General features: G+C 72.9%; 101 protein-coding genes and 3 rRNA genes (1 of these 104 running past the window's edge). 83 read left to right on the forward strand and 21 right to left on the reverse strand.

Translation table 11 applies throughout. The annotated features are described in order from the left end of the window. Window positions 1-34: 34 nt before the first annotated feature. Window positions 35-538, forward strand: a complete 504-nt coding sequence (locus FE374_RS06480; protein WP_139927759.1) for a LysM peptidoglycan-binding domain-containing protein — start codon at window positions 35-37, stop codon at window positions 536-538. A 90-nt stretch (window positions 539-628) separates the two neighbouring features. After that, a complete protein-coding gene (gene nrdR, locus FE374_RS06485) occupies window positions 629-1,195 on the forward strand; it encodes a transcriptional regulator NrdR (protein ID WP_139927760.1) in 567 nt (188 codons plus the stop codon). A 53-nt stretch (window positions 1,196-1,248) separates the two neighbouring features. Here the strand turns inward: nrdR and FE374_RS06490 are convergent, their stop codons facing one another. The 4 genes from FE374_RS06490 to FE374_RS06505 form a co-directional block, all read right to left on the reverse strand. Then, a complete protein-coding gene (locus tag FE374_RS06490; RefSeq protein ID WP_139927761.1) occupies window positions 1,249-3,003 on the reverse strand; it encodes an AMP-binding protein in 1,755 nt (584 codons plus the stop codon). Between the two features lie 106 nt (window positions 3,004-3,109). Continuing rightward, the gene (mgrA, locus tag FE374_RS06495) at window positions 3,110-4,144 is read right to left on the reverse strand and encodes an L-glyceraldehyde 3-phosphate reductase (protein ID WP_139927762.1); all 1,035 of its coding nucleotides are present in this window, start codon (window positions 4,142-4,144) and stop codon (window positions 3,110-3,112) included. Between the two features lie 65 nt (window positions 4,145-4,209). Beyond that, on the reverse strand, window positions 4,210-5,427 hold the full coding sequence (gene serA, locus FE374_RS06500; protein WP_139927763.1) for a phosphoglycerate dehydrogenase: 1,218 nt from the start codon (window positions 5,425-5,427) through the stop codon (window positions 4,210-4,212). Between the two features lie 113 nt (window positions 5,428-5,540). Further along, the gene (locus FE374_RS06505; protein WP_139927764.1) at window positions 5,541-7,838 is read right to left on the reverse strand and encodes a HelD family protein; all 2,298 of its coding nucleotides are present in this window, start codon (window positions 7,836-7,838) and stop codon (window positions 5,541-5,543) included. 244 nt (window positions 7,839-8,082) lie between these two features. Between FE374_RS06505 and FE374_RS06510 the strand changes: the two genes are divergently transcribed. The 4 genes from FE374_RS06510 (at window position 8,083) to FE374_RS06525 (ending at window position 12,243) form a co-directional block, all read left to right on the forward strand. Then, window positions 8,083-9,153: a proteasome assembly chaperone family protein gene (locus FE374_RS06510; protein WP_139927765.1), complete on the forward strand. Its 1,071-nt coding sequence runs from the start codon at window positions 8,083-8,085 to the stop codon at window positions 9,151-9,153. Window positions 9,154-9,285: 132 nt separating this feature from the next. Then, window positions 9,286-10,263: a DUF4862 family protein gene (locus tag FE374_RS06515; protein ID WP_139927766.1), complete on the forward strand. Its 978-nt coding sequence runs from the start codon at window positions 9,286-9,288 to the stop codon at window positions 10,261-10,263. A 67-nt stretch (window positions 10,264-10,330) separates the two neighbouring features. Next, window positions 10,331-11,779, forward strand: a complete 1,449-nt coding sequence (locus tag FE374_RS06520) for an MFS transporter (RefSeq protein ID WP_230978493.1) — start codon at window positions 10,331-10,333, stop codon at window positions 11,777-11,779. Window positions 11,780-12,036: 257 nt separating this feature from the next. After that, window positions 12,037-12,243: a cold-shock protein gene (locus tag FE374_RS06525; RefSeq protein WP_043498042.1), complete on the forward strand. Its 207-nt coding sequence runs from the start codon at window positions 12,037-12,039 to the stop codon at window positions 12,241-12,243. Window positions 12,244-12,286: 43 nt separating this feature from the next. On the opposite strand, the gene FE374_RS06530 is transcribed toward FE374_RS06525, so the two are convergent. Continuing rightward, window positions 12,287-13,159: a spermidine synthase gene (locus FE374_RS06530; protein WP_168205611.1), complete on the reverse strand. Its 873-nt coding sequence runs from the start codon at window positions 13,157-13,159 to the stop codon at window positions 12,287-12,289. Window positions 13,160-13,204: 45 nt separating this feature from the next. Here FE374_RS06530 and dinB point away from each other — a divergent pair, with 45 nt between their 5' ends. The 25 genes from dinB to FE374_RS06655 all read left to right on the forward strand — a co-directional run bounded on the left by dinB (window position 13,205) and on the right by FE374_RS06655 (window position 40,140). Then, window positions 13,205-14,458, forward strand: a complete 1,254-nt coding sequence (dinB, locus tag FE374_RS06535; RefSeq protein ID WP_139927767.1) for a DNA polymerase IV — start codon at window positions 13,205-13,207, stop codon at window positions 14,456-14,458. 54 nt (window positions 14,459-14,512) lie between these two features. Continuing rightward, on the forward strand, window positions 14,513-14,911 hold the full coding sequence (locus FE374_RS06540; RefSeq protein ID WP_139927768.1) for a DUF3040 domain-containing protein: 399 nt from the start codon (window positions 14,513-14,515) through the stop codon (window positions 14,909-14,911). Between the two features lie 501 nt (window positions 14,912-15,412). After that, window positions 15,413-15,844, forward strand: a complete 432-nt coding sequence (gene mraZ, locus FE374_RS06545; RefSeq protein ID WP_139931430.1) for a division/cell wall cluster transcriptional repressor MraZ — start codon at window positions 15,413-15,415, stop codon at window positions 15,842-15,844. A 159-nt stretch (window positions 15,845-16,003) separates the two neighbouring features. Beyond that, window positions 16,004-17,020: a 16S rRNA (cytosine(1402)-N(4))-methyltransferase RsmH gene (gene rsmH, locus FE374_RS06550; protein WP_139927769.1), complete on the forward strand. Its 1,017-nt coding sequence runs from the start codon at window positions 16,004-16,006 to the stop codon at window positions 17,018-17,020. Beyond that, on the forward strand, window positions 17,017-17,418 hold the full coding sequence (locus FE374_RS06555; RefSeq protein ID WP_139927770.1) for a hypothetical protein: 402 nt from the start codon (window positions 17,017-17,019) through the stop codon (window positions 17,416-17,418). The genes rsmH and FE374_RS06555 overlap by 4 nt, the downstream gene beginning before the upstream one ends. Beyond that, window positions 17,415-19,205 carry a peptidoglycan D,D-transpeptidase FtsI family protein gene (locus tag FE374_RS06560; RefSeq protein ID WP_139927771.1) on the forward strand — a complete coding sequence of 597 codons (1,791 nt, stop codon included), beginning with the start codon at window positions 17,415-17,417 and terminating at the stop codon, window positions 19,203-19,205. Before FE374_RS06555 ends, FE374_RS06560 begins: the two co-directional genes overlap by 4 nt. A gap of 50 nt (window positions 19,206-19,255) precedes the next feature. Continuing rightward, window positions 19,256-20,827, forward strand: coding sequence for a UDP-N-acetylmuramoyl-L-alanyl-D-glutamate--2,6-diaminopimelate ligase (locus tag FE374_RS06565; RefSeq protein WP_139927772.1), 1,572 nt, complete (start codon window positions 19,256-19,258; stop codon window positions 20,825-20,827). Beyond that, a complete protein-coding gene (locus FE374_RS06570) occupies window positions 20,824-22,287 on the forward strand; it encodes a UDP-N-acetylmuramoyl-tripeptide--D-alanyl-D-alanine ligase (protein WP_139927773.1) in 1,464 nt (487 codons plus the stop codon). Before FE374_RS06565 ends, FE374_RS06570 begins: the two co-directional genes overlap by 4 nt. Continuing rightward, window positions 22,284-23,369: a phospho-N-acetylmuramoyl-pentapeptide-transferase gene (mraY, locus tag FE374_RS06575; RefSeq protein WP_139927774.1), complete on the forward strand. Its 1,086-nt coding sequence runs from the start codon at window positions 22,284-22,286 to the stop codon at window positions 23,367-23,369. The genes FE374_RS06570 and mraY overlap by 4 nt, the downstream gene beginning before the upstream one ends. Then, a complete protein-coding gene (murD, locus tag FE374_RS06580) occupies window positions 23,366-24,859 on the forward strand; it encodes a UDP-N-acetylmuramoyl-L-alanine--D-glutamate ligase (RefSeq protein WP_139927775.1) in 1,494 nt (497 codons plus the stop codon). Before mraY ends, murD begins: the two co-directional genes overlap by 4 nt. Continuing rightward, window positions 24,856-26,154: an FtsW/RodA/SpoVE family cell cycle protein gene (locus FE374_RS06585; RefSeq protein WP_139927776.1), complete on the forward strand. Its 1,299-nt coding sequence runs from the start codon at window positions 24,856-24,858 to the stop codon at window positions 26,152-26,154. Before murD ends, FE374_RS06585 begins: the two co-directional genes overlap by 4 nt. Beyond that, the gene (murG, locus tag FE374_RS19505) at window positions 26,147-27,322 is read left to right on the forward strand and encodes an undecaprenyldiphospho-muramoylpentapeptide beta-N-acetylglucosaminyltransferase (protein WP_223173660.1); all 1,176 of its coding nucleotides are present in this window, start codon (window positions 26,147-26,149) and stop codon (window positions 27,320-27,322) included. The genes FE374_RS06585 and murG overlap by 8 nt, the downstream gene beginning before the upstream one ends. A gap of 34 nt (window positions 27,323-27,356) precedes the next feature. After that, window positions 27,357-28,691, forward strand: a complete 1,335-nt coding sequence (murC, locus tag FE374_RS06595) for a UDP-N-acetylmuramate--L-alanine ligase (RefSeq protein WP_223173711.1) — start codon at window positions 27,357-27,359, stop codon at window positions 28,689-28,691. Further along, window positions 28,688-29,620: a cell division protein FtsQ/DivIB gene (locus FE374_RS06600; RefSeq protein WP_168205612.1), complete on the forward strand. Its 933-nt coding sequence runs from the start codon at window positions 28,688-28,690 to the stop codon at window positions 29,618-29,620. The genes murC and FE374_RS06600 overlap by 4 nt, the downstream gene beginning before the upstream one ends. 168 nt (window positions 29,621-29,788) lie before the next feature. Continuing rightward, on the forward strand, window positions 29,789-31,051 hold the full coding sequence (gene ftsZ, locus FE374_RS06605) for a cell division protein FtsZ (protein ID WP_139927780.1): 1,263 nt from the start codon (window positions 29,789-29,791) through the stop codon (window positions 31,049-31,051). Next, the gene (locus FE374_RS06610) at window positions 31,048-31,836 is read left to right on the forward strand and encodes a polyphenol oxidase family protein (protein ID WP_139927781.1); all 789 of its coding nucleotides are present in this window, start codon (window positions 31,048-31,050) and stop codon (window positions 31,834-31,836) included. The genes ftsZ and FE374_RS06610 overlap by 4 nt, the downstream gene beginning before the upstream one ends. A 94-nt stretch (window positions 31,837-31,930) precedes the next feature. Further along, window positions 31,931-32,419, forward strand: a complete 489-nt coding sequence (locus tag FE374_RS06615) for a cell division protein SepF (RefSeq protein ID WP_139927782.1) — start codon at window positions 31,931-31,933, stop codon at window positions 32,417-32,419. Between the two features lie 3 nt (window positions 32,420-32,422). Beyond that, window positions 32,423-32,710 (forward strand): YggT family protein, encoded by a 288-nt coding sequence (locus tag FE374_RS06620; protein ID WP_139927783.1) that lies wholly within the window; start codon window positions 32,423-32,425, stop codon window positions 32,708-32,710. A gap of 119 nt (window positions 32,711-32,829) precedes the next feature. Beyond that, the gene (locus FE374_RS06625; RefSeq protein WP_139927784.1) at window positions 32,830-33,438 is read left to right on the forward strand and encodes a DivIVA domain-containing protein; all 609 of its coding nucleotides are present in this window, start codon (window positions 32,830-32,832) and stop codon (window positions 33,436-33,438) included. A gap of 73 nt (window positions 33,439-33,511) precedes the next feature. Beyond that, window positions 33,512-34,105 carry a signal peptidase II gene (gene lspA / locus FE374_RS06630; RefSeq protein ID WP_139927785.1) on the forward strand — a complete coding sequence of 198 codons (594 nt, stop codon included), beginning with the start codon at window positions 33,512-33,514 and terminating at the stop codon, window positions 34,103-34,105. Then, the gene (locus FE374_RS06635) at window positions 34,098-35,030 is read left to right on the forward strand and encodes an RluA family pseudouridine synthase (protein WP_139927786.1); all 933 of its coding nucleotides are present in this window, start codon (window positions 34,098-34,100) and stop codon (window positions 35,028-35,030) included. Before lspA ends, FE374_RS06635 begins: the two co-directional genes overlap by 8 nt. Then, window positions 35,027-35,575 carry a GNAT family N-acetyltransferase gene (locus tag FE374_RS06640; RefSeq protein ID WP_139927787.1) on the forward strand — a complete coding sequence of 183 codons (549 nt, stop codon included), beginning with the start codon at window positions 35,027-35,029 and terminating at the stop codon, window positions 35,573-35,575. The genes FE374_RS06635 and FE374_RS06640 overlap by 4 nt, the downstream gene beginning before the upstream one ends. Before the next feature lie 85 nt (window positions 35,576-35,660). After that, window positions 35,661-39,206: a DNA polymerase III subunit alpha gene (gene dnaE, locus FE374_RS06645; RefSeq protein ID WP_139927788.1), complete on the forward strand. Its 3,546-nt coding sequence runs from the start codon at window positions 35,661-35,663 to the stop codon at window positions 39,204-39,206. A 197-nt stretch (window positions 39,207-39,403) separates the two neighbouring features. Then, window positions 39,404-39,925 (forward strand): hypothetical protein, encoded by a 522-nt coding sequence (locus FE374_RS06650; protein ID WP_139927789.1) that lies wholly within the window; start codon window positions 39,404-39,406, stop codon window positions 39,923-39,925. Continuing rightward, window positions 39,904-40,140, forward strand: a complete 237-nt coding sequence (locus FE374_RS06655) for a hypothetical protein (protein ID WP_139927790.1) — start codon at window positions 39,904-39,906, stop codon at window positions 40,138-40,140. The genes FE374_RS06650 and FE374_RS06655 overlap by 22 nt, the downstream gene beginning before the upstream one ends. Before the next feature lie 4 nt (window positions 40,141-40,144). On the opposite strand, the gene FE374_RS06660 is transcribed toward FE374_RS06655, so the two are convergent. Both FE374_RS06660 and FE374_RS06665 read right to left on the reverse strand, forming a co-directional pair. Beyond that, on the reverse strand, window positions 40,145-40,375 hold the full coding sequence (locus FE374_RS06660; protein ID WP_139927791.1) for an RNA-binding S4 domain-containing protein: 231 nt from the start codon (window positions 40,373-40,375) through the stop codon (window positions 40,145-40,147). A gap of 102 nt (window positions 40,376-40,477) precedes the next feature. Beyond that, window positions 40,478-41,770 carry an MFS transporter gene (locus tag FE374_RS06665; RefSeq protein WP_139927792.1) on the reverse strand — a complete coding sequence of 431 codons (1,293 nt, stop codon included), beginning with the start codon at window positions 41,768-41,770 and terminating at the stop codon, window positions 40,478-40,480. Window positions 41,771-42,011: 241 nt separating this feature from the next. Between FE374_RS06665 and hisD the strand changes: the two genes are divergently transcribed. Further along, the gene (hisD, locus tag FE374_RS06670) at window positions 42,012-43,367 is read left to right on the forward strand and encodes a histidinol dehydrogenase (RefSeq protein ID WP_139927793.1); all 1,356 of its coding nucleotides are present in this window, start codon (window positions 42,012-42,014) and stop codon (window positions 43,365-43,367) included. Window positions 43,368-43,386: 19 nt separating this feature from the next. Here the strand turns inward: hisD and FE374_RS06675 are convergent, their stop codons facing one another. Further along, complete coding sequence (locus tag FE374_RS06675; protein WP_139927794.1) at window positions 43,387-45,630, reverse strand: RecQ family ATP-dependent DNA helicase; 2,244 nt, start codon at window positions 45,628-45,630, stop codon at window positions 43,387-43,389. 554 nt (window positions 45,631-46,184) lie between these two features. On the opposite strand from FE374_RS06675, the gene FE374_RS06680 reads away from it, so the two are divergent. From FE374_RS06680 to FE374_RS06705, 6 genes are read left to right on the forward strand one after another with little or no spacing between them, the layout of a single operon-like run. Further along, entirely contained in the window at window positions 46,185-47,339 is a 1,155-nt protein-coding gene (locus tag FE374_RS06680) for a histidinol-phosphate transaminase (protein WP_139927795.1), read from the forward strand. Then, complete coding sequence (hisB, locus tag FE374_RS06685; RefSeq protein ID WP_388042817.1) at window positions 47,336-47,986, forward strand: imidazoleglycerol-phosphate dehydratase HisB; 651 nt, start codon at window positions 47,336-47,338, stop codon at window positions 47,984-47,986. The genes FE374_RS06680 and hisB overlap by 4 nt, the downstream gene beginning before the upstream one ends. Next, window positions 47,983-48,720 (forward strand): hypothetical protein, encoded by a 738-nt coding sequence (locus tag FE374_RS06690; RefSeq protein ID WP_139927796.1) that lies wholly within the window; start codon window positions 47,983-47,985, stop codon window positions 48,718-48,720. Before hisB ends, FE374_RS06690 begins: the two co-directional genes overlap by 4 nt. Next, window positions 48,717-49,355, forward strand: coding sequence for an imidazole glycerol phosphate synthase subunit HisH (gene hisH / locus FE374_RS06695; RefSeq protein WP_139927797.1), 639 nt, complete (start codon window positions 48,717-48,719; stop codon window positions 49,353-49,355). Before FE374_RS06690 ends, hisH begins: the two co-directional genes overlap by 4 nt. 18 nt (window positions 49,356-49,373) lie before the next feature. After that, window positions 49,374-50,108, forward strand: coding sequence for a bifunctional 1-(5-phosphoribosyl)-5-((5-phosphoribosylamino)methylideneamino)imidazole-4-carboxamide isomerase/phosphoribosylanthranilate isomerase PriA (priA, locus tag FE374_RS06700; protein ID WP_139927798.1), 735 nt, complete (start codon window positions 49,374-49,376; stop codon window positions 50,106-50,108). Beyond that, on the forward strand, window positions 50,105-50,929 hold the full coding sequence (locus tag FE374_RS06705) for an SseB family protein (RefSeq protein ID WP_139927799.1): 825 nt from the start codon (window positions 50,105-50,107) through the stop codon (window positions 50,927-50,929). The genes priA and FE374_RS06705 overlap by 4 nt, the downstream gene beginning before the upstream one ends. A gap of 7 nt (window positions 50,930-50,936) precedes the next feature. Here FE374_RS06705 and FE374_RS06710 read toward each other — a convergent pair whose 3' ends face one another. After that, complete coding sequence (locus tag FE374_RS06710) at window positions 50,937-51,668, reverse strand: S1 family peptidase (RefSeq protein WP_139927800.1); 732 nt, start codon at window positions 51,666-51,668, stop codon at window positions 50,937-50,939. Beyond that, complete coding sequence (locus tag FE374_RS06715) at window positions 51,665-52,237, reverse strand: hypothetical protein (protein ID WP_230978495.1); 573 nt, start codon at window positions 52,235-52,237, stop codon at window positions 51,665-51,667. Before FE374_RS06715 ends, FE374_RS06710 begins: the two co-directional genes overlap by 4 nt. A 241-nt stretch (window positions 52,238-52,478) precedes the next feature. Here FE374_RS06715 and infC point away from each other — a divergent pair, with 241 nt between their 5' ends. From infC to FE374_RS06740, 5 genes are all read left to right on the forward strand, one after another. After that, entirely contained in the window at window positions 52,479-53,210 is a 732-nt protein-coding gene (gene infC / locus FE374_RS06720; RefSeq protein WP_456319090.1) for a translation initiation factor IF-3, read from the forward strand. 91 nt (window positions 53,211-53,301) lie between these two features. Continuing rightward, entirely contained in the window at window positions 53,302-53,496 is a 195-nt protein-coding gene (rpmI, locus tag FE374_RS06725) for a 50S ribosomal protein L35 (protein ID WP_139927801.1), read from the forward strand. A gap of 30 nt (window positions 53,497-53,526) precedes the next feature. Then, window positions 53,527-53,907: a 50S ribosomal protein L20 gene (gene rplT / locus FE374_RS06730; protein WP_139927802.1), complete on the forward strand. Its 381-nt coding sequence runs from the start codon at window positions 53,527-53,529 to the stop codon at window positions 53,905-53,907. Between the two features lie 31 nt (window positions 53,908-53,938). After that, complete coding sequence (locus FE374_RS06735) at window positions 53,939-54,868, forward strand: TrmH family RNA methyltransferase (RefSeq protein WP_139927803.1); 930 nt, start codon at window positions 53,939-53,941, stop codon at window positions 54,866-54,868. A 40-nt stretch (window positions 54,869-54,908) separates the two neighbouring features. Next, window positions 54,909-55,556, forward strand: a complete 648-nt coding sequence (locus FE374_RS06740) for a nucleoside/nucleotide kinase family protein (RefSeq protein ID WP_139931434.1) — start codon at window positions 54,909-54,911, stop codon at window positions 55,554-55,556. On the opposite strand, the gene FE374_RS06745 is transcribed toward FE374_RS06740, so the two are convergent. Both FE374_RS06745 and FE374_RS06750 read right to left on the reverse strand, forming a co-directional pair. Further along, a complete protein-coding gene (locus FE374_RS06745) occupies window positions 55,553-56,428 on the reverse strand; it encodes a PfkB family carbohydrate kinase (protein ID WP_139927804.1) in 876 nt (291 codons plus the stop codon). The genes FE374_RS06740 and FE374_RS06745 overlap by 4 nt on opposite strands. 31 nt (window positions 56,429-56,459) lie before the next feature. Then, window positions 56,460-56,897 carry a CBS domain-containing protein gene (locus tag FE374_RS06750; protein ID WP_139927805.1) on the reverse strand — a complete coding sequence of 146 codons (438 nt, stop codon included), beginning with the start codon at window positions 56,895-56,897 and terminating at the stop codon, window positions 56,460-56,462. A 109-nt stretch (window positions 56,898-57,006) separates the two neighbouring features. Between FE374_RS06750 and FE374_RS06755 the strand changes: the two genes are divergently transcribed. From FE374_RS06755 to FE374_RS06790, 8 genes are all read left to right on the forward strand, one after another. Then, complete coding sequence (locus FE374_RS06755) at window positions 57,007-57,999, forward strand: siderophore-interacting protein (RefSeq protein ID WP_139927806.1); 993 nt, start codon at window positions 57,007-57,009, stop codon at window positions 57,997-57,999. A 15-nt stretch (window positions 58,000-58,014) separates the two neighbouring features. Next, window positions 58,015-59,055 (forward strand): FecCD family ABC transporter permease, encoded by a 1,041-nt coding sequence (locus FE374_RS19370; RefSeq protein ID WP_139927807.1) that lies wholly within the window; start codon window positions 58,015-58,017, stop codon window positions 59,053-59,055. After that, a complete protein-coding gene (locus tag FE374_RS06765) occupies window positions 59,052-60,098 on the forward strand; it encodes a FecCD family ABC transporter permease (protein ID WP_179957353.1) in 1,047 nt (348 codons plus the stop codon). The genes FE374_RS19370 and FE374_RS06765 overlap by 4 nt, the downstream gene beginning before the upstream one ends. Continuing rightward, window positions 60,095-61,024, forward strand: a complete 930-nt coding sequence (locus FE374_RS06770; RefSeq protein WP_139927808.1) for an ABC transporter ATP-binding protein — start codon at window positions 60,095-60,097, stop codon at window positions 61,022-61,024. The genes FE374_RS06765 and FE374_RS06770 overlap by 4 nt, the downstream gene beginning before the upstream one ends. Next, entirely contained in the window at window positions 61,021-62,043 is a 1,023-nt protein-coding gene (locus FE374_RS06775; RefSeq protein ID WP_139927809.1) for an iron-siderophore ABC transporter substrate-binding protein, read from the forward strand. The genes FE374_RS06770 and FE374_RS06775 overlap by 4 nt, the downstream gene beginning before the upstream one ends. A gap of 58 nt (window positions 62,044-62,101) precedes the next feature. Further along, a complete protein-coding gene (locus FE374_RS06780; protein WP_139927810.1) occupies window positions 62,102-62,341 on the forward strand; it encodes a hypothetical protein in 240 nt (79 codons plus the stop codon). Between the two features lie 3 nt (window positions 62,342-62,344). Then, a complete protein-coding gene (locus FE374_RS06785; RefSeq protein WP_139927811.1) occupies window positions 62,345-62,989 on the forward strand; it encodes a 2'-5' RNA ligase family protein in 645 nt (214 codons plus the stop codon). A gap of 112 nt (window positions 62,990-63,101) precedes the next feature. After that, complete coding sequence (locus FE374_RS06790) at window positions 63,102-63,491, forward strand: VOC family protein (protein ID WP_139927812.1); 390 nt, start codon at window positions 63,102-63,104, stop codon at window positions 63,489-63,491. A 1-nt stretch (window position 63,492) separates the two neighbouring features. Here the strand turns inward: FE374_RS06790 and FE374_RS06795 are convergent, their stop codons facing one another. After that, the gene (locus tag FE374_RS06795; protein ID WP_139927813.1) at window positions 63,493-64,209 is read right to left on the reverse strand and encodes a hypothetical protein; all 717 of its coding nucleotides are present in this window, start codon (window positions 64,207-64,209) and stop codon (window positions 63,493-63,495) included. A gap of 273 nt (window positions 64,210-64,482) precedes the next feature. Here FE374_RS06795 and pheS point away from each other — a divergent pair, with 273 nt between their 5' ends. From pheS to FE374_RS06815, 4 genes are read left to right on the forward strand one after another with little or no spacing between them, the layout of a single operon-like run. Continuing rightward, window positions 64,483-65,547 (forward strand): phenylalanine--tRNA ligase subunit alpha, encoded by a 1,065-nt coding sequence (gene pheS / locus FE374_RS06800; RefSeq protein ID WP_139927814.1) that lies wholly within the window; start codon window positions 64,483-64,485, stop codon window positions 65,545-65,547. A 1-nt stretch (window position 65,548) separates the two neighbouring features. Next, entirely contained in the window at window positions 65,549-68,182 is a 2,634-nt protein-coding gene (gene pheT, locus FE374_RS06805) for a phenylalanine--tRNA ligase subunit beta (protein WP_139927815.1), read from the forward strand. Then, on the forward strand, window positions 68,182-69,045 hold the full coding sequence (locus FE374_RS06810) for an SDR family oxidoreductase (protein WP_139927816.1): 864 nt from the start codon (window positions 68,182-68,184) through the stop codon (window positions 69,043-69,045). The genes pheT and FE374_RS06810 overlap by 1 nt, the downstream gene beginning before the upstream one ends. A gap of 40 nt (window positions 69,046-69,085) precedes the next feature. Further along, entirely contained in the window at window positions 69,086-69,616 is a 531-nt protein-coding gene (locus FE374_RS06815; RefSeq protein WP_139927817.1) for a flavodoxin domain-containing protein, read from the forward strand. A gap of 3 nt (window positions 69,617-69,619) precedes the next feature. On the opposite strand, the gene FE374_RS06820 is transcribed toward FE374_RS06815, so the two are convergent. Continuing rightward, window positions 69,620-70,603 carry a quinone oxidoreductase family protein gene (locus FE374_RS06820; RefSeq protein ID WP_139927818.1) on the reverse strand — a complete coding sequence of 328 codons (984 nt, stop codon included), beginning with the start codon at window positions 70,601-70,603 and terminating at the stop codon, window positions 69,620-69,622. An 88-nt stretch (window positions 70,604-70,691) separates the two neighbouring features. Between FE374_RS06820 and argC the strand changes: the two genes are divergently transcribed. Genes argC through FE374_RS06850 form a run of 6 tightly spaced genes read left to right on the forward strand, consistent with a single transcriptional unit; the run spans window position 70,692 to window position 76,938 of the window. Further along, entirely contained in the window at window positions 70,692-71,756 is a 1,065-nt protein-coding gene (argC, locus tag FE374_RS06825; protein WP_456319097.1) for an N-acetyl-gamma-glutamyl-phosphate reductase, read from the forward strand. Continuing rightward, window positions 71,753-72,922 carry a bifunctional glutamate N-acetyltransferase/amino-acid acetyltransferase ArgJ gene (gene argJ / locus FE374_RS06830; protein ID WP_139927820.1) on the forward strand — a complete coding sequence of 390 codons (1,170 nt, stop codon included), beginning with the start codon at window positions 71,753-71,755 and terminating at the stop codon, window positions 72,920-72,922. Before argC ends, argJ begins: the two co-directional genes overlap by 4 nt. Further along, entirely contained in the window at window positions 72,919-73,875 is a 957-nt protein-coding gene (gene argB / locus FE374_RS06835) for an acetylglutamate kinase (RefSeq protein WP_139927821.1), read from the forward strand. The genes argJ and argB overlap by 4 nt, the downstream gene beginning before the upstream one ends. Next, entirely contained in the window at window positions 73,872-75,089 is a 1,218-nt protein-coding gene (locus FE374_RS06840; protein ID WP_139927822.1) for an acetylornithine transaminase, read from the forward strand. Before argB ends, FE374_RS06840 begins: the two co-directional genes overlap by 4 nt. Continuing rightward, entirely contained in the window at window positions 75,086-75,628 is a 543-nt protein-coding gene (locus FE374_RS06845; RefSeq protein ID WP_139927823.1) for an arginine repressor, read from the forward strand. The genes FE374_RS06840 and FE374_RS06845 overlap by 4 nt, the downstream gene beginning before the upstream one ends. A gap of 53 nt (window positions 75,629-75,681) precedes the next feature. Next, a complete protein-coding gene (locus FE374_RS06850) occupies window positions 75,682-76,938 on the forward strand; it encodes an argininosuccinate synthase (RefSeq protein ID WP_139927824.1) in 1,257 nt (418 codons plus the stop codon). A 99-nt stretch (window positions 76,939-77,037) separates the two neighbouring features. Here the strand turns inward: FE374_RS06850 and argF are convergent, their stop codons facing one another. The 3 genes from argF to FE374_RS06865 form a co-directional block, all read right to left on the reverse strand. After that, entirely contained in the window at window positions 77,038-78,066 is a 1,029-nt protein-coding gene (gene argF / locus FE374_RS06855; RefSeq protein ID WP_139927825.1) for an ornithine carbamoyltransferase, read from the reverse strand. Window positions 78,067-78,089: 23 nt separating this feature from the next. Further along, on the reverse strand, window positions 78,090-79,352 hold the full coding sequence (locus FE374_RS06860; protein WP_139927826.1) for an arginine deiminase: 1,263 nt from the start codon (window positions 79,350-79,352) through the stop codon (window positions 78,090-78,092). Between the two features lie 184 nt (window positions 79,353-79,536). Further along, a complete protein-coding gene (locus FE374_RS06865) occupies window positions 79,537-84,264 on the reverse strand; it encodes a multicopper oxidase domain-containing protein (protein WP_139927827.1) in 4,728 nt (1,575 codons plus the stop codon). A 265-nt stretch (window positions 84,265-84,529) separates the two neighbouring features. Between FE374_RS06865 and argH the strand changes: the two genes are divergently transcribed. From argH to rrf, 6 genes are all read left to right on the forward strand, one after another. Beyond that, on the forward strand, window positions 84,530-85,996 hold the full coding sequence (argH, locus tag FE374_RS06870) for an argininosuccinate lyase (RefSeq protein ID WP_139927828.1): 1,467 nt from the start codon (window positions 84,530-84,532) through the stop codon (window positions 85,994-85,996). Further along, window positions 85,993-86,643 (forward strand): DNA-3-methyladenine glycosylase, encoded by a 651-nt coding sequence (locus tag FE374_RS06875; RefSeq protein WP_139927829.1) that lies wholly within the window; start codon window positions 85,993-85,995, stop codon window positions 86,641-86,643. Before argH ends, FE374_RS06875 begins: the two co-directional genes overlap by 4 nt. Before the next feature lie 147 nt (window positions 86,644-86,790). Then, complete coding sequence (tyrS, locus tag FE374_RS06880; RefSeq protein WP_139927830.1) at window positions 86,791-88,056, forward strand: tyrosine--tRNA ligase; 1,266 nt, start codon at window positions 86,791-86,793, stop codon at window positions 88,054-88,056. Window positions 88,057-88,888: 832 nt separating this feature from the next. Next, window positions 88,889-90,411, forward strand: a 16S ribosomal RNA gene (locus tag FE374_RS06885). 357 nt (window positions 90,412-90,768) lie between these two features. Further along, window positions 90,769-93,885: ribosomal RNA gene (locus FE374_RS06890) — 23S ribosomal RNA — on the forward strand. A 120-nt stretch (window positions 93,886-94,005) separates the two neighbouring features. Next, window positions 94,006-94,122, forward strand: a 5S ribosomal RNA gene (gene rrf, locus FE374_RS06895). The 16S, 23S and 5S rRNA genes sit together here, the layout of an rRNA operon. A gap of 5 nt (window positions 94,123-94,127) precedes the next feature. On the opposite strand, the gene FE374_RS20050 is transcribed toward rrf, so the two are convergent. Further along, the gene (locus tag FE374_RS20050) at window positions 94,128-95,789 is read right to left on the reverse strand and encodes a hypothetical protein (RefSeq protein ID WP_139927831.1); all 1,662 of its coding nucleotides are present in this window, start codon (window positions 95,787-95,789) and stop codon (window positions 94,128-94,130) included. Window positions 95,790-95,903: 114 nt separating this feature from the next. On the opposite strand from FE374_RS20050, the gene FE374_RS06905 reads away from it, so the two are divergent. The 14 genes from FE374_RS06905 (at window position 95,904) to FE374_RS06965 (ending at window position 110,455) form a co-directional block, all read left to right on the forward strand. Next, window positions 95,904-96,869 carry a hypothetical protein gene (locus FE374_RS06905; protein WP_139927832.1) on the forward strand — a complete coding sequence of 322 codons (966 nt, stop codon included), beginning with the start codon at window positions 95,904-95,906 and terminating at the stop codon, window positions 96,867-96,869. Continuing rightward, complete coding sequence (locus FE374_RS06910) at window positions 96,866-97,933, forward strand: HAD-IIA family hydrolase (protein ID WP_230978497.1); 1,068 nt, start codon at window positions 96,866-96,868, stop codon at window positions 97,931-97,933. Before FE374_RS06905 ends, FE374_RS06910 begins: the two co-directional genes overlap by 4 nt. A gap of 37 nt (window positions 97,934-97,970) precedes the next feature. Then, window positions 97,971-98,132 (forward strand): hypothetical protein, encoded by a 162-nt coding sequence (locus tag FE374_RS19125; RefSeq protein WP_168205614.1) that lies wholly within the window; start codon window positions 97,971-97,973, stop codon window positions 98,130-98,132. 1 nt (window position 98,133) lies between these two features. Next, complete coding sequence (locus FE374_RS06915) at window positions 98,134-98,997, forward strand: TlyA family RNA methyltransferase (protein ID WP_139927833.1); 864 nt, start codon at window positions 98,134-98,136, stop codon at window positions 98,995-98,997. Further along, window positions 98,994-99,833 carry an NAD kinase gene (locus FE374_RS06920; RefSeq protein WP_139927834.1) on the forward strand — a complete coding sequence of 280 codons (840 nt, stop codon included), beginning with the start codon at window positions 98,994-98,996 and terminating at the stop codon, window positions 99,831-99,833. The genes FE374_RS06915 and FE374_RS06920 overlap by 4 nt, the downstream gene beginning before the upstream one ends. Then, window positions 99,830-101,542, forward strand: a complete 1,713-nt coding sequence (gene recN, locus FE374_RS06925; protein WP_139927835.1) for a DNA repair protein RecN — start codon at window positions 99,830-99,832, stop codon at window positions 101,540-101,542. Before FE374_RS06920 ends, recN begins: the two co-directional genes overlap by 4 nt. A 4-nt stretch (window positions 101,543-101,546) precedes the next feature. Further along, window positions 101,547-102,749: a putative cytokinetic ring protein SteA gene (steA, locus tag FE374_RS06930; RefSeq protein WP_139927836.1), complete on the forward strand. Its 1,203-nt coding sequence runs from the start codon at window positions 101,547-101,549 to the stop codon at window positions 102,747-102,749. A 15-nt stretch (window positions 102,750-102,764) separates the two neighbouring features. Next, window positions 102,765-103,835 (forward strand): copper transporter, encoded by a 1,071-nt coding sequence (locus FE374_RS06935; protein WP_139927837.1) that lies wholly within the window; start codon window positions 102,765-102,767, stop codon window positions 103,833-103,835. Further along, window positions 103,832-104,740 carry a hypothetical protein gene (locus FE374_RS06940; RefSeq protein WP_230978498.1) on the forward strand — a complete coding sequence of 303 codons (909 nt, stop codon included), beginning with the start codon at window positions 103,832-103,834 and terminating at the stop codon, window positions 104,738-104,740. Before FE374_RS06935 ends, FE374_RS06940 begins: the two co-directional genes overlap by 4 nt. A 4-nt stretch (window positions 104,741-104,744) precedes the next feature. After that, entirely contained in the window at window positions 104,745-106,391 is a 1,647-nt protein-coding gene (murJ, locus tag FE374_RS06945) for a murein biosynthesis integral membrane protein MurJ (protein ID WP_139927838.1), read from the forward strand. Between the two features lie 37 nt (window positions 106,392-106,428). Continuing rightward, a complete protein-coding gene (locus FE374_RS06950; protein ID WP_139927839.1) occupies window positions 106,429-107,625 on the forward strand; it encodes a glycosyltransferase family 4 protein in 1,197 nt (398 codons plus the stop codon). Between the two features lie 81 nt (window positions 107,626-107,706). Then, window positions 107,707-109,479: a CTP synthase gene (locus FE374_RS06955; protein WP_139927840.1), complete on the forward strand. Its 1,773-nt coding sequence runs from the start codon at window positions 107,707-107,709 to the stop codon at window positions 109,477-109,479. Further along, window positions 109,476-110,105, forward strand: coding sequence for an NUDIX domain-containing protein (locus FE374_RS06960; protein WP_139927841.1), 630 nt, complete (start codon window positions 109,476-109,478; stop codon window positions 110,103-110,105). The genes FE374_RS06955 and FE374_RS06960 overlap by 4 nt, the downstream gene beginning before the upstream one ends. 11 nt (window positions 110,106-110,116) lie before the next feature. Continuing rightward, window positions 110,117-110,455, forward strand: a complete 339-nt coding sequence (locus FE374_RS06965; protein ID WP_139927842.1) for a NifB/NifX family molybdenum-iron cluster-binding protein — start codon at window positions 110,117-110,119, stop codon at window positions 110,453-110,455. Between the two features lie 39 nt (window positions 110,456-110,494). On the opposite strand, the gene FE374_RS06970 is transcribed toward FE374_RS06965, so the two are convergent. The 3 genes from FE374_RS06970 to FE374_RS06980 form a co-directional block, all read right to left on the reverse strand. Then, window positions 110,495-111,538 carry a COX15/CtaA family protein gene (locus FE374_RS06970; RefSeq protein ID WP_230978499.1) on the reverse strand — a complete coding sequence of 348 codons (1,044 nt, stop codon included), beginning with the start codon at window positions 111,536-111,538 and terminating at the stop codon, window positions 110,495-110,497. Window positions 111,539-111,631: 93 nt separating this feature from the next. After that, on the reverse strand, window positions 111,632-112,480 hold the full coding sequence (locus FE374_RS06975; RefSeq protein ID WP_139927843.1) for an ABC transporter permease: 849 nt from the start codon (window positions 112,478-112,480) through the stop codon (window positions 111,632-111,634). Beyond that, complete coding sequence (locus tag FE374_RS06980) at window positions 112,477-113,481, reverse strand: ABC transporter ATP-binding protein (RefSeq protein ID WP_168205779.1); 1,005 nt, start codon at window positions 113,479-113,481, stop codon at window positions 112,477-112,479. Before FE374_RS06980 ends, FE374_RS06975 begins: the two co-directional genes overlap by 4 nt. Before the next feature lie 614 nt (window positions 113,482-114,095). Between FE374_RS06980 and FE374_RS06985 the strand changes: the two genes are divergently transcribed. After that, complete coding sequence (locus FE374_RS06985) at window positions 114,096-114,869, forward strand: helix-turn-helix transcriptional regulator (protein WP_139927844.1); 774 nt, start codon at window positions 114,096-114,098, stop codon at window positions 114,867-114,869. After that, window positions 114,869-115,343, forward strand: the start of a protein-coding gene (gene sufB / locus FE374_RS06990; protein WP_139927845.1) for a Fe-S cluster assembly protein SufB. The gene runs 977 nt beyond the window's last position; 475 of the gene's 1,452 nt are visible here — the first part of the coding sequence; it begins with the start codon at window positions 114,869-114,871; the stop codon falls past the right edge of the window. The genes FE374_RS06985 and sufB overlap by 1 nt, the downstream gene beginning before the upstream one ends.

The following is a 115,343-nucleotide window of genomic DNA, read 5'->3' on the forward strand; positions in this document are numbered from 1 at the left end:
CGTTCGACGAACACCCGTTCGAGAAGGAGATGTCATGAGTGCTCTCGTGGTCCAGCCGGTCTGGCAGCCCAGCACCGTGCGGCCGGCCCGCCGGCGTCCCGCGTCCACGCAGCCGGCCCGCCGGGGGAACCTGCTGCTGGTCGGTCCCGGGTTCGTGCCGCAGCCGGCACCGTCCGGCACCGCCTCGTCCTCGGTGGTGCCGGCTTCCGCCGCGCGCCGCCCGGCGTCCGTCACGCGCAGCCGACTCCGGCTGACCCCGCTCGGTCGAGGCATCGTCGCCGGCATGGCACTGGTGCTCGCGTCCGGCCTCGCGATCGGGGTCGGCACCGCGGCGGGCCGTGCCGTGTCCGCAGCGCCGTCGGTCGACGACGTTGCGACCGTCACCGTCGCCGCCGGCGAGAACCTGTGGACCGTCGCCAGCGCCGCGTCGGTACCCGGTGCGGACGTCCGAGAGCTGGTCGCCGAGATCGCCGCGCTCAACGAGCTCGGCACCCACGAGCTGCGTGCCGGGCAACAGCTCCTGGTCCCCACCCACTGACGGGGGAGAACACAGCGCGCCGGCGGCGGTGGGATGATGGGCGCCACGCACCACAGGCCACCACCGGCGGGTGCGGGAAGGAGCTGTGAGGTGCACTGTCCGTTCTGCCGGCACGCCGACTCCCGTGTGATCGACTCGCGCACCGCCGAGGACGGCGCCTCGATCCGCCGTCGGCGACAGTGTCCCAGCTGCGGGCGGAGGTTCACCACGCTGGAGACCTCCAGCCTCACGGTCGTCAAACGCTCGGGCGCGAGCGAGCCGTTCAGCCGCGACAAGGTCGTGGCCGGTGTCCGCAAGGCCTGCCAGGGCCGGCCGGTCTCGGACGACGACCTGGCGCTCCTCGCGCAGCAGGTCGAGGAGGCCGTGCGGGCGAGCGGGGCCGCGCAGATCGACGCGCACGAGATCGGCCTGGCCATCCTGGGGCCGCTCCGCCAGCTCGACGAGGTGGCCTACCTGCGCTTCGCGAGCGTCTACTCCTCGTTCAGCTCGCTGGAGGACTTCGAGGCCGCGATCGCCACGCTGCGGTCCGACCGGTCCGACCGCGACCCGGACTCCTCCGCCGGCTCCGACGACGGCGAGGCATCTGGCCTCGCGGACCGCGACGGGTCCGCTAGCCTGGGCGGTGCCGTCGAGCCCGAGCAGGCTCCGGCGCACTGACCCCGTCGGTGGTGGCGGAGGGGAAGCCGCCACCACCGACGGTCAGTGGCCCGTCATCCCGCGGCACCCCGCCTCCGGAGCGCCGCGCTCTCGGCGAGGTCGGCGGCGGCGGCGTGCACCTGCTCGCTCAGCGTCAGCACCTGCTCGCGCACCTTCCGGCGCATCACCTTGCCCAGCTGGGAGCGGGGCAGCTCGTCGAGCACGGCGATGCGGCGCGGCATGGCGTAGTGCGACAGCCGCTCCTGCGTCCAGCGGCGCACGGCCTCGAGGTCCACGCGGGCGCCGGCCTCCAGGACGAGCGCCGCGACGACGGACTCGCCACGTGCGCCGTCGGGCAGGCCGACCACCGCCACCTCGCTGACGCCGGGCATCGAGCGCACGGCGTCCTCGACCTGGGAGGGGTAGACGTTGAAGCCGCCCGAGATGATCAGCTCCTTGAGGCGGTCGGCGAGCACCACGAACCCGTCGTCGAGGCGCACGATGTCACCGGTGCGCAGCCAGCCGCCGTCGAGGAGCGCCTGGGCCGTCTCCTCCGGCCGGCCGTAGTACCCGGCGAACACCTGCGGGCCCCGGATGACGAGCTCGCCCTGCTGACCGGCCGGGACCTCGGTGGTGGGATCCTCGGGGTCGACGATGCGGATCTCGGTCGAGGGGAACGGGACGCCGAGCGTGCCCGGCCGGCGGTCGGGCCCGAAGGGGTTGCCCAGCGCGACCGGGGAGCTCTCGGTCATGCCGTAGCCCTCGATGATCAGCCCGCCCGTGACCTCCTCCCACCGTTTTGCCACGTCGGGGTCGAGCGCCATGGCCCCCGAGATGGCGAATCGCACGCTGGACAGGTCGGCGCCGGTCTCGGCGGCGCGCCGGGCCAGCCGGTCGAACATCGGGGGCACGCCGGGCAGGAACGTGGTGGGCCGGCGCCGCATCCCGGCCAGGACCATGTCGACGTCGAACTTGGGCAGCACCACCTGTGTCGCGCCGAGGTGGACGGCGAACGTCAGGCACAGCGTGAGGCCGAAGGCGTGGAAGAAGGGCAGGATCGCCGAGAAGGTCTCGGCGCCCTCGCGCAGCCCCTGGACCCAGGCCCGGCCCTGCGCCACGTTGGCGAGCAGGTTGCGGTGCGTGAGGGCGACGGCCTTGGGGGTGCCGGTGGTGCCGCCGGTGTGCAGGAGCACGGCGAGGTCGCCGGTGGCGGGCCGGGGGTGGCCGGGGGGCAGCGGCTGCGCCCTGCTGACCTCCCGGTCCCAGCTGCGCACACCGGGCGGCACCGGACCGCGCATCGTGGCGAGCTTTGCCCGGGCGGCGGCGACGGGTAGGCGCAGCAGGAGCCGCGACCGCCGGGGCAGCGCCGCGGTGAGGTCGACCGCCCAGACGGTGCGCCCGCCGCGGTCCCCGCCGGGGGCCACCTGGTCCAGGGCCTTCTCCCAGCACACCACCGTCGTGGCCCCGTGCGCCTCGAGCTGTGCCTGGATCTCCACGGCGGGCGCGAGCGGGTTGTGCTCCGCCACGACGGCGCCGAGCCGCAGTGCCGCGTAGAAGGCCACCACGTGCTGGGGGCAGTTCGGCATCACCAGCGCCACCCGGTCACCCGCACGCACGCCCGCCGCGGCGAGCAACCCCGCGGCGCGGGAGACCTGGTCGGACAGGTCCGCGTACGTGGTGCTCGCCCCGAGGAACTCGAGGGCGACGCGGTCACCGAACCGCAGCGCGGCCTGCTCGAGCAGCGCGTCGACGCCGTGATCGGGCACGTCGATCTCGGCGGGCACGCCGGCGGCGTAGTGCGGGCGGGCGGGAAGTAGCGTCTCGCTCATTGATCCTGATCTCAGGAGGCCGCTGGGGGGCGGCAACGGGTGGTGCGACAACGCTAACCTACGTGACCGTAGGTTCGCTGGGCCAAGCGTCCCACCGCCCCCTTCCTCAACGGTCGGAGGACCGCGGCGCCCAGATGTTGATGCCTTGGTCCACCGCGTGCTCGTCGATGCGGGCGAGCTCCTCGTCGGTGAAGTCGAGGTTGCCCAGGGCCGCGACGGAGCTTTCGAGCTGGGCGACGCTGGAGGCGCCCACGAGCGCCGATGTCACGCGCGGGTCGCGCAGCACCCAGGCGAGCGCCATCTGGGCGAGGGTCTGACCGCGCTGCGCCGCGATGTCGTTCAGCGCCCGGATGTGCCCGATGGAGACGTCGTTGATGAACTCGGCCCGTAGGGAGCCGTCGCGGGTGGCGCGCGAGCCCTCGGGGATGCCGTCGAGGTACTTGTCGGTGAGCATGCCCTGGGCCAGCGGGGAGAAGACCACCGAGCCGGTGCCGCGGTCGCCCAGCACGTCCAGCAGGCTGGGCTCGCCGTTCTCGATCCACCGGTTGAGCATCGAGTAGGAGGGCTGGTGCACCAGCAGGTCCAGGCCGATCTCGTCGGCGATCTCGTAGGCCTCGAGGGTGCGTTGCGCCGAGTAGGAGGAGATCCCGGCGTACAGGGCGCGGCCGGAGTCGACCGCGGTCTTCAGCGCGCCGAGCGTCTCGCGCAGCGGCGTGGTCTCGTCGAAGCGGTGGGAGTAGAAGATGTCGACGTAGTCCAGGCCCATCCGGGCGAGGGACTGGTCCAGGGAGGCGAGCAGGTACTTGCGTGAGCCGCCGTTGCCGTACGGGCCCGCCCACATGTCGTAGCCGGCCTTGGTGGAGATGATGAGCTCGTCACGCAGCGGCGCGAGGTCCTCGGCGAGCATCCGCCCGAACGACCGCTCCGCCGAGCCCGGGGGCGGTCCGTAGTTGTTCGCGAGGTCGATGTGGGTGATGCCCAGGTCGACGGCGCGCAGCACGATGGCACGTTGGGTCTCGTAGGGGTTGGCCTCGCCGAAGTTCTGCCACAGCCCGAGGGCGATGGCGGGCAGGTCGAGGCCGCTGCGGCCGCAGCGACGGTAGGTCATGGCGTCGTAACGCTCGGGAGCAGGGCTGAACATGACCCGACCGTAACGCGCCGCGCGCGCCGTCAGCGAGCGGCGAGGTCGGTCGGCGAGCGGCCGGGTCAGTCGGCCGCGGGCCGGGTCATGACGCGCAGCCGGAGGGTGTCCTCCATCTGCCGCACGGCCTCGACCGCCTCGCGCGGGAGCTCGGAGCCGATGTCGGTCACCACGTAGCCGATCTCGCCGCGCGTGCCCAGGATCTGGCCCTCGATGTTCGCGCCGTGCTCAGCGAAGGTCTGGTTCACCAGCGCCAGGACACCGGGGGTGTTGCGGTGCACGAAGGCCACCCGGTACCGGGCCGCGTCGGACGGTTCGAGGGAGAGCCTGGGAAGGTTCACCGACAGGTCGGTGGAGGCCGCCTGGAGGTACTTGGTCAGCTTGCCCGAGACGAAGTGGCCGATGTTCTCCTGCGCCTCCTGCGTGGACCCGCCGACGTGCGGGGTGAGGATGACGTTGGGCAGGCCGCGCAGCTCGGACTCGAACGCGTCACCGGTGCGCTTCGGCTCGTCGGGGAAGACGTCGACGGCCGCGCCGGACACGGACCCGTCCAGGATCTTCGCGCGCAGCACCGAGTAGTCGACGAGGAAGCCGCGGGAGAGGTTGAGGAACGCGGCGCCGTGCTTCATCTGCTCGAACTGCTCGCGGCCGAACATCCCGGCGTTGCCCTCGCGCCCGTCCACGTGCAGCGTGACGATGTCGGCCACGGCCAGCAGCTCGGCCAGGGAGCCCATGCGCTGGGCGTTGCCCAGGGCGAGCTTCTCGGCGGTGTCGTAGAACACGACCCGCATGCCCAGCGCCTCGGCGACCACCGACAGCTGCGTGCCGATGTTGCCGTAACCGACGATGCCGAGCGTGCGGCCACGGACCTCGTGCGAGCCGGCGGCGGACTTGTCCCACACGCCGGCGTGCAGCGACTTGTCCCGCACGGTCAGGCGCCGGGTGAGGGCGATGATCTCTGCGACCGCGAGCTCGACCACGGACCGGGTGTTGGAGAACGGCGCGTTGAACACGGCGACACCGCGCCGCGCGGCCGACTTCAGGTCGATCTGGTTGGTGCCGATGCAGAAAGCGCCGATGGCCAGGAGGTTGGGGTGCGCGGCGAGGACACGCTCGGTCACGTGGGTGGTGGACCGGATGCCGAGGATGTCGATGCCGTCGAGCGCGGCGATCAGCTCGCTCTCGTCCAGGGCACCGGGGTGGCGGACCACCTCCACGCCGGCGGAGGCGAAGATGGGGTCGGCGTTGGGGTGCGGGTTCTCAAGAAGGAGTGCGCGGGCCACCCGCCCATGGTCCGCCCGTCTCGGCATGCGGAGCAAGTATGTCCACTGGGTGGGCGGGGTGAGATCCGTCATGTCCCGGGTGCCGCACCCGGCGGATGCGCGGAGGACCGCCGTCAACCGACCGGAAAGCCCTCCGGCAGGTCGCGGGCGTGCACCACGTGCAGCCGGCGGGTGGGCCGGGTCATCGCGACGTAGATGTCACCGGTGCCGCCCTCGAGCACCTCCGCCGGCTCCACCAGCACTACGACGTCGAACTCCAGGCCCTTGGCGTCGTGGGTGCTCAGGACGGCGAGCCGGGCCTCGAGCGGGTCGGTGCCCGCCGGGGCGAGCGCGTCGCGCACCCCGTCGGCTCGGGCGAGCGCACCGAGCACCTCGCCGCGGCGACGGGCCGGCACGATCACGGCCACCCGGCCGGCGCCTGGCCCGTCGGAGGCGTCCAGGCGCGCCAGCTCGGCCCGGGCGGCCTCGACCACCGCGGCGGCGGGCGCCCCGCCGTCGGCCCGGGTGACGGCCAGGGCGTCGGGCAGGTCACGGGCCGCCCGCACGGGATAGGCCGGCGCGACGCCCAACCCCGCCAGCACCGCAGTGGCGGCGTCCATCACGGTGGCCGGGGTGCGGTAGCTGACGGTGAGGACGGACTCGCGCAGGTGCTCGCCGGCGGCCCGTCCGAGCACCTGGGACCACGACGCCACAGGGTGGTGGCCGCTGCGCTGGGCGAGGTCACCCACGACGGTCATCGACCGGGCCGGGCAGCGGCGCAGCAGCGCCCGCCACGCCATCGCGCTGAGCTCCTGCGCCTCGTCGACGACGATGTGGCCGTACGTCCAGGTGCGGTCGGTGGCGGCGCGCTCCGCCGTCGTCAGCCGCGGCCCGGTGGCCGTGAACCGTTCCGCCAGCATCTCGGCGGTGACCATGCCCATGCCCAGACCCTGGGAGGAGATCGCCTCTTGGGCGAACCGCACCTCCTCGGCTGCCTGGATCTTCGCCTCGGCCTGGGCCCGGCCGGCCTGCGCCTGCTCGTGCGGCCCCAGCAGCTCGGCCAGCTCGTCGAGGAGCGCGATGTCCGCCTCGGTCCACGGGGAGCCCTTCTCCCGTCGCAGCAGCGCCCGGTCCCGCGCGGACATGCCGCCGGCGTGACGTTCGAGCAGGTCGGGGCGGGCGAAGAGCCGCTCGAGCAGCCCGTGCGGCGTCGTGGGCATCCAGCACAGGTTGAGCGCGACCCGCACGTCCCGGGCGGTGCGCACGTCCTCGCGCAGGTAGGCACGCTCGGCGGGGTCGTCCTCCATGCCGCGGGTGCCGGCGTACTCGCGCACGAGGTGGTCCAGCATCGCCAGGACGAACGTGTCCCGCGCCTGGTTGTGCGGCAGCCCGGTGCGCCGGGCGCGGGCCATCGCGGACCGCACCTGGTCCGGGTTCAGGTGCAGCCGCGTCCCCTCCACCACGAGCTCCTGCTCGGCGTCGGGCACGCGCTGCAGCCCGCGCACGGCCCGGGCGAGCACCTGCGCCATCGCGGCGCGACCCTTGACGGCGGCGACCTCCTCGCCCTCCTCGCCCGTCGCCGTCGTGCCGGGCAGCAGGTCCGCCATCGTGGTGGCCACGACGTCGCTCTCACCCAGGGACGGCAGCACCTGCTCGATGTAGCGCAGGAACACCCGGGAGGGTCCCACCAGCAGCACCCCGGAGCGCTCCAGGCGCTGGCGGTGGGCGTACAGGAGGAAGGCGGCGCGGTGCAGGGCCACAGCGGTCTTGCCCGTGCCGGGCCCGCCCTGGACCACCAGCACGCCGTCGAGCGGGGAGCGGATCACCGCGTCCTGCTCGGCCTGGATGGTGGCCACGATGTCGTGCATCCGGCCCTCGCGGGCGGCGGACATCGCCGCGAACAGCGCGCCCTCGCCGGTCAGGCCGTCGGCGACCGCCTCGTCCAGGTGCTCGTGGTCGAGGAGCTCGTCCTCCACCCCGATCACGGCCCGGGCCCGGGTCATGAGGTGACGACGCCGGACGACGCCACCCGGGTGGGCCGCCGTCGCCTGGTAGAAGGGCCGGGCGCTGGGCGCGCGCCAGTCCACGAGGAGCTGGTTGTGCTCGGCGTCGGAGAGCCCGACCCGCCCGACGTACCGCGGCTCGTCCCTGCGCAGGTCCAGCCGGCCGAACACGAGCCGGTTCTCCACCTGGTCCAGCCGGGCGACGGCGTCGGCGTAGTGGGCGGCGAACGCGTCGCGCTCCGAGCGGTTCTGCGGGGAGCCGGACGGGCCCTGGCGGCGGACGTCGGCCAGGCGGGACCCGTACGCCGCCCGCAGCGCGTCGAGACGCTCGTAGACCGTGTCGACGTAGGCCTGCTCCTCGGCGACGGCGGCCTGTACCGCCACGGCGGCGCTCGCCGCGTTCTCGGGCGTGGTGGCCGGACCTGGCACGCGCGCTCCCGGTTCTGTTCGTATCTGACCACCGGTGGTGGTGGGGTGCCGACGGCACGGCCATCCATTATCCGCCTCCCGGGCGGCCGGTGCAGGCAGCTCCCGGCCGGCGGACAGCAGAATGTGGGTGAGGGTTCTCACCGGGGAGGCGGCCAGGGTCGGGCATGTCCTCGGAATGTCCGGGCGCCTGCCGATGTTGGGTCGTATATACCTTGAAGGACAGACGTGAAAGGAGTGCCGCCCGATGCGCGATCCACTGGACCTGTACACCGTGAGCGAGCACGCGTACGACGCCGCACCGGTCCCGGTGCTCGTACACGCCCTGCGCGGCTCGCTGGACGCCGGCCACGCGGGGTCACTGGTCGCTCGACACCTGCTCGAGTCCCTGCCGACCGAGCGGATCGCGACGTTCGAGCCCGACGAGCTCATCGACTACCGGTCCCGCCGTCCCCCGATGATCTTCGAGGACTGGCGCTACACCGACTACGACGAGCCCGTGATCGCGCTGGACCTCCTGCGCGACGACGAGGGCACCCCGCTGCTGCTCCTGCACGGTCCGGAGCCCGACCTGCGCTGGGACGCGTTCACGACGGCGGTCGTCGGCCTCGTCGAGCAGTTCGGCGTGCAGCGGACCATCGCGGTCCAGGGCATCCCGATGGCCGTGCCCCACACCCGCCCGGTGACGGTGACCGCGCACGCCACGCGCGACGAGCTGATCGACCCCCAGCGGCACATGATGGGCATGGTCCAGATCCCCGGCTCCGTCGGTGGGCTGCTGGAGCTGCGGCTGGGGCGCGCCGGTCACGACGCGCTCGGCTTCGCGGCGAACGTGCCCCACTACCTCGCCCAGGCGGACTACCCGCAGGCCGCGGCCGAGCTGGTGCGGCAGATCGCCGGCAGCACCGGCCTCGCGCTGCCGGTCGGTGAGCTGGAGGCGGCTGCTGCCGAGACGATGCAGCAGATCGAGGCGCAGGTGTCGGCCTCGGCCGAGGTCGGCGCCGTCGTGCACGCCCTTGAGCAGCAGTACGACGCCTTCATGGAGGCCGCCGCCCAGCCCGGTCACACCACCCTGCTCGCCGAACCGGGCGCGCTGCCCACGGCGGACCAGATCGGGGCCGAGCTCGAGGCCTTCCTGGCCGAGCAGACCGGGGCACCAGCCCGGGAGCGCGGCGACGTGCCGGGCCTGCCGCCCGGCGGCGGGCGCACCGCCACGACGGACCCCGGCACCGGGGAAGCCACGGACCTTGGGACGTCGACCACGGACGACGGCGAGGCCCCCGGACCGGTCGAGGCGCCCGGCTCCGGACCAGCCTGACCGCGCACGACGCACCCCGGGCACCGCGTCGGAGCTCGTACCGCGCACCCGGCGACCTGAACATCGGTCGCCGGGTGCGCGGCGTCTACGGGCCGGGCTGCAGACTGGCAGGCACGGAGACGGAGACAGACCATGACGGCACGAAACGGCGCGACGCTGGTCCTGGGTGCCTACGCGATGGCCCCGGCCGCCGGCACACCCGAGGAGTCGGCGTTCTACGACGGGCTGCGTGAGGTGGACCTCGGGGCGCTGGAGTTCCCGCTGCTCGCCGAGGGTGCGCCGAGCCTGGACCCGGCATGGATCGCCCGGCACGTCGCCCCCGGCTGGGACCTGGTGGTCACCTGCATCCCGCGGACCATGCAGCGCCTGGGCCAGTCACCCGCCTACGGGCTCGCCTCGGACCACGACGAGGGCCGCCGTCGGGCACTCGACGATCTCGCGTGGGTGCGCACCCTCGCGCTCGGCCTTGCGGACCGCCACGGCCGGCAGGTCGTCACCGCCGTGCAGGTGCACAGCGCCCCCGGTCCCGGCCTCGGCTCGGGTGCCGCGTTGGCCCGGAGCCTGGAGGAGGCCCTGAGCTGGGACCTTGCCGGCGCGGCGCTCGTCGTGGAGCACTGCGACGCCCGCGTCCCGGGCCAGGAGCCCGCCAAGGGGTTCTTCCCCCTCGCGGACGAGCTCGAGGTCCTTCGCGGCCTTGGTGGGCGGGTGGGCGCGGGGATCAACTGGGGACGGTCCGCCATCGAGGGCCGCGGCGCCGCCACGGCGACGAAGCACGTGGCCGCGGCCGCCCAGGCCCGCCTGCTCCGTGCGCTGATCTTCTCCGGTGCGGCCGCCGGGCCGACGGCCTGGGGACCGGCGTGGGAGGACGGGCATCTCCCGCCACGAGGCGACGACCCCGCGCTCGCCGCCTCGGCGGACTCGCTGCTGGGCCCGCAGGAGGTGCGCGCGGCGCTCGCGGCCGCGGACGGCGCCGACCTCATCCTCGGTGCGAAGGTCGCCGTGCGTCCGCTCGACGCCGACGTCGCCACCCGCCTCGCCGTCGCCCGCGCCACCCTGGAGATGGTCGCCCGTGGCGCCGACCCGGGGCAGCGTGGTGCGACGGCCGTGTGAGCATGCTCATGCGGCCCCGTGACCCGTCCGTCGGACGTTCCTGGCCGGAACTGGGAGACTGACCGTCGTGTCCCCACTTCGTGAGCCGGCCCCGTCGTGGCTGGCCTTCACAGTCTGGGGCGCCGCGCTCGCGGCGTACGTCGTCGCGGTCACCGGCCGCACGTCGCTCGGGGTCGCCGGCCTGCAGGCTGCCGACCGGTTCGAGATCAGCGCGGCGAGCCTCTCCCTGTTCGTCGTCGTCCAGCTCGCCGTCTACGCCGCCGCGCAGATCCCGGTGGGCATCCTGCTCGACAAGGTTGGCAGCCGGCGCGTCCTCGTGGTCGGCGCGGTGGTCCTGGCCGCCGGGCAGCTGCTCCTCGCGCTGGTCGACACCCTGCCCCTGGCGCTGGTCGCCCGGGTGCTGGTCGGCGTCGGCGACGCCACGGCGTTCATCGCCGTGCTGCGGCTGGTGCCGGCGTGGTTCGCGGCTCAGCGCGTCCCCGTGCTCACCCAGATGACCGGCATCATCGGCTCGACGGGCCAGATCATCTCGGCCGTGCCGTTCATGGCCGTGCTGCTGGGCTACGGCTGGACTCCGGCGTTCGTGTCGCTCGCCGCGCTCGGTGTGTTCATGGCCGGCGTCGCCGCCCTGCTCGTACGCGACAGGCCCGCGGCCGCCCCGGAGACGACGCGCACAGCCGTCGCCGACGTCAACGCCGACGTCAACGCCGACGTCAACGCCCGCGACGACGACGCCGTCCAGCCCGTGGGCACCGGTGCCGAGGTGCCCCCGTCCAGAGTTCCCGCCCCGGCGGGGAAGAAGAAGGCCTCGCTCTCGAAGGTGGTGCGCGAGCCGGGCGCCTGGCTCGGCTTCTTCACCCACTTCCTCTCCCTCTTCCCGACCAACACCTTCCTCCTCCTGTGGGGTGTGCCCTTCCTGACGGCGGGCCAGGGCCTGAGTGCGGGGGCGGCCAGCGCGCTGCTCACGATCAGTGCGCTGGCGGGGATCGTCCTGGGCCCCGTGTCGGGCGTGCTGCAGTCACGTCACCCGCTGCGCCGCTCCTGGCTCGTGATCGGCGCCTTCGGGTTCGTGTTCGTCGCCTGGGTGAGCGTCCTGGTGCCGAGCACGCCGCGGCCGATGTGGCAGCTGGTCGTGCTGGTGGTCGCCCTGACCGCCTCCGCCACCGCGTCGAACATCGGCTTCGACTTCGCCCGCACCTCGGTGCCGGCCGACCGGCTGGGCACCGCGACCGGGATGGTCAACGTCGGCGGCTTCGTCGCCTCCCTCGTCTCGATCTTCCTGGTGGGCCTCGTCCTCGACCTCGTGCGGCCCGGGGGCGGCTACGTCCTGGACGACTTCCGGCTCGCGTTCTCCGCGCAGGCCGTGCCCTGGGTGGCCGGGCTGATCGGGCTCCTGGCCGCGCGCCGCGCCGCCCGGCGCCGGATGGCCGAGCGGGGCGTCGTCGTGCCGCCGGTCCGTGAAGCCATCGCGCGGATGCTCAGCGCTCGTGAGGACGGCAGCCGGCGCGAGCCCTGAGCGCCTGCCGAGCAGGATCAGGACAGCACCGAGTGGCAGTCCGATTCGCTGGGACGTCGGATGTGACTTCTGCCATGCTGGGCGCGTTGCATCTGAGTTTCCCTGACGAGCGACCCGGGAACGGCACGAGCGCCGGTCCCACGGTGCGGTCCCGCCGCTCGGCGGCTGCCGTTCCGGAGCAAGGAGACGGGACGGCATGCGGCGCAGCGGGTCGGCACGGGGCCGGCCCACCCTACGTCCCGGAAGGACACAGGAAGATGGCACAGGGAACTGTGAAGTGGTTCAACGCTGAGAAGGGCTACGGCTTCATCGAGCAGGACGGTGGCAACGCCCCCGACGTGTTCGTCCACTACTCCGCGATCCAGTCCGACGGTTACCGCTCGCTCGAGGATGCTCAGCGGGTCGAGTTCGAGATCACCCAGGGACCCAAGGGCCCGCAGGCGGAGAACGTCCGCGCGCTGTAGACCCCCATCTCGGGAGAGCCCGCACCACGGCCGGTGCGGGCTCTCACGCGTCCGGCCCCGACCAGGGAGCGCCCGGGTCCTCGGCGGGCGGGTCGAGCTCGGTCGCGGCCGTGCCCTGGAGCTTGACCAGATCCTCGCCGTGCACCAGCCGGACCGGCAACGGCAGCCGTCGGAGCTCGCGCTCGATCGGGGCCGCCGGGAAGGGCGCGTCCGACGCCGCCAGCACGAGGTTGCCGTAGCGGCGTCCGCGCAGGATCGCGGGGTCGGCCACCAGCAGCACGTGGGCGAAGACGTCCCGCAGCGCCGCGACCTCGGCCCGCGCCTTCCGCAGCGGCGGATGGTCGGTGAGGTTGACCAGGTAAAGGCCGCCCGGCGTCAGGACGCGATGGACCTGGCGGGCAGCCTCGACCGTGCGCACGTGCCGGGGGACCGCGCCGCCGTCGAAGACGTCCCGGACCACCACCTCCCACGCGCCGTCGGCCAGGCCCTCGGTGACCGCCCGGGCGTCGCCGGTCCGGATGCGCAGCCGGGGCGCCCTGGGCAGGTCGAACCACTCCCGAACGAGCCGCGCCAGCTCCTCGTCGATCTCCACCGCCAGCTGCCGGGAGTCGGGACGGCGGGCCTCCAGGGCGCGCGGCAGCGCGCACCCCGCCGCCCCGAGGTGCACCGCGCGCACCGGGCCTTCCGGCCGCGAGGCGTCGAGCACCACCAGCATCTGCTGCATGTACTCGAACTCGAGGTGCGCCGGGTCGGCCAGGTCGAGGTGGGAGCTCTCCGTGCCGTCCAGGAGCAGGGTCACCCGGTGCGGGGCGCCGGGCTCGCGTCGCAGACTGGCGGTGCCGAGCGAGGTCGGCACCGGCTCGGTGGGGAGGTCGGGCACGCGGAGCGGCCTCGACCGGCGGCGGCGTTCGGTCATCGCAGCCACGTTAGCCTGGCGGCAGGAACAGGACGGGGGGAGAACATGAGCCGAGCCCCGCGCAGCGAGGCCGCGCGCCGGTCGTGGGGGGACGACGACGCCGGCTGCACCATCCTGCACGTGGACATGGACGCGTTCTTCGCCTCCGTCGAGCTGCTCGACCACCCCGAGCTGCGTGGCAAGCCGGTGATCGTCGGGGGTCAGCACCGCGGCGTGGTCAGCGCCGCGAGCTACGAGGCACGCGCGTTCGGGGTCCACTCCGCGATGCCCGTGACCCGGGCCCGCATGCTCTGCCCGCAGGGCGTCTTCCTGCCCGGTCGGCACCAGCGTTACGCCGAGGTCTCCCGCCAGGTCATGACGGTCCTGGGCGACGTGACCCCGGTGATGGAGCCGGTCAGCATCGACGAGGCGTTCCTCGACGTGGCTGGTGCCGTGCGCCGGATGGGGTCCCCGGTGGCCATCGCCCGGTGGATCCGCGCGGAGGTGCGGGCCCGCACCGGCGTGACGGCGTCGGTGGGCGCGGCCGGTACCAAGCACGTGGCCAAGCTCGCCTCGACCCATGCCAAGCCGGACGGCCTGATGCTCGTCCCGGTCGCCGCGACCCTGCCCTTCCTGCACTCGCTGCCGGTCGGTGCCCTGTGGGGCGTGGGGGAGAAGACCCGGGCGGTGCTGGAGCGGCGCGGGCTCGAGACGGTCGCCGACATCGCCGCCACCCCCCTCGCCGCCCTGCACCGCATGCTCGGGGTCGCCGCCGGGCAGAAGCTCCACGAGCTCGCCTGGGGGATCGACGACCGCCGGGTGGTACCCGGCCGGGTGGAGAAGTCGGTCGGCACGGAGACGACGTTCCCCGAGGACATCACGGACCGTACGATCCTCGAGACGGTCCTCCTCGACCAGGCCCACCAGTGCGCGGCGCGCCTGCGCGCCGACGCGGTGCTCGCCGCCACCGTGTCGATCAAGGTGCGAATGGCGGACTTCACCACCCTGACCCGCTCGCGCACCCTGCCCGCACCCACCGACCTGGCGCACGACCTGGTCACCGCCGTCCGGGACCTGCTCGGCGCCGTCAGCATCCCGCCCGACGGCGTCCGGCTGCTGGGCGTGCGGGCCGAGCGTCTGGTGGACGCCCGCAGCACCGGGGTCCAGGGCGCGCTCGACGAGGACCCCCAGCGTGCCCGCGCCGAGCGGGCGATGGACGGCGTGCGGGCGCGTTTCGGGCCGGGCGTGCTGCGGCCCGCCTCTTTGATGGACACCACACGGGGTTCGGCTTTCCCGGGCGCGCGCGGGGACATATCCTGATCCGTACACCGTCGACATCCGGGGACGACGGGTCGCGGGAATTATGGAGGTCCCATGCCTCTCTCCGAGTACGAGCAGCGCATGCTCCAACAGATGGAGCAGCAGCTGCGTTCTGACGACCCGCGGCTCGCCAACACGCTGGCTGACAAGCCGCGGCCGGACGTGCGCCGCCTGAGCCTGGGGGTGCTGCTCTTCCTTCTCGGCCTCGGTGGGCTGATCGGCGGCGTGGCGACCAGCTACGTCTGGCTCGGGGTGCTCGGCTTCCTGGCGATGCTCGGTGGCGTCATGCTCGCCATCAGCGGGCCGCGCGCGGCCGGCGGCGTCCGAGGACGCGGAGCCAAGCGGGCGGGCGGTCCGGGGGCCGGCACCTCCACCACCACCCCGTCCTCCGGGGGCTTCATGCAGCGCCAGGAGGACAAGTGGAACCGGCGCAACGAGGAACGCGGTCGGTAACCAGGTCGGCACCACCACAGCACACCTTTCAGCCCGCGGCTCCTGCCGCGGGCTGAGGCGTTTCCGGCGCCCCCACGAACCCGCTCGATCGTCACGCGCGCGACGGTGGCCGTGCTGGTGGTGATGCGAGCGGTCGCGCGGTCTTAGCTGCTCGCACCATTTCCCTCCACGGGCGGGCCCCACTTCCCTCCACCCGCTCGCCCGGCCCGCAGGGCCGCGCGGTCGACTTCACGCGTCCGGGCCGCGGAAGTGGCGGAGTTCCGCGGAAACCGGCGGCTCCCCGGTCGGTCCTCCACCGACGCCTGCGCCCGTTCACGGCGGCTCCACACCCATGGCCCTTGGTGGAGCCAATTTGCCCTCCACTTCCACCCACCGCATTGACCTGCGGATTTGTTCGCAGTGTCGGCGATTAATGCCGTCGTTCGCGTTGACGGGGGAGGGATGTGGAGTAATGTGGAGAGCGCTGGGGGGCACTGGATGCGTAAGGGAGGAGGTGCCGGTGTGTTCCTGGGGACTTATGAGCCTCGCCTGGACGACAAGGGCCGGCTCATCCTCCCGGCGAAGTTCCGTGACCAGCTCGCTCCCGGAGTCGTCCTCACCCGCGGGCAGGAACGCTGCCTGTACGCCTTTCCGATCAGCGAGTTCGAGAGCATGCACGAGACGCTCCGGCAGGCGCCGATCGCGAGCAAGCAGGCCCGGGACTACCTGCGCGTCTTCCTGTCCGGCGCCACCGACGAGGCACCCGACAAGCAGGGCCGCATCACCATCCCCGCGAACCTGCGCACCTATGCCGGGCTCACCCGCGACCTGGCGGTCATCGGGGCCGGTGCTCGGATCGAGATCTGGGATGCCGGGGCATGGGAGACCTACCTCGCCGAGCAGGAGGAGGCGTTCGCCGAGACCGCCGAGGAGGTGGTCCCCGGCCTCTTCTGACCTCGCACCACCGAGCCCCGGCACCACTGAGCCCCGCACGACGAGGTCTCTCACCGCGACTCTGACGCACTTCCCCGGCGCCAGAGCAGGCGGAGGGAGTCCTGGCCGGGCGGCGGTCAGCACCCACCACCGATCGTCCCCAGCGGACCAGGAGACACCATGAGCGAGGCAGACGCGGCATCCCGGCACCTGCCGGTGCTCGCCGAGCGCTGCCTGGACCTGCTCGCGCCCGCCGTCGAGCGGGCCGGCGCGGTGCTCATCGACGCCACCTTGGGGATGGGCGGCCACACCGAGGCCGCGCTGCGCCGCTTCCCGACCCTGCACGTGGTGGGGATCGACCGGGACCCCCAGGCCATCGCCCTCGCCTCCACCCGGCTCGCTTCCTTCGACCGGTTCACCGCGGTCCACACCACCTACGACCACATCGACGACGTCGCCGCCCAGTACGGCGACGGCGGCCGTGTCCAGGGCGTGCTCATGGACCTGGGTGTCTCCTCGCTGCAGCTGGACGAGGCCGACCGCGGGTTCGCCTACGCCCAGGACGCACCGCTGGACATGCGGATGGACCAGAGCACCGGCATCTCCGCCGCCGAGCTGCTCGCCGAGGCGGGCGAGGCCGAGCTGCGCAGGATCCTGCGCGTCTACGGTGAGGAGAAGTTCGCCGGCCGCATCGCCAAGGCGATCGTCGCCCGTCGCGAGACCGCCCCGCTGACCCGGACCGGCGAGCTCGTCGACATCGTGCGGGAGAACATCCCCGCGGCCGCGCGCCGCACCGGTGGCAACCCGGCCAAGCGCACCTTCCAGGCGCTGCGCATCGCAGTCAACGGCGAGCTCGAGGTCCTCGAGCGTGCGTTGCCGCGCGCCGTCGAGGCGCTGGCCGTAGGTGGACGGATCGTCGTCGAGTCCTACCACTCCCTCGAGGACCGGGCCGTGAAGACGGTGCTGGCCCGGGGCGCCACGTCCTCCGCCCCGCCCGACATGCCGGTCGAGCCGGAGACGCACCGCCCCTACCTGCGGCTGCTCACCCGCGGCGCCGAGGAGGCCGACGCCGCCGAGCAGGCCCGCAACCCCCGCGCGAAGTCCGTGCGGCTCCGCGCCGCCGAACGACTGCGCCCCACCCCCGAGCACCTGCTCGACCGCCCGACCTACCGGAGCCGAAGGAGTCCCGCCGCATGAGCGCCGCACCCGCCCGCGCCCCGAGGACGACGGCCGCCTCCGCGCCCCGCCCCACCCCGGCCTGGCGCCCGCGCCTGTCGGTGGTCCCCAGCCCCCGGCCGGCCCGCAGCCTGGTGCCCTACCTGCTGCTGTGCGCGGCCATCCTGACCGCCGCACTCCTCGGTGCGCTCCTGCTCAACACGCACATGGCCGCCGCCGCCTACGAGATCCACGACCAGCAGGTGGCCCTGAGCCGGCTGGACGAGGCCGAGGCATCGCTGCGCGCCCAGGTGGAGGAGGCGGGCGCACCGGCCACCCTGCAGCGGCGGGCCGCCGAGCTCGGCATGGTGCCGGCCGAGGGCCTGCGCTTCGTCCGCCTCGCCGACGGCGCCCTGCTGGGTGCCGGGGAGGCCGGGTGAGCACCCGGCAGACCCCTCCACCGGTGGTGGGCGACCGTCGGTTCCGCCGGCAGGTCGCCCTCGTCGCCGTTCTCACCATGCTGCTCGTCTTCGGCGGGCGGCTCGTCTACGTCCAGGCCGTCCAGGGCCCCGAGCTCGCCGACCAGGCACGCGACGACCGCACCCGCACCTCCCTCATTCGTGCCCCGCGCGGCGACATCGTCGACAGCGACGGGGAGGTCCTCGCCACCTCCGTCGAACGGTTCAACGTGGGCGTCAACCAGCTGCTGGTGCGCAACTACGTCCGCAAGGATCCCGCGACCGGCGAGGTGCTGGGCACCGGCGCCGCCGCGGCGGCCGGGATGCTCGCCCCGCTGCTCGGCCGGGACAAGGCCGAGCTCGGCGCCGAGCTGGTGGGGGAGTCCACCTTCGTCTACCTCGCCAAGGGGCTCACCCCCGAGGACTGGCGAGCGATCGACGCCCTCCGCATCCCGGGCATCGAGCCGGAGGAGACCACCGAGCGGATCTACCCCAACGGCACCACCGCGGGCAACATCGTCGGCTTCGTCGGCCGCGACGGCCACGGCCTCGCGGGGCTCGAGCAGCGCTTCAACGAGCAGCTCACCGGCACCGACGGCTCCTTGACCGTGGAGATCGGCGGCACCGGCCAGGTCATCCCCACCGGGCTGCGGGAGGAGGAGCCCGCGGTGCCCGGCGAGACCGTCCACACGAGCATCGACCGCGACCTGCAGTTCTTCGCCCAGCAACAGATCGACGAGGCCGTGGCGAAGTGGGGCGCCCAGTGGGGCGCCGTCGTCGTCGAGGAGATCGGTACCGGCCGGGTGCTCACCATCGCCGACTCCGGCACGGTCGACCCGGGGGACTACCAGAAGTGGGCGGAGGGGGACCGCGGCTCGCGGGCCGTCTCGGCGCCCTACGAGCCGGGGTCCACCGGCAAGCTGCCCACCTTCGCCGCCGCCCTGGAGGAAGGGGTGGTGGAGACCGACTCCCTCTTCACGGTGCCCGACCGGCTCACCATGCCCAACGGCCAGACCTTCAGCGACAACGACCCGCACGAGACCAAGCGGCTGACCACGGCGGGGGTCCTCGCCGACTCCTCCAACACCGGCACCGTCCAGATCGGCGACCGCATCGCCGACGACGTCCGTTACGGCTACCTCCGTGGGTTCGGCTTCGGCCAGCCCACCGGCATCGAGCTGCCCGGCGAGACCGGCGGCGTCCTGCGCGAGCCGGACAGCTGGGACTCCCGCACCCGCTACACCACCATGTTCGGGCAGGGCATGAGCGTGAGCCTGCTGCAGAACACGTCGATGGTCGCCACCATCGGCAACGGCGGGGTCCGGATGGACCCCCGTGTGGTCGACGGCCGCACCAACGGCGACGGCGACTTTCTGCCCACCGAGACCGTCGAGGGCGAACGGGTCATCAGCGAGGAGACCGCCGGCGAGGTGATCGCCATGATGGAGGGTGTCGCGGCCGACGGCGGAACGGGCGTGCTCGGGCAGGTCGAGGGGTACCGGATCGCCGCGAAGACGGGCACGGCGCAGATCGTCGACGGCTCGGGCGGGCTGAACTCCCGGCTCGGCTCCTACGTGGGGCTGGCGCCGGCCGAGGACCCTCGGCTCGCCGTCGGCGTCGTCATGTACAAGCCGGCCGGCATGTCCTACGGCGGCGTCATCGCGGCGCCGGTGTTCCGCGAGGTCATGGGCTTCGGCCTGCGCCAGCTGGGGGTGCCGCCGTCGACGACCCCGGCGCCGAACCTGTCGCGCGGCCCGGGGCAGGAGTGAGGGCGGTCACGTCGGATGGCCGCGCCGGCGCCGGCGGGAACAATGGAGCGGTGACCGCTTCGCCAGACGACGCCCCGCTGCGCCCCGCCGCACCACCGCCGCACCGCCTCGGCGATCTCGCCGCGGCCTTCCGCCTCGACCCGTCCGGGGCACCCGGGTGGCAGGACGTCCTCGTCTCCGGCGTCCGCGCCGACAACCGGCAGGTCGCCGGCGGTGAGCTGTTCGCCGCGCACACCGGGGCCCACGTCCACGGCGCCCGGTTCGCCCCGGCCGCCGTCGCCGCCGGCGCCGCCGCGGTCCTCACCGACCCCGCCGGCGCCGAGCTGCTCGCCGGCACCGACCTCGGCGTCCCCGTCCTCGTGGCGGCGGACGTCCCCGCCCTGCTCGGCCGGCTCGCCGCCGAGCTCTACGGCCTCCCCGGCCAGACCCTGGGCACCTTCGCGGTGACCGGCACGAACGGCAAGACCACCGTGGCGTTCATGGTCGACCACGCCCTGCGTGCGCTCGGCCGCACCACCGGGCTCATCGGCACCGTCGAGGTGCGGGTCGGCGACCGGGCCGTCCCCGCGACCCTGACCACCCCCCAGCCCGCCGACCTGCAGGCCCTCCTGGCCGCCATGGTCGACGCCGGGGTGGACGACCTGGTCATGGAGGTCTCCTCCCACGCGCTCGCCCTGGGCCGGGTGGAGCCGCTGGTCTACGACGTCGCCGGCTTCACCAACCTCACCCAGGACCACCTCGACTTCCACGGCGACCTGGAGAGCTACTTCCAGGCCAAGGCCGGCCTCTTCGCCCCCGCGCGGTCCCGCCGCGGCGTGGCGCTGGTCGACGACGCCTGGGGTCGCCGGCTCGTCGACCAGGCGCGCGCCGCCGGCACCCCGACCGTCGCGCTGGCCGTGACCGCCGCCGCCGACGTCCCCGCCGACTGGCGGGTGGAGGACGTGCGCGTGGACGCCACGGGCACCGCCTTCACCCTCGCCCACACCGACGGCCGCACCCTGCGCGCCACCACCGCGATGCCCGGCACCTTCAACCTCGCCAACGCCGCCCTGGCGGCGGCCATGGTGCTGGAGTCCGGCGTGGACCCGGTCGCGCTGCAGCAAGCGCTCGACGCCGCCGGCGGCCTCAGCCCCGCCGTCCCGGGCCGGATGGAGCAGCTCAGCGACGCGCCCCGCGTCCTCGTCGACTTCGCCCACAACACCGACGCCCTGGCCCAGGCCCTCGCCGCGCTGCGCCCCACCACCACCGGCCGCCTCGTGGTGCTCTTCGGCGCCGCGGGGGAGCGGGACCGCACCAAACGCCCCGAGATGGGCCGTGTGGCGGCCGAGGCCGCCGACGTCGTGGTGGTCACCGACGACGACCCCCACGACGAGCCTCCCGCCCAGATCCGCGCCGAGGTCCTCGCCGGCGCCCGCGCTGTGAGAGGCGCCACCGTCCGTGAGATTGCCCTGAGGGCGGAGGCCATCCGTACGGTGGTCCTCGAGGCCCGCGCGGAGGACACGGTGCTCGTGGCCGGTCGTGGGCACGAGACCGTCCAGGAGATCGCGGGCACCGCACACCAGCTGGACGATCGAGACGAGGTGCGCGCGGCGCTCGCGCAGCGCACCGGAGGACCCGAATGATCACCATGACCCTGGCCGAGGTCGCCGCCGCCACCGGCGGGCGCCTCGCCGGACCGGCCACCGGCGCCGTCATCGACGGCGAGGTGGTCACCGACTCCCGCGCCGCCGGCCCCGGCGACCTCTTCGCCGCCTTCGCTGGTGAGCACGTCGACGGGCACGACTACGTCGCCCGGGCGCTGGCCGCCGGCGCGACGGGGGCGCTCGTCGCACGCGCGGGCGCCGCCCCGGACGCCCAGGACCGCCTCGTCGTCGTCGACGACGTCGCCGCGGCCCTCGGCACGCTCGCCCGGCACGTCCTCGCCCAGGTCCGCGCGGCCCGCGGCCCGCACGACCAGCTGCGGGTGGTCGCGGTGACCGGGTCGGTCGGCAAGACCACGACGAAGGACCTCCTCGCCCACCTCCTGGCCCCGCTCGGGGACCGCATCGCCCCGCCCGGGTCCTTCAACAACGAGATCGGGCTGCCGCTGACCGTCCTGCGCACCCGGCCGAGCACGGCCACGCTCGTGCTGGAGATGGGCGCGGACCGGGTGGGCAACCTCGACTACCTCACCTCCGTCGCCCCGCCGGACGTGGCGGTCGTGCTCGCCGTCGGCCGCGCCCACCTGGGCGAGTTCGGCGGCATCGAGAACGTGGCGAAGGCGAAGTCCGAGCTCGTCACCGGCCTGGCCCCGCAGGGCACCGCCGTGCTCAACGCCGACGACCCCCGCGTCGCCGCCATGGCGCCGTTGGCGCCCGCCCGGGTGGTCACCTTCGGCCGCGGCCCGGACGCGTCCGTGCAGGCGCACGACGTCACCCTCGACGATGCCGGGCACGCCCGCTTCACCCTCACCGCCCCCGCGGGCAGCGTCCCGGTGACGCTGGCGCTGGTGGGGGAGCACCACGTCACCAACGCCCTCGCCGCCGCGGCCGTCGCGCTCGAGCTCGGCCTGCCGCTGGCGGACGTCGCGGCGGCGCTGGGCACCGCCGGTGCGGCGAGCCCGCACCGCATGGACGTGCGCACCCGCGCCGACGGTGTCCGCATCGTCGACGACTCCTACAACGCCAACCCCGACTCCATGCGCGCCGGGCTGCGTGCCCTGGCCGGCCTGCGCGGCACCGACCCCGCCGCCACCCGCCGGGTCGCGGTGCTCGGGGAGATGCTCGAGCTGGGCGAGGACTCCGCCGCCGAGCACGCCGACCTCGGCGCGGAGGTCGCCCGCCTGGGCGTGGACCTGCTGGTCGCCGTCGGCGCCGGGACCGCGCCGCTCGCGGCGGGCGCCCGCAGAGCCGGCGAGACCGTCCCGCGCGCCACTGAGGTCGTCGAGGTGGCCGACGTGTCCGGCGCCGCCGACCTTCTCGGCACCCGCCTGCGCGCCGGTGACGTCGTCCTGCTCAAGGGCTCGAACGGCTCGGGCATCTGGCGGCTCGCCGACGAGCTCCTCGCAGCCCCGGCCACCGCGGAGAGGAGGATGCCCTCATGATGGCCGTCCTGATCTCCGGCGCCGTCGCGCTTGTGCTCTCGCTGCTGGGCACCCCGCTGTTCATCCGGCTGCTGGTGCGCAAGAACTACGGCCAGTTCATCCGCGAGGACGGCCCGACGGCGCACTTCACCAAGCGCGGCACGCCCACCATGGGCGGGGTGGTCATCATCTCGGCCACCGTGCTGGGCTACGCGGTGGGCAACCTCGTCACGGGCCGGCCGCCGAACGCGTCGGGCATGCTGCTGCTGTTCCTCATGGTCGGCCTGGGGATCATCGGCTTCCTGGACGACTACATCAAGATCTCCCGGGAACGCTCCCTCGGCCTGAACCCCAAGGGCAAGATCATCGGGCAGGCCGCCATCGGCATCACCTTCGCGGTGCTCGCCCTGCAGTTCCCCAACGAGAACAACCGCACGCCGGCCTCGACGGAGATCTCCTTCATCCGCGACACCGGCATCGACCTGGCCTGGGCCGGTACGGCGCTGGGTCTGGTGCTGTTCGTGCTGTGGGCGAACTTCCTCATCACCGCCTGGTCCAACGCCGTCAACCTCACCGACGGCCTCGACGGCCTGGCCACCGGCACCTCGATGCTCGTCTTCGGCGCCTACACGGTCATCACCATCTGGCAGTCCAACCAGACCTGCCAGTTCCTCCTCGAACCCGGACCGGAGTGCTACGAGGTCCGCGACCCCCGCGACCTCGCGATCGTCACGGCCGCCATCGTCGGCGCCTGCTTCGGGTTCCTGTGGTGGAACACGTCCCCGGCGCAGATCTTCATGGGCGACACCGGCTCCCTGGCCCTGGGCGGGGCCCTGGCCGGGCTGTCGATCCTCACCCGCACCGAGATCCTCGGCGCGATCATCGGTGGCCTGTTCGTCATCATCGTCATGAGCGACGTCATCCAGATCGGCTTCTTCAAGGCCACCGGCAGACGCGTGTTCCGGATGGCCCCCCTGCACCACCACTTCGAGCTCAAGGGCTGGGGCGAGGTCACCATCGTCGTGCGGTTCTGGATCATCGCCGCCCTCTTCGTCATGGCCGGGGTGGGCCTCTTCTACGCCGAGTGGGTGTCCGCGTCATGAGCGCCATGAGCTCCGAACCCGTGCTCGACGGCGCCCGCGTCGCCGTCGTCGGGCTCGGCGCCTCCGGGCGGGCGGCACTCGAGGCGCTGGGCGCCACCGCGGCCGCGCGGCTTGCCGGCTACGACGCGGCGGAGGCCGCCCTCGACGCCGCACGGGACAGCGGCGAGGTGCCGCCGGTGACCAGCCTGCTCGCCGTCGCGGACCCCGACCGGCTCGCCGACGAGGTGCTGACGGGCCGGCCCGACCTCGTCGTCGTCTCGCCGGGCGTGCCCGCCGTCTCCCCGCTCTACGCGCGGGCCGCCGCCGCGGGCGTCCCCGTGTGGAGCGAGGTGGAGCTCGCCTGGCGGCTGCGTGCGCCGCGGCCCGACGGCTCACGCGCCCCGTGGCTGACCCTGACCGGCACCAACGGCAAGACCACCACGGTGGGCATGCTCACCTCGATCCTTCACGCGGCGGGGGAGCGGGCCGTCGCCGTCGGCAACGTCGGCACCCCGATCGTGCGCGTGGCCACCACGACCGGCCCCGACGCGCCGGACGTGCTCGCCGTGGAGCTGTCCAGCTTCCAGCTGCACGCCACCCACAGCGTCTCCCCGCAGGCCGCCGCCTGCCTCAACCTCGCCCCCGACCACATCGACTGGCACGGCTCCTACGAGGCCTACCGGGACGACAAGGCACGGGTCTTCGCCCGCACGCAGGTCGCCGCCGTCTACAACGAGGCCGACCCGGTCACCCGGCGCATGGTCGAGGACGCCGACGTCGTCGAGGGCGCCCGCGCCGTCGGCTTCACCCTGGGCAGCCCGGGAGTGGGACAGGTCGGCGTGGTGGAGGACCTGCTGGTCGACCGCGCCTTCATCCCCGAGCGCTGGCACAGCGCCGCCGAGCTCGCCGACCTCGCCGACCTCGCCCACCTGGCCCCCGCCGGCGGGGACGTCCCCGCGCACGTGGTGGCCAACGCGCTGGCCGCCGCCGCGCTGGCCCGCGCGCACGGGGTGGACCCGGAGCACGTGCAGCAGGGGCTGCGGGACTTCCCGGCCGGTGCCCACCGCATCGAGCGGGTCGCCGAGGTCGACGGCGTGGCGTACGTCGACGACTCCAAGGCCACCAACGCCCACGCCGCCGCGGCGTCCCTGCGGGCCGTTCGGGCCGGCACGTGCGTGTGGATCGCCGGCGGCCTGGCCAAGGGTGCCCGCTTCGACGACCTGGTGGCCGGGCAGCGCGAGCACCTGCGCGCCGTCGTCCTCATCGGCACCGACCGTGAGCCGCTGCGCTCCGCGCTGGCGCGACACGCGGCGGACGTCCCCGTGATCGAGGTGACCGCCGACGATGATCAGGTGATGCCGACGGCCGTCGCCGAGGCGGCCCGGCTCGCCCAGCCCGGCGACACGGTGCTGCTGGCCCCGGCGTGCGCGTCGATGGACCAGTTCCGCAGCTACGCCGAGCGGGGTGAGGCGTTCGCCCGCGCGGCACGAGAGCTCGAGAGGCGGTCATGACCACGCTCGACGGTGTCCGACGCCCCCGCAAGCTCACCACCGGCGTGCCACGGCCCGCGCGCGCGACCCCGCGTGCCGGCTCCCGTGGCAGCCGCAGCGCGGCCGCCGCAGACCGTGAGATCACCGCACTGAGCTACTACCTCGTGGCCGGCGGGGCCCTGCTGCTGCTCGCCATCGGCGTGGTCATGGTGCTCTCCGCGTCGACCATCGAGTCCATCCGCGACAACGACGGCAACCCCTACGCCGAGTTCGTCGGCCAGGCCAAGTTCGTGCTCATCGGGCTGCCGCTGGGCATCGCCGCCTCACGGGTGCCGGTGGAGTGGTACCGCCGCCTGGCATGGCCCGCGTTCATCGGCGCCCTGGGCCTGCAGATGCTGATCTTCTCCCCGCTCGCGCGCGGGCAGGGCGGCAACGTGAACTGGATCTACCTGCCCGGCGTGGGGCAGACCGTCCAGCCCTCGGAGTTCCTCAAGCTCGCCCTGGCCCTGTGGCTGGGCCTGGTGCTGGCCCGCAAGGGCCGCCTGCTCGCGGACTGGCGGCACGTGCTGCTGCCCGGAATCGTCGGCGCGGGCGCCGCCGTCGGCCTGGTGATGGCCGGGCACGACATGGGCACCGTGCTCGTCATCGTCGCACTCGTGGCCGGGGCGTACTTCGTGGCCGGCCTGCCGCTGCGCTGGTTCGGCGTCGCCGGCGTCCTGGGTGCCGGGGCGATGGCGTTTCTCGTGGCGCTTTCCCCCAGCCGGGTGAACCGCGTGATGAGCTTCCTCGGCGCGTCCGAGGCCGACCCGTCGGGCGTGGGCTTCCAGACCCGGCACGGCCTGTGGGGGCTGGGCACCGGCGGCGTCTCCGGCATCGGGCTGGGCGCCTCGCGGGAGAAGTGGTCCTACCTGCCCGAGGCCCAGAACGACTTCATCTTCGCCATCCTCGGCGAGGAGCTGGGCCTGCTCGGCACCCTGGTGGTGCTCGGCCTGTTCGCCGTGCTCGCGCTCGGGATGTTCCGGGTGGTCCGGCGCCACCGCGACCCCTTCGCGCAGATCACGACGGCGGCCATCGCCACCTGGATCCTCGCCCAGGCCCTGGTGAACATCGGCGTGGTCATCGGGCTGCTGCCGGTCATCGGCGTGCCGCTGCCGCTGGTCTCGGCGGGCGGCTCGGCGATGATCTCCAGCCTGATGGCGATCGGCGTGGTGCTCGCCTTCGCGCGCACCGAGCCGGGGGCGGCTCGGGCGCTGGCGTCTCGCAAGGGTGTGGTGCGCCGTTCGCTCGCGGTGGTCGGGGGGCGTCGCCGTGGCTGAGAGCACCGCGCCGCTGCGGGCGCTGCTCGCCGGTGGCGGCACCGCCGGGCACGTCAACCCCCTGCTCGCCACCGCCGCCGCGCTCACCGCCCGGCCCGGCGGGGCCGAGGTGACCGCGCTCGGCACCGCGGCGGGCCTGGAGGACACCCTCGTGCCGGCGGCCGGCTACCCCCTGCGCCACGTGCCCCGGGTGCCCCTGCCCCGCCGTCCCTCGCTCGACCTGCTGCGGCTGCCGGTCAACCTGACCCGCGCCGTCCGCGCGGCCGGCGACGCCATCCGGGACACCCGGGCCGAGGTGGTGGTCGGGTTCGGCGGCTACGTGGCCACGCCCGCCTACCTGGCCGCGCGCCGCCTCGGGGTACCCGTGGTGATCCACGAGCAGAACGCGCGCCCGGGGCTGGCCAACCGGCTCGGGGCCCGCTGGGCCACCGCCGTCGCCCTGACCTTCGCCTCGACGCCGCTGCGCGCCGGCCGCGGCCGTACCGAGGTGACCGGACTGCCGCTGCGCACCCCCGTTGCCGCGCTCGTGGCCGACCGGGCCACACTGGCCGGCGCCGCGGCACGCCGGGCCGCGGCGGCGGCCGAGCTGGGCCTGGACCCGGACCGGCCCACCCTGCTCGTCACCGGCGGCTCCCTCGGCGCCCAGCGCCTCAACGAGGCGGTCCCCGCGGCAGCCGCGGCGGTGCTCCGCGCCGGCGCGCAGGTGCTGCACCTGACGGGTCGTGGCAAGGACGGGCCCGTGCGTGCCGCCCTGGCCTCCGCCGACCCCGCGCAGTACCACGTGCGTGAGTACCTTCCCGAGATGGAGCTCGCCTATGCGTGCGCGGACCTGGTGGTCTGCCGCTCGGGTGCCGGCACCGTCGCCGAGCTCGCCGCCCTCGGGCTGCCCGCCGTCTATGTCCCCCTCCCGGTGGGCAACGGCGAGCAGCGGCTCAACGCCGCCGACGTCGTCGCCGCCGGCGGGGGAGTCCTCGTCGCCGACGCCGACCTGGACGCCGCCTGGGTCTCCGGCCACGTCCCCGCCCTGCTCGCCGACCGCGAGGCGCTGGCCCGCATGGGTGCCGCCGCGGCCGGCGCCGGCCCGGGCGACGGCGCCGACCGCCTGGCCGCGATCGTCGCCGAGGCCGCCGGGCGCCCCGCCGCGCCGGAGGGGGAGGACCGTGGCTGACCGCTTCCACCTCGTCGGCATCGGGGGCGCCGGCATGTCCGCGGTCGCGGAGCTCCTGCTCAGCCGCGGCCACGCCGTCTCCGGCTCCGACCAGCGCGACTCCGCCGTCCTGGCCCGCCTGCGCGGCCTCGGCGCCCAGGTGCACGTGGGCCACGACGGCGCCCACGTGCCCGCCGACGCCGCCGTGGTCGTCTCCACCGCCGTTCGCGAGACCAACCCCGAGCTGGCGGTGGCCCGCACCCGGGGGCAGCAAGTGCTCCACCGCTCACAGGCCCTGGCGCTGGCCGCGGCGGGCCTGGACTTCGTGGCGGTGGCCGGCGCGCACGGCAAGACCTCCACGTCCGCCATGCTCGCCGTCGCCCTGCGCGAGGCGGGCGAGGACCCCTCCTACGCCATCGGCGGCACCGTCCTGGCCCTGGGCACCGGCGCCCACCTGGGGCAGGGGCGCGCGTTCGTCGCCGAGGCCGACGAGTCGGACGGCTCCTTCCTCAACTACGCCCCCACGGTCGCCGTGGTCACCAACATCGAGCCCGACCACCTCGACCACCACGGCTCCGAGGCCGCCTTCCGGCAGGCCTTCGAGGACTTCGCCGGCCGCATCGTGCCCGGCGGCCTGCTCGTGGCCTGTGCCGACGACCCCGGCGCCCTCGCGCTCGCCCGGCACGCCGCGGCGGCCGGGATCCGCGTGCGCACCTACGGCACCGGCCCCGGGGACCTGCCCGGGCACGTGCGGATGGACCTCACCGAGCTGGGGCCCCGCGGGTCCACGGCCGTCCTGCACGACGACGCACGCCAGGAGCCGCTCGAGCTCGCCGTCGGCGGGGCGCACATGCTGCTCAACGCCGCCGGCGCGTGGTGCGCGGGGGTCGAGCTCGGCGTGGCGCCGGACGTCATGGCGCGGGCGCTGGGCGCCTTCACCGGCACCGGGCGCCGCTTCGAGGAGAAGGGCGCCGCCGCCGGCGTCCGCGTGGTCGACGACTACGCCCACCACCCCACCGAGGTGGCCGCCACGCTGCGCACCGCCCGGCTCGCCGCCGCGGGTGGCCGGGTGCTGGCGCTGTTCCAGCCGCACCTGTACTCGCGCACCCAGAACTTCGCGGGCGCCTTCGCCGAGGCGCTCGCCCTGGCCGACGAGGTGGTCGTGACCGACGTGTACGCCGCGCGGGAGGACCCCCTGCCCGGCGTGGACGGCTCGCTCATCACCGACGCGATGAGCGCCGCCGCCGCCCGGTACGTGCCCGACCGGATCGAGGCCGCCCGTGCCCTGGCCGACCTCGCCCGGCCCGGCGACCTGGCCATGACGGTCGGCGCCGGGGACGTCACCGAGCTGGGCGCGGTGATCCTCGACCGGCTGCGGGAGCGGGCATGAGGCCGCCCGCCGCACCCCGGCAGCCGCGTCGCCCCGCCCCCCGGCCCGCCCCGCGTTCCACCGCTCGACCGGCCGCCGGCACCGAGGTGACCGTGCGCCCACCCGCGGAGCGCCGCGCACCGGCAAGCCCGGCCCAGGCGCGCCCGGCCCAGGCACGGCCGGTCGGCACCGGGAACGTGCTCGGCCGCGGCGGCGGGCAACGGGTCAGCACCGGCCTCACCGCCCGGATGGCCGAGCGCGAAGCCGCGGCCCGACGGTTGCGGCTGGTGCGTGCCGCCGTCGCCGCCGGGGTGCTCGCCGTCCTCGCGGCGGTGGCCTGGGTGCTGCTGGCCTCGCCGGTGCTGGCGCTGGAGGAGGTCGAGGTGACCCTCACCGGCACCACAGTGGACGAGGCCACCGTGCGGGCCGTCGTCGAGCCTGAGCTCGGCACGCCGCTGCTGCGCGTGAGCACCTCCGCGATCACCGCACGCCTGAGGGACATCCCCCAGGTCGAGAAGGCGCAGGTGGTCCGGTCCTGGCCCCGGGGCGTCGCCGTGAGCGTCGTGGCTCGCGAGCCGGTCGCAGCCGTCGCGCAGGGCGAGGGCTGGGTCCTGCTCGACGCCGACGGCGTGCAGGTCGCCGCGGGCGGCGCGGTGCCCGAGGGCCTGCCGCAGGTCACGGTCCCGCTGGACGCGGCCGACGAGACGGCGCCGGCACTGCGGGCCGTGCTCGCGGTGCTGGCCGCCCTGCCCGAGGACGTCCTCGGCCAGGTCGCCACCGCGGGAGCCTCCGGCACCGCGCAGGTCACGCTCACCCTGGACGACGGCGCCACGGTCCGGTGGGGCAGCGCGCAGGAGAGCGAGCTGAAGACGCAGGTGCTGCGGGTGCTCCGGCAGCAGACCGCGGGGGTGTACGACGTGAGCGTGCCCCGCTCGCCGACCACCTCGTGAGGGCGGCCGAGGAGGCGCGCACCACATGCCGCGCGACACGCACCCCATGGTGATTGCCCCGCCCCGGCCGGGGACCTAGCGTCCTCGGTGGGGGCAGGAAATGACATAAGTCTAACCCTGAAGTAGAGGTTGAGGGTTGGCTCGAGGATGACGACGAGAGGGACCGACGTGGCGGCACCGCAGAACTACCTGGCAGTGATCAAGGTGGTGGGCATCGGCGGTGGCGGCGTGAACGCCGTCAACCGGATGATCGAAGTCGGTCTGAAGGGCGTGGAGTTCATCGCCATCAACACCGACGCGCAGGCCCTGCTCATGTCCGATGCGGACGTCAAGCTCGACGTCGGCCGCGAGCTGACCCGCGGGCTGGGCGCCGGCGCCGATCCCGAGGTCGGCAAGAAGGCCGCCGAGGACCATGCGGAGGACATCGAGGAGGTCCTGCGCGGGGCCGACATGGTCTTCGTGACCGCTGGCGAGGGTGGCGGCACCGGCACCGGAGGCGCGCCCGTCGTCGCGCGCATCGCCCGGAGCCTCGGTGCGCTGACCATCGGCGTCGTCACCCGGCCGTTCACCTTCGAGGGGCGGCGCCGCTCCGTCCAGGCCGACTCCGGCATCGACGCCCTGCGTGCCGAGGTCGACACCCTCATCGTCATCCCCAACGACCGGCTGCTCTCGATCAGCGACCGCGGCGTCTCCGTCCTGGACGCCTTCAAGTCCGCCGACCAGGTGCTCCTCTCCGGCGTCCAGGGCATCACCGACCTCATCACCACCCCGGGCCTGATCAACCTCGACTTCGCCGACGTGAAGTCCGTCATGCAGGGCGCGGGCAGCGCGCTCATGGGCATCGGCTCGGCACGCGGCGAGGACCGCGCCGTCCAGGCCTCCGAGCTGGCGATCTCCTCGCCGCTGCTCGAGGCCAGCATCGACGGCGCGCACGGTGTGCTGCTGTCCATCCAGGGTGGCTCCGACCTCGGTCTGTTCGAGATCCACGAGGCCGCCCGCCTGGTCCAGGAGGCCGCCCACCCCGAGGCCAACATCATCTTCGGCGCGGTCATCGACGACGCGCTGGGCGACGAGGTCCGCGTGACCGTCATCGCCGCCGGCTTCGACGAGGGCAGCGGCCCGTCCTCCAGCGGCAAGCTCGCCAGCCGGATCAACCCCGCCGCTGCGGCGCCCGCGGCTCCGGCCGTCGTGACTCCCAGCGAGCCGGCGCCGGAGCTCAGCGAGCCCACCCACCGCGCCGCGCCCAGCCCGGCCGAGCCCGTGCCGGCGCCCCTGGCCCCGGAGCCGGTGGCCGAGCCGGTGCCGGCCTTCATCGGCGCCGACGGGGAGTTCCCGCGGACCCGGTCCTTCGAGGTCCCGCGGGTCTTCGACGAGGAGCCGGTGCGCGCCCGCCGCGACGAGGACCTGGACATCCCCGACTTCCTCAAGTGATCCTCTGGGGCGAGCTCGGTCCCGGTGCGCGAGGTGGGTTCACCACGCGCGCCGTGGGCAACCTCGCCCTCCACGTCGGGGACGACCCCGCCGCCGTCCGCGGCCACCGCGACCGCCTGGCGGCCACCCTCGGCGCGCCGGTGGCCTGGATGGACCAGGTCCACGGCGCGGCGGTGCGGGTGGTCGGCGGACAGCCCGGGGACACGTCGGCACCCGGTGACTCGGTGGGGGAGTGCGACGGGCTCGTCGCCACCTCGGCGGGCCGGCCGGATACCGCTGCCGCGGCCGTCGGCGTCCTCGTCGCCGACTGCGTCCCGGTGCTGCTCGCCGCCGCCGACGGCACCGTCGTCGCCGCCGCCCACGTGGGCCGTCAGGGGCTCGTCCGCGGTGTGCTCGAGGTCACCCTCGCCCGCCTCGCCGAGCACGGTGTGCCCGCGGACGCGCTGTACGCCGCCGTCGGGCCCAGCATCTGCGGGCGCTGCTACGAGGTGCCCACCCAGCTGCGTGACGACGTCGCCGCCGCGGTGCCCGGGACGGCCGCGACGACGTCGTGGGGCACCCCCGCCCTGGACCTCCCGGCCGGCGTCCTGCACACGCTCGCCGGCGCCGGTGTCACCCGCGTCCACCACCTCGCCCTGTGCACGCGCGAGGACGACCGGTTCTACTCCTACCGCCGGGCCGGCCCGGCGGCCGGTAACCGTACCGGCCGGTTCGCCGGCGTGGTCCGCACGGGCGGCGTCGTCCCTGTGAGGGTCCCCGGGGGTAGGGTGCGACACGCCGTCTGACGTGCTGCGACGCGTGCGGGGCCTGGTCTAGCGTCGGCAGGGACGGATCGGCGTGACCAGCGTCCGGCCGGCGGATGAGCGACGAGGAGCAGCGATGGCCGGAACAATGCGCAAGATGATGGAGTACCTGTCCCTGGCCGAGCCCGAGGACGAGCAGTACGAGGACGGCCCCGAGGCCGAGACCTACCGCGAGGAGGACGCCGTGCGAGCGGACGTGACCGAGCGCAGCGAGCACCGCGCGGAGGTCACCCCGATCTCCCGCGCCGCCGTCCTGCACACGGAGGAGGCCCCGGCCGTGGAGGACCTGCGTCGCATCGTCACGGTGCACCCCGCGACCTACCACGAGGCCCGGGTCATCGGCGAGGCGTTCCGCGAGGGCACGCCGGTCATCATGAACCTGACCGGGATGAGCGAGACCGAGGCCAAGCGCATGGTCGACTTCTCCGCTGGCCTGATCTTCGGACTTCGTGGCACCATCGAGCGGGTGACCAACCGTGTCTTCCTGCTCTCACCCGCCACCGTCGAGGTCGAGTCCGGCCGTCCCGACGACCGGTCCCCGGACCGGATCTTCAACCAGAGCTGAGTCTTGAACACCATCTTCGCGGTCATCGCCTTCCTGCTCCTGCTCTACATGCTCGTCCTCATCGCGAGGCTGGTGTTCGACTGGATCCAGGTCTTCGCCCGTACCTGGCGGCCCACGGGACCCGTGCTCGTGCTCGCCAACGGTGTCTACGCGCTGACCGACCCGCCCCTGCGCGCCCTGCGGCGCCTCATCCCGCCGCTGCGCCTGGGGCAGATCTCGATCGACCTGGGCTTCCTAGTCCTGTTTTTGGCCGTCTCGATCCTGCGCGGCGTTTTCGCCGGACTTTCCTGAGACGCCCTGCGGCCGATACTGTTCGGTCAAGTCCTCCTGACGGTCCGCTACGGTTGCTTCCGTGGGCAGCGGGTCCCAGGCCCACAGAAGAACGACACACGACACCGAGGTGACGACTAATGGCGCTGCTCACGGCAGATGACGTCCTCAACAAGAAGTTCCAGCCCACGAAGTTCCGTGAGGGCTACGACCAGGACGAGGTCGACGACTTCCTTGACGAGGTGGTCAACACGCTGCGTGTGGTGGCCGGGGAGAACGAGGAGCTCAAGGCCAAGCTGGCGGCCGCCGAGCGCCGCGTGACCGAGTTGAGCCGCGGCGAGGGGGCTGCCCGCCCCGCCGCCGAGGAGGTCCAGCCCGAGCCCGCCCCGGCGGCGCCCGCTGCGGCCCCCGCCTACGCCGCCCCGACCGCCGGCTCCGCCTCGGAGCCCGAGTCCGCCACCGGCATGCTCGCCCTGGCCCAGCGCCTGCACGACGAGTACGTGCGCAACGGCAAGGAGGAGGGTGAGCGGATCGTCGGCGAGGCCCAGCTCGAGGGCCAGCGGATCGTCAAGGAGGCCGAGGACCAGCACAACCGGACCCTCACCCAGCTCGAGCAGGAGCGCTCGCTCCTCGAGCGCAAGATCGACGAGCTGCGCACCTTCGAGCGCGACTACCGCACGCGCCTGAAGAGCTACCTCGAGTCGCTCCTGAGCAATGTCGAGGGCGGCGCCCGCGCCGAGGCCCTCTAGGCCCACCCGCAGACGACGGCGGTGACGACCCGGTGGGTCGTCACCGCCGTCGTTCATGGGACACTTCCCCTCGATGGACAACCAGCCTGCCTCCCCGCCCGTCGCACCCGCCCGACGCCGCCGCCGCCTGGTGCTGCTGGTCGTCCTGACCGTGGCGATCGCCGTCGTCGACCAGGCGACGAAGTACCTCGCCGAGGCGCGCCTGACCCGGGGCGAGGTCACCCCGCTGCTCGGTGACCTCCTCGGCCTGCAGCTCATCTACAACCCCGGGGCCGCCTTCTCCCTGGCCACCGGCATGACCTGGATCTTCACGATCGTCTCCGTGGTCGTCATCGTGGTCGTCGCGCGCATCGCCCGCCGGCTCGGGTCGGCGTGGTGGGCGGTCGCGCTCGGCATGCTCCTGGGAGGCTGCCTGGGCAACCTCTACGACCGGCTCTTCCGCGAGCCCGGCTTCCCCGAGGGGCACGTCGTCGACTTCATCAGCTACGGCGGATACTTCATCGGCAACGTGGCCGACATCGCCATCGTCGGGGCCGCGATCCTCATCGCGCTCCTCGCGGTGCGCGGGCGCGAGGTGGACGGATCCCTCGCGGCCCACCGGCACGAGACGGAGCCGGCCGCGAACGGCGCGGAGGCCGCCGCGGGCCGGGGCACCCACGATGCCTGAGACCCGCTCCCTGCCCGTCCCCGACGGCCTCGCCGGCGAACGGGTCGACGCCGGCCTCGCCCGGCTGCTCGGGTTCTCCCGCACGCGCGCCGCCGAGCTCGCCACCGCGGGCCACGTGACCCTCGACGGGCGCGCCCTGGGCAAGTCCGACCGGCTCGTGGCGGACGGCTGGCTCGTGGTCACGCTGCCCGACGTCGCCCCCGCCACCACCGCGGCCCCGGTGGCCGTCGAGGGCATGGAGATCCGGTTCGAGGACGACGACGTCGTCGTGGTCGACAAGCCCGTCGGCGTCGCCGCGCACCCCAGCCCCGGCTGGGACGGGCCCACCGTCGTCGGTGCGCTGGCCGCCGCCGGGCACCGCGTCTCCACCTCCGGGCCGGCCGAGCGGCAGGGCGTCGTGCACCGCCTCGACGTCGGCACCTCCGGGCTCATGGTCGTCGCGAAGTCCGAGCTCGCCTACACGGTGCTCAAGCGGGCCTTCAAGGAACGCACCGTCGAGAAGGTCTACCACGCGCTCGTCCAGGGCCACCCCGACCCCTCGGCCGGCACCATCGACGCCCCCATCGGCCGCCATCCCGTCCAGGACTACAAGATGGCCGTGGTCGCCGGGGGCAAGGAGTCCGTCACCCACTACGAGACCCTCGAGGCGATGCCCGGGGCGTCGCTGCTGGAGGTGCACCTGGAGACCGGGCGCACCCACCAGATCCGCGTCCACGCCGCCGCGGTACGGCACCCGTGCGTGGGCGACCTCACCTACGGCGCCGACCCGCGCCTGGCGCAGCGGCTGGGCCTGACCCGCCAGTGGCTCCACGCCGTGCGGCTCGGCTTCGACCACCCCAGGGGCCAGTGGATGCAGGTGACCAGCCCCTATCCCGAGGACCTCGCCTCGGCCCTGGAGAGGATGCGCGAGGGCACCCTGCGATGAGCGGCACACCTACGCACCCGGGCGGCGAGCCCGTCGTGCTGGACGACGGCGCCCCGGACGGCGTCGCCGTCGTGCGCGTGACCACCCGCGAGCAGCTCGAGCAGGCGTGGGAGGTACGCATGGAGGTCTTCGTCGACGAGCAGCAGGTGCCCACCGAGGAGGAGATCGACGACCTCGACACCGCCGCGACCACCTCCCACGTCCTCGCCGTCGACACCGCCACCGGCGCGGTGATCGGCACCGCTCGGCTCCTCTCCGAGGCGGACCACCCCGGCGAGGTGCACCTCGGCCGGCTGGCGGTGCGCGCCGCGGCCCGGAGCCGTGGTGTCGGCGCCCGACTGGTCGTCGCCATCGAGGGTCTGGCCCTTGCCGAGCACGCCGTGCGGGGTGCGGCGCCCGGCACGCTCGCCGTCACCGTGGTGCTCTCCGCGCAGGAGGCCGCGATGGGTTTCTACGCGCGGCTGGGCTACGCGGTGGTCAACGGCGAGCGGTACCTCGACGCCGGCATCTGGCACCAGGACATGGCCCACACGGTCGCCTCCTGAGGCTCCAGAAGGGGTGTGGGACGCGCCGCGCGTGACACACCGGCGCGTCCCAGCACTGTCGGTGGGCCGACCTAGACTGACCCGCATGGCTGCCGGTGGATCTGAAGACTTCGTTCACCTCCACGTGCACACCGAGTACTCGATGCTCGACGGCGCCGCGAAGCTCGACCCGCTCTTCGCCGAGGTGGACCGGCTGGGCCAGAAGGCCATCGCCATGACCGACCACGGCTACATGTTCGGGGCCTTCGACTTCTGGAACAAGGCCAAGAGCGCCGGCATCAAGCCGATCATCGGCGTCGAGGCCTACCTCACGCCCGGCACCGCCCGGGCGGACAAGACGCGGGTGCGCTGGGGCGACGAGTCCCAGTCCGACGACGACGTCTCGGCGCGCGGCTCGTACACCCACATGACCATGCTCGCCAGCACCACCGAGGGCATGCACAACCTCTTCCGGATGGCCTCCCTCGCCTCCCTCGACGGGCAGATGGGCAAGGCCCCGCGGATGGACCGCGAGCTGCTCACCACCTACGGCAAGGGCCTGATCGCCACCACCGGCTGCCCCTCCGGCGAGGTCCAGACCCGCATCCGGCTGGGCCAGTACGACGAGGCGCGCCGCGCCGCCGCCGAGTTCCAGGACATCTTCGGCAAGGAGAACTACTACGTCGAGCTGATGCAGCACGGGCTCGACATCGAGTCCCGCGTCATCCCGGACCTGCTGCGCCTGTCGAAGGACATCGGCGCTCCGCTGCTGGCCACCAACGACTCCCACTACGTCAAGGCCGAGGACCACACCACGCACGACGCGCTGCTGTGCATCAACTCCGGCTCGGTCCTGGCCGACCCGAACCGGTTCCGGTTCACCGGGGACACCTACTACGTCCGCCCGGCAGCCGAGATGCGCGAGGTCTGGCGCGACCACCCCGACGCCTGCGACAACACCCTCGTCGTGGCCGAGCAGTGCGACGTCACTTTCCGCACCACCCGCGACGGCGCCAACTACATGCCGGTCTTCGAGGTGCCCGCGGGGGAGGACGAGCACTCCTGGTTCGTCAAGGAGGTCGAGCGGGGCCTGCACTACCGGTTCCCGAACGGCATCCCGGACGACGTGCGCAAGCAGGGCGAGTACGAGGTCGGCATCATCACCCAGATGGGCTTCCCGGGGTACTTCCTCGTCGTCGCCGACTACATCCGGTGGGCCAAGGAGCAGGGCATCCGCGTGGGGCCGGGCCGTGGCTCCGGTGCCGGGTCGATGGTCGCCTACGCGATGCGCATCACCGACCTCAACCCCCTCGAGCACGGGCTGATCTTCGAGCGGTTCCTCAACCCGGACCGTGTGTCCATGCCCGACTTCGACGTCGACTTCGACGAGCGCCGGCGCGGAGAGGTCATCGACTACGTCACCAAGAAGTACGGCGACGACCGCGTCGCCCAGGTGGTCACGTACGGCACGATCAAGGCCAAGCAGGCCCTGAAGGACTCCTCCCGGGTGCTCGGGTACCCCTACGCGATGGGGGAGAAGCTCACCAAGGCGATGCCGCCGACCATCATGGGCAAGGACATCACCCTCCAGGGCATCTTCGACCCCAAGGACAAGCGCTACGCCGAGGCCGAGGAGTTCCGGCAGGTCTACAACGCCGATCCCGAGGCGCAGAAGATCGTGGCCACGGCGCAGGGGCTCGAGGGCATCAAGCGGCAGTGGGGCGTGCACGCCTGCGCCGTGATCATGTCCTCCCACCCGCTGATGGACATCATCCCGCTCATGCGCCGCCCGCAGGACGGGGCGATCATCACGCAGTTCGACTACCCCACCTGCGAGGGCCTCGGCCTGCTGAAGATGGACTTCCTCGGCCTGCGCAACCTCACGGTCCTCGACGACGCGCTGAGCAACATCGTGGCCAACGGCAAGGAGGCGCCGGACCTCGAGCGCCTCACGCTGGACGACCCCGACACCTACGCCCTGCTCGCCCGCGGCGACACCCTCGGCGTGTTCCAGCTCGACGGCGGCGGCATGCGCACCCTGCTGCGCCTCATGCGCCCCGACAACTTCGAGGACATCTCCGCCGTCGGCGCCCTGTACCGCCCCGGCCCGATGGGCGCGAACTCGCACACCAACTACGCGCTGCGCAAGAACGGCCAGCAGAAGATCGAGCCGATCCACCCCGAGCTCGAGGAGCCGCTCCAGGACATCCTCGGCACGACCTACGGCCTGATCGTCTACCAGGAGCAGGTCATGGCGATCGCGCAGAAGGTCGCCGGGTTCACGCTCGGCCAGGCCGACCTGCTGCGCCGAGCCATGGGCAAGAAGAAGAAGTCGGAGCTGGACAAGCAGTTCGCCGGCTTCGAGGCGGGCATGCTCGAGCGCGGCTTCTCCAAAGCCGCCGTCAAGACCCTCTGGGACATCCTGCTGCCGTTCTCCGACTACGCCTTCAACAAGGCGCACTCGGCGGCCTACGGCGTCGTCTCGTACTGGACCGGCTACCTCAAGGCGAACTTCCCGGTCGAGTACATGGCGGCCCTGCTGACCTCGACGCAGGACAACAAGGACAAGCTCGGGATGTACCTGGCGGAGTGCCGCCACATGGGCATCACCGTGCTGCCCCCGGACGTCAACACCTCCGCCGCGAACTTCACCCCCGTCGGCGACGACATCCGCTTCGGCCTAGCGGGCATCCGCAACGTCGGCGCGAACGTGGTCCAGGCGATCCTCGCGACCCGGGAGAAGGGCGACTTCACCGCCTTCACCGACTTCCTCGACAAGGTGCCGGTCGTGGTGTGCAACAAGCGCACCATCGAGTCCCTCGTCAAGGCCGGCGCGTTCGACTCCCTCGGGCACACCCGCCGGGCGCTGGTCGCCCGCCACGAGGAGGCGATCGACGCCGTCGTCGACGTCAAGCGCAACGAGGCCGTGGGCCAGTTCGACCTCTTCGCCGCGCTGGGCGGCGACGACGCGGCGGGCGCCGGGTTCACCGTCGAGATCCCCGACCTGCCCGAGTGGGACAAGAAGCAGAAGCTGACCTTCGAGCGGCAGATGCTCGGGCTGTACGTGTCCGACCACCCCCTCGCCGGGCTCGAGCACGTGCTCCAGCGGGCGGCGGACACCCAGGTCGCGTCGCTGATCGAGGACGACTCGAGGCCCGACGGCGCGAGCGTGAACATCGCGGGCCTGGTCACCACGCTGCAGCGGAAGATGACCAAGAACGGCAACCCGTGGGCCATCGCCACGGTGGAGGACCTCACCGGCGCCATCGAGGTGCTGTTCTTCCCGCAGACGTTCGCCACCGTCTCCACGGCGCTGGCCGAGGACACCATCATCACGGTCAAGGGCCGGCTCAACCGCCGCGACGACATCCCCACGATCTACGCCCAGGAGATGACGTTGCCGGACGTCTCCGACCCCCAGGACGGCCCGGTGAGCCTGACGCTCCCGGCCAACCGGTGCACCGGGCCCGTCGTCGAGCAGCTGCGCGGCATCCTCGTCAACCACCCCGGACCCTCCGAGGTGCGGCTGCGGCTGACCAGCCCGGGCCGGGCGACCGTGATGAAGCTCGCGGACAACCTGCGGGTGGCGCCGAGCTCGGCGCTGTTCGGGGATCTCAAGGCCCTCCTCGGGCCGAGCTGCCTGGTGCACTGAGCGGCCGCCCCACCCGCCACGCCCGCCTCCTGCCCGCGAGATGTCATCTTCTCCGTGAGATGTCATCCTCTGGCGGTGGTTGCGCGTGCGACGCGGCTTGTCCACACGTGGATGTAGGGCTCCCGGCCTTGCCGGACATGTAGGGGTATAAGCGCGCCTCGACCCACCTGCGCACCGGCACGGCCGTCCGGTGCGACATGGCCTGTGGGACGCCGATCCTCGACGGCGCCGACGCGGCGGCCTTCCGGAGCATGTTCGAGGACCTCCACGACGACCTGGTGCGGTTCGTCGAGCGCCGCACCGGGCCGGCCGGGGCGGAGGACGTCGCCGCGGTGGCCGCCGGCCTGGTCGTCCTGCCGCCCTGGGGTGCACCGGACCACGCATTCGCCACCTGGACCGCCGTGCCGGAGGAAGTCCCGGCCACCGAGCTGGAGAATCTGCTCGGCCAGCTCCCGTGCGACCCCGGTTCGTCGGGCGGCCCCAGCATGAGCTCCGGCGACGTGGTCCTCGCGGAAGAACGCGGCGACATCACGTTCGTGGTGACCGCCAGTCCCGTAGCGATGGCGCACTGCCTGCTCGTGGACGGGCACCCCACAGCTCCGGCTGGGGAAGCTTCGTGGAAGGTCCGGCGGGCCTGGGGCCGGCGGACGTCGACTCTGTCCTCGCCGTCGGCGGCGGCACGGGCGCCGAGAGATATATGGCGATCCTGGGTCGGGTAGGCACCGACGTCGTCGGCGTCGACGTGCACCCGCTCGTGTCACCCGACGATGCCCCGGCCCTCCCCGCTGAGCTGCCCGAGTCCGTGCAGGCGACCGTGGGGAGCGGCTACTACGACGCGTGGTGGCCCGGCGCCGGTGGGCAGTTCGAGCTGACGATCCACCTGGCCGACGGCTCCACGATCGAGCGGCTGCGGGCGTTCGCCCACGACCGCTGACCGCTCAGCCCACGCGGGCCGCGACGGTGCCCCCGGGCAGGTCGACCTCGACCAGCATCCCGCGTTCGAGCTGCCGGCCCCGGCGGGTCTCGACCTCGCCGTCGACGCTGACCTCGCCGTCGGCGACGAGGTCGCGGGCGTGCGCGCCGGACTCGGCGAGGTTGGCGAGCTTGAGGAACTGCCCCAGGCGGATGGTGCCCTCGATGGGCACGGTGGGGACGTCGTCGACGGTCATGACACCGATCGTGCCAGGCCCCCGCCCCGGCGTTGGTCGCGAGATGTCAGTTGCTCCCGTGATGGGACCTCCCGGGAGCAACTGGCAGCTCGGCGGGTGGGGTCAGTGGGCGGTGGGGGAGGCGGTGCGTGCGTCGGCGTCGTGGGTGATGCCGAAGCGGCGCCAGATGGCGGCGAGCAGGACGGCGGAGGCCACGGCGCAGCCGCCGAAGAGCAGGAAGTTCGAGCCCACGCCCAGCCCGGCGGCCAGCAGAAGGCCGCCGAGCTGCGGGGCGGCGACGGCGCCGACGCGGCCCACGCCGAGGCCGAAGCCGAGGGCGGTGCCGCGCAGGTTGGCCGGGTAGTACGTGGCGATGGCGGCGATGATCAGGGCCTGCGTGCCGTGGGTCCCCACCCCGGCGAGGACCAGGACGAGGTAGACCAGGGCGACCGGTGGCTGGGTGATGAGCGTGAGCAGGGCCACGCCGGCCAGCGCGGCGGCGAGGATGCCGGTGGGCACGGTGCCGAACCGGTCCCCGGCCCATGCCGTGGCGACGGACCCGACCACGGCGCCGAGGTTGAGGGCCAAGGCGAAGGTGAGTGCGGAGCCGAGGTCGTACCCGGCGATCTCCATGAGGTTCGGTAGCCAGGTGCCCAGCCCGTACCAGGCCATCAGGGTGACGACGGTGGCCAGCGCGAACATCACGGTGATCAGCAGGAACGGTGCCCGCAGCAGGGTGCCGAAGCCGGGCCGGTGCACATGGTTGGCGTGCGCGCGGGCGTGCCCGGCGTCGTTGGGCAGGACCTTCGCGGCGAGCGGGACGAGCAGGAGCAGCGCGACCAGCGCGACGGCGAACATCGGCCGCCAGCCGAACGCCGGGATGACCGGGATGCCGACCACCGCGGCGAACGACCCGCCGATCGGGACGCCGGACATCATCATCGTGGCGGTGGCCGCCCGCCAGCGCAGCGGGACCAGGTCCGCGGCGAGGGCGTTCGCGCTCGGCACGAGGCCGCCGAGGCCGAGCCCGGCCAGCAGGCGCAGCGCGCCGAACATCATCGGGTCGGTGGCGACGGCGCACAGGGCGGTGAACACGGACAGCACGACGGCGGAGCCGATGATGGTCCGCTTGCGGCCGAAGTGGTCGGCCAACCGTCCGGCGCCCAGCGCCCCGAGCGTCATGCCGAGGAACGCGACGGACCCGAGCGTGCCGGCCTGCGTGCTGTCCAGCGCCCACTCCTCCCGGAGCCGGGCCTGCACGGTGCCGTAGACGATCAGGTCGTAGCCGTCGAAGACGACGAACAGCCACGCGACCACGACTGCCGCGAGCCCGCGCCGGCTCAGCCGGGACGGCTGAAGCACGACCTGGTCCGCAGCTGCTGATCCGAGGGTTTGCTCCTGGGTGAGCGCCGCCATCGGGCCTCCTTGAGGGGATTTGTTCCGGTCGGGCGACTGAAACGTGTGGAGTAGGACCTTAGGCATGTGTTCCGCGCCACGAAAAGAGGTAGAGAGTAAATTCTGCACTCCATAAAGACGCCTGCCGGCCCAGTTCGTGAGGACGAGGACCCGACCGTGCGCGGCGACGCCGGGACGGGCGCGCCGCCGACGGGACGGGCGGCCCAGGGGCCGCGGTGCGGTGGGAACTAGGATCGGCCTCATGCTCCAACGCCTCGACCTGCGTGGTCAGACCCTGTCCGCAGCCGAGCTCACGTCCGTGCTGCCGCGTGCGGCGCTCGACGTCGAGGCCGCGATGGCCCAGATCCGCCCGGTCATCGACGACGTCCGCGCCCGCGGTGCGGCCGCGCTGCGCGACCTCGGCGAGCGCTTCGACGGCGTGCGTCCCGAGCACCTGCGGGTGCCGGCCGACGTCATCGCCAACTCCCTCGAGCAGCTCGAGCCGGCGGTGCGGGAGGCGCTGGAGATCTCCATCGCCCACAACCGGGCCGGGCACACCGCGCAGCTGCCCCGCGAGACCTCCACTGAGATCATCGGCGGCGGCATGGTGCGCCAACGCTGGGTGCCGGTGCGCCGCGTGGGCCTGTACGTGCCGGGCGGCCTCGCCGTCTACCCCTCCAGCGTCGTCATGAACGCCGTGGCGGCACAGGTGGCCGGGGTCGAGCAGCTGGCCGTCGCGAGTCCGCCCCAGAAGGATTTCGGCGGGCTGCCGCACCCGGTGATCCTGGCAGCCTGCGCGCTCCTCGACGTGAAGGAGGTCTACGCCGTCGGCGGCGCCCAGGCTGTGGCGATGTTCGCCCACGGCGCCCGGGTCGAGACCGACACCGACAGGGCCGACGCCGCGGCGGCCGGGCTGACCGGTGACCTGCTCTGCGAGCCCGTCGACGTCGTCACCGGCCCGGGCAACATCTACGTGGCCGCCGCCAAGCGCGCCGTCATGGGCACCGTCGGCATCGACGCGGAGGCCGGCACCACGGAGATCGCCGTGCTCGCCGACGCCACCGCGAACCCGGTGCACGTCGCGGTGGACCTGATGTCGCAGGCCGAGCACGACCCCGCCGCCGCTTCCGTCCTCATCACCGACTCAGCGGAGCTCGCGGACGCGGTCGACGCCGAGATCGCCCGCCGGGTGCCGGCCACCAAGCACGCCGAGCGCATGCGCACGGCACTGAGCGGGCCACAGTCGGGCACCGTGCTCGTCGCCGATCTGGACCAGGCCGTTGCCGTCGCCGACGCCTATGGCGCGGAGCACCTGGAGATCCAGACCGCGGACGCCGCCGCAGTCGCCGCCCGGATCCGTAACGCCGGCGCCATCTTCGTCGGCCCGTACTCCCCGGTGCCGCTCGGTGACTACCTCGCCGGCTCCAACCACGTGCTGCCCACCGGCGGCACCGCCCGGTTCGCCAGCGGGCTGAACGTCACGGCGTTCATCAAGTCCGTCCAGGAGATCGAGTACGACGAGACCGCGCTCAAGCAGCTGGCCGCGCCGCTCACCGCGCTGGCCACCTCGGAGGACCTGCCCGCCCACGCCGAGGCGGTCAACGTCCGGTTCGAGTAGGCCGGCGGCCGCCTCGGGATCAGCGCTGGGCGAGCACGAACGGGTAGACCGCCGCCGCGCCGGCCTCGCGCAGCAGGCGTGCCGCCACCGTCAGCGTCCAGCCGGAGTCGGTGAAGTCGTCGACCAGCACCACAGTCCGCCCCGGCAGCCCGGCCAGCGCGGCGTCGGAGAGCTGCAGCTGCAGCCGCCGGTGCACCCCGGCGAGGCGTTGGGCCGAGTTGACGTCGTGCCGGCCGGGCGGCAAGGCGGGCGCCGGCATGACCTTGCCCACGGCCGGGGCACGCAGGATCTGTGCGACGCCGTGGGCCAGGTGGGCGACGAGCTCGGGCCGCGTCGTGGAACCGATCATGACGACGCCGTCGACACCGGCAGACCCGTCGCCGCGCCTCAGTGCCGAGGCCCATTCCTGCAGGACCTGCTGCACGGGCCGCTGCAACGCCGCGGGCAGGCGGCCGTCGCGGCCGTGTGCGGCCTCGACGGTCTCGACCGCCGCCGGCGCGGCCCCGTGCCCGGGCTCGAGCAGCTCCCGGAGCGGCATGGACCAGCCGAGCCCGTCGAGGCGGGCCAGCGCCCGGCCGTCCTCGGCCCGCTGGTCGTCGGAGATCTTCCCGCGCAGGTCCAGCCCCAGGGCGTCCATCCCGGTCGGCCACTGCCGCCGCGGACTGACTTCGATACCCGGGCGGTCCATGCGTGAGCGGGTCTCCTGAACGGCTGACGCGTCGACGCCCGGGTCCAGCATCATGCCGCCGCACAGGTCGCACCGCCCGCAGCGCCACCCGGCCGTGAGCTCGGGATCATCAAGCTGGGCGCGCAGGTACGCCATCCGGCAGTCGCTGCTTCCGAGCCGCTGGTAGTCGAGCATCGCCTGCTGCTCGGCCTCGCGGGTGGCGGCGACGCGGGCGTAGCGGTCGCCGTCGTAGGACCACTCTTGCCCGGTGGCCTCCCATCCGCCGCGGATCCGGCGGACGGCGCCGTCGACGTCGAGAACCTTGAGCATGGTCTCGAGCCGGTTCCGGCGCAGGTCCACCTGGGTCTCCAGCCTGGCCGTGGACATCGGGCCGCCGGTGGCCAGCGCGCTGAGGGTGTCGCGCACCGCCGGCTCGGGCGGGAAGGACAGAGAGCCGAAGTAGTCCCAGATGTCTTGGTCCTCGGCCCCGGGCAGCAGCACGACATCGGCGCGGTCGACGCCACGGCCGGCGCGGCCTACCTGCTGGTAGTACGCGATCGGCGACGACGGCGCCCCGAGGTGGATGACGAAGGCCAGGTCGGGCTTGTCGAACCCCATGCCGAGCGCCGACGTCGCGATCAGTGCCTTGACGCGGTTGGCCTTGAGGTCGGCCTCGAGCTGTTCGCGCTCGGCGGTGTCGGTCTGCCCGGTGTAGGCGCGGACCTCGTGCCCGGCGGCCCGTAGCTGCTCGGCGACCTGCTGGGCGGCAGCGACCGTGAGCGTGTAGACGATGCCGGAGCCGTCGTAGCGGCCGAGCTGCTGGGCGAGCCAGGCGACCCGGCTGGGCTGGTCGGGCAGGCGCAGCACGCCCAGATGCAGGGACGGACGGTCCAGGGACCCGCGCAGGACCAGCACGTCGTCGTCGCGCTGGCCGACGGCGAGCTGCTCGGCGACGTCGGTGGTCACCCGTGCGTTCGCGGTGGCCGTGGTGGCGAGCACCGGGATTCCTGCGGGCAGGTCACCGAGAAGGGTGCGGATGCGGCGGTAGTCGGGACGGAAGTCGTGGCCCCAGTCGGAGATGCAGTGGGCCTCGTCGACGACGACGAGCCCCGCGCTCGCGGCGAGCCGGGGGAGGACCGCGTCGCGGAAGTCGGGGTTGTTCAGGCGCTCGGGCGAGCAGAGCAGGACGTCGACCTCGCCGGCGGCGATGGCGGCGTGGACGTCGTCCCACTCGGTGACGTTGGAGGAGTTGATGGTGACGGCGCGGATGCCCGCGCGTGCCGCTGCGCTGATCTGGTCGCGCATCAACGCGAGGAGCGGGGAGATGATGACAGTGGGTCCGGCGGGTGCGCCGCCTGCCGCACCGGCACGAAGCAGCGCCGTGGCGACGAAGTAGACCGCGGACTTGCCCCATCCGGTGCGTTCGACCACGAGGGCGCGGCGGTGGTGGGCGACGAGCGCCTCGATCGCTGTCCACTGGTCCTCCCGAAGGCGCGCGCCGGGCCGGTCCACCAGGGCGCGCAGGGCTGCCTCGGCCTGGTGGCGCAGCGGACTGTCCGCAGCGGCGGGCGTGGTGCTCGGGGCAAGGTCGGTCATGGGCGGTCCTCTCGGTGGGTCTCCACGCTCTCACAGTCGCCGAGCCACCCGGCGGCCACCTGTGGGTCGGTGGCGGGCAGCTCTGGGGGCACGGGTGACAGGGGCGGTGGTGGGTTGTCGGGCGTGCGATCGGAACGGCGGTCATCGTGGACATCGCGCCTCCTCGAACGTTTGTTCGACCCTACGGCCGGGCACTGACATCCGGCCGAACGGCCGATCGACGGGGTGGACGAACGGATCGCCAGGCGGGCGTCGCGGAGGGATGTGAGGACCGACAAAGCGCATGTGACGTGCACGCAACTGACGTAAACGTCGTTTAGCCTTCCCGCGGAAGCGCGCCGAGGCGTCACAGAAGCCCGGGGCCCGGGCGGTTCGGTGAAGCGCCCAAGCCGCGGAAGCCCAGAGGTGTTTCCGCGGAAGCGCCCGAGCCACCGCGGCGTCCACGTGCAGAAGCACGTGGATGAGTGCCACGTCGATGCTTCCGCGGAAGAGTGACCGGTCCGTTCCTCGAACCGCGGTCCGACGGCCCGGCAGCCGCCACCTAGACTTGTGGCGTGACCACCCCTGCCTTCGAGGCGACCGAGAGAGCGGTGCGACTGCCCCTGCGCGCGGGTCTCGAGGGCCTCACCCCCTACGGCGCCCCGCAGCTGGACGTACCGGTCCTGCTCAACGTGAACGAGAACCCGTACCCGCCGTCCGACGCCGTTGTCGCGGACATCGCGGACGCCGTTGCCAAGGCCGCCCACGGGCTCAACCGTTATCCCGACCGTGACTTCCACGAGCTGCGCGCGGAGCTGGCCGAGTACCTGCGGGTGGAGTCGGGCGTCGCCGTCGTGCCGGAGCAAATCTGGGCGGCGAACGGCTCCAACGAGGTGATGCTGCACCTGCTGCAGGCCTTCGGCGGTACGGGTCGGTCGGTGCTCTCGTTCGCGCCGACCTACTCCATGTACCCCGAGTACGCGCGCGACACGCTCACCGGCTGGGTGGCCGGCCGCCGGGCCGAGGACTTCACCCTCGACGTGGACCACGCCCGCGCTCAGATCGCCGAGCACCGCCCGGCCGTGATCCTGCTGGCGAGTCCTAACAACCCGACGGGCACCGCGCTGCCGCTGAGCACCATCGAGGCGGTCTGCGAGGCCGCCGCCACCTCCGGACCTCCCGCGCCCGACGGCGGCACCACGGCCTCCGTCGTCGTGGTGGACGAGGCCTATGGCGAGTTCCGTCGCGAGGGCACCGCCAGCGCCTTGACCGTGCTGCCGCGCCACCCGCACCTCGCCGTCTCGCGGACGATGTCCAAGGCGTTCGGCATGGCCGGCCTGCGGCTGGGCTACCTCGCCGCCGCGCCGGCGCTGGTCGACCTGCTGCGTGTGGTGCGCCTGCCCTACCACCTCTCGGCCGTCACCCAGGCTGCGGCCCTCGCGGCGCTGCGGCACCGCGCGGAGCTGATGAGCCAGGTGGCCTCTCTGCGCGCCGAGCGGGACGATCTCGTGGTCTGGTTGCGCGACCACGGCCTGCAGGTGGCGGACTCCGATGCGAACTTCGTGCTGTTCGGGCTTTTCGATGACCGCCACGCCGTGTGGAATGGTCTGCTGGAACGCGGCGTCCTGATCCGTGAGGTCGGACCCGACGGCTGGTTGCGCGTGTCCGTGGGGACGCCGCGAGAGACGGCCGCCTTCAAGGCGGCCCTGGAGGAGGTGCTGGGCTGGTGACGACGGAGCAGGGCAGCGGGCGCACGGCGCTGGTGACGGAGCAGGACACGGGTCGCACGGGCCGGGTGGTGCGCAAGACCTCGGAGTCCGACGTCGTCGTCGAGCTGAACCTCGACGGGACGGGCCGCACGGACATCTCCACCACCGTGCCGTTCTACGACCACATGCTCACGGCGCTGGGCAAGCACTCGCTCATCGACCTGACCGTGCAGGCCTCGGGCGACACCGACATCGACGCGCACCACACGGTCGAGGACGTCGCGATCAGCATCGGTGAGGCACTGCGTGAGGCACTGGGCGACAAGAAGGGCATCTCCCGCTTCGGTGACGCCCTCGTGCCCCTGGACGAGGCGCTCGCCCAGGCGGTCGTCGACGTCTCCGGCCGCCCCTACCTGGTGCACTCCGGGGAGCCGGCCGGCCAGGAGTACCACCTCATCGGCGGGCACTTCACCGGGTCGCTGACCCGTCACGTCTTCGAGTCGATGGCCCACCACGCCGGGATCTGCCTGCACGTGCGTGTGCTCGCCGGCCGCGACCCCCATCACATCGTCGAGGCGCAGTTCAAGGCGCTCGCCCGCGCGCTGCGGGCCGCCGTCGCCCTGGACCCCCGCGTGGAGGGCGTGCCGTCCACCAAGGGGGCGCTATGACCGCTCCCGGCGGGCCGGGGAACGGGCCCCGCGACGACGGCGACAACCGCACCCCGGCGGACGAGGGCAACGGTGGTGACGCGCCCCTGACCGAGGCAGACGTCGAACGCATGCTCGCCGCCCTCGACGCCGTCGCGGAGGCGCCCGAACCGGGCACCGGGCAGGAAGCCGCACCGGACGCCCAGGCGACCATGGCCGAGCCTTCGCAGGGCCGACCGGGCGTCATCGCGCTCGTGCTCACCCCGGTCGCCTCCGCCCCCGCGCTGGCGGGCCTGTGCGCCATGAGCGGCATCGACGTCGACGTCGTGCCCACCACCTCCGGCGCCGTCGCCGTCCTGGAGATCGCCTCACGCGAGAAGGACGAGTGGGACATCGGTGAGCTCGTCGGCGAGGCCGGTGGGCCGAGCCTGCCGCCCGAGGCCGAGGACCTCGCCGCAAACCTCTCGCGGATGTCGCGGGCCGGCGTCGTCCTCATGACGGCGGAGCTCGCCACCGACGTCGGCATCGAGTCCGGCCTGTCCGGGCACATCCACGCCCGCCGCTACATCGGCGGCGAGCCCGACGGCGACGTCCCCGCCGGCCTCGTCCTCGCCAGTGCCGACCAGGTGGTCGAGGACCTCATCCTCGGCCGGGTGCGCGCCGCCGACGTCAACGGTCACCAGCGTTCTGGCACCATCCCGCGGTGGAAGGCGGCCCGGATGTTCACCCGCGGCCTGCGGAAGCGCAAGCCGTGAGCAGCGTCGCCGTCCTGGACTACGGCTCGGGGAACGTGCGCTCGGCGGTGCGTGCCCTTGAGCGCGTCGGCGCCGACGTCGAGCTCACCGCCGACCCCGACGCCGTCGCGGCCGCCGACGGCCTCGTCGTGCCGGGCGTCGGTGCGTTCGCCGCCGTCATGGAACAGCTGCGCGGCGTCGGCGGAGACCGCATGATCGAGCGCCGGCTGGCCGGGGGTCGCCCGGTGCTAGGCATCTGCGTGGGCCTGCAGGTCATGTTCACCGCCGGTACCGAACATGGCGTGACCACGCCGGGCCTGGACCAGTGGCCCGGTGAAGTGGTGCGCCTCGAGGCCGACGTCGTCCCGCACATGGGCTGGTCCACCGTCGCCCCGCCCGAGGACACGGTCCTGTTCCGCGGGGTCGAGGACCAGCGCTTCTACTTCGTGCACTCCTACGCCGTCCAGACCGACCCCGCGGAGGCGCTGCGCTCGGACGCCCCGATGCGTGAGCCGCTGATCACCTGGGCCGAGCACGGTGCCCGGTTCGTGGCGGCGGTCGAGAACGGCCCGCTGTCCGCCACCCAGTTCCACCCCGAGAAGTCCGGTGACGCCGGGGCGCAGCTGCTGCGCAACTGGGTCGCCTCGCTGGGCTGAGAAGAAGAAAGAGAAACCATGAGCACACCGCGCCTGGAGCTGCTGCCCGCCGTGGACGTCGTCGACGGGCAGGCCGTCCGGCTCTTCCAGGGCGAGGCCGGCTCGGAGACGTCCTACGGCGACCCCGCCGATGCCGCCCGCGCCTGGGTCGAGGAAGGCGCCGAGTGGATCCACCTGGTCGACCTCGACGCGGCCTTCGGCCGGGGCAGCAACCACGACCTGCTCGCCCGCATCGTCGGCGAGCTCGACGTCAAGGTCGAGCTGTCCGGCGGCATCCGCGACGACGCCTCCCTCGAGCGGGCCCTGAGCTCCGGTGCGCGCCGGATCAACCTCGGCACTGCCGCCCTGGAGGACCCCGAGTGGACCTCCAAGGTCATCCGCGAGCACGGCGACCGCGTCGCCGTCGGCCTCGACGTGCGCGGCACCACCCTCGCCGCCCGCGGCTGGACCCAGGAGGGCGGCGACCTGTGGGAGGTTCTCGCCCGGCTGGAGGACGACGGCTGCGCGCGGTACGTGGTCACCGACGTCACCAAGGACGGCACCCTGCGCGGCCCCAACGTCGAGCTCCTGCGCGAGGTCTGCGCCCGGACCGACGCACCCGTGGTCGCCTCCGGCGGCGTGGCGAACCTGCGTGACATCGAGGTGCTGCGCGAGCTCACCGAGGTGGGCGTCGAGGGCGCGATCGTCGGCAAGGCGCTCTACGCCGGAGCCTTCACCCTCTCCGACGCGCTCGACATCGCCGGCCGCCCATGACCGGTCAGCACGAGCCGATCCGTATCGCCGAGGGCCTCACGCACGCCGCCCTGGGCGACTCGGCCGGCCAGCCGTGGGCCGGGCGGACCCTGAAGCCCAACCCCTTCTCCGGCGACGACGGCAAGGTCCAGCCCGCGATGGCCGCCGCCCTCGCCCTGGAGGACGACGGCGAGCGGGTGCGCGCCGTCGTCGAGGCCTTGCGCACCGGACGGGTGCTCGTGCCGGTCGTCGCGCACGAGCACCCCGGCACCGAGCCCGACGGCACCATCCGCGAGCACGACCCCGACAAGTTCAAGACCGGCGACCGCGCCGGGGACGCGATGGCGTCGGCCGCCATGGTCTCCGTGCGCACGCCGGACGGGCGCGCCGCCCTGCCGGTGTTCTCCTCCGTGGAGTCGCTCCTGCGGTGGGACGCGACGGCGCGGCCCGTGCCGGTCGAGGCGACGCGGGCCGCGGTCTCCGCAGTCGGGGAGACCGACTCCCTGCTCGTCCTCGACGCCGCCAGCGATGTCTCGGTGCTGGTGCCCCGGCCCGCCGTCTGGGCGCTGGCCCAGGAGCGTGACTGGACCCCGTCGTGGGCGGACCCGGAGCTGCCGCGCGTGGTCACCGGCGCGCTGCGCGGGATCGACGAGCTGGTCGGGGTGCGTCTGGAACGCGGCGCCCAGGCGGAGCTCCGAGTGGTCCTCGCGGTCCGGGCGGGACTGGCGCCGGGCCGGCTCCAGGCCGCCGTGGCCCGGGCGAGCGAGGCGCTGGCGGACCAGCACGAGCTGCGCGAGCGGGTGGACTCCCTCGAGCTCTATCCCGTCGCGGTGGACGCGTAGCAGCGCCTCACCGGCAGGGCTCCAGCGGGGCGAACGCCGACTCATCCGCCAGCAGCTCCGCGAGCAGGCTGAGGGGCACGAGGAAGCTGTGGCCCTTGTCGTCGCCGGCGTACACCACGCCGACGACGCGGCCGTCGGCGTCGAGCGCCGCGCTGCCGGAGCTGCCCCCGACCACCTGGGCGTCGGTGACGATCACCTCGTCCATGCCCATCGACAGCGGGTCGGGCACCCGGCCCAGCACCGTGCCGCTGCTCGTGGTCAGCGCCCCGCCGCTGGGGTAGCCCACCACCGTCACCGGCGTGTCGTTCGCTGGGTCGCCCTCCGCGAGCCCGGGCACCTGCGGCAGGGGCTCGGTGGTGCGCACCAGGGCGAGGTCGGCGACGGAGGAGGAGGCGACGGTGACGACGTCGATGTCGTTGCCGTCGTAGGTGGACACCTGCAGCTCGGACGAGCCCTCGACGACGTGCCGGTTCGTCACCACGGTGTGCTCGTCGAGGGCGAACCCCGAGCCGACCGAGAGCGTCCCGCAGCCGACGTTGCGCACCCGCACGGCCATCCGCTCCGCCGCGGCGACGCCGTCCGGCGTCAGCGAGCCCGAGGAGCCCACCTGCGGGGCCGGCACCTCCGGGACGTAGGACTCCGCCAGCTCCTCCGGCATGGCGGGCAGCACCCCGCAACCGCCCAGGGCCAGCGCGACGACAGCGGCGAGCGCGCCCGCCCGGCCCCTTGACGGCCTCATCGGTCCAGCTCGCGCTGCAGGTCGGCGTTCGCGGCCTCGGCCTGGTCGCAGAACGTCGCGACCTCCGCCTCGAACGACTCCAGCGCCGAGGCGTCGAACAGCTCCGCGTCCTTGAGATAGCCGATCAGCTGCTCCTGGCCGCTGACGCACTCCTGCAGCGCGGAGGCCACCGAGCCGGCCGCGGCCGAGACCCGTTCCTGGTACTCGGCGAGCTGGCGCTGTGCCTCCCGCTCGTCCCCGGTCTGGGCCTTCTCGTCAGCGAGCTCCACGATGCGGTCCCGCGAGGCCTGCAGCTGCGACTGGGCGGTACCCAGCTCGCTCGTGCGCTGGTCGAGGTCGGCCTGGGACTGCGCCAGGCGCGAACCGAGGTCGGTGGCGACGGCGTCGAGCTCGCCGGCGCGCACGGACCAGGCCCGGGCGAGCACGGCAAGATAGGCACCGGCGGCCAGGGTGAGGACGAGCAGCACGGCCAGGACGACGGCGACCCAGCGCCTGGGCCGGCGTGCGGCGGCAGCCGAGAGGGCGCCGTCGGGCATGGGCAGGACTGTGGTCCGAGTCTCGTCGCTCATCGGACCACCCCGCTGGAAGTCACCTGCATGCGTGGTAGTGTTCCAGATCGACCAACCCGGTCCGGGTCACGCCATGCGCGTGGCAAGCCCCGGGTGTGCAAGTGGAGATTCTCCCACCTTGACCTCGACTGTCCGCCAGGACGACAGAGGCCGGGTTCAGGTCAGCGAGGGGTGTTTTTTCCCTCGCGCGTGTGAGCGACGCCCGTGGGCGGCGCCGGCACGTCGACCTTGAGGCCTCCGCGTGCACCTGCACGGCGGAGGCCTTCTTCGTTCCTGCTGGGTCGAGGAGCACAACAGGCAGAAGGAGCACAGCATCAGCGAGCCCCGCATCAATGATCGGATCCGCGTTCCCGAGGTACGTCTGGTCGGCCCCGCCGGCGAGCAGGTCGGCGTGGTCCGGGTCGAGGACGCCCTGCGCCTGGCGCAGGAGGCAGATCTGGATCTGGTCGAGGTCGCGCCTGACGCGCACCCGCCCGTGTGCAAGCTCATGGACTACGGCAAGTTCAAGTACGAGTCCGCGATGAAGGCACGCGACGCCCGTCGCAACCAGGCGAACACGATCCTCAAGGAGATCCGGTTCCGCCTCAAGATCGACCCGCACGACTACGAGACCAAGAAGGGTCACGTCGTCCGGTTCCTCAAGGGTGGCGACAAGGTCAAGGTCATGATCATGTTCCGCGGCCGTGAGCAGTCCCGCCCCGAGATGGGCATGCGGCTGCTGCAGCGCCTCGCGGAGGATGTGTCCGACCTGGGCTCGGTCGAGTCCTCCCCGCGTCTGGACGGGCGCAACATGACCATGGTCATCGGGCCGCACCGCAAAAAGGCCGAGGCCAAGAGCGACCAGCGCCGCAAGCGCGAGGCCGACGCCGAGGCCAAGAAGCACGCTGACGACGCAGCGGCCGCGCCCGCGCAGGCCGCGCCCGCGCAGGCTGCGCCCAGCGGCGAGGCGGCCCCCGCCGAGCCGAGCGCCTGACCCGCGCACCACATACCTGAAAGACGCCCCGATCCCACCGGCTCCGGGGCAGGAAGATCTGTGCCGCCGGCACAGCGACCGAGGGACGAACATGCCGAAGAACAAGACGCACTCCGGTGCGAAGAAGCGCTTCCGGGTCACCGGCAGCGGCAAGCTGATGCGCGAGCAGGCCAACAAGCGCCACCTGCTCGAGCACAAGTCCAGCCGGCGTACGCGCCGTCTCTCGCAGGACCAGGTTGTCGCCCCCGCCGACGTCAAGAAGATCAAGAAGCTCCTCGGCAAGTAACGCCGCCCCCAACTTTTTAAGGAGACTGACGTGGCACGCGTCAAGCGGGCGGTCAACGCCCAGAAGAAGCGCCGTACGACCCTCGAGCGCGCCAGCGGTTACCGCGGCCAGCGCTCGCGCCTGTACCGCAAGGCGAAGGAGCAGGTCCTCCACTCGATGACCTACTCCTACCGCGACCGCCGGGCCCGCAAGGGCGATTTCCGTCGCCTGTGGATCCAGCGCATCAACGCCGCGGTGCGCGCGGAGGGCATGACCTACAACCGCTTCATCCAGGGCCTCAAGGCCGCGGGTGTCGAGGTGGACCGTCGCATGCTCGCCGAGCTTGCCGTCAGCGACATCGCAGCGTTCAACGCGCTCGTCGCCACCGCCCGCGAGGCGCTGCCGACGGACGTCAACGCCCCGGCCGCCTGAGCCGTCCCTCGCCGTCGGCGGGGAGCATCACATGACCGAGCGCCTGGACGCCCAGCTGACCAACCCCCGCGCCGAGCGGGTGCGACGGGTCGCGGGGCTGTCCAGGCGCTCGGCGCGTGAACGGCACGGCCAGTTCCTCGTCGAGGGCCCGCAGGGGGTGCGCGAGGCCGTCCGGCACGCCCCCGCCCAGGTCCGCGACGTCTACCTCACCCCCGAGGCTGCAAAGCGCCACCCCGAGATCCCGGTCGAGGCCGCCGCCGCCGGCAGGTACCTGCACACCGCGACGCCGGAGGTGCTCGCCGCCATGAGCGCCGACGCGCAGGGCGTGCTCGCCGTCCTCGACGCTGACGGCCCCACCACCGCCGCCACGGTCGCCGACCTCCGGGCGCTGCACGACGGCGCGGGTCCCCGGCTCGTCGCCGTGCTCGCCCAGGTGGCCGATCCGGGCAACGCGGGCACCGTCATCCGGGCCGCGGACGCCGCCGGCGCCGACGCCGTCGTCCTCACCGGGGGCAGCGTCGAGCTCCTCAACCCCAAGGTGGTCCGCTCGACGGCGGGCTCGCTGTTCCACCTCCCGGTGGTCACGGGCGTCTCCCTCGAGGAGGTGCTCGGCGCGCTGCGCGGCGCCGGGAGCGTGAAGGCGGTCCTCGCCGCCGACGCGGCGGGGGAGTGGGACCTCGACGAGCTCGCGGACCGCGCCCACAGCGCCGCCACCGGCGGCGGCGCCGGCTGGGACGACGAGCTCGCCGCGACCGCGCTCGTCGCCCCCGAGCTGGCCGCGCCCACGGTCTGGCTGTTCGGCAACGAGGCCCACGGCCTCGGCCCGGCCGAGCGGGCGGCGTGCGACGCCGTCGTCCGCGTGCCCATCCACGGGCTGGCCGAGTCCCTCAACCTGGCGACGGCGGCCACGCTGTGCCTGTACGCCTCGGCCCGCGCGCAGCGGCGCGAGACCCGTGACTGACCAGGCACAGCTCGAGGCCTCGCCCACCGACCTCGCCGCCCTGCTCGACCGCGTGGCGACGGTGCGCGGCCGTGGCGGCCCCGACCGCGGCGGCCGCGCACTCATCGGCCTCGTCGGTGCGCCCGGGGCCGGCAAGTCCACCGTCGCCGGGCTGCTCGCCGCCGCGGTCCAGATCGCCGGGACCGCCTGCGCCGTCGTCGGCATGGACGGCTTCCACCTCGCCCAGGCCGAGCTCGAGCGCCTCGGCCGCACCGACCGCAAGGGCGCGCCGGACACCTTCGACGCCGAGGGCTACGTGGCGCTCGTGCGCCGCATCCGCGTGCAGCGGCCCGACTCCGCCACCGTCTACGCCCCGCTGTTCGACCGGCGCCTCGAGGAGCCCGTCGGCAGCGCGGTCCCGGTGCCCGCCACCACGCCGGTGGTCCTGACCGAGGGGAACTACCTGCTGCTCCCGGAGGAGCCGTGGCACCGGCTGCGACGGCTGCTCGACGAGACCTGGTTCGTCGAGGTCGACGACGTGGAGCGGCGGGCGCGCCTGCTTGCCCGTCACCTCGCCCACGGCCGCCCGCCGGAGGTGGCCTCCGCGTTCGCCCACGGCTCGGACGAGCGCAACGCCGCGCTGATCGGCGCGAACCGTGCCCGCGCCGACGTGATCGTGCGCTGGCACACGGACCCGTCGGTCCACTAGCCGCCGGCCGCCCAGCCCAGCGCCCCGGCGTAGCGCACCGACCGGCTCGCCACCCGCGCCCCGCGCGCGACCGCGTTGCACCACGACGCGCCGTCAGCCAGGTGCATGGCGGTGACGCCGTGCAGCACGTCCCCGGCGCCGAGGGTGTCGACCACCTCTCCGGCCGGCACGTGCGGCACCGGCAGGGTGTACCGCCGGCCCTCCGCCAGGACCCGGATAGGGTCCGGGCCGTGGGACTGCGCCACGAAGACGGGCCCGAGCCGGGCGGTGGCGTCGAGCACCGCGTCCCGTGCCCGCGAGTTGCCGGTCAGCTCCGGCGGGAGGGTGAAGTCGGCCGAGAGCAGCGCCAGGTCCACGTGCGCGAGCAGGTCCTCCAGGCCCGGCTTCCACGAGCCACCGTCGAGGAGGACGACGGCGCCACGCGCCCGGGCCTCGCGGGCGAGCGCCGTCTGGGCCGCCAGCAGGTGCCCGTCGACGAGCAGGGCGCCCGCGCGGTCGAGGACGTCACCCGCCGGCGTGGCGGTCGCCCGGCCGACGGCGTTGGTCGAGACCACCGCGCGCTCACCCGTGCCGGCGGTGACGAGCACGGTGGACAGGGCGGGAGCGCCGTCGTCGGCCGCGACGTCCACGACCTCGACGCCCTCCGCCGCCAGCAGCTCGCGGGCCAGGCCGGCGACAGGGCCTGTCCCCAGCGCGGTGACGAGCGTGACCGGGTGCTGCAGGGCCGCGACGGTCCGGGCCGCGTTCGCGGCGGGGCCCCCGACGTCGACGGTGACGGACCGGGCGACGACCTTCTCGTCCGGGGCGGGAACCCGGTCGACCACCTGGGTGAGGTCGAGGGTGGTCAGCCCGCAGCAGACGACACGGCTCATGGGCCGATCGTCGCACGCGGGCCGGGACGGCTCAGGTCACGGACCGCTGGACGTACTTGACCAGCTCGTCCCGCTCGTCCTGCAGCTCGTCCAGGCGCTGCTTGACGATGTCGCCGATGCTCACGATGCCAACGAGCCGGCCCTCGACCAGGACCGGCAAGTGCCGCACGCGCCGCTCCGTCATGGTGCGGGCGAGGGACTCGAGGTCGTCCTCGGGGGTGCAGGTGACCACCTCGGTGGTCATGAGGTCGCGCACGGCGCTGGCCCGGGTGGAGTCGGCGCTCGTGCGCAGGTGCAGCACGATGTCTCGCTCGCTGACCACGCCGTCGACGCTCCCCTCGGTGTCGGAGACCACCACGGCGCCGATGCGATGCTCGGCGAGCACCTCGAGAAGGTCCGCGACGGTGGCGTCGCTACGGATGGTGACGACAGCGTCACCCTTGCGGCGAAGAACGTCGGAGATGCGCATATCTGACCGTACTAGGGAATACGCGTGTGATCCAGCACACACACATTCCCGAGCGACCTGGGCGTGAAGGTATATACGTCACGCCCCCGTGTCGTTATAAGGTAAGGCAATGCTTACCTCAGCGACGCAGGCTGCGGGCGTCAAGGACGACCGGCCCGCCTACCGCCCGTTCGCCGTGCGTGTGGCGAGGCTGCATCGCCTCAGCCCGCACTTCACCCGGGTGACCCTCACGGGCGAGGACCTGCGGTGGTTCGGCACCGACCGGCTCGACCAGCGGGTCAAGATCGTGTTCCCCCTCCACGGCCGCCTCTGCGACATCGGCGCCACCGACCCGCGCACCCACCTCGACGGCACCTGGTACGCCCGCTGGCGCGACCTGCCCCCCAACGAGCGCGGCCCCTTCCGCACCTACACCGTGCGGGACGTGCGGCCCGAGCATCGTGAGCTGGACGTCGACATGGTGGTCCACGACGACGGCGGGCCCGCCGCCCGCTGGCTCGCGGCCGCCGCGCCGGGCGAGGAGCTTATTGTGGTCGGCCCCGACGTGCGATCGCACGAGTCCCACGTCGGCATCGACTGGGCGCCGGGCACCGCCACGGAGCTGCTCCTTGCCGGGGACGAGACCGCCGCGCCCGCCATCTGCGCCATCCTCGAGACGCTCCCCGCCGGGCGGCGGGCCCGGGCCTTCATCGAGGTCCCCGACGCCGAGGACTTCCTCGACGTCGCCCTGCCCGCCCACGCGGAGATCACCTGGCTGGCCCGTGGTGGCCGGGCGCACGGTGAGCTCCTCGTGCCCGCCGTGCGGGAGTGGATCGGCGCCAACGCCCGCGTCGTCGAGCCGGCCAGGGCCCTGGGGGAGCAGCCCCTCGAGGACGTCGACGTCGACTCCGAGATCCTGTGGGACTCCCCGGTGGTGCGCGTGCTCGCGCACGACCTGTGCGGGCGGAGCGCCCGCTGCGGCAGCGACTTCTACGCCTGGTTCGCCGGCGAGGCCGGGATCATCCGGACGCTGCGCCGCCTGCTGGTCTCCGAGGCCGGGGTGTGCCGCCGCCGGGTCGCCTTCATGGGCTACTGGCGCCTCGGGCGCGCCGAGGCCCAGTAGAGCGCCTGCCACAACATGACCGCCATCGTCAGCGAGGCCGCGCCCACCGCCGCCGCCCCGGCCACCCGGCGCGTGGCGGTGCTGCTCGCCGCCGTCGCGCTCCTCGGGTTCGTCCTGCTCGCGTCGCTCGCGCTCGGCGCCCGCGACGTCGCCCCCGGCGACGTCCTCGCCGCCCTGCTCCACCCCGTGCCCGGCAACACCGACCACGACGTCGTCCTGGACCAGCGGGTGCCACGCACCCTCGTGGGCCTGGCGGTCGGCGCCGCGCTCGGGCTCGCCGGCACGATCATGCAGGGCATCACCCGCAACCCGCTGGCCGACCCGGGACTGCTCGGCGTCAACGCCGGCGCGTCGCTCTTCGTGGTGCTGGCGATCGCGCTGGTCGGGGTGTCGAGCCCGGGCGCGTACATCTGGTTCGCGCTCGCCGGCGCGGCCCTGGCGGCCGCGCTCGTCTACGGCGTCGGTGCGATCGGCCGCGAGGGCGCGACGCCGGTCAAGCTCGCCCTCGCGGGCACGGCGGTGACCGCCGGGGCGACGTCGATCATCTCGCTCGTGCTCATCTCCGACTCCGACACGCTCAACAGCTGGCGGCGGTGGTCCGTCGGCTCCCTCGCCGGCCGCGACGCCGACATGGTCGTGTCGCTCGCCCCCTTCCTCGTCGTCGGCACTGTCCTCGCCCTGGCGACCGGCCGGACGCTGAACCTGCTGGCCATGGGCGACGACGTCGCCCGCGGCCTGGGGCAGAACATCCACCTGGCCCGTGTGGTGGCCGCGGCGGCGATCGTGCTCCTCGCCGGGTCCGCGACGGCGCTGGCCGGGCCGATCGTCTTCGTCGGTCTGGTGGTCCCGCACGTCGTGCGGCCCTTCACCGGACCGGACTACCGCTGGATCCTGCCGTTCTCCGCGGTGCTGGGGCCGTTGCTTCTCATCGCCGCCGACGTCGTCGGGCGTCTCGTCGTGCGCCCCGGCGAGCTCGAGGCGGGCATCGTCGTCGCCGTCGTGGGCGCCCCGGCGCTCATCGCGATCGTGCGCCGCGTGAAGCTGGCGGGGCTGTGAACGCCGCGACGGTCCTCACCGCGCCCGCCGGCCACGCCCCTGCCCCGCGGCGGCGGCCCGCGCGCCGCAGACGTGTCGTCACCGGCGTGCTCGTCGCGCTCGTGCTCGCCCTGCTCTGGCTGGGCCTGACGGTCGAGAACACCCTGTCGGTGCCCGACCTCCTGCGCACCCTGGCCGGGCAGGGCACCAGCGGGGAGAACTTCGTCGTCTTCCGGCTCCGCCTGCCGCGGCTGGTGCTCGGCGCCCTCGTCGGCGCCGCCTTCGCCCTTGCCGGCGCGCTGTTCCAGACCGTCCTGCGCAACCCGCTGGCGAGCCCGGACATCCTCGGTATCAGCGGCGGCGCGTCGCTCGCCGCCGCCGGCGTGATCCTCCTCGGCGGCCTGTCCGGCGTGGCCGTCTCCCTCGCCGCCCTCGGCGGCGCGGTGGGTGTCGCCGTCGCGATCTACGCCCTGGCCTGGCGGTCGGGGGTGAGCGGCTACCGGTTCGTCCTCGTCGGCGTCGGCATCGCGTTCCTGGTCAACGCCGGCCTGGGCTACCTGATCTCCCGCGCGAACATCAACGACGTCCGCGAGGCCCTGGTGTGGATGGTCGGCAGCCTCGGCACCCCGCCCTGGGCCCACGTCGCCGCACTGGCGGCCGCGCTCGTCGTGCTCGTTCCCGGCGTGGCCCTGCTCGCCGGGCGCCTGCGGGTGCTCCAGCTCGGCGACGACACGGCCGGCGGCCTCGGCGTGCGCGTGGAGGTCACCAGGCTGACGGTCCTCGGGGCCGCCGTCGCCCTCGCCGCCGTCGCCACGGCGTTCGCCGGGCCGGTCGCGTTCGTCGCCTTCGTCTCAGCGCCGGTCGCCCGGCGTCTGCTGCCGACGGCGGGACTGGCGCTGGTGCCCAGCGCCCTGGTCGGCGTCGCGCTCGTGCTCGCGGCGGACCTCGCCGGCCAGCACCTGCTCGGCCTGCAGGTCCCCGTGGGCATCGTCACCGGAGTCCTCGGGGCTCCGTACCTGCTGTGGCTGCTGGCCACGGCGAACCGGGAAGGACGCGGCGCGTGACCAGACGCCGAGAGCACGAGCTGCGCGCCGAGGCGCTGAGCCTGGCCTACGACGGCGACCTCGTCGTCCGCGACCTCGACCTCGAGATCCCGCCCGGCGCGATCACCGCGATCGTCGGGGCCAACGGGTGCGGGAAGTCCACCCTGCTGCGCGGCGTCGCCCGGCTGATGCGCCCGCGCTCCGGCGTCGTCGTCCTCGACGGCACCCCGGTGCACGACCGTCCGGCGAAGGAGGTCGCCCGGACCATCGGCATCCTGCCGCAGTCCGCGACGGCGCCCGAGGGCATCACCGTGGCCGACCTCGTCGGCCGCGGCCGGTACCCGCACCAGGGCTGGTTCCGGCAGTGGACCACCACCGACGACGCCGTCGTCCACGCCGCCCTCGAGGCCACCGCGACCCTCGACCTGGCCACGCGCCGCGTCGAGGAGCTTTCCGGGGGCCAGCGCCAGCGGGTGTGGATCGCCATGGCCCTCGCGCAGGACCCCGACGTGCTCCTCCTCGACGAGCCGACGACCTTCCTCGACGTCACCCACCAGATCGACGTCCTCGACCTGCTCCTGGAGCAGAACCGGCAGCGCGGCACCACCGTGGTCATGGTCCTGCACGACCTGAACATGGCCGCCCGGTACGCCGACCACCTCGTCGTCATGGCGGACGGGCGGGTGGTGGCCACCGGGGCGCCGTCCACGGTGCTCACCCGGGAGCTAGTCGGCCGGGCGTTCGGCCTGGAGGCGAAGATCCTGCCCGACCCGGTCTGCGGCTCCCCGATGGTGGTGCCGATCGGGCGCTTCCACGGCGCCACCGAGCCGGCCGCTGCGGCCGAGCCGGCCGCTGCGGCCGAGCCGGCCGCGACCCCGACCACGACCACCGGGCCCTCGACCCGGCGCTCGAGTTCCGTCCCCCTCACCTCATGGAGTTCCACATGACCCTTTCCCGACCCGTCGCGGCTGTCGCGACGGCCGCCGCCGCGCTCCTCGCCCTGGCCGCCTGCAGCTCGGGCGGCAGCGCCGAGGAGGCGCCCGCCTCAGCCTCCGCGGCGGGTGAGCCCGCGCCCGTCACGATCCAGCACGCCTTCGGCTCGACCACGATCCCCGAGCAGCCGGAGAACGTCGTCACCCTCGGGTGGGGCAGCACCGAGGCGGCCCTCGCCCTGGGCGTCGTCCCGGTCGGTATCGAGTCCCAGACCTACGCCGCCGACGAGAACGGCCAGCTGCCCTGGGTGGCCGAGGCCCTCACCGACGCCGGCGCCGAGCCGACGATGCTCCCGGCCACCGTCGAGGAGCCGGCCTACGAGGAGATCGGCGCCCTGGCGCCCGACGTCATCCTCGCCCCCTACTCCGGCATCACCGCCGAGCAGTACGAGCTGCTCTCCGAGATCGCCCCCACGGTGGCGTACCCGGAGGAGCCGTGGACGACGCCGTGGCGTGACGTCATCACCACCGTCGGCACCGCCCTCGGGGTCCCCGACAAGGCCGACACGCTCGTCGGCGACCTCGACGCCCAGATCACCGAGGCCGCCCAGGCCCACCCCGAGCTCGCCGGCAAGACCGTCGCGGCGGTGTGGGACCTCAGCGGCACGTTCTACGTGTACAAGGCGCAGGACTCCCGCGTGGACTTCCTGCTCGACCTCGGGCTCGTGAGCGCCCCGGCCGTGGACGAGCTCGCGACCGACGAGGAGTCCTTCGTGTACACCCTGAGCACCGAGGAGACCGACCGCCTCGACTCCGACATCCTCGTGAACTACGCCAGCACGCAGGAGGAGGTCGACACCTTCCTCGGCAAGTCCTACGCCCAGGCCATCCCCGCCGTGCAGGCCGGCGCGGTCGCCAACATCACCGGTGACCAGCTCATCGCCGCCATGTCACCCCCCACCGCCCTCTCCATCGACTGGGGCCTGGACACCTACGTCGACCTCATCTCCAAGGCGGCCGCCGCGGTCAAGTGACGCAGCGCTGGTCCGCACCCGATTGACGGCGGCACGGCGCGAGGGGATCATCCCGAAGATGAGCATCGTGCCGATGCCGCTGCACAGCCGCTGGGTCGCGGACCAGCGCGGGGACGGTCGCGGGCTGCGCATCTCGAGCCACCCCGAGGCCGGTGTCGTGGTGCTCAGCATCTGGCGCGACGACGAGTGCGTCGCCACCACGAGGCTGCAGCCCGCCGAGGCGGCGCAGCTCGCGGCCGGCCTGGCGGAGTCGCTCGCCCAGCTCGCCACCCCGCCGTCGGCCCAGCAGGTCTGCTGAACGGTGCGGCTCTTCGTCGCCCTGCCGCTGCCCGCCGCGGTGCAGGAGCACCTCGACCTCGCCGTCAGCGCCCTCACCGACGGCGCACCTGACGCACCTGACGGGCCGGGCGGGCGCGGCGGGCCCCGCCCCGTGCGCTGGGTGCCCGAGGAGCAGCGCCACATCACCCTCGCGTTCTTCGGTGAGGTGCCCGACGGCGCCGCCCCGGGGATCCAGGCCGCGCTCGCCGTCGCCCTGGGTGCCTTCGGGCCGCTGCGGCTGCGGCTGCGCGGCGCCGGGGTCTTCTCGCGCCGCACGCTGTGGGTGGGCGTGCAGGAGGACCAGTACGGCGCCGAGCCGGGCGAAATCGGGCCCGACGGTGCAAGGACCGACCGGCTGCTCACGCTGATGGCGCGGTGCGAGGACGTGGGGGAGGACTTCACGCGCATGGAGCGCCGCGACCGGCACCGGGCCCACGTCACGCTCGCCCGCCTCAGTGCCCGGCGTCCCGAGCTCGACGAGCTGGCGGGCCGGGCGCACGCGCTGTCGGTGTACGAGGGGCCGCCGTGGAGGGCCACGCACGCGGAGCTGGTCTCCTCCCGGCCGGGCGCCGGGCGCAGCGGCGGGCCGCTGTACGAGGTGGTCGGCACGATCCCGCTGGGCGCCTGATCGCCGGCCGTCCCGCTCGGTTTCCCAGGGCCTGGTGCGGGCGGTGCGGGCGCCCCTACGCTGGCTCCGCCGGTGCCACGGCGCACCGGTCACCACCGGAGGGGAGAGGGACATGTCAGGTCGAGTCGTCCACTTCGAGATCCCGTTCGACGACGGCGATCGCGCCCGGAGCTTCTACCGCGACGCCTTCGGCTGGAGCATCCAGTCGATGCCGGGCCTGGACTACACGATGGTCACCACCGGGCCGACGGCGCCGGACACCGGCGGGCCCAGCGAACCGGGCTACATCGGCGGCGGCATGATGCAGCGGGAGGCGCCGATCAACGCCCCCGTGGTCACGGTCGACGTCGACGACATCGACGCCGCGCTCGAGAAAGTGTCCTCTCTGGGCGGTTCGACCCTGATCCCCAAGGCGCCCGTGGGCGACATGGGTTTCGCTGCCTACTTCCGCGACTCCGAGGGCAACGTCCTGGGGCTGTGGCAGACCGCCACGCCCGCCTGACTTACCGGACCGGCGACCCCGGGCGCCCGAACGAGAACGGCACCCGTCGGCGTCGCAGCAGCACGAGGAGCCACACCGCCCACGTCAACCACGCCGGGGCGAGGACCGCGAGCAGCACCGTCAGCACCGCCTGAAACCCCAGGAGGTTCGCGAACGCGCCGACCGCCGCCACCACGGCGAGGAGCCCTGAGAGCCGCGCGAACCCCACCTGGTCGACGCGCAGGAGCAGCGCAGTGCCCAGCCACCAGGCGGCCAGCAGCAGCGGGTCCAGGAACTGCCAGACCGCGTACACCGCCCCAGTGAGGAGGCCGAAGGCGACGGCGACGACAGCCTGGTCCGCCCCCGACTCCGCGTAGCTCTCCATCAGGGATGGACCGACAACGGCCAGCAGCGAGGCAGCGATGCCTCCGGCCACTGCGTAGGCGCACGCCGCCAGGAACGACAGGTCGGCCACGTGCGGGGACCGGGGCCGCGTACAGCGCCACAGGACGTAGGCGATCACGGGAATGGCGAGGTAGTAGCTGAGCAGGTCCGCTGCGGCACCCCAGCGCAGCAGCGCTGCCTTCGTGGCGCCCGCGCTCACGAGTGACGACGGGTCAAGGAAGCCCTCAGCCTGCCAGCCGAAGGCGGCGAGGAAGAGAACCAGGGAGACCAGCCCGAGCCCGATGTGCACCACGAGGGCCACGGTCCCGGTGGAGATCAGGGTGTCGCCTGCCATCGGGCCTCCTCACCGGGGCGCACGCCTAGCGTGCGCTCCCGTGCCCGTCCCCGCAACGGCCCGAGTGCACGCCTGTGAGAGCATGACCTCGTGCTCCGCGCCGTGACCGCCGCCAGACGGCGATTTACCGGGCCCGCCCAGGGCCCGGTCGCAGCCGCGCGCTGAGACCGCACCGGGCCCGGGCGGGCCGCCCAACTAGACTGACCCGCTGGCAGCGCGTGAACCTCCTCGGACGGTGTCGCCTGCCGGCCCCGAACCGCCCGGAAGGTACGCATGTCTGCTGACGCAGCCCCGATCTCACCCCTGGACGCCTCCGCCGTCGCCGCCGCACTCGAGGCCGGCCTGGCCGCCGTCGCCGCCGCGTCCACCCTTGACGAGCTCAAGCTCGCCCGGCTCGCCCACACCGGCGACCGCAGCCCGCTGGCGCTGGCCAACCGCGCGATCGGCGGGCTCGAGCCCCAGGACAAGGCCGGCGCCGGCAAGCTCCTCGGCCAGGCCCGCGGCCGCCTGAACACGGCCATCGCCGAGCGGCAGGGCGTGCTCGATGCCGAGCGCGACGAGCAGGTGCTGCGCACCGAGACCGTCGACGTCACCGTGCCCACCGGCCGCGCCCCGCACGGCGCCCGCCACCCCCTCGAGACCCTCATGGAGGACGTCTCGGACTTCTTCGTGGCCATGGGCTGGGAGATCGCCGAGGGGCCCGAGGTCGAGCACGAGTGGTTCAACTTCGACGCCCTGAACTTCGGCCCGGACCACCCGGCACGCCAGATGCAGGACACCTTCTACGTCGAGCCCGCGGACGAGAGCCACCTCGTGCTGCGCACCCACACCTCCCCGGTGCAGGCCCGCACGCTGCTGGAGCGGGAGCTTCCCGTCTACATCGCCGTGCCGGGCAAGGTGTTCCGCACCGACGCGCTCGACGCCACCCACACCCCCGTCTTCCACCAGGTCGAGGGCCTGGCGGTGGACAAGGGCCTGACCATGGCCCACCTCAAGGGCACCCTCGACCACTTCGCCCGCGCCATGTTCGGTCCCGAGGCCCGCTTCCGGCTGCGGCCCAGCTTCTTCCCGTTCACCGAGCCCAGTGCCGAGATGGACCTGTGGTTCCCGCAGAAGAAGGGCGGACCCGGCTGGATCGAGTGGGGCGGCTGCGGGATGGTCAACCCCGCCGTGCTCGTCGCGGCCGGCATCGACCCCGACGTCTATTCCGGCTTCGCGTTCGGCATGGGCATCGAGCGCACCCTCATGCTGCGCCACGGCATCGCCGACATGCACGACATGGTCGAGGGCGACGCCCGCTTCTCCCAGCACTTCGGCGCCACCGGAAGGGGCAACTGACATGCCGTACGTCCCGCTGACCTGGCTCGCCGAGCACACGGACGTGCCCGCGGCCACCACCGCCGCCGACCTCGCAGCCGCCCTCGTCAAGGTCGGGCTCGAGCCCGAGCGGATCGTCCCGCCGGCCGTCACCGGCCCGCTCGTCGTCGGCCGCGTCCTCAGCATCTCCAAGGAGGAGCAGAAGAACGGCAAGACGATCAACTACTGCCGCGTGGACGTCGGCGAGCACAACGACGCCCCCGGCACCGGGAAGGAGCCGGCTGACGTGCCCAGCCGCGGCATCATCTGCGGCGCGCACAACTTCGCCGAGGGTGACCACGTCGTCGTCGCCCTGCCGGGCGCCGTCCTGCCCGGCCCGTTCCCCATCGCCTCCCGCAAGACCTACGGGCACATCTCCGACGGCATGATCTCCTCCGCCCGCGAGCTTGGCCTGGGCGAGGACCACTCCGGGATCATCGTGCTCGAAGAGCTGCTCGGCGCCGAGCGCGTCCCGGCCCCCGGCACCGACGCCCTGGCCCTCCTCGGCCTGGGTCAGGAGGTGCTGGAGATCAACGTCACCCCGGACCGGGGCTACTGCTTCTCCATGCGCGGCGTGGCCCGGGAGTACGCCCACGCCACCGGGGCGCCCTTCACCGATCCCGGCCTGCCGGAGAACCTCCCAGGCGGCACGGTGCCCGCCCCGACCCCGGACGGCTTCCCCGTCGAGGTCGACGACACCGCCCCACTCAACGGTCAGGTCGGCTGCGACCGGTTCGTCACCCGGGTCGTGCGCGGCGTCGACCCGGTCGCGGCGTCGCCCGCGTGGATGACCGAGCGTCTCGTCCAGGCCGGCATGCGCCCGATCTCCCTGGCCGTGGACGTCACCAACTACGTCATGCTCGACCTCGGCCAGCCGCTGCACGCCTACGACCTGGCCACGGTCAGCGGGCCGATCGTGGTGCGCCGCGCCGTCGCGGGGGAGCGCCTGACCACCCTGGACGACGTCGAGCGCACCCTCGACGCCGAGGACCTCCTCATCACCGACTCGCCCGACGGCGCACGCGGCTCCCGCGTGCTCGGCCTCGCCGGCGTCATGGGCGGGGCGGACACCGAGGTCTCCGGTGCGACCACCGACATCCTCGTCGAGGCCGCCCACTTCGACCCCGTCTCCATCGCCCGCACCGCCCGGCGCCACCGGCTGCCCACCGAGGCGGCCAAGCGCTTCGAGCGCGGCGTGGACACCGCACTGCAGGCCGTCGCCGCGCAGCGGGTGGTCGACCTCCTCGTCGAGCACGGCGGCGGCACCGCCGACCCGGCCGTCAGCGACCTGGACACCACGGCCGCGCCCACGCCGATCGAGTTCGACCCCGCCCAGGCCCCGCGCCTGGTGGGTGTGGACTACCCGCGCGAGCAGGTGCTCGACCTCCTGCGTCAGATCGGCTGCGCCGTCACCATGGTGGCCGACGGCCTCACCACCGCTGACGACGACGGCGCTGACGACGCCGCCGGGACGGTCACCGTAAACCCGCCCACGTGGCGCCCGGACCTGGTCGGCCCCGCGCACCTGGTCGAGGAGGTCGCCCGGCTCGCCGGCTACGACGCGATCCCGTCCGTGCTGCCCCCCGCGCCGGCCGGCCGCGGGCTGACCGTGGCGCAGCGGCAGCGCCGTGACGTGGCCCGCACCCTGGCCGAGCAGGGCCTGACCCAGGTGCTGTCCTACCCGTTCATCGGCGACGTGCACGACAAGATGGGCCTGCCGGCCGACGACGTGCGACGCCGGACGCTGCGGCTGGTCAACCCGATCGCCGACGACACACCCGCGCTGCGCACCTCGCTGCTCGACACGCTCCTGGAGACCGCGCGGCGCAACGTCGGCCGCGGCGCCACGGAGCTCGCCCTCTTCGAGATCGGCCTGGTGACCCGGCCCGACGGGATGGTCGCCACCGGGGGGCCCGGCGTGGACCGCCGCCCCGGCGGCGCCGAGCTCGCCGCCCTGCACGCCGCCGTCCCGGCCCAGCCGCGGCACGTCGCCGGGGTGCTCGCCGGGCAGCGGGGCCCCGACGGGGTGTGGGGCGCCGGCCGGCCCAGCGACTGGGCCGACGCCGTCGAGGCCGCCCGGCAGGCGGCCTGCACCGTCGGCGTGGCGCTGACCGTGCGCTCGGGTGCCGCGGCGCCCTGGCACCCCGGCCGGTGCGCCGAGCTCGTGGTGCGCACGGGCGGCGGGGAGCAGCTGGTCGGTCACGCCGGCGAGCTGCACCCGAAGGTCTGCGAGGCGCTCGAGCTCCCGCCACGCACCGTGGCCTTCGAGCTGGACCTCGACGCCGTGCTCGCCGCCAGCCCGGCGGACCCCGTGCAGGTGGCGCCGGTCTCGACGTTCCCGCTCGCCAAGGAGGACGTCGCGCTGGTCGTCGACGCCGCCGTGCTTGCGGCCGACGTGCTCGCGGCGGTGCGCGAGGGCGCCGGAGAGCTCGCCGAGGAGGTGCGTCTCTTCGACGTCTTCACCGGCGAGCAGCTCGGCGCGGGCAAGAAGTCCCTCGCGTTCGCCCTGCGGCTGCGCGCCGCCGACCGCACGCTCACGGCGGAGGAGACCGCCGCGGTGCGTGACCGGATCGTCCAGGTGGCGGGCGCCCGTGTGGGCGCGGAGCTGCGCAGCTGATGAGCAGCCCCGTGGCGGGTGGGCGCCAGGGACCGGTCGACGCCGTCGTCCCGCCCGCCCGCACCGCCCTGGTCACCGGCGCCTCGCGCGGCATCGGCCGCGCCGTGGCGGGCGGGCTGGCCCGGGCCGGCCTCGACGTCGCCCTGCTGGCCCGCGACGCCGACCGCCTGGCCGAGGTGGCCGCGGAGGTCCGGGGGCTCGGGCGGCGCGCCGTCGTGCTCGCCGCGGACGTCACCGACGGCGGTGCCGTTACGGCTGCCGTCGGGGCGGCGGAGACCGAGCTCGGTGCGATCGACCTGCTCGTCAACAATGCCGGCCGCATCGACACCGAGGTGCCGCTGTGGGAGGCCGACCCCACCGAGTGGTGGGACGTGGTCGAGACCAACGTGCGCGGACCCTTCCTCCTCGCCCACGCCGTCGTGCCCGGCATGCTGAACCGCGGCGGTGGCCGCGTGGTGGACCTCAATTCCGGTGCCGGCACCCGCGACACCCCGGACGCCACCGCCTACAACGTGTCCAAGACCGCCCTGTTCCGCATCGGCGGGAGCCTGCACGAGGCCGGGTACGCCCGCGGCCTGCGCACGTTCGAGGTGGCACCCGGGGTGGTGGTCACCGACATGACCCGGTCGATGCGCGCGCACACCGCCCGCACCGAGTGGACGGACGTGGCCGACGTCGTCGAGCTGGTCGTGGTCATCGCCCGCGGCGGCCTGGACGACCTGTCCGGGCGGTACCTGCGGGCCGGCACCGACACCCCCGCCTCTCTGCGGTTCCGCGGCTCCCTGGGTGAGCTCGGCCCGGACACCCGCCGGCTGCGCGTTCGCGACTGGCCCTCGGGGAGGACCGGGCAGAACGGGACATAGGTCCCGCGGAGCTCTCGCCGTCGAGGGTCAGAGTGGGAGCATGAAGGTCCTCGTCGTCGTCGCGTCCAAGCACAACGCCACCGCCGAGATCGGTGACGTCATCGTGGAGGAGCTGCGGGCCGCCGGTCTGCAGGCCAAGCGGGTGGCCCCGGCCGAGGTCCGCTCGTTCGACGGCATCGACGCCGTCGTGCTGGGCTCCGCGGTGTACATGACCCAGTGGATGGAGTCCATGCGGGACCTGGTCGCCCGGCAGGGCGACGCGCTGCGCCGGCTGCCCGTGTGGGTGTTCTCCTGCGGCCTGGCCGGGGTGGCCACCACGGGCCAGGTGCAGGACCCGGCCCGGGCGTCCGGCCTCGTCCGCCAGATCGACCCCATCGACTCCACGACCTTCCGCGGCCGGCTCGACGCGACGGCGCTCGGCCTGCGTGAGCGGTCCGTCACCCGCCTCAGCAGCGCCCCGGAGGGCGACTACCGCGAGTGGGACAAGATCCGCGCCTGGGGCCGGGGCATCGCCGCCAACCTCCGCGAGCACCTCACCCCCAGCGGCGAGGGCAGCCTGCTCACGCGCTGACTCCTACGGGACCAGCAGCACCTTGCCGGTGGTCGCGCGGCCCTCGAGCGCCTCGTGCGCCCGGGCGGCCTCGGCCAGCGGGTACCGGGCCCCGACCCGCACGTCCAGGGTGCCGGCGGCGACGGCGTCGAAGAGCTCGCCGGCGCGCCAGCGGGTCTCCGCCTTCTCCGCCGTGTAGTCGGCCATCTTCGGCCGGGTCAGGAACAGCGAGCCGGCCGCGTTGAGCCGCTGCGGGTCGAACGGCGGCACCTGCCCGCTCGCGCCGCCGAACAGCACGAGCATGCCGCGGCGGCGCAGGCTGGCGAGCGAGGCGTCGAAGGTGTCCTTGCCCACGCCGTCGTAGGCGACGTCCCCGCCCACGCCGTCGGTGAGGTCGCGCACCAGAGCAGGCAGCTCGGTGGTCAGGTCGTCGAGCTCGGTGTACCGGATCACCTCCGCCGCGCCCGCCTCGCGGGCCAAGGCCTCCTTCTCGGCGCTCCCCACCAGCCCGATCACCCTGGCGCCGCGCGCGGTGGCGAGCTGGGTGAGCAGCAGGCCCACCCCGCCGGCGGCCGCGGTGAGCAGCACCGTGTGGCCCGGCTGGACGGGGAACGTGGACGCCACCAGGTAGTGGGCGGTCATCCCCTGCAGCGGCAGGGCCGCGGCCGTCTCCAGGTCCACCCCGGCGGGCACCGGCAGCGCGACGTCCGCCCGGACCAGCACCTGCTCGGCGTAGGAGCCCGGCGCGCTGGCCCAGGCCACCCGGTCGCCGGGGGCGAGCTCGGTGACCCCCTCACCGACGGCGCGCACCGTCCCCGCGCCCTCCTCGCCGGCGGTGTGCGGGAACGGCATCGGGTAGACGTTCGAACGCTTGTAGGTGTCGATGAAGTTGACGCCCGCGGCGGCCACGTCGACCAGCAGCTCGCCCGGTCCGGGCTCGGGAGCCGGGACGTCGACGACGGACAGGACCTCGGGGCCACCGGCCGCGGTGGCATGGATCGCGCGCATGGGGTCAGCATGCCGCCGCCGCGTCCGGGCGGCCCGGCGCGAGCAGATGGTGAGATGTCACGCACCACATGCAGGAGTCTGTATGCTTATGCACGTGACTTTTACCGTGGCTGTCGCCGGCGCCTCCGGGTACGCGGGCGGCGAGGTGCTGCGCCTGCTCCTGGCGCACCCCCAGATCGAGATCGGCGCGCTCACCGCGCACACCAACGCGGGCCAGCGCATGGGCGACGCCCACCCGCACCTGCTGCCGCTGGCGGACCGTGTGCTGCGGCCCACCAGCGTGGAGAGCCTGCACGGCCACGACGTCGTCGTCCTCGCCCTGCCGCACGGGAAGTCCGGCGAGCTGACCGCGGCGCTGGCGGCGGCGGGCTCGACGGCCCTCGTGCTCGACTGCGGCGCCGACCACCGGCTGACCGACGCGGGCGCCTGGGAGCAGTTCTACGGCAGCGCGCACGCCGGGACCTGGCCGTACGGGCTGCCCGAGCTCATCCTCGCGGACCGCGGCACCCGTCAGCGCGACGTGCTGCGCTCGGCCCGGCACGTGGCCGTGCCGGGCTGCAACGTCACCGCCGTCACGCTCGCCCTGCAGCCGGGGGTCGCCGCCGGCGTGGTGGACCCGCGTGACGTCGTCGCGGTCCTGGCGGTGGGCTACTCCGGCGCCGGCAAGGCCGCCAAGACGCACCTGCTGGCCGCCGAGGCGCTCGGCTCGCTGGCCCCGTACGCCGTCGGCGGCACGCACCGGCACGTCCCGGAGATCGAGCAGAACCTGCGCGCCGCCGGCGCCGGGGAGGTGCGGGTGTCCTTCACTCCCGTCCTCGCGCCGGTCTCGCGCGGCATCCTCGCCACCGTGACCGCACCGCTCACGGCCGGGACCACTGCGGCCACGGTCCGGGCGGCGTGGGAGCAGCACTACGCCGACGAGCCGTTCGTGCACCTGCTGCCCGAGGGCACCTGGCCCACGACCGCGATGGTCACCGGCGCCAACACCGCCGTCGTGCAGGTGGTGGTGGACGAGCGGGCCGGCCGCGTGGTCGCCCTGTGCGCGATCGACAACCTCGTCAAGGGCACCGCAGGTGCCGCCGTGCAGTCCATGAACCTCGCCCTCGGCCTGGCAGAGACCGCCGGCCTGACCGCCGTGGGGGTCGCCCCGTGAGCGTCACCACCCCCCGCGGCTTCCGCGCCGCCGGCGTGACCGCCGGTCTCAAGGCCTCCGGCAGACCGGACGTCGCGCTGGTCGTCAACGACGGCCCGGAGCATGTCGCCGCCGGCGTGTTCACCACCAACCGGGTGGTCGCCGCCCCGGTGGTGTGGTCACGCACCGCGGTCGGCGACGGCGTGGCGCACGCCGTCGTCCTCAACTCCGGCGGCGCCAACGCCTGCACCGGCCCCGACGGCTTCGCCGACACGCACCGCACCGCCGAGCACATGGCCGACGTCCTGGGCGTCTCCGCCGGTGACGTGCTCGTGTGCTCCACGGGGCTCATCGGCGAGCGGCTCGACATGCCCGCACTGCTCGGCGGGATCGACGCCGCCGCGGCAGCGCTGGCGGGCGACGGCGGCCCGGCCGCGGCCACGGCGATCATGACCACCGACACGGTGCCGAAGGAGGTCGCGCTCGAGCGCGGCGACGGCGCCTGGTCCGTGGGCGGCATGGCCAAGGGGGCCGGCATGCTCGCCCCCGGCCTGGCCACCATGCTCTGCGTGCTCACCACCGACGCCGTCGTTCCCGCCGCGGACGCCGACGCCGCCCTGCGCGCCGCCACCGCGGTCACCTTCGACCGGGTCGACTCCGACGGGTGCATGTCCACCAACGACACCGTCGTCCTGCTCGCCTCCGGCGCCTCCGGCGTCGTCGTGGACGCCGCGGAGCTCACCGAGGCGCTCACCGCCGCGTGCGCAGCGCTGGCCCGGGCCCTGGTGGCCGACGCCGAGGGCGCCAGCCACGACATCGCGGTCACCGTCCGCGGCGCCACCAGCGAGGGCGCCGCCGTCGCCGTGGCCCGGGCGGTGACACGCTCGAACCTGTTCAAGGCCGCCGTGTTCGGCAACGACCCCAACTGGGGCCGGGTGCTCTCCGCCGTCGGCACCGTGCCCGTGGAGGTCGCCCCGTTCGAGGCCGACGCCGTCGACGTGGCCATCAACGGAATGACGGTCTGCCGCGCCGGCGGGGTGGGAGAGGACCGCTCCCTCGTGGACCTGGCCGCCGCCCGCGAGGTCCACGTGGAGATCGACCTGCACGCCGGGCCCGCGACGGCCACGGTCTGGACCAACGACCTCACGCACGACTACGTCCACGAGAACAGCGCGTACTCCACATGAGCGGGCACCCCGACGGCGCCGGGGCACTGGTCCCGGCCGACGAGAACTTCGACACCGAACGCGACCTCCTCGCCTCCCAGAAGGCCGAGGTCCTGATCCAGGCGCTGCCCTGGCTGCGCCGCTTCTCCGGCGCCCGGGTGGTCATCAAGTACGGCGGCAACGCCATGGTCGACGATCGGCTCAAACGCGCCTTCGCCCAGGACGTCCTCTTCCTGCACCAGGTGGGCCTGCAGCCGGTCATCGTGCACGGCGGCGGCCCGCAGATCTCCCTGCTGCTCGACCGGCTGGGCCTGGAGACGGAGTTCCGCGGCGGGCTGCGGGTGACCACGCCCGAGGTGATGGACGTCGTCCGCATGGTGCTCACCGGGCAGGTGCAGCGCGAGCTCGTCAGCCTGCTCAACGCGGAGGACGCCCACGCGGTGGGCCTGTCCGGCGAGGACGGCCAGCTGCTCACCGCCGAGCGCCGCCCGGCCACGGTCGACGGCGCCCCGGTGGACGTCGGGCTGGTGGGCGACGTCGTCGCGGTCGACCCGCAGGCGGTGGAGGACCTCCTCGCCGCCGGGCGCATCCCGGTGGTCTCCACGGTGGCCCTGGACGCGGCCGACCCCAGCCAGGTGCTCAACGTCAACGCGGACACCGCCGCCGCCGCGCTCGCCGTGGCCCTGGACGCCACCAAGCTCGTGATGCTCACCGACGTCGAGGGCCTCTACGCCGCGTGGCCGGACCCGGCCTCGCTGATCAGCCAGCTGCGCGCGACCGAGCTCGAGGCGATGCTGCCGGCGCTGCTGACCGGGATGGTGCCCAAGATGGAGGCCTGCCTGCGGGCGGTGCGGGGCGGCGTGCCCCAGGCCCACGTCATCGACGGCCGGCAGCCCCACTCGATGCTGCTGGAGATCTTCACCGACGCCGGGGTGGGCACGCTCGTGGTGCCCGACCGGGAGGGAGAGGCATGAGCCAGGACTGGGCGCAGCGCTACGGCGGCGCGCTGATGAACACGTTCGGCCCGCCCCAGCGGGTGCTGGTGCGCGGCGAGGGCGCCTACGTCTGGGACGCGGACGGCCGGCGCTACCTCGACCTGCTCGGCGGCATCGCCGTCAACGCCCTGGGCCACGCCCACCCCGCCGTCGTCGCCGCCGTGACCGAGCAGCTGAGCACCCTGGGCCACGTCTCGAACTTCTTCGCCACCCCGGCGCAGATCACTCTGGCCGAGAAGCTCCTCGGGATCGTCACCCCCGGCGGGGCACCGACCGGGTCCCGGGTGTTCCTGGCCAACTCCGGCACCGAGGCCAACGAGGCCGCCTTCAAGATGGCCCGCCGCCACGGCGGCCCCGACCGCCCGCGAATCTTGGCCCTGGAGGGCGCCTTCCACGGCCGCACCATGGGCGCCCTGGCCCTGACCCACAAGGCCGCGTACCGCCAGCCGTTCGAACCGCTGCCCGGCGGCGTGGAGTTCGTCCCGTTCGGGGACGTCGCCGCGCTCGAGGCCGCCATGGGCGACGACGTCGCGGCGCTGTTCCTCGAGCCCATGCAGGGCGAGGCGGGGGTGCGGCCGTTGCCCCCTGGCTACCTCGCCCGGGCGCGCGAGCTCACCACGGCCGCCGGGGCGCTGCTCGTGCTCGACGAGGTCCAGTCGGGCATGGGCCGCACCGGTACCTGGATGGCCCACCACCTGCCCTGGGGCGACGGCGTGGTGCCCGACGTCGTCACCCTCGCCAAGGGCCTGGGCGCCGGGTTCCCGATCGGCGCGACGGTCGCGCTCGGCGAGCACGCCGCGACGCTGCTCGGCCCGGGCCAGCACGGCACCACCTTCGGCGGCAACCCGCTCGCCGCCGCGGCGGCCCTGGCCGTGATCGGCGTCCTGGAGGACGGGCTCCTCGAGCACGTCGCCGAGGTGGGCACGTGGCTGAAGGAGAAGCTCGGCGGGCTCGGCCATGCCGGGGTGGGGGAGGTGCGCGGCGAGGGCCTCCTCCTGGCCGTCGACCTCGCCGACCCGGTGGCCAAGGAGGTCAGCGCCGCGCTCCTGGAGTCGGGGTTCATCGTCAACCCCGTCCGCGAGGACGCGCTGCGCCTGGCACCGCCGCTCATCCTCACCCAGGAGCAGGCGCAGACGTTCGTCGACGCCCTGCCGACGGCGCTCGCCGCCGTCGGCACGGAGGGACGACGATGAGCGCCGTGGCCGGGCCCGGTGAGGGGCCCACCACCCGGGTGGCCGCGACGAAGACCGGTCGGCACGCCGTCATCGCCGAGATCCTGACGCACTCGGCGGTCAAGTCCCAGGCCGAGCTCCGGGACGCCCTCGCTGCGCGCGGCATCCAGGCCACCCAGGCCACGCTGTCCCGCGACCTGGACGAGCTGCGCGCCCTGAAGGTGCGCGGTGTCGACGGCGACCAGGTGTACGCCCTGCCGCCCGAGGGCGGCGCCGGCCGCCCGGCGAGCGAGCTGGAGCAGATCGCCGCACGGCTGCAGCGCTGGTGCGCCGAGGTGCTCGTCGCCGCGGACACCACCGCCAACCAGGTGGTGCTGCGCACCCCGCCCGGGGCCGCGCAGCTGCTCGCGTCCGCCATCGACCACTCCGTGCTGCCCAACGTGCTGGGCTGCATCGCCGGGGACGACACCGTGCTGGTGATCACGCGGGACGCCGCGTCGGCCCAGTCGGTCGCCGCGCGCCTGCTCGACCTCGCCGGACGCGGCCGCCCCCAGCCCTGACGACCCCGTGGGCGCCTGCCCGCCGGGAGAAGAACCACCCAGGAGACACCCTCATGACCCAGACCCTGCCCCAGTCCTCCAGCCCCACCGCGCCCAAGAAGGAACGGGTGGTGCTCGCCTACTCCGGCGGCCTGGACACCTCCGTCGCGATCGGCTGGATCGGTGAGCGCACCGGGGCCGAGGTCATCGCCGTCGCCGTGGACGTCGGGCAGGGCGGGGAGGACCTGGAGGTCATCCGCCAGCGGGCCCTGGACTGCGGGGCCGTCGAGGCCTACGTGGCGGACGCGCGCGACGAGTTCGCCGAGGAGTACTGCATGCCGGCGCTCAAGGCGAACGCGCTGTACATGAACGCCTACCCGCTCGTCTCCGCCCTGTCCCGCCCGGTCATCGTCAAGCACCTCGTCCGCGCCGCACGTCAGTTCGGCGCCACCACCGTGGCCCACGGCTGCACGGGCAAGGGCAACGACCAGGTGCGTTTCGAGGTGGGCATCACCTCCCTGGCGCCGGACGTGCGCTGCATCGCCCCGGTGCGGGACCTCGCGCTGACCCGCGACGTCGCCATCGAGTACGCCAACACCCACTCCCTGCCGATCGAGACCACCAAGCACAACCCCTTCTCGATCGACCAGAACGTGTGGGGCCGGGCCATCGAGACCGGGTTCCTCGAGGACATCTGGAACGCGCCCACCAAGGACGTCTACTCCTACACCGACGACCCCACCTACCCGCCGCTGCCGGACGAGGTCGTCATCACCTTCAAGGAGGGCGTCCCCGTCGCGCTCGACGGCCAGGCCGTGACCCCCCTGCAGGCCATCCAGGAGCTCAACCGCCGCGCCGGTGCCCAGGGCGTGGGCCGGATCGACATCGTCGAGGACAGGCTCGTGGGCATCAAGTCCCGCGAGGTGTACGAGGCACCCGGCGCGATGGCGCTCATCGCCGCCCACCAGGAGCTGGAGAACGTCACCCTCGAGCGCGAGCAGGCCCGCTTCAAGCGCGGCGTCGGGCAGCGCTGGACTGAGCTGGTCTACGACGGCCAGTGGTTCTCCCCGCTCAAGCACTCCCTGGACGTCTTCATCGACGACACCCAGCGCTACGTCTCCGGCGACATCCGCCTGGTGCTTCACGGCGGCCGCGCCACGGTCACCGGCCGGCGCAGTGACCAGAGCCTGTACGACTTCAACCTCGCCACCTACGACACCGGCGACGCGTACGACCAGTCCCAGTCCAAGGGCTTCATCGAGATCTTCGGCATGACCTCGAAGCTCTCGGCGGCCCGCGACGAGCGCTTCGGCAACGGCGTGGAGCTGTAGAGCGAACCGCCCAGAGCGCGCGAGATGTCATCTTCTCCGCGACATGTCATCGACATCTCGCGGAGAAGATGACATCTCACGGATGCTCGGGGGGACCGCTCATCCTCGCGGCCCGGCGAGGGTCGCGACGAGCACCGCCTTGATGGTGTGCATGCGGTTCTCGGCCTGGTCGAACACCACAGAGGCCGAGGACTCGAAGACCTCGTCGGTGACCTCCAGGGCGTCCATCCCGGTGCGCTCGTGGATCTCGCGCGCGAGGGACGTGCCCAGGTCGTGGAACGCGGGTAGGCAGTGCATGAACTTCACGGCCGGGTTGCCGGTTGCCGCGAGGAGGTCGGCGTTGACCTGGTAGCCGTGCAGCAGCGCGATGCGCGCGTCCCAGGTCTCCTTCGCCTCGCCCATGGAGACCCACACGTCGGTGGAGACGAAGTCGACCCCGCGGACGCCGTCGGCCACGTCCTCGGTGACCAGGAGCCGGGCGCCGGTCCGGGCCGCGACCTCCTCCGCCTGCGCCACCACCGCGGGCTCGGGCTGGAGCCCGGCCGGGGCGACGAGCCGGACGTCCATGCCGAGCATGGCGCCGGCGACGAGGAGGGAGTGGGCGGTGTTGTTGCGGGCGTCGCCGACGTAGGCGAAGGCGATCTCCTCGTCCGGCTTGCGCCGGCCGTCCACGAGCGGCGCGTGCTCGCGCATGGTCAGCTGGTCGGCGAGCATCTGCGTGGGGTGCCACTCGTCGGTGAGCCCGTTGAACACCGGCACCCCGGCGTGCTCGGCGAGCGTCTCGACGTCGGCCTGCCGGGCGCCGCGGTACTCGATGCCGTCGAAGATGCGGCCGAGCACGCGGGCGGTGTCCTTGACGGACTCCTTGTGCCCGATCTGGGAGCCGGCGGGGTCGAGGTAGGTGACGTGGGCGCCCTGGTCGTGCGCGGCCACCTCGAACGCGGTCCGGGTGCGGGTGGAGGTCTTCTCGAAGATCAGGGCGATGTTCTTGCCACGCAGGCGCGGCTCCTCGGTGCCGGCCCGGCGGGCGGCCTTTAGCGTCGCGGACAGGTCGAGCAGGTACCGCCACTCCTCACCGGTGAAGTCCAGCTCCTTGACGAAGCTGCGTCCGCGCAGGTCGATGGTCACGCTCGTACCCCAGTCTCGTATCCTCAGATGCCCTCCCGGATCGTAGGGCAGCTCATGCAGTGCGGTCCGCCGCGTCCGCGCCCCAGCTCCCCGCCGGGGACCACCCGCACATCGATGCCCAGGTCCTGCAGGTACGCGTTCGCGGTGGCGTTGCGGTCGTAGGTGATGACCACGCCCGGGGCGATCGCCAACGCGTTGCACCCGTCGCCCCACTGCTCCCGGGCGGCGGAGTGCACGTCCTGCTCCGGGGCGAGGATGCGCAGGCCGGTCACACCCATGGCCTCGGCGATCACGCCGTGCATGTGCTCGGGCTCGTGGGGCACCACCCGCAGGCCGTCACCCGTCGGGGTCAGGGTGGCGGAGGGCAGCATGCCCAGGCCCGCGTACTTGATGAAGGAACGCTCGTCCACCATCGTCATGACGGTGTCCAGGTGCATAAATGCCCGGGCCTTGGGCATGGACAGGGTCACCACCCGGTCGGCCGCGCCGGCGGCGAACAGCCGGGAGGCGAACAGGTCGACGCCCTGCGGGGTGGAGCGCTCGCCCATGCCCACAAGCACCGCGCCGTCGCCGAGCACGAGCACGTCCCCGCCCTCCACGGTGGTGATCGCGTCCGCGAGCGGCGCCGACCAGCGGTGGTGCGCACTGCCCGCGAACCGCGGGTGCCACCGGTAGATCGCCTCGAGGTGGACGGACTCGCGCACCCGGGCCGGCATCCGCATCGAGTTCACTGCGACGCCGTCGTACACCCAGGAGGAGGTGTCACGGGTGAACAGGTGGTTGGGCAGCGGGGGCAGCACGAGGTCGTCGAGCCCGAGGGAGGCGAGCACGATCGAGCGCGGCTCCACGGTCCGTTCGAGCATCTCGCGCTTGGTCATGCCGCCGATGAGGACGTCGGTCAGCTCGGCGTCGTCCATCGCCTCCGCCATCGCGCGCAGCACCGGCGCGGCGCTGGGCCCGTGCAGGCGCACCCCGAAGGTGTGGTCGACGACGTACCGGCGGGCCTCGGGCACGGCGAGGATCTCGCGCAGCAGGTCCGTCAGGAAGAGCACCTCCACGCCCGCGGCGGCGAGGACCGCGGCGAACTCGTCGTGCTCCTCCTGGGCGCGGGGGAGCCACAGCAGGTCGTCGAAGAGCAGCTCGTCCTTGTTCTGCGGCGTCAGCCGCGTCATCTCCCGGCCGGGCCGGTGCAGGATCACCTGCCGGAGCCGGGCCACCTCGGAGGCGACGCCGAGCGTGCCGGCGGGGGTCGGCGCCGGGCCGGGCGCGGGCTTCTCCGTGAGCATGTCTCCTCGCTCGGGTCGGCGGATGCGGCGGGCAGGCCAAACTTGCCACAGGCCGCGGCCGCCCGAAAGGCGACGGCGTGCGCGGGCGGCGCGCCGACGCCTGCGGTGGCCCTGGACGCGCAAGGGCCGACGGCGGCCCGAGGACCGCCGCCGGCCGTGCGCCGTCCGGCGCCTGCTCAGCCGCTCACGGCGCCGGAGCCACCGTGGCCACCGGCGACCAGGCCGAGGAACCGAGCACGTTCGTCGCCCGGATGCGGACGAACCACTGCTGCCGTGCGACGTTCCCCGTGGTGAGGCTCGTCGCGTTGGCCGGCGCGCTGGTGCTCCCGGCCACCGAGGTGAAGGCCGTGGTGGTGCTCCACTGGATCGTCTGGCTCGCCTCGTTGTCGGCGACGTCTGTCCAGGTCAGGGTCATGCGCTCGTTGCCACCCTGGCGGGCGGCCTTGCCCGCCAGGTTCGTGGGCGCCGCCGGCGGACCGGCGGTCACGGCGAGCTGGGCCGGGGCGGAGCTCCCCGCGGCGTTCACCGCGGTCACCCGGTAGGCGTACGTGGAGCCCAGGGCCGGTGTGGTGTCCACGTACGTGACGTTGCCCGTGCTGTTGCGCGCGGGCGCCGTCGTGAGCTGAGTGAAGGTCGCTCCGCCGTCGGCGGACCGTTCCACCACGAAGCCGGACTCGTTGGTGGCGTTGTCCCGCCAGGTGAGGCTCACCCGGGGGCCGCTCTGCAGCGTCGCCGTCAGGGCCGTCGGCGCGGCCGGCGTGTTGACCCCGACCGTGGCGGACGTCGAGGCCGCCGTGACGGACGGGAACGCCCCGCCGTAGCCCACGGTGTTCTGGGCCACGACCCGGTAGCGGTACGGGGTGGTCGCGTTCGAGGTGGGGTCGGTGAAGGCCCGCGCCCCGTGGACGTTGGGCTGGTCGAGCGGCGAGGCGACCGTCCCGACGTCGGTCCAGGCCCTGCCGTCGGTCGTGCGCTGGACGAGGAAGCTGGTCTCGGTGATCGACTGGTCGTTCCACGTCAGCCTGACCCGGGCGTTCTTGCCGTTGCCCGTGACGGCCCAGGCGAGCCCGTCCGGCGTCTGCGGCGGTAGCGCCACCGACACCGGCCGCATCATGTCCATCTCCTCGTGGCTGAGGATGTGGCAGTGGACCACGTACTCCCACCCGAAGTTCACGAGCTTGTTGGTGATCGGCGCGGTCGGGTTGCCCTGCGGGTCGACGCTGTTGAACCCGGCGGTCGCGCCGAGCTCCATCATCGGGCTGAGGGGCCGCACGGCGTTGGGCACCTCGAACGGCACCCTCGGGATGATCGGCCGGAGGGCGACGATCGTGTCCTCCAGCGGGCTCATCCGCACGGTGTCCTTCCACCCCAGCTCGGACGCCTCCGTCGGGATGATGATGTTGTCCCAGGTGACCCGGTTGAGGACCTGGACGTCGTAGAGATGGAAGTGGATCGGGTGCGTGTCCACCCCGTTGTGGGTGAAGCGCCAGATCTGGCTGCCGTCGGGCGCGGTGCCCAGCGGTGCCACCCGGACGTCGCCGGACGGTCGGCCGTCGGCATCGAGCCTGACCTCCGCCCTGGGCAGGCCCGTCGCGTCGATCAGCTCCGTGGGCGGGTTGACGTACGGGTAGAGCGTGACGTTCTGCGCCCCCGGGGTGGGTGGCTGGGCCTCGAGCCCCATCGTGGCCTGCATCCGCCCGAACTCGTCGAACGTCGTCGAGTTCGTCTCGTCGTGCAGCGCCTTCGGCTCGAGCTTCATCACCGTCCTGGCGCCCGGCGACCGCAGGGTGTTGAAGCCGAAGTCCGTGGTGTCGTTCACCCGGACCAGGCCGTCGCAGCTCTTCGCAGTGCTGTTCGGGGCGTTGCAGCTGGCCGCCGCCGGGAAGTTCGTGCCGTAGGCGGAGTCGTAGGCGTCCTGACCGACGATGATCGGGTTCTGGCCCGACTCGAACACACCGGTGCCGCTCGCGTTGTGCCGGAACGCGGCACGGAGCCTGGCGATGTCGAACGCCGGTGCCGGCGCCGTCGGCGCGATCGTGACCTGCATGACCGTGCGGGTGTTGGGCCCGTAGCCGGGCAGGATCTGCGGGGCGCCGACGGGGCTGAGGTCCGGCGCGCCGGTGTAGTAGTCGTAGGACGGCACGCGCGCGGGAAAGGCGGCGGGGGCGTCGTTGTAGAGGATCAGGGTCTTCCCGGCGAACTTCGAGAAGTCGACGATGGCGTCGGCCCGCTCGGCCGGTGCCAGGAGCAGCGAGTGCTTGTCGACGTTCCCGACGTCGAACCGGGTCGGGTCCGTGATCCAGGTGGTCGGCTGCTGACCGTCCACCACGGCCGGCGCGGGCAGGAAGCCGCCCTCTGAGGCGATCTGGATCCAGTCCGGGCCGGCAGCGTCGTTGTTGGCGTCGACCGGGGTGGGCGAGATCGTCGTGTCCGTCTGGGCGGCGGCGAGCTCGGCCGGCTTGAGGGCGACCTCGGTCGTCCCGTCGCCCTGGGTCGCGTCGGCGACGTACCACTGGAAGTTGAAGAACCGGTCGTTGGCGGCGTTGAGCATCCGCAGCCGGTAGGCCTTGGGCTCCAGCGTCACCTTCGGGTAGGCCACCCCGTTGACGACCGGGGTGTCGTTGAACTGCTCCATGCCCGCCGAGACGTTCGGTGTGCCCGGGATCTGCTCGGGCTCGCAGAACGGGTCGGTCTGGTACTGCCAGGTGGCCGGGTCGTCGAGCTTGCAGGCGGGGTCGTGGTACGGGTTGGGGATGGGACCGTACTTCGTGTCCGCCGCCGGCGGCCAGAACCAGGGGCCGTACATCCAGCGGCCGTAGGCGCTCATGCCGGACGGGTCGCCGGGGTTCTGCGCGGGCATGTAGACGTGGTGGTACCACAGGTCGCCCTCGGCGCCCCAGCGGGACTTGTCCCAGGTGGGGTCCTGGCCGTACCCGGTGATGGCGCCGGCGGCGTCAGTGGTGTCGTAGAGCTGGCTGTCGGCGGGGACGAACGTCTTGTCCTGGACGACCAGCGGCAGGGTCGCGTCGGCACCGGGGATGACGCCGTCGGCGACGAGCCGCTTCTCGGTGTCGTCGCTGATGGTGTAGCCGGCGGCCTCGCCGGCGTAGACGTTCAGGCGTGTGATGCCCCACGAGTGGTCGTGGTAGAACATCAGCCGGGCGCTCTGCTGGTTGGTGTAGAAGAACGTCGAGCAGCCGTCGTCGGCGGCCTCGCACACGGGCGCGTCGGTGGCGGGATCCACCATGTCCGGCACGTTCTCCACGCCGACGCCCTGCGGCCAGGAGGTGCTCTCGTTCGCCGGGGTGATCCACTGGTGGGGCGTGCCGTCGCTGATCCAGGGTGTGGTGCCGCCGTGCAGGTGGAGCGTGGCCCGGTTGTCCGCGAAGCAGTGGTCGCTCTTGGGTGACTCGCTGCACAGCGGGTTGCGTACCTCGTCCGTGACGGAGGAGTCGTCGACCGGGTCGGGCATCGCCATGGTCATCGGCGCCATGCCGGAGCCCATCATGGAGCTGTCGGTGGGCAGGAACAGGTCGCCCGCCGCGCCGGTCGGCAGGAGGTTCCGGAACACGATCCGCACCGGCTTGTCCTTCGTGGCGCCGATGAACGGGCCGAGGTACTGCGGCGGGGTGACGGCGAGGACGGGGCTGCCGTCGGCGTCCGTCACGGGCACGACGGTGCCGTCCTGCAGGGTGTTCGTCAGTGCGACGTGCTGGCTGATGCCCGCGTTCTCCGGGGTCTCCAGCTGGACGTAGCCGCGCACGAGGGTGCCGGTGCCGGGCAGGTCGGAGGAGAACTGGGTGTGGTACTGCACGAGACCGATGACGTACTCGTCGGACTTCACCCCGTTGTAGTCCTTCTCCGCCGGCACGGCGTTGGGGATGTACTTGCCGCCGTCCGTCGGGCAGGGGGAGGCAGCGTCGCCGGGCGTGCACGTGAGCGGGAGGTCGTCGACGAACTTCCGCATGCCGGGGGTGAGGTATCCGTCGCCGGCGGTGTCGACTCTGACGGCGGTCACGGCGCCGACGTCGGTGTGGGCGGTCCCCGCGGCGCCGGTGCCGTCGCCCGTGACGGCGACGTCCGGCGCGGAGGTGTAGCCGGTGCCGAAGGCGTCGACGTTGACGGCCGTGAGTACGAGCGTCGTGGTCACGGCGGCGAGGCTCCCGCCGTCGGCCAGCGCGACGGGGTCGAACTGCGTGCCGTTGCGGATGGCGACGGCCGGTGCGGTGACATACCCAGATCCGGGGTTGTCCACGACGACCTTGGTGATGGTGCCGGCGGCGTCCATGCCGTCCTCGGTGTCGCCGTTCGCGATCATGGGAACGTGTCCGGTGGCCCGGGTGCCGTTGGGGTCGTCGGGCAGGTCGAAGTCGACGGTCGGCATGGTGTAGCCCCTGCCGCCGTCGGTGATCGCGACAGCCTCCACCCCGCCGGACGCGACCGCGGTCGCGCCGCTGCCACCGCCGCCGCTGAGCGTCACACCGAAGGAGGTGTACCCCGAGCCCGGGGTGATGTCGGTGAAGCCGGTGACGACGCCGCTGGCGCTCACGGTTGCGGCGGCGCTCGCCGTCGTCCCGGTGCTGCCGTCGATGGTCACCGTCGTCGTGTCCGCGGCGTACCCACGGCCAGGGGACGTGATCTCGACCGACGCGATGCCGCCGCTGACCGGGTCGACCTGCGCGACGGCGGTCGCTCCCGCCCCCGCACCCTCGATGGTCACGGCGGCGTTGTCGAGGGTCAGCGGGCTGTTCGCCCAGTTGGGCCACGGACCGTAGTAGTGCGGGACCTTGGTCGAGTCGACGGGCGACTGCGGTCCGGCTGTCGCGCGCGGTGCGGCAGTCGCCGGAAGCTGCCCCGCCACGAGAGGAAAGAGCGCGAGGACGGCCAGCGCCGCCCACCTTCGTTGATGCATGGGAGTTCTCCTGCCGTCGTTGTGAATACAGCAGGCAAGGCGGCGCAACTCCGTCGTCGTGCCTGGTCACACGATCGCGGCGCGGACGATTCTCCGGGTCCGTCCCTGGGCTGAACCCGGGTCTGAAGTGGGGGGTGAGGGACGAATCAGACGGGGGCGACTCCTCTCACCCGCATTTCGGACACAACCCCCGTACCGGGCACATGCGGCATGGACGGCGTGGACGCGGGTGCACCACCGACCCCGCGCGCGGCAAGATCGCCCCATGGACAACTCCGCCTCCGCCGACGCACGCCCCGACGACGCGCCAGCCGCACACCTAAGCCTGTGGGGCGGCCGCTTCGCCGGCGGCCCCGCCGACGCCCTCGCGGCGCTGAGCAAGTCCACCCACTTCGACTGGCGCCTGGCGCGCTACGACATCGCCGGCTCCCGGGCCCACGCCCGCGTGCTCCACGCCGCGGGTCTGCTCGACGACGCCGAGCTGACCGGCATGCTCACCGCCCTGGGCCGGCTCGAGGAGGACGTCGTCACCGGTGCCTTCGGGCCCGCCCCGGACGACGAGGACGTGCACACCGCTCTCGAGCGGGGCCTGATCGAGCGGGCCGGTGCCCAGCTCGGCGGCAAGCTGCGGGCGGGCCGGTCCCGCAACGACCAGATCGCCACGCTCGTGCGCATGTACCTGCGCGACAGCGCCCGCGAGCTCGCCGGCGGCGTCCTCGACGTCGTCGACGCCTTGGTGGACCAGGCCGCCGCCCACCCCGACGCCGTGATGCCCGGCCGCACCCACATGCAGCACGCCCAGCCGGTGCTGCTCGCGCACCACCTGCTCGCCCACGCCTGGCCGCTGCTGCGGGACGTGGAGCGCTGGGTGGACTGGGACGCCCGCGCGGCGGTGTCCCCGTACGGGTCCGGCGCGCTGGCGGGGTCCTCGCTGGGCCTCGACCCCGACGCCGTCGCCGCGGACCTGGGGTTCGACGCCGCCGTGGAGAACTCCATCGACGGCACCGCCGCCCGCGACGTCGTCGCCGAGTTCGCGTTCGTCGTGGCCATGACGGGGGTGGACCTGTCGCGGCTCAGCGAGGAGGTCATCATCTGGGCCACCAAGGAGTTCGGTTTCGTCCGGCTCGACGACGCCTACTCCACCGGGTCGTCGATCATGCCGCAGAAGAAGAACCCCGACGTCGCCGAGCTGGCGCGTGGCAAGGCCGGCCGGCTGATCGGCGACCTCACGGGCCTGCTCGCCACCCTCAAGGGCCTGCCCCTGGCCTACAACCGCGACCTGCAGGAGGACAAGGAGCCGGTGTTCGACGGCGTCGACACCCTGGACCTGCTGCTGCCCGCCGTCGCCGGCATGGTCGCGACCCTGACCTTCGACACCGCCCGCACCGCCGAGCTGGCCCCGCAGGGCTTCTCCCTGGCGACCGACATCGCCGAGTGGCTGGTGCGCCAGGGTGTGCCATTCCGCGACGCCCACGAGGTCGCGGGCGCCTGCGTGCGCGCCTGCGAGGCGCAGGGCAAGGAGCTGTGGGACCTCACCGACGCCGAGCTCGCCCAGATCAGCGCGCACCTGACCCCGGCGGTGCGCGAGGTCCTCACCGTCGCCGGCTCCATCGCCTCGCGCGACGGGCACGGCGGCACCGCCCCGGTGCGCGTCGTCGAGCAGCTCGCCCGCGCCGCCGACCGTGCCAACCGCCTGCGCCGGTGGGCTGAGGGTGACGCGGCGACGGTGTGACCACCACGGGGCCGGACCAGGACTGGGCGGAGCTGCTGTGCCGCCCCTCCCTCGAGGTGGCGCCGCGGCTGCTCGGCTCGGTGCTCACCGTGCGCGGGAGTACCGCCGCTGCCACCGACGGGGCCGTCGCACTGCGCCTGACGGAGGTAGAGGCCTACAACGGTGAGGTGGACCCGGGCTCGCACGCCTACCGCGGTCTGACCCCACGCACTGCGCCGATGTTCGCGGCCGGCGGGCGGCTGTACGTCTACTTCACCTACGGCATGCACTGGTGCGCGAACATCGTGTGCGGGCCGGAAGGCAGCGCCTCGGCCGTGCTGCTGCGCGGCGGGGAAGTGGTCGCCGGCCACCGTCACGCGCGAGCTCGCCGGCCCGCCGCCCGGACCGACCGCGATCTGGCCCGCGGCCCGGCGCGCCTGGCGCAGGCCCTCGGGCTGACCGGCGCCGACAGCGGCCTCGTCCTGCGCGCCGGCGGCCGTGCCGAGCTGCAGCTGGGGCCGTCGCCGGATCCCGCCGTCGTGCGTCACGGGCCTCGGGTGGGCGTGGCAGGCCCGGGCGGCGATGCCCGCCAGTTCCCCTGGCGGTACTGGCTCGACGGTGAGCCGACCGTGTCGGTGTACCGGCCCGCCGCGCCACGGCGGCGGTGACGCTGGTGCTCACCCCGGGTTGACCCGCGTTCGACGCTGCTCGTGACACCGGTCGCACAGCAGCGGATGCTGGCCTGGCGGCGACCGCACGGCACACTGGGAGGCGTGCCCGGGCAGACGTCCCGGGTGATGACGAGAGGCAGAAGAGTGACTGACATCCTCGACGAGCTCCAGTGGCGTGGGCTGCTGGCACAGTCAACAGACATCGCCGCCTTGCGCGCGGCGCTGGGCGAGGGTCCGGTCACCTTCTATTGCGGGTTCGACCCCACCGCTCCCAGCCTCCACCACGGCCACCTCGTCCAGCTCGTCCTGATGCGCCACCTGCAGCGGGCGGGGCACCGACCGATCGCGTTGGTGGGTGGCGCCACCGGCATGATCGGCGACCCCCGCATGTCGGGGGAGCGGGTGCTCAACGACAAGGAGACGGTCGCCGGCTGGACCGAGCGGCTCCGCACGCAGATCGGGCGCTTCCTCTCCTTCGACGGGGACAACGCGGCTCGCATGGTCAACAACCTGGACTGGACGGGTGACCTCTCCGCGATCGACTTCCTTCGCGACATCGGCAAGTACTTCCGCCTGAGCACGATGCTGGCGAAGGACACGGTGGCCCGCCGGCTGGCGAGCGAGGAGGGCCTCTCTTTCACGGAGTTCAGCTACCAGATCCTCCAGGGCCTGGACTATCTCGAGCTCCACCGTCGGCACGGCTGCGTGCTGCAGACCGGCGGCAACGACCAGTGGGGCAACCTGCTCTCGGGGGTAGACCTCATCCGTAAGGCCGACGGGCACGGTGTGCACGCCGCCACCACCCCGCTCATCACCAAGGCTGACGGCACGAAGTTCGGCAAGTCCGAGGGCGGGGCCATCTGGCTCGACGGCGACATGTTCAGCCCGTACGCCTTCTACCAGTTCTGGCTCAACACCGACGACGCCGACGTCCTGGGCTACCTGAAGGTCTTCACCTTCCGCTCGCGTGAGGAGATCGCCGAGCTCGAGGCGGCGGTGACCGAACGCCCCCAGGCGCGAGAGGCGCAGCGCGCCCTCGCCGAGGACGTCACCGCCCTGGTGCACGGCGCCGAGGTTGCCGAGCGGGTACGGCGCGCGTCGCAGGCCCTGTTCGGACGCGACGACCTGCGTGAGCTCGACGGCGTGACGCTCGGTGACGCGGTTGCCGAGCTTCCCCGGGGCGGCGTCACGCCCGGGGAGACGACGGTGGTCGACCTGCTCGTGGCCACCGGCCTGGAAAAGGGGCGCTCCGCCGCGCGACGCACGCTGGCAAGTGGTGGGGCGTACCTCAACAACGACAAAGTGGACGACGAGGACCGGGTCATCGACGCCGGTGACCTCCTCGACGGCGGTTACGTCCTGGTGCGCAAGGGCCGTCGGAACCTCGCTGTGGGCGTGCACGCGTCCTGATCGGCGAACGGAGTTGCACGTCGCGCGCCGCAGGTTGCGCGCAGCAGGCCGGGTCGTCCGCCCCCGTCGTCCCTCGTCCCGAGGTATGACGGGGGCGGAGCAGTACCCGGAAGGGTCCGGCTGACACCGACCAGGGGTGGTGCGCTCCGGTGCTCGGATGTGCGCCAGGTCTCGAATATCGGATGACGCCCCGACGGAGCCGTTCTTGGCGGTTCGGAGCAGTGAAAGCGCAGGTCACGAGCCCGTTCGCGTCGCCGTAACCTCCTCGAAACCGAAAGTTGACGGGCCCGACGGGGCGCCGTAATGTTCTTCTTGCTGCGCCGGACGGGAGCAACGAACGCGGGAACCGAGAGGTTCCACGGTCGGTCCCACGGAGCAGATCCTCAGCCAACACGAGCCGGTGACACAGTCACCGGCGGCCGGTTGTCGGAGGGACCAGGCGGGAACGGTCCGCAGGTTGCGAAAATCGCGACTTGACAAACCGGATCTGAATGGTTAAGGTAGAGAGGTTGCCCCGGAGGCGGTTGGGACTTGGGTCCTGGTTGGTTTCTGGTGTGTGTCTGTTCTTTGAGAACTCAACAGTGTGCCAAGTTTTTGATGCCATTTGATTCCGTGCATCGCTTGTCCTGCCTTTTGTGGGTGGGGTGTGTGGTGTGTGGGGTCTTTGTTTTGTTTTGGTTACATGCTCATCGTCTGCCTCGTCGGGTGGTGGGTGTGATGCCATGGATTGGCCTCGCTTCGGTGGGGTTGTCTTCGTATGGTTTGTCGCTCCTGGTATGGCTGGTCTTGCTCTTCGGGGTGGGGTTGGTTGTCGGGGGTTGGCAGTTGGTTTTTTACGGAGAGTTTGATCCTGGCTCAGGACGAACGCTGGCGGCGTGCTTAACACATGCAAGTCGAACGATGAACCCAGCTTGCTGGGGGATTAGTGGCGAACGGGTGAGTAACACGTGAGTAACCTGCCCCCCGCTTCGGGATAACTCCGGGAAACCGGTGCTAATACCGGATATGACGCATCCTCGCATGGGGGTGTGTGGAAAGATTTATCGGTGGGGGATGGGCTCGCGGCCTATCAGCTTGTTGGTGGGGTGATGGCCTACCAAGGCTTCGACGGGTAGCCGGCCTGAGAGGGTGACCGGCCACACTGGGACTGAGATACGGCCCAGACTCCTACGGGAGGCAGCAGTGGGGAATATTGCACAATGGGCGCAAGCCTGATGCAGCGACGCCGCGTGAGGGATGACGGCCTTCGGGTTGTAAACCTCTTTCAGTAGGGAAGAAGCCGCAAGGTGACGGTACCTGCAGAAGAAGCGCCGGCTAACTACGTGCCAGCAGCCGCGGTAATACGTAGGGCGCAAGCGTTGTCCGGAATTATTGGGCGTAAAGAGCTCGTAGGCGGTTTGTCGCGTCTGCTGTGAAAACGCGAGGCTTAACCTCGCGCCTGCAGTGGGTACGGGCAGACTAGAGTGCGGTAGGGGAGACTGGAATTCCTGGTGTAGCGGTGGAATGCGCAGATATCAGGAGGAACACCGGTGGCGAAGGCGGGTCTCTGGGCCGTTACTGACGCTGAGGAGCGAAAGCATGGGGAGCGAACAGGATTAGATACCCTGGTAGTCCATGCCGTAAACGTTGGGCACTAGGTGTGGGGCCCGTTTCCACGGGGTCCGCGCCGCAGCTAACGCATTAAGTGCCCCGCCTGGGGAGTACGGCCGCAAGGCTAAAACTCAAAGGAATTGACGGGGGCCCGCACAAGCGGCGGAGCATGCGGATTAATTCGATGCAACGCGAAGAACCTTACCAAGGCTTGACATACACCGGAAACATCCAGAGATGGGTGCCCCGCAAGGTCGGTGTACAGGTGGTGCATGGTTGTCGTCAGCTCGTGTCGTGAGATGTTGGGTTAAGTCCCGCAACGAGCGCAACCCTTGTCCTGTGTTGCCAGCGGGTTATGCCGGGGACTCATGGGAGACTGCCGGGGTCAACTCGGAGGAAGGTGGGGATGACGTCAAATCATCATGCCCCTTATGTCTTGGGCTTCACGCATGCTACAATGGCCGGTACAAAGGGCTGCGATACCGCGAGGTGGAGCGAATCCCAAAAAGCCGGTCTCAGTTCGGATTGGGGTCTGCAACTCGACCCCATGAAGTCGGAGTCGCTAGTAATCGCAGATCAGCAACGCTGCGGTGAATACGTTCTCGGGCCTTGTACACACCGCCCGTCACGTCACGAAAGTCGGTAACACCCGAAGCCGGTGGCCTAACCCCTTGTGGGATGGAGCCGTCGAAGGTGGGACTGGCGATTGGGACGAAGTCGTAACAAGGTAGCCGTACCGGAAGGTGCGGCTGGATCACCTCCTTTCTAAGGAGCTCACTGGATCCCCTGGTATCGCCTAGTACGCACCGGCTGGCCGGGTCTTCGGACCTGGGGGGTCGGTGGTGGAACCGGTGGTACGGGTGGGGGTGTTGGTGGCCACCTGCGGCGGCGACAGTTCGCCGGGTGGTTGCTCATGGGTGGAACGTCGAAAGTCTTGGTGCACTGTTGGGTCCTGAGGGAACAGGCCCCCCGCCCGCGGACGTGTTCGTGGGGTTTGGGGGTGTGTTCGTCTCGGCCGTGGCCATGCCGGTGCCAGATTAGTCGTTTGCGGCTGGTGGTGGGTCGGTGTTGGTGGGTTGCTTGAGAACTGTACAGTGGACGCGAGCATCTTTGATCTTTTGTGGTCAAGTTTTTAAGAGCATTCGGTGGATGCCTTGGCACCAGGAGCCGATGAAGGACGTTGTAGCCTGCGATAAGCCTCGGGGAGCTGGCAAACGAGCTGTGATCCGAGGGTGTCCGAATGGGGAAACCCGGCCGCAGTCATGTGCGGTTACCCGCGCCTGAATATATAGGGCGTGTGGAGGGAACGTGGGGAAGTGAAACATCTCAGTACCCACAGGAAGAGATATTCCGTGAGTAGTGGCGAGCGAAAGCGGATGAGGCTAAACCGGGGGTGTGTGATAGCCGGCGGGCGTTGCACCTTCGGGGTCGTGGGACCCACTGACCATCTCTGCCGGGGTGGTGAGGAGTGAGAAAGTCCAGGTGTAGTCGAACGGTCTGGGAAGGCCGGGCATAGTGGGTGAGACCCCCGTAGACGAAACGCCTGGGCCTCCTTGTGGGGATCCCGAGTAGCACGGGGCCCGTGAAATCCCGTGTGAATCTGCCAAGACCACTTGGTAAGCCTAAATACTACCTGGTGACCGATAGCGGACTAGTACCGTGAGGGAAAGGTGAAAAGTACCCCGGGAGGGGAGTGAAATAGTACCTGAAACCGGATGCTTACAATCCGTCGGAGCCTCCTTTGCAGGGGTGACGGCGTGCCTTTTGAAGAATGAGCCTGCGAGTTAGTGGTGCGTGGCGAGGTTAACCCGGGTGGGGAAGCCGTAGCGAAAGCGAGTCCGAACAGGGCGTATGAGTCGCGTGCTCTAGACCCGAAGCGAAGTGATCTACCCATGGGCAGGTTGAAGCACGTGTAAGAGCGTGTGGAGGACCGAACCCACTTAGGTTGAAAACTGAGGGGATGACCTGTGGGTAGGGGTGAAAGGCCAATCAAACTTCGTGATAGCTGGTTCTCCCCGAAATGCATTTAGGTGCAGCGTCACGTGTTTCTTGCCGGAGGTAGAGCTACTGGATGGCCGATGGGCCCTACAAGGTTACTGACGTCAACCAAACTCCGAATGCCGGTAAGTGAAGCGTGGCAGTGAGACTGCGGGGGATAAGCTTCGTAGTCGAGAGGGAAACAGCCCAGACCACCAGCTAAGGCCCCTAAGCGTGTGCTAAGTGGGAAAGGATGTGGAGTTGCACAGACAACCAGGAGGTTGGCTTAGAAGCAGCCACCCTTGAAAGAGTGCGTAATAGCTCACTGGTCAAGTGATTCTGCGCCGACAATTTAGCGGGGCTCAAGCACACCGCCGAAGCTGTGGCATCCACGCAGACCCTCGCCAGGACTTGATCCTGGTGCCGGGGCGTGGGTGGGTAGGGGAGCGTCGTGTGGGAGGTGAAGCGCCGGGGTGACCCAGGTGTGGATCCCACACGAGTGAGAATGCAGGCATGAGTAGCGAATGACGGGTGAGAAACCCGTCCGCCGAATGACCAAGGGTTCCAGGGCCAGGTTAATCCGCCCTGGGTAAGTCGGGACCTAAGGCGAGGCCGACAGGCGTAGTCGATGGACAACGGGTTGATATTCCCGTACCGGCGAAGGACCGACCATACCGAGCCCGGTGATGCTAACCACCCAACGGTGGCCACCGTTCCCTTCGGGGAACACCGGCCACCGGCGCGTGGGACCCGATCCGGTAGTAGGTAAGCGTGTTAACAGGGGTGACGCAGACAGGTAGCCACCGCGTGCTTAATGGCAATGCACGTCCAAGGTTGCAGGGCGGGGTGCAGGCAAATCCGCACCCCATCAAGCCTCAGGACCGATGGTGACCCCGTAGGGGGGAAGCAGGGTGATCCTATGCTGCCAAGAAAAGCCTCGACGCGAGGGACTAGCCGCCCGTACCCGAAACCGACTCAGGTGGTCAGGTAGAGAATACTAAGGCGATCGAGAGAATCGTGGTTAAGGAACTCGGCAAAATGCCCCCGTAACTTCGGGAGAAGGGGGGCCTGAGAGGTGAAGCCACGTGCTGGCTAGCCTTTTCGGGCCGCAGAGACCAGGGAGAAGCGACTGTTTACTAAAAACACAGGTCCGTGCGAAGTCGCAAGACGATGTATACGGACTGACGCCTGCCCGGTGCTGGAAGGTTAAGAGGACGGGTCAACCACGCAAGTGGTGAAGCTCAGAATTTAAGCCCCAGTAAACGGCGGTGGTAACTATAACCATCCTAAGGTAGCGAAATTCCTTGTCGGGTAAGTTCCGACCTGCACGAATGGCGTAACGACTTCTCCGCTGTCTCAACCGCGAACTCGGCGAAATTGCATTACGAGTAAAGATGCTCGTTACGCGCAGCAGGACGGAAAGACCCCGGGACCTTTACTATAGCTTGGTATTGGTGTTCGGTACGGCTTGTGTAGGATAGGTGGGAGACCGTGAAGCATTCACGCCAGTGAGTGTGGAGTCAACGTTGAAATACCACTCTGGTCGTACTGCACATCTAACCTCGGTCCGTGATCCGGACCAGGGACAGTGCCTGGTGGGTAGTTTAACTGGGGCGGTTGCCTCCTAAAATGTAACGGAGGCGCTCAAAGGTTCCCTCAGCCTGGTTGGCAATCAGGTGTCGAGTGCAAGTGCACAAGGGAGCTTGACTGTGAGACTGACAGGTCGAGCAGGGACGAAAGTCGGAACTAGTGATCCGGCGGTGGCTTGTGGAAGCGCCGTCGCTCAACGGATAAAAGGTACCCCGGGGATAACAGGCTGATCTTGCCCAAGAGTCCATATCGACGGCATGGTTTGGCACCTCGATGTCGGCTCGTCGCATCCTGGGGCTGGAGTAGGTCCCAAGGGTTGGGCTGTTCGCCCATTAAAGCGGTACGCGAGCTGGGTTTAGAACGTCGTGAGACAGTTCGGTCCCTATCCGCTGCGCGCGCAGGAAACTTGAGAAGGGCTGTCCCTAGTACGAGAGGACCGGGACGGACGAACCTCTGGTGTGCCAGTTGTTCCGCCAGGAGCATGGCTGGTTGGCTACGTTCGGAAGGGATAACCGCTGAAAGCATCTAAGCGGGAAGCCTGCTTCAAGATGAGGTTTCCACCACCCTTCGAGGTGGGAAGGCCCCCAGCAGACCACTGGGTTGATAGGCCGGACGTGGAAGCGCGGTAACGCGTGGAGCTGACCGGTACTAATTGGCCAACAACTTGCCACAACACTCACCCCGGTGAGAAGAAGTAAAAGCACTGCATACGCGTCCACTGTACGGTTCCCGAGAAACCCACCCCCAACACCCATGTTGGACAAAGGGCCCACGGGTACATCTCCATAGAGTTACGGCGGTCATAGCGAGGGGGAAACGCCCGGTCCCATTCCGAACCCGGAAGCTAAGCCCCTCAGCGCCGATGGTACTGCACGGGAGACTGTGTGGGAGAGTAGGACACCGCCGAACACCCATTAACAAGGAGGCCGCAACGATTTCGTTGCGGCCTCCTTGTCATTTATGGCCCAATTTGAGTTGCGCCGACGTGAAGATATAGGCGTGTGATGACGAGTAGAGGAAACACCATGTCGACCAACCAAGAGGGCCAGAACCAGGACCGCCCCCGCCGCCGCGATGATTCCGGCCGGCCCAAGCAAACCTCGCGTCCCGGTGGGGATCGGGCGTCCGGGAGCGGTAGCCGCTCGGGGCGTGGTGACGAAGCTTTCCGCGAACGCGCCCAGCGCCGCTACGGCAGCGGCCCAAATGATGCGCGTCGTGACGGCCGCGGCGAACGCACGGGCGAGCGCCGCGAGGGCGGTTACCAGCCGCGCGACGGCGGCTACCAGCAGCGGGAGGGCGACCGTCGCAGCGGTGGTTACCAGGGTCGGTCGGACGACCGTCGCAGCGGTGGTTACCAGGGTCGCTCTGATGATCGCCGGGAGGGCGGTTACAAGCCCCGCGAAGGTGGCGCCCCGCAGCGTGAGGGCGACCGGCGCCAGGGTGGTTACCAGGGCCGGTCGGACGACCGGCACCAGGGTGGTTACCAGGGCCGGTCGGACGACCGTCGCCAGGGCGGTTACCAGGGCCGGTCGGACGACCGCCCCGCAGGTGGTTACCAGCGTCGCGAAGGTGGTTACCAGGGCCGCTCGGACGACCGCCCCGCAGGTGGTTACCAGCGTCGCGAAGGTGGTTACCAGGGGCGCTCGGACGACCGTCGCCAGGGCGGTTACCAGGGGCGGTCGGACGACCGTCGCCAGGGCGGTTACCAGGGCCGGTCGGACGACCGCCCCGCAGGTGGTTACCAGCGTCGCGAAGGTGGTTACCAGGGGCGCTCGGACGACCGCCGCGAGGGCGGTTACCAGGGGCGTTCCGATGATCGCCGCGAGGGCGGTTACAAGCCCCGCGAGGGCGGTTACAAGCCCCGCGAAGGTGGCTACAAGCCCCGCGAAGGTGGCGCCCCGCAGCGTGAGGGCGACCGGCGCCAAGGTGGCTACCAGGGTCGCTCCGATGACCGACCCGCAGGTGGTTACCAGCAGCGTGATAGCGACCGCCCCGCAGGTGGTTACCAGGGGCGCTCGGACGACCGCCGCGAGGGCGGTTACCAGAGGCGTTCCGATGATCGGCGCGAGGGCGGTTACAAGCCCCGCGAAGGTGGCGCCCCGCAGCGTGAGGGCGACCGGCGCCAAGGTGGCTACCAGGGTCGCTCCGATGACCGCCCCGCAGGTGGTTACCAGCAGCGTGACAGCGACCGCCGTCAGGGTGATTTCCAGGGGCGCTCCGATGACCGTCGCCAGGGTGGCTACCAGGGTCGGTCGGACGACCGCCCCGCAGGTGGCTACCAGGGTCGCTCCGACGACCGCCCCGCAGGTGGTTACCAGGGGCGCTCGGACGACCGTCGCCAGAGTGGTTACCAAGGTCGCTCCGATGACCGTCGTGAAGGTGGTTACCAGCGCCGAGAGGGTGGTTTCCAGCAGCGTGATGGCGACCGCCGCCAGGGTGGCTACCAGGGGCGCTCGGACGACCGCCCCGCAGGCGGCCATCAAGGACGCTCGGACGAGCGGCGTGACGGCGGCTTCCAGAAGCGTGAGGGCAGCCCTCGTGGGGGTAGCTATCAGCAGCGCGATGGTGGCTTCCAACGGCGAGACGATGGCCGACACACGGGCGGAGAAGCACGTGGGTTCGGTCCGCGCCGCGATGACTACGAGGACCGCCCGGCGGAGCCTCACATCTCGGACGAGGTCGAGGCGCAGATGCTTGACCGCGCTGCGCGTACCCGGCTGCGGACCCTCGGCAAGAACAATGCAGAGCTCGTGGCTCGTCACCTCGTGATGGCCGGCCGTCTTATCGACGATGAACCCGAGACCGCCTATGGCCATGCACAGGCCGCCATGCGGCGTGCGGGTCGCGTCGACGTCGTCCGGGAGGCTCTTGCCCTCACCGCGTACGCAACGGGTAGGTACTCCGAGGCGTTGCGTGAACTGCGGACCGTGCGTCGTCTCTCCGGCATCGACGCGCACCGCGCCATGGAGGCCGACTGTGAGCGCGGCCTCGGCCGACCGGAGCGCGCCCTGACAGTCGTGGCCGAGACAGACCCTGGCACGTTGTCCGAGGAGGACCGTGTCGAGCTCGCCATCGTCGCTAGCGGCGCCCGCTCCGACCTGGGTGAGCATGAGGCGGGCCTGCTCGTGCTCGAGTCCAGGCTCGTGGACCACGTAAAGGACCCTGAGCTTCTCCGTCGGCTGACGCTCGTGCGGGCAGACCGGCTCGAGGAGCTCGGCCGCATGGACGAGGCCGACGCCGCGCGGGCGGCCGCCGGCCCGGAGATGGACGACGATGAGCCGATCGTCGTCGTGGACCTGGAGGCGTCCGAGGCCGAGGCAGAAGACGAGGACTTCGCCGAACCGACGGATGACGTGGCCACGACCGACGCTGAGCCCTTGACGGACCTGCCGGCCGATGAGGATGCCGCAGCGGACGAGGCAGCGGACGTTGAGCCGGATGCCGCAGCGGACGAGGCAGCGGACGTTGAGCCGGATGCCGCAGCGGACGTTGAGCCGGATGCCGCAGCGGACGTTGAGCCGGATGCCGCAGCGGACGAGGCGCCGGCAGCCCCGACCGACGAGACACCAGACGCCGGAGCCGAGCAGCCGACGGCGTCGGAGACCGAACAGCCCGCCCCCGGTGCGGAGGAGACCGCGGACGAGGAGCGCGCATGAGCACCCCCACCATGCTTCTCGCCAGCGCGGAGCCCCTGGCCACCGCGTATGACGTTGCACTGATGGACCTCGACGGAGTCTGCTATCGCGGCGCCGAACCGGTCGACCACGCCGACGCGGCGGTGGAAGAGGCACGGCGCCTCGGGCTCCGCATGATGTTCGTGACCAACAACGCTGCCCGCGAGCCGCAGACGGTGGCCGACCAGCTCAGCTCCCTGGGCATCCCGACGTCCCCGGACGAGGTGATGACCTCGTCCCAGGCGGCGGCCGCCATCCTCGCCGCGGTGCTGCCCACCGGCTCGGTCGTCCTGCCTATCGGCGGCGCCGGCCTGCGGACAGCCCTGACGGAAGCCGGGTTCACCCTGGCCACGGGCGCGCACGACGCACCGGTCGCCGTCGTCCAGGGATTTTCGCCGGACCTCGGGTGGCGCGAGCTCACCGAGGCCGCCTACGCGATCAACGCCGGTGCGCGGTACGTGGCCACGAACCTCGACGCCACCCTGCCCACCGAGCGTGGTATGGCGGTCGGGAACGGCTCCCTCGTGGCGGCCGTGACGAACGCTACCGGCGTCGTCCCCATCTCCGCGGGCAAGCCTGAGCCGGAGATCTTCCGGCAGGCGACCCGTCGCAGCGCCGGCAGCCGCCCGATCGCTGTCGGTGACCGGCTCAACACCGACATCGCCGGCGCCCGCGCCGCCGGCATCCCCAGCGTGCATGTCCTCACCGGCGTCAGCGACGCCCGCGACGTCGTCCTCGCCGCACCGCACGAGCGCCCGAGCTACCTCGCCGTCGACCTCCGCGGCCTGGTGGAGCCCCACCCCGTCCCCAGCCGGGACGGCGCGTGGTGGCGCTGCGGCGCCGCGGCGGCCCGCGTGAGTGGTGCGGAGCCCCATCTGGAGATCCGGCTCGGTGACCGGGAGGTCCCGCTGGAGCCCGGCGAGCCGGTGACCGTCTCCCTGGACACGTGGCGATGCCTCGCCGCCGCAGCGTGGGAAGCGGCCGACGACGGCGCGCCGCTCACCGTCTCGCAGGTGCCTGCGCTCCAGGTGGTCGCGCCGCGATAGCCTTCGAACGGACTGCGGAGGTGGGAAGGAGCGACGGATGGACGTAACGCCTGCCGATCTGGCGGCGCGATCGGTGCCGGCGGGGGACCCGTTGGCGCGCCTCGACGACCTCGAGGAGATCCCGCTCGCGGAGCAGGTCGCGGTGTTCGAGACCATCCACTCGCACCTGTCCGCGCGTCTCGCGAACGCCGAGAGCTGACGTGGCCCGGCTCGTCCGTATCGATACCGAGCTCGTCCGCCGCGGCCTGGCCCGGTCGCGTCAGCACGCCGGTGAGCTGCTGGCCGCCGGCCATGTGCGACTCGACGGGCAGGTGGTGACCAAGCCGGCCCGTCAGGTGGACCCCGCGCAGGCGCTCCTGGTGGACGACGCCGGAGCCGCCGACGACTACGTCTCACGCGGCGCCCACAAGCTCGCCGGCGCCCTCGACGCGCTCGGTGACGCGGCCCCACTCGTCGCCGGCCGCCGCTGCCTGGACGCGGGCGCCTCCACCGGCGGCTTCACCGACGTCCTCCTGCGCCGCGGGGCCGCCCACGTGGTCGCCGTCGACGTCGGCTACGGCCAGCTCGCCTGGTCCCTGCAGACCGACCCCCGGGTGACGGTCCTGGACCGGACGAACGTGCGCACGCTGACCCCCCAGATGGTGGCGCCGGCCCCGCAGCTGGTGGTCGGCGACATGTCCTTCATCTCCCTGACCCTGGTTCTGCCGGCGCTGGCCCGGGCGGCCGCGCCGGACGCCGACGTTCTCCTCATGGTCAAGCCCCAGTTCGAGGTGGGCAAGGAGCGCCTCGGCCACGGTGGCGTCGTCCGCGACACCGCGTTGCACGTGGAGTCCGTGCTCACGGTCGCCGAGGCCGCCACCCGCGAGGGCCTCGACACCTGGGCCGTCGTGCCCAGCCCGCTGCCGGGCCCCTCGGGCAACGTGGAGTACTTCGTGGCGCTGCGCCGGGACCACCCCGGTGCCCTGCGGGGTGAGGCGCTGCGCGACGCCGTCGCCGCCGCGGTGCGCACGGGCCCGGCGGGGACCGCCGCCGTACCGACCGACCCCGAGGGGGAGCCAGCATGAGCCGCCGCATCCTGGTCGTCTGTCACGAGGGCCGACCCGACGCCGTCGCCGCCGCGGACAACCTCAGCGCGGCCCTCCAGGCGAACGGTATCGACACCATCCGCGACGGCAGCGCGGAGGGCGTCGAGCTCGCCATCGTCCTCGGCGGCGACGGCACCATCCTGCGTGCGGCGGAGGTGGCCCGGCGCCACGACGTCCCCCTCCTCGGTGTCAATCTCGGCCACGTAGGCTTCCTCGCCGAGGCCGAGGAGGAGGCGTTGCCCGACGTGGTCGACCGCGTGGTCGCCCGCGACTACCTCGTCGAGGAACGGATGACGCTCGACATCACGATCACCCGCCCGGACGGCACGGTCGAGCGGGACTGGGCCATCAACGAGGCCGCCGTGGAGAAGGGCGCACGCGCTCGCATGGTCGAGGCCACCATCGGCGTCGACGGGCGGGGTCTGTCCACCTTCGGCTGCGACGGCATCGTCCTGGCCACCCCCACCGGGTCCACCGCCTACGCCTTCTCCGGCGGCGGCCCCATCGTGTGGCCCGACGTCGACGCGCTCCTGGTCGTCCCCGTCGCCGCGCACGCATTGTTCGCCCGGCCGCTGGTCGTGGGGCCGAACTCGGTGCTGGAGGTCGAGGTGCTGCCGTACGAGGAGAAGCACGCGGTGGTGTGGTGCGATGGGCGGCGGATGCTCGACGCGCCCGCCGGGTCCCGGATCCGGGTGTGCCGGGGCGCCCAGCCGGTGCGGCTCGCCCGGATGAGCCAGGTCCCCTTCTCCGGCCGCCTCGTCGCCAAGTTCCGACTGCCGGTCCAGGGCTGGCGCGGCGTGCGGGAGCGGGCGTGATCGAGCAGGTCCGGATCGAGAACCTCGGGGTGATCGCGACCGCCGAGCTCGACCTCGACCCCGCCCTGACAGTCATCACCGGTGAGACGGGCGCCGGCAAGACCATGGTGCTCACCAGCCTCGAGCTGCTGCTCGGCGGCAAGGCCGACGCCGCACTGGTGCGTCGCGGCGCCGAGCGCGCCGTCGTCGAGGGCACCTTCACCGTCCCCGTCGACGGCGCCGCGGCCGCCCGCGCCGAGGAGGCCGGGGCCACCGTGGAGGACGGCGAGCTCCTCGTGGCCAGGACCGTCCCGGCCGCCGGCCGTTCCCGGGCACACCTGGGCGGACGCACGGTGCCGCACGCCGTCCTGACGGAGATCGGCGAGCAGCTCGTCACCGTGCACGGCCAGTCCCAGCAGCTGCGGCTGCGGGCCCCGTCCCAGCAGCGCGCCGCCCTGGACGCCTTCGGCGGACCGAAGCACGCCGCGCTGCTGGCCACCTACCGCGAGGCCTGGGCCGCGCTCGTCGCCGCCCGCGAGGAGCTGGCGACGTGGGAGCGGGAGGCGGGGGCGCGTGAGCACGAGATCGCCCTGCTGCGCGCCGGGTTGGACCGGGTCGACGCCCTAGACCCGCAGCCGGGGGAGGACCACACCCTGCGCGAGGAGGCCCAGCGGCTCGGCAACGTCGAGGAGCTGCGGGTGGCCGCCGGCACCGCCCACCAGGCCCTCACCGGTGGCGTCGACGCCCCCGACGCCCTCGACGCCACCAGCCTCGTCGACGCCGCCCGCCGCGCCCTGGAGCAGGCCGCCGACAGCGATCCCGCCCTCACCGGCTGGGCCACCCGTCTCGCCGAGGCCGCCTACCTCTTGTCCGACGTGGCCGGCGAGCTGGCCGCGTACCTCGACGGGCTCGACGCCGACCCCGCACGGCTGGCGGTCGTGCACGAGCGCCGTGCCGCCCTCACGGAGCTGACCCGGCTGCACGGTCCCGACGTCGACGCCGCCCTCGCCTGGGCGGAGCAGGCCCGGGAGCGCCTGGCCTACCTGGACGGCCCCACCGACACCGCCACCGCCCTACGCGAGCGCCTGCAGCAGGCGACGGCGCAGGTCACCCGCACCGGCGCCGCGCTGACCGCCTCACGCCGCCGCGTCGGCGAGCTCCTCGGCTCCGCCGTCGACGACGAGCTCGCGGGCCTCGCGATGGCCGGTGCCCACCTGACCGGCCGGCTGACGCCGCTGGAGGAGCCCGGACCCCACGGCGTCGAGGGCGTCGAGCTGCTGCTCGCCGCCCATCCCGGCGCGCCCGCCCGGCCGTTGGGCCAGGGCGCGTCGGGCGGTGAGCTGTCCCGGGTGATGCTCGCCATCGAGGTCGCGCTTGCCGGCACGGAGCCGGACCACGGGCAGCGCACGTTCGTGTTCGACGAGGTCGACGCCGGGGTGGGCGGCAAGGCCGCGGTCGAGGTCGGCCGGCGGCTGGCCCGGCTGGCCCGCACCGCGCAGGTGGTCGTCGTGACGCACCTCGCGCAGGTCGCTGCCTTCGCCGACCGGCACCTGGTGGTGAGCAAGCCCACCCCCGGGGACGACGCCGTCGTCACGGCCACCGACGTCACCGAGGTGGAAGGGCCAGATCGCGTGCGAGAGCTGGCCCGGATGCTCTCCGGGCAGGAGGAGTCCGACACCGCTCTGCAGCACGCCGCTGAGCTCCTGGAGCGGGCGGACGTGCGACGATGAAGCGGTGACTGCCCTTTTCCGACGCCGACGTGCGGTCGTCGACGGTGGGCCCGGGACCTCGGGCCCCGCCCGGGTCGACCCCCGGACGAAGAACCTGACCAAGCGTCTGCGCCCGGGCGACGTCGCCGTCATCGACCACGAGGACCTCGACCGGGTCTCCGCCGAGGCGCTGGTGGCCTGCCGGCCGGCCGCGGTGCTCAACGCCGCCCGGTCGACGTCGGGGCGGTACCCCAACCTCGGCCCGGGCATCCTCGTCGAGGCGGGGATCCCTCTCGTGGACGATCTCGGCCCGGCGGTGATGTCGGTGCGCGAGGGCCAGCAGCTGCGCCTGGAGGGCGCCGAGGTCCATACCGGGGACCGGCTGGTGGCCGAGGGCACCGTCCAGGACGCCTCGACGGTCGAGGCCAACCTCGACAAGGCCCGCGAGGGGCTGTCGGTCCAGCTAGAGGCCTTCGCGGTGAACACGATGGACTACGTCCACCGGGAGCGGGACCTGCTCGTCAACGGTGTCGGTGTGCCCAAGGTGCGCGCCAAGTTCGAGGGGCGGCACGCCCTGGTGGTGGTGCGCGGGTACCACTACAAGGAAGACCTCGCGATGCTGCGCTCCTACATCCGGGAGTACCGGCCGCTGCTCATCGGCGTCGACGGCGGCGCCGACGCGATCATCGAGGCCGGGCTGCGCCCGGACATGATCGTGGGCGACATGGACTCCGTCTCTGACAAGGCACTGACCTCCGGCGCCGAGATCGTGGTGCACGCGTACCGCGACGGCCGCGCCCCCGGGCAGCGGCGGGTGGAGGACCTCGGCGTCGAGCACGTCGTCTTCCCCGCCACGGGCACGAGCGAGGACATCGCGATGCTGCTCGCCGACGACCTCGGCGCCGAGCTCATCGTCGCCGTCGGCACGCACGACACGATGATCGAGTTCCTCGACAAGGGCCGCGCCGGCATGGCCTCGACGTTCCTCACCCGGCTGCGGGTCGGCAGCAAGCTCATCGACGCCAAGGGCGTCTCCCGGCTCTACCGCACCCGTATCTCCACCTGGCAGCTCGTGATCCTCGCCCTGGCAGGCCTCCTCGCCCTCTTCGTTGCGCTCGCGACGACCAACGTGGGGCAGACCACCTTCGGCCTCGCCGGCGCCTGGTTCGACGACCTCGTGAACTTCTTCCGGTCGCTCGTGGGGATCGCCCCCGCACCGACGACCTGACCCCCGGAGCGCACATTGATCGACTTCCGCTACCACCTCGTCTCGCTCATCGCGGTCTTCCTGGCCCTGGCCGTGGGGATCGTGCTGGGCGCCGGCCCGCTGCGCGACACCATCGGCGATACCCTCACCGGGCAGGTCCAGGACCTGCGTGCGGACCGTGAACGCCTGCGCGGCGATCTCGAGGCCTCCGAGGCGGACGTGACCGAGCGGACCACCTACCTCGAGCAGTCCGCCGGTGTCCTGCTGGAGGGGGCACTGACCGACCAGTCGGTCACCGTGGTCACCGTGCCCGGCACCGCCGCGGACGACGTCGAGGCCGTGCGGGACCGGCTTGCGCAGGCCGGCGCCGAGGTCCTCGGCGAGGTGGCCGTCACCGAGGCGTGGACCGACCCGGCCAACCTGACCTTCCGCCAGACCTTCGCCGGCCAGCTGCTGGGGTACATCGACCCGGCGCCGGGTGGCGACGCCGGCGTGGAGACGATCTTCGGGCTCGCCCTGGCCCACGCACTCACGGACACCGGCGAGGACGGGGCCCCGACCGAGGACGCCGCCACGCTGCTCGACCTGCTCAGCTCCGCCGAGGCACCGCTGGTGAGCCTGACGACGGCACCCACGGGGCAGGCCGACGCGACCGTGCTCGTCGGGCCGCCCGCCGCCGCGCCGCCCGCCCCCGACGCCGACCCCGAGGAGACCGACGCGGCCGCCGCGGTGCTCGGCAGCCACGTCCGCCTGGCCCAGGCGCTGAGCGGCGTCGCACCCGCCGTCACCGTCGGTGCCGCCGCCTCCGACCTCGACCTGGTCGCGGCGGTCCGTGCGGACGACGCCGCTGCCGCCGCGGTCACCACCGTGGACTCGGTCGGCGAGATCACCGCGGCGCTGTCCACGCCGCTGGCCACCGCCGTCGCCCTCTCCGGTGGCCACGGCCACTTCGGGTTCCTCGGCGGCGCGGACGCGGCCGTCCCGCCGCGCGTCGAGCTCGCACCCCCGGTGGTCGAGCCAGAGGGCGAGGCGCCCGCCGATGCGGAGGCCGGGACCGAGGACGGGACGGCGGGGACCGAGGCCGCGCCCGTCCAGGACGCCGCGTGAGCCGCCTCGTCGACGTCGCGCTGCCCACCGTGCTCGGGGCGGCCGCCACCACAGTGGCTGCCGCGGTCCTCGAGCACCGGCCACCCGGTGGCCGGCGCCGCTGGGAACGCACGAACTTCGCCGGCCGCACTGTCAGCCTGCTCGGCGGCGCGGCCGCCGGCGTGGGAGCCGTCGCGGGCCCGGTGCTCGCAGCCGCGGCGACGGCGCCACCCGGCGCCGCTCGTGCCGCCCGTGCCGCCCACGGCGGCGCCGGCGCTGCCCGCACCTCCGCGGCCGCCGTCCTCGCCGCTTCGGCCGGCGCCGCCATGGGCCTCCTCGACGACCTCACCGAGGACGCCACCGGTGCCGCCAAGGGGCTGCGCGGCCACCTCGGTGCACTGCGTCAGGGCCACGTCACCACCGGAGCGCTGAAGATCCTCGGCATCGGTGCCGGCGCCCTCGCGGCCGCCGCCGTCGCCACCCCGCGCAGGACCTCGGGAACCGGGCGGATCGTGGAGATTCTGGGCGGGGCCGCCCTCGTGGCCGGCACCGCGAACCTGCACAACCTCTTCGACCTGCGACCGGGCCGTGCCCTGAAGGTCGCCACCGCCGTCAGCGGCCCCCTCGCCCTCACCGGGCCCGGCACGCCCCACGGGACCCTGGCCGCCACCGCCCTCGGTGTGGCCGGCGCGGCCCTGCCCGACGACCTCGCGGAGCGCACCATGCTCGGTGACACCGGCGCCAACGCCGTCGGCGCGCTCGTGGGCACCGCCCTGGCCGCCCACCCGTCCCGCACCCTGCGCGCGGGGGCGCTGAGCGCCGTCGTTGCGCTGACCCTGCTCAGCGAGCGGGTGAGCTTCTCCGGCGTGATCGAGCGCAACGGCGTGCTGCGCCGGGTGGACGCCCTGGGCCGGCGCCCCCGCTGAGGCGATGAGTCCCCGCACGCGAATGCTCGGCGGCGTCCTCGGCGCCGCGGGCCTGATCGCCGTCGTGACCCTGGCCTCCCGGGCCGTGGGGTTCGTGCGCTGGCTCGTCCAGTCCTGGACCCTGGGCGCCTCCGACGCCGCGATGGCCTACGAGACCGCCAACAAGGTGCCCAACGTGCTCTTCGAGGTGGCGGCCGGCGGGGCGCTGGCCGGCGCGGTCGTCCCCCTGCTCGCGGTGCCGCTGGCCCGGCACCTGCGCACGGAGGTGGACCGCACCGCGTCGGCGCTGCTGACCTGGGCGCTGCTGGTGCTGGTGCCACTGGCCGCGCTGGTCGCCGCGGCGGCCGGCCCGGTCGCGGGGCTGCTCCTGCCCGGTGGCACCGACCCCGCCCTGCGGGAGCTGACCACCAGCTACCTGCGGATCTTCGCGCTCCAGATCCCCCTGTACGGGGTCGGGGTGATCTTCTCCGGGGTGCTCCAGGCGCAGAAGAGGTTCTTCTGGCCGGCGTTCGCCCCGCTGCTGTCCTCCCTGGTCGTCATCGTCAGCTACCTCGCCTTCGGGGCGGTGTCCCAGGGCCGGCAGGACGACCCCGCCGCCCTGCCGCTCGCCGCCGTCGCCTGGCTCGCCTGGGGCACCACCGGCGGCGTCGCGGCCATGAGTCTGTGCCAACTGGTCCCCGTGCTGCGTGCCGGTGTGCGGCCACGGCCCGCGCTGCGCTTCCCGCCGGGCGTCGCGCGGCGGGCCGGGCGCCTCGCCGCCGCGGGGATCGGGGCGCTGCTCGCCCAGCAGGCCAGCGTCGTCGTCGTCCTGCTGCTGGCGAACACCCACGGCGAGACCGGCACCATCAACGTCTACACCTACGCGCAGGCGGTGTACTTCCTGCCCTACGCCGTGCTCGCGGTACCGCTGTCGACCGCCGTGTTCCCACGCCTGTCCGAGCGCGCGGGCACGGGGGACCGGCACGGGTTCGCCGCGATGGCGGCCGGGTCCACCCGCCTGGTGGTCGCCGCCTCGCTGGTGGGCGCCGCCCTGCTGGTGGCCGTCGCGCCCGCCGCCACGGCGGTCTTCTCCCTGCGTTTCGAGATGGCCGGGATGACACAGGCGATCACCTGGTTCGCTCCCGGGATCGTCGGCTACGCACTGATATTCCACCTCTCCCGGGCGCTGTACGCCGTCGACCACGGCCGCGCCGCGGTGCTGGCGACGGCGACCGGCTGGCTCGTGGTCTCCGCCGCCTCCTGGGCCGGGGTGCTTCTGCTGGCCCCCGACGGCGGCGACGGACCCGCCACGCTGACGGCGCTCGGGGCCGGCTCGTCCGCGGGCATGGTCGTGGCGGGGACGCTGCTGCTGTGGGCCGTGCGCCGAGCCGGCGGCCCCGGTGCGCTGGCGGGGCTGTCTCGCACGTTCGCCGTCGGCGCGCTGCCCGCGGTGGCCGGTGGCCTCGTGGGCCGGTGGGTCGCCACGAGCCTGCTCGACGCACTCGGCGCGGGCCTGGGCGGCGCGGTCGTCGCCGCGGTGGGCGGTGCGCTGCCCGCGGGCGGGCTCGTGGCCGCGGCGGTGCTGCTCCTCGATCGCGGCACCATCCGGGTGGGGACGTGGTCGCGGGAGCGGCAGGCCGCCCAGGGCCCGGGTGCCGGCCGCCCGGGCTGAGACATACTGGGGGACCTGCCCACGAAAGAGGACCAGCATGCGGGTGCTGCAGCTGACCGGGTCGAGCGCCGGCGGGGTGGGTCGGCACGCCCGGGAGGTCGCCGCGCTGCTCGGCGCGGACGGTCCGGTCGTGCTCGCCGGCCCGGCCGACGTCGTCACGCCGGCGGGCCCGGGGGAGTCCGGAGCCGGGAAGGTGCGCGCCGTCGTCGTCGACATCGCCGACCGGCCCCGCCCGCGGGACGCGAGCGCCGTCCGGCAGGTCCGACGCCTGGCCGCGGGCGCGGACGTGGTCCACGCCCACGGCCTGCGTGCCGGCGCCCTGGCCGTCCTGGCCGTGCGCAGCCTCGGCCGGCGCCGCCCCCGCCTGGTCGTCACCGTGCACAACCTGCCCGTGGGCGGCCCGCGGGTGCGGGCGGTCGCGGCCGTCCTGGAGACCCTCGTGGCCCGCGGCGCGGACGCCGTGCTGGGGGTGAGCGGCGACCTGGTGGAGCGTATGCGTGCGCGGGGCGCACGAGAGGTCGAGCGGGCGCTCGTGCCTGCGCCCGAGCGGCCGGCGTCCACCGTCCCCGCCGAGCAGCTGCGCGAGGGGCTGGGGCTGGCCAGCGGCGAGCGGCTGGTCCTCACCGTTGCCCGGCTGGCGCCGCAGAAGGGTCTGGACCTGCTCGCCGACGCGGCCGCGATCCTCGCGGGGTCGGACGCCGGTCCCGGCGCGGGGCTGGGCGCGGGGCGCGGCGCCGGGCCGGACGCAGCCGCACCGACGGGCCGCCACGCCGAGGAACGCACCGAGGACGGCGCGCGCCGGACCGGCTGGCGGTGGGTGGTCGTCGGCGACGGGCCCTTGCGCGAGGCCCTCGCGCGCCGCGCGCGCACCGAGGACCTGCCGATCTTGCTGACCGGGCGCCGCGACGACGTGCCGGACCTGCTCGCCGCGGCGGACGCCGTCGTCTCCACCGCCACCTGGGAGGGGCAGCCCATCGCCGTGCAGGAGGCGTTGCGGGCCGGGGCCGCGCTGGTGGCGACCGACGTGGGCGGCACCCGCGAGGTCACCGGCGACGCCGCCGTCCTCGTCCCGGCCGGGGACGCACCGGCCCTGGCCGCCGCGATCCGCGCGGTCCTCAGCGACGACGGGCGCCGCGCGGCGCTGCGGGTGGCCGCGCTCGAGCGTGCCGCCGTCCTGCCCGGCCCGGCCGACGTGCTGGCCCAGCTGCAGAAGGTCTACGGCGGGCTCGGCTGAGGGGCGCCCGTGGCTCATCGCACAGCCGCCGTGCCCACCGGTCCGGGCGTGTCGGCACACCGGCTGCTAAGGTCAAAGTCCGTGGTCAACCAACCGAGCCGGCTGCCCGGCAACCAGGCCAGCATCCCCCGTCAGATCTTCGTCACCGGCGGGGTCGTGAGCTCACTGGGCAAGGGGTTGACAGCCTCCAGCCTGGGTCACCTGCTCCGCGCCCGCGGTCTGCGGGTGGTGATGCAAAAGCTCGACCCGTACATCAACGTCGACCCCGGCACGATGAACCCGTTCCAGCACGGTGAGGTCTTCGTCACCGACGACGGCACCGAGACCGACCTGGACATCGGTCACTACGAGCGCTTCCTCGACGTCGAGCTCTCCGGCAAGGCCAACGCCACCACCGGGCAGGTGTACTCCACGGTCATCGCCAAGGAGCGCCGGGGCGAGTACCTCGGCGACACCGTGCAGGTCATCCCGCACATCACCGACGAGATCAAGGCCCGCATGCGGGCCCAGGCCGAGCCCGCCGACGGCGAGGAGCCGCCGGACGTCATCATCACCGAGATCGGCGGCACGGTCGGCGACATCGAGTCCCTCCCGTTCCTCGAGGCCGCCCGGCAGGTCCGCCAGGACCTGGGCCGCGACAACGTCTTCTTCCTGCACGTCTCCCTCGTGCCCTACATCGCGGCGTCGGGGGAGCTGAAGACCAAGCCCACCCAGCACTCGGTGGCCGAGCTGCGCTCCATCGGCATCCAGCCCGACGCGATCGTGTGCCGTTCCGAGCGTGAGCTGCCCGAGAGCGTCAAGGCCAAGATCGCGTCGATGTGCGACGTCGACCGTGAGGCCGTCGTGATGTGCCAGGACGCATCGAGCATCTACGAGATCCCCGCCGTGCTGCACGCCGAGGGCCTGGACGCCTACGTCGTCCAGCGCCTGCGGATGAGCTTCCGAGACGTGGACTGGTCGGTGTGGGACCGGCTCCTCGAGCGGGTGCGCCACCCCAAGGACCATGTCGAGATCGCGCTCGTCGGCAAGTACATCGACCTGCCCGACGCCTACCTCTCCGTCACCGAGGCGCTGCGCGCCGGCGGTTTCCACCACCGTGCCAAGGTCGCCCTGCGCTGGGTGCCCTCAGACACCTGCCAGACCCCGGAGGGTGCGCGCAAGGCACTCGAGGGCGTCGACGGCGTCCTGGTGCCCGGCGGGTTCGGCGTGCGCGGCATCGAGGGCAAGCTCGGCGCGCTGCGCCACGCCCGCGAGAACCAGATCCCCACCCTGGGGATCTGCCTGGGCCTGCAGTGCATGGTCATCGAGGCAGCCCGTAACCTCCTCGGCCTGGACAAGGCGAGCTCGACGGAGTTCGACCCCGCCACCCCCGACCCGGTGGTGGCCACGATGGAGGAGCAGCTCGCCATCGTGGGCGGCGAGGGCGACCTGGGCGGCACCATGCGCCTGGGCCGGTACGAGGCCGTGCTCACCCCGGGTTCCCTGGCCGCCGAGGTGTACGGCGCCGAGCGCGTGAGCGAGCGGCACCGCCACCGGTACGAGGTGAACAACTCCTACCGGGAGGATCTGGAGAAGGCCGGTCTGAAGATCTCCGGCCGGTCCCCGGACTCCTCGCTCGTGGAGTTCGTCGAGCTCGACCGGGACCGCCACCCGTACTACATCGCCACCCAGGCCCACCCCGAGTTCAAGTCCCGGCCCACCCGGGCGCACCCGCTCTTCGCCGGGCTGGTCGGCGCGGCGCTGGAGCGGCAGCGCGCCACCCGCCTGCTCGACATCGACGAGCCCGAGACGGTCGGGCTCGAGCACGAGGAGCCGGTGGGCGCGGTGGCCGAGACCGGCGGCGACCGGGCTTGAGCGTCGCCGACGCCAAGGACACCGACCGCGAGGTCCTCACGCACCGCCGGCTCCACGACGGGCGCGTGTTCGACCTGGTCTCCGACGAGGTGCGGCTGAACCCCGACGACGACGCGCCGGTGGTCCGGGAGTACCTGGACCACCCCGGCGCGGTCGCCGTAGTCGCCCTGCGGGACGGCGCCGACGGGGAGGAGGTGCTGCTCATCAAGCAGTACCGCCACCCCGTGCGGGCCCAGCTGTGGGAGATCCCCGCCGGCCTGCTCGACGTCGACGGCGAGGATCACCTCACCGCAGCGCAACGGGAGCTGCTCGAGGAAGCGGATCTGCGCGCATCCCGCTGGGACGTGCTCGTGGACTACTTCACCACCCCGGGTGGCTCGAGCGAGTCGCTGCGGATCTACCTGGCCCGGGACGTCTCGGAGGTCGCCGACCACGAGCAGCATGCCCGCGAGGACGAGGAGCGGGACATGCCCACCGCCTGGGTCCGGCTCGACGACGCCGTCGACGCCGTGCACGAGGGGCGCCTGCACAACCCGAGCGCGGTGGTCGGCATCCTGGCCGCCGCCAGCGCCCGCGCCCGTGACTGGCAGCCGTTACGGACGGTGACGTCCCCGTGGCTGCGCTGAGAGGAGAACCGATGATCGCCGTCGTCCCCGTTACCGCCGAGGGCCGCACCGGGCACAGCTGGGGCAAGGCGCCCCGCGTCGCCGTCGCCACCGTGAGCGACGGCGCCATCACGGACTGGCAGGAGCACGAGGTCCGCTGGGACGTCTCGCACGACGAGGGCACCGAGGGCTCGCACCACGCCCGGGTCGCGCGTTTCCTCCTCGACCACCAGGTGGGGGCCGTGGTGGTCGACCACATGGGTGCGGGCATGGTCCGCATGCTCGCGAGCATGGACATCCGGGTGCTGCAGGCGACGCAGGACGACGCACACGAGGCGGTGCTCGCCGCGGTCCGCGCGGTGCCTGCCTGACCCTTGGTCGTGGCGGGGGGTTCGCGTTCAGCAGCCGGCTTAGTCGCGGCGCGTGTAGAACGAGCTGCAGGCGTATGTCACGGCGACCGTCACCAGGCCGGCACCGAGCATGTGCAGGCCCACCAGCACCTCCGGCAGGCCGAGGAAGTGTTGGGTGTACCCGATGACACCCTCGACGACCACCACCGCCAGCAGCCACGGCCACACCTGGCGGGCGCGGTCCAGGCGCAGGTCGTCGCGGCGGCGCTGGAGCAGCACGGCGCCGGCGATCGAGACGAGCACGAACAGCCACACCGAGACCGAGTGCATGCGCGTGACGGCGATCGGGTCGAGTGCGTAGCGGAACGGCTCGTCCGCGTCGCCGGAGTGCGGGCCCGTCCCCGTGACCACTGTCCCGAGCGTCAGCAGCACCACGGTGAGCCCCGCAAGCACCCAGGGCAGCGGCCGCAGCCCCGGTGGGGCGAGCCGCACCAGCGCGCCGTCGCCCTCGCGCAGCCGCACCAGCAGGTAGGCGGACACGGCCACCAGCGCCAGCGAGATCAGCATGTGCGAGCCGACGATCGCGGGGTGCAGGTCCACCCACACCGTGATGCCGCCGATGACGGCCTGCAGGGCGATGCCCGCCAGCGGCAACCAGGCCAGCCGCTTGAGCGAGGCGGGGCGGGAGGCGACGGGCTCGCGTCGGTACACGGCCCACAGCAGCGCTATGGCGATGACCGTGAGCACCCCGGTCAGCGTGCGGTTGCCGAACTCGATGTACTGGTGGATCGAGGTCTCCTCGTGGAAGACCGGGGTGAACGAGCCCGGCTCGCACATCGGCCAGGAGGAGCAGCCGAGGCCCGAGCCGGTCAGGCGCACTGCGCCGCCGGTGACGATGATGCCGATCTGCGCGACCAGGTTCGCCACGGCCAGCCCCCAGGTGAGCCGGTCCACCCGCGCGGGACGCGTGGGGGCGGCGGGCCCGGCGCCGGTGCCGGAACCGGCCGCCGCGCCCGTGCTCGTGGCCGCGTGGGGCGTGCTTGTGGTCGCCGCGGAGCCGCGGGCGCCGTCGTCGGACCGGCTCGGATCGATCGTGGTGCTCACGGCACCAGGGTACGTGCGCGCACCGACACGTCGGGGCGCGGCACCACCCGGCACGACCGGTTCGTCAGCCAGACCAGGAGGCGCTGCGGTCGCTCAGTCCCAGCGGAACCATCGTGTGGCCAGCCAGGTGCCGACGGCGGTCCACACGGCCAGCACCGCGACGGCACTGAGGTCGAGCGCGCCGGTGGTGGCCAGCGTCCGTAGACCCTCACCGAGCGCACCCGGCGGCAGGAGCGCGACCACCGCCGCCACCGGGTCCGGCAGCACCGCGAGCGGGACCAGCAGCCCCCCGCCGCCGGCCATGAGCACCCAGAGCAGGTTCGCGACGGCGAGCACGGCTTCGGGCCGCAGGGTGCCGCCGACGAGCAGCGCCAGCGACACGAACGCGGCCGCCCCGAGCAGGATCAGCAGCGCGCCGCCGAGGACGGCGAGCGGCCCGGCGCCCTCGCCGCGCCACCCGAGCAGCACTGCCACCAGGAGCAGCACGACTGTCTGCACCGCGAGCACGCAGGCGACGGCGCCGAGCTTGCCCGCCATGAGCCCGCGCGGGCCGAGCGGGGTGGTGGCGAGCAACCGCAGCACGCCCCACCTGCGGTCGAACGCGACGGCGATCGCCTGGGAGGTGAACCCGGTGGACGCCACGGCCAGCGCGAGCGCCCCGGCGAGCGCGGCCGGGGTGCGGGTCTCGCCGGGGAGATCGACCACGTCGGTGCGCACGAGCAGCACCAGCGCGATGACCGGCAGGACGAAGGTGAGCAGGAGCTGCTCCCCGTTGCGCAGCACGGCCGCGGTCTCGAAGCGGGTCTGCGCGAGGACGCGCCGCGCGTGGGTGCGCAGGCCGGCGGTGCCGGTGGCGGCAGGTGCACCGGGTGCACCGGGTGCACCGGGCTCGCCAGGTGCGCCGGGTGCGCCGGGCTCGCCGACGGTCCTCGTGCCGGTCATGCCACGTCCTCCATCCCGCGCAGCTCTCGACCGGTCAGGTCGAGGAACGTGTCCTCCAGGGTGCGGCGGTGCACGGTCACCCGGGCGCCGGGCGCCCCGGCCTCGGTCACCGCGGTGGACACCGCAGCCAGCGTGCCGGCGTCCACCTCGCCGTCGGCGGCGGCGACCTCGACGAGACCATGGACCTCCCGGACCGCCAGGTCGTGCCGGCCCTCGCCCGCCAGCCGCGCGCGCAGCGCCTCGGCCAGCGGCTCCGGCGGCAACGTGCCCAGCGGGTCGATCCGCACCCGTGACCCCCCGGTCAGCTCCGCCGGCGTGCCCTGAGCGATGACCTGGCCGGCGTCGATGATCACGACGTGGTCTGCCAGCTCCTCCGCCTCGTGCATCAGGTGGGTGGTCAGCACCAGCGACGTGCCACCGGCCCGCAATTCGCGGAGCAGGTCCCACACCGCCAGCCGCGCCTGGGGGTCGAGGCCGGCGGAGGGCTCGTCGAGGAACACGAGCTGCGGCCGGCCGACGATGGCCCCCGCCAGGGCGAGCCGCTGACGCTGGCCGCCGGAGAGTCGTCGCACCGCGGTCCGGGTGGCGTCGGCGAGGCCGAGCCGGCCGAGCAGCGCCGTCGGGTCGAGCGGCTGGGCGTGCAGCCGGGCGAGGTGGGAGAGGACGGCGCCGGCGCGCGGGGCCATCGGCAGCCCGCCGTCCTGCAGCATCACCCCGACCTGCTCACGCAGTGCGGCGTCCGCGCCGGGGCTCCGGCGGTCCACCCCGAGCACCTCGATCGTGCCGGCATCGGGGCGACGCAGGCCCTCGCAGCACTCGACGGTGGTGGTCTTGCCGGCGCCGTTGGGGCCGAGCACCGCCGTCAGGCGGCCGCGCGCGGCGGTGAAGGAGAGGCCGCGAACCACCTCCCTGCCGCCGTAGGACTTGCGCAGGCCGCGCACGGCGAGCGCCGGCACGTCGGCGCGGGCGGGGGAGCCCGCTGAGATGTCGGATCGGGTCAGGGCATGCACCCGCCCAGCGTAGGTGGCCGACGACGGCGCACGGCCGCACGTCCCGGCGTCACAGCGTGCGCCAATCCCCTCACTGACTGATCCGGTCCCGCTCTCCTGCTCTTTCCGGTACACGACACGGCGAGCTTTCCACCGCGCCGAGACCTGCCTGTTGCGCCGAAACCTGCTGGTGGAACGGCAGGTGTCGGTCGGAAACTGCAGGTCTCGCCGCGTGGGACCCGTGCCGAAGCCGCGTGTGCCGGTCGCGCCGGCCTGCCGTTGTGCGGGCCATCACGCTCGGCGTGAGGGGTCTCACCCTCGGCGCTGACGGCGCCCCCCTGCCCGCGCTGGCAGGCTGATCCGCGAGACAGGCCGGGCAGGCTGATCGCCGATCCGGGCAGGCTGATCGCCGATCCGGGCAGGCTGATCCGCGAGACGGCCAGGTCGAGGGGTGACGTCCGCCATGCCGTGGGGTGCGGGGTCTCACACCGCCGGTGAGGCTGACCTTCCTTGCGGGGATCAATTTTGGGCACGACAATGTTTCCTAATGACCGGGAGCTTCCCGGTGTCCCGCGCGGGGAGCGCCCGCAGCACGCACGACGACCAGCCGAGGGGAGACCACGCCCATGACACAGCCGTCGACGGCGTCCCCGCACCGCAGCCCCGTCCCCGACGAGGCCGGGACCCGCGAGCGGGTGCTCGAGCTCGTCGTCGAGAAGGGGCCTGTGACCGCCGCGATCCTCGCGCGCGTCCTTCAGCTGACCCCCGCAGCGGTCCGCCGGCACATCTCCCACCTGCAGACGCAGGGCCAGATCGTCGTGCACGAGCTCGCCGGGCCGGAGGTCCGCCGCCGCGGCCGGCCCGCCCGCCACTACGTCGCCACCGACGCCGGTCGTGCCACGTTCACCGACGCCTACTCCGACCTCGCCACCCACGCCCTGGGCTTCCTGGAGCAGGTCGCCGGGGAGGGGGCGCTCGACGCTTTCGCCGAGTCCCGGGTCGGGGAGCTCGAGCGCCGCTACGCCCCGTTGCTGGCGCAGGCCGGCCCGGTGCCCGCCGCCCGTGCGCACGCCCTCGCCGTCGCCCTGACCGCGGACGGCTACGCGGCCACCACCCGCGCCGTCGGGCCGAAGGGCTTCGCGCTGCAGCTGTGCCAGGGCCACTGCCCGGTGCAGGAGGTCGCCGAGCACTACCCGCAGCTGTGCGAGGCCGAGACCCAGGCGTTCTCCCGGCTGCTGGGCGTGCACGTGCAGCGCCTGGCGACCCTCGCCACCGGCGGCCACGTCTGCACCACCCATATCCCGCTCTCCGCGGTCCCGACACCGCTGACCAGGCGGGAGCCCGGCCTCGCCCGTTCCCAGACCACCACGTCGCCCGGCGACGTCACGGAAGGAAACTGATGACAAGTCCCACCCAGGAGCAGGTCAAGGCGCCCGACGCGCCGATGACCCAGGACGAGACGATCGCCTCGATCGGCAACTACAAGTTCGGTTGGCACGACGCCGACGACGCCGGCGCGAACGCCCGGCGTGGTCTGAGCGAGGACGTCGTGCGCAACATCTCCGCCCTGAAGAGCGAGCCGGAGTGGATGCTCAAGCGTCGCCTCAAGTCGCTGAAGCTGTTCGACAAGAAGCCCATGCCGAACTGGGGCGCCGACCTCTCGGGCATCGACTTCGACAACATCAAGTACTTCGTGCGGTCGACCGAGAAGCAGGTCACCAGCTGGGAAGACCTGCCGGACGACATCAAGAACACCTACGACCGCCTGGGCATCCCGGAGGCCGAGAAGCAGCGTCTCGTCTCGGGCGTCGCCGCCCAGTACGAGTCCGAGGTCGTCTACCACCAGATCCGTGAGGACCTCGAGAAGCAGGGCG

It is taken from the genome of Georgenia yuyongxinii, from assembly GCF_006352065.1.
GTDB lineage: Bacteria > Actinomycetota > Actinomycetes > Actinomycetales > Actinomycetaceae > Georgenia > Georgenia yuyongxinii.

Coding starts and splice junctions, on each gene's coding strand:
- FE374_RS06480 (WP_139927759.1), top strand. CDS start 35: ATGAGTGCTCTCGTGGTCCAGCCGGTCTGGCAGCCCAGCACCGTGCGG.
- FE374_RS06490 (WP_139927761.1), bottom strand. CDS start 3,003: ATGAGCGAGACGCTACTTCCCGCCCGCCCGCACTACGCCGCCGGCGTG.
- mgrA (WP_139927762.1), bottom strand. CDS start 4,144: ATGTTCAGCCCTGCTCCCGAGCGTTACGACGCCATGACCTACCGTCGC.
- FE374_RS06510 (WP_139927765.1), top strand. CDS start 8,083: ATGCGCGATCCACTGGACCTGTACACCGTGAGCGAGCACGCGTACGAC.
- FE374_RS06515 (WP_139927766.1), top strand. CDS start 9,286: ATGACGGCACGAAACGGCGCGACGCTGGTCCTGGGTGCCTACGCGATG.
- FE374_RS06525 (WP_043498042.1), top strand. CDS start 12,037: ATGGCACAGGGAACTGTGAAGTGGTTCAACGCTGAGAAGGGCTACGGC.
- FE374_RS06530 (WP_168205611.1), bottom strand. CDS start 13,159: ATGACCGAACGCCGCCGCCGGTCGAGGCCGCTCCGCGTGCCCGACCTC.
- dinB (WP_139927767.1), top strand. CDS start 13,205: ATGAGCCGAGCCCCGCGCAGCGAGGCCGCGCGCCGGTCGTGGGGGGAC.
- FE374_RS06540 (WP_139927768.1), top strand. CDS start 14,513: ATGCCTCTCTCCGAGTACGAGCAGCGCATGCTCCAACAGATGGAGCAG.
- rsmH (WP_139927769.1), top strand. CDS start 16,004: ATGAGCGAGGCAGACGCGGCATCCCGGCACCTGCCGGTGCTCGCCGAG.
- FE374_RS06555 (WP_139927770.1), top strand. CDS start 17,017: ATGAGCGCCGCACCCGCCCGCGCCCCGAGGACGACGGCCGCCTCCGCG.
- FE374_RS06570 (WP_139927773.1), top strand. CDS start 20,824: ATGATCACCATGACCCTGGCCGAGGTCGCCGCCGCCACCGGCGGGCGC.
- mraY (WP_139927774.1), top strand. CDS start 22,284: ATGATGGCCGTCCTGATCTCCGGCGCCGTCGCGCTTGTGCTCTCGCTG.
- murD (WP_139927775.1), top strand. CDS start 23,366: ATGAGCGCCATGAGCTCCGAACCCGTGCTCGACGGCGCCCGCGTCGCC.
- FE374_RS06585 (WP_139927776.1), top strand. CDS start 24,856: ATGACCACGCTCGACGGTGTCCGACGCCCCCGCAAGCTCACCACCGGC.
- murC (WP_223173711.1), top strand. CDS start 27,357: ATGTCCGCGGTCGCGGAGCTCCTGCTCAGCCGCGGCCACGCCGTCTCC.
- FE374_RS06600 (WP_168205612.1), top strand. CDS start 28,688: ATGAGGCCGCCCGCCGCACCCCGGCAGCCGCGTCGCCCCGCCCCCCGG.
- FE374_RS06615 (WP_139927782.1), top strand. CDS start 31,931: ATGGCCGGAACAATGCGCAAGATGATGGAGTACCTGTCCCTGGCCGAG.
- FE374_RS06625 (WP_139927784.1), top strand. CDS start 32,830: ATGGCGCTGCTCACGGCAGATGACGTCCTCAACAAGAAGTTCCAGCCC.
- lspA (WP_139927785.1), top strand. CDS start 33,512: ATGGACAACCAGCCTGCCTCCCCGCCCGTCGCACCCGCCCGACGCCGC.
- FE374_RS06635 (WP_139927786.1), top strand. CDS start 34,098: ATGCCTGAGACCCGCTCCCTGCCCGTCCCCGACGGCCTCGCCGGCGAA.
- FE374_RS06640 (WP_139927787.1), top strand. CDS start 35,027: ATGAGCGGCACACCTACGCACCCGGGCGGCGAGCCCGTCGTGCTGGAC.
- dnaE (WP_139927788.1), top strand. CDS start 35,661: ATGGCTGCCGGTGGATCTGAAGACTTCGTTCACCTCCACGTGCACACC.
- FE374_RS06650 (WP_139927789.1), top strand. CDS start 39,404: ATGGCCTGTGGGACGCCGATCCTCGACGGCGCCGACGCGGCGGCCTTC.
- FE374_RS06655 (WP_139927790.1), top strand. CDS start 39,904: ATGGCGATCCTGGGTCGGGTAGGCACCGACGTCGTCGGCGTCGACGTG.
- FE374_RS06660 (WP_139927791.1), bottom strand. CDS start 40,375: ATGACCGTCGACGACGTCCCCACCGTGCCCATCGAGGGCACCATCCGC.
- FE374_RS06665 (WP_139927792.1), bottom strand. CDS start 41,770: ATGGCGGCGCTCACCCAGGAGCAAACCCTCGGATCAGCAGCTGCGGAC.
- hisD (WP_139927793.1), top strand. CDS start 42,012: ATGCTCCAACGCCTCGACCTGCGTGGTCAGACCCTGTCCGCAGCCGAG.
- FE374_RS06675 (WP_139927794.1), bottom strand. CDS start 45,630: ATGACCGACCTTGCCCCGAGCACCACGCCCGCCGCTGCGGACAGTCCG.
- FE374_RS06690 (WP_139927796.1), top strand. CDS start 47,983: ATGACCGCTCCCGGCGGGCCGGGGAACGGGCCCCGCGACGACGGCGAC.
- priA (WP_139927798.1), top strand. CDS start 49,374: ATGAGCACACCGCGCCTGGAGCTGCTGCCCGCCGTGGACGTCGTCGAC.
- FE374_RS06705 (WP_139927799.1), top strand. CDS start 50,105: ATGACCGGTCAGCACGAGCCGATCCGTATCGCCGAGGGCCTCACGCAC.
- FE374_RS06710 (WP_139927800.1), bottom strand. CDS start 51,668: ATGAGGCCGTCAAGGGGCCGGGCGGGCGCGCTCGCCGCTGTCGTCGCG.
- FE374_RS06715 (WP_230978495.1), bottom strand. CDS start 52,237: ATGAGCGACGAGACTCGGACCACAGTCCTGCCCATGCCCGACGGCGCC.
- rpmI (WP_139927801.1), top strand. CDS start 53,302: ATGCCGAAGAACAAGACGCACTCCGGTGCGAAGAAGCGCTTCCGGGTC.
- FE374_RS06735 (WP_139927803.1), top strand. CDS start 53,939: ATGACCGAGCGCCTGGACGCCCAGCTGACCAACCCCCGCGCCGAGCGG.
- FE374_RS06745 (WP_139927804.1), bottom strand. CDS start 56,428: ATGAGCCGTGTCGTCTGCTGCGGGCTGACCACCCTCGACCTCACCCAG.
- FE374_RS06750 (WP_139927805.1), bottom strand. CDS start 56,897: ATGCGCATCTCCGACGTTCTTCGCCGCAAGGGTGACGCTGTCGTCACC.
- FE374_RS06755 (WP_139927806.1), top strand. CDS start 57,007: ATGCTTACCTCAGCGACGCAGGCTGCGGGCGTCAAGGACGACCGGCCC.
- FE374_RS19370 (WP_139927807.1), top strand. CDS start 58,015: ATGACCGCCATCGTCAGCGAGGCCGCGCCCACCGCCGCCGCCCCGGCC.
- FE374_RS06775 (WP_139927809.1), top strand. CDS start 61,021: ATGACCCTTTCCCGACCCGTCGCGGCTGTCGCGACGGCCGCCGCCGCG.
- FE374_RS06780 (WP_139927810.1), top strand. CDS start 62,102: ATGAGCATCGTGCCGATGCCGCTGCACAGCCGCTGGGTCGCGGACCAG.
- FE374_RS06790 (WP_139927812.1), top strand. CDS start 63,102: ATGTCAGGTCGAGTCGTCCACTTCGAGATCCCGTTCGACGACGGCGAT.
- FE374_RS06795 (WP_139927813.1), bottom strand. CDS start 64,209: ATGGCAGGCGACACCCTGATCTCCACCGGGACCGTGGCCCTCGTGGTG.
- pheS (WP_139927814.1), top strand. CDS start 64,483: ATGTCTGCTGACGCAGCCCCGATCTCACCCCTGGACGCCTCCGCCGTC.
- pheT (WP_139927815.1), top strand. CDS start 65,549: ATGCCGTACGTCCCGCTGACCTGGCTCGCCGAGCACACGGACGTGCCC.
- FE374_RS06810 (WP_139927816.1), top strand. CDS start 68,182: ATGAGCAGCCCCGTGGCGGGTGGGCGCCAGGGACCGGTCGACGCCGTC.
- FE374_RS06815 (WP_139927817.1), top strand. CDS start 69,086: ATGAAGGTCCTCGTCGTCGTCGCGTCCAAGCACAACGCCACCGCCGAG.
- FE374_RS06820 (WP_139927818.1), bottom strand. CDS start 70,603: ATGCGCGCGATCCATGCCACCGCGGCCGGTGGCCCCGAGGTCCTGTCC.
- argC (WP_456319097.1), top strand. CDS start 70,692: ATGCACGTGACTTTTACCGTGGCTGTCGCCGGCGCCTCCGGGTACGCG.
- argB (WP_139927821.1), top strand. CDS start 72,919: ATGAGCGGGCACCCCGACGGCGCCGGGGCACTGGTCCCGGCCGACGAG.
- FE374_RS06840 (WP_139927822.1), top strand. CDS start 73,872: ATGAGCCAGGACTGGGCGCAGCGCTACGGCGGCGCGCTGATGAACACG.
- FE374_RS06845 (WP_139927823.1), top strand. CDS start 75,086: ATGAGCGCCGTGGCCGGGCCCGGTGAGGGGCCCACCACCCGGGTGGCC.
- FE374_RS06850 (WP_139927824.1), top strand. CDS start 75,682: ATGACCCAGACCCTGCCCCAGTCCTCCAGCCCCACCGCGCCCAAGAAG.
- FE374_RS06860 (WP_139927826.1), bottom strand. CDS start 79,352: ATGCTCACGGAGAAGCCCGCGCCCGGCCCGGCGCCGACCCCCGCCGGC.
- FE374_RS06865 (WP_139927827.1), bottom strand. CDS start 84,264: ATGCATCAACGAAGGTGGGCGGCGCTGGCCGTCCTCGCGCTCTTTCCT.
- argH (WP_139927828.1), top strand. CDS start 84,530: ATGGACAACTCCGCCTCCGCCGACGCACGCCCCGACGACGCGCCAGCC.
- FE374_RS06905 (WP_139927832.1), top strand. CDS start 95,904: ATGCTTGACCGCGCTGCGCGTACCCGGCTGCGGACCCTCGGCAAGAAC.
- FE374_RS06910 (WP_230978497.1), top strand. CDS start 96,866: ATGAGCACCCCCACCATGCTTCTCGCCAGCGCGGAGCCCCTGGCCACC.
- FE374_RS19125 (WP_168205614.1), top strand. CDS start 97,971: ATGGACGTAACGCCTGCCGATCTGGCGGCGCGATCGGTGCCGGCGGGG.
- FE374_RS06920 (WP_139927834.1), top strand. CDS start 98,994: ATGAGCCGCCGCATCCTGGTCGTCTGTCACGAGGGCCGACCCGACGCC.
- murJ (WP_139927838.1), top strand. CDS start 104,745: ATGAGTCCCCGCACGCGAATGCTCGGCGGCGTCCTCGGCGCCGCGGGC.
- FE374_RS06950 (WP_139927839.1), top strand. CDS start 106,429: ATGCGGGTGCTGCAGCTGACCGGGTCGAGCGCCGGCGGGGTGGGTCGG.
- FE374_RS06965 (WP_139927842.1), top strand. CDS start 110,117: ATGATCGCCGTCGTCCCCGTTACCGCCGAGGGCCGCACCGGGCACAGC.
- FE374_RS06975 (WP_139927843.1), bottom strand. CDS start 112,480: ATGACCGGCACGAGGACCGTCGGCGAGCCCGGCGCACCCGGCGCACCT.
- FE374_RS06985 (WP_139927844.1), top strand. CDS start 114,096: ATGACACAGCCGTCGACGGCGTCCCCGCACCGCAGCCCCGTCCCCGAC.